This is a genomic window from Corynebacterium callunae (genome assembly GCF_046592015.1).
Taxonomy (GTDB): domain Bacteria; phylum Actinomycetota; class Actinomycetes; order Mycobacteriales; family Mycobacteriaceae; genus Corynebacterium; species Corynebacterium callunae_A.
The window spans coordinates 460,642-575,984 of the sequence record NZ_JAWVOB010000001.1 but is presented as its reverse complement, the minus strand read 5'-3'; the positions used below and the strand labels follow the sequence as shown (position 1 = coordinate 575,984).

Annotated in this window: 104 protein-coding genes and 1 pseudogene (2 of these 105 only partly in view); 39 read left to right on the top strand and 66 right to left on the bottom strand. The window is 52.6% G+C overall.

The genetic code is table 11. From position 1 onward, the window contains the following. On the top strand, positions 1 to 2,372 hold the 3' portion of the coding sequence (gene hrpA / locus SFC07_RS02650) for an ATP-dependent RNA helicase HrpA (protein WP_411206674.1). 1,537 nt of this gene lie to the left of the window's left edge; 2,372 of the gene's 3,909 nt are visible here — the last part of the coding sequence; its start codon lies off the left edge, out of view; its stop codon occupies positions 2,370 to 2,372. A gap of 104 nt (positions 2,373 to 2,476) precedes the next feature. Here hrpA and nrdR read toward each other — a convergent pair whose 3' ends face one another. Continuing rightward, positions 2,477 to 2,929, bottom strand: coding sequence for a transcriptional regulator NrdR (gene nrdR, locus SFC07_RS02645; protein WP_411206673.1), 453 nt, complete (start codon positions 2,927 to 2,929; stop codon positions 2,477 to 2,479). 88 nt (positions 2,930 to 3,017) lie between these two features. Then, positions 3,018 to 3,440: a hypothetical protein gene (locus SFC07_RS02640; protein ID WP_411206672.1), complete on the bottom strand. Its 423-nt coding sequence runs from the start codon at positions 3,438 to 3,440 to the stop codon at positions 3,018 to 3,020. Positions 3,441 to 3,768: 328 nt separating this feature from the next. On the opposite strand from SFC07_RS02640, the gene lexA reads away from it, so the two are divergent. The 3 genes from lexA (at position 3,769) to SFC07_RS02625 (ending at position 6,587) form a co-directional block, all read left to right on the top strand. Next, on the top strand, positions 3,769 to 4,521 hold the full coding sequence (lexA, locus tag SFC07_RS02635) for a transcriptional repressor LexA (protein WP_411206671.1): 753 nt from the start codon (positions 3,769 to 3,771) through the stop codon (positions 4,519 to 4,521). A gap of 324 nt (positions 4,522 to 4,845) precedes the next feature. Further along, the gene (locus SFC07_RS02630) at positions 4,846 to 5,625 is read left to right on the top strand and encodes a DeoR/GlpR family DNA-binding transcription regulator (RefSeq protein ID WP_411206670.1); all 780 of its coding nucleotides are present in this window, start codon (positions 4,846 to 4,848) and stop codon (positions 5,623 to 5,625) included. After that, the gene (locus SFC07_RS02625; RefSeq protein WP_411206669.1) at positions 5,622 to 6,587 is read left to right on the top strand and encodes a 1-phosphofructokinase family hexose kinase; all 966 of its coding nucleotides are present in this window, start codon (positions 5,622 to 5,624) and stop codon (positions 6,585 to 6,587) included. The genes SFC07_RS02630 and SFC07_RS02625 overlap by 4 nt, the downstream gene beginning before the upstream one ends. Before the next feature lie 137 nt (positions 6,588 to 6,724). On the opposite strand, the gene ptsP is transcribed toward SFC07_RS02625, so the two are convergent. Continuing rightward, positions 6,725 to 8,422 (bottom strand): phosphoenolpyruvate--protein phosphotransferase, encoded by a 1,698-nt coding sequence (gene ptsP, locus SFC07_RS02620; RefSeq protein ID WP_411206668.1) that lies wholly within the window; start codon positions 8,420 to 8,422, stop codon positions 6,725 to 6,727. 442 nt (positions 8,423 to 8,864) lie between these two features. Here ptsP and SFC07_RS02615 point away from each other — a divergent pair, with 442 nt between their 5' ends. The 4 genes from SFC07_RS02615 (at position 8,865) to SFC07_RS02600 (ending at position 13,127) form a co-directional block, all read left to right on the top strand. Next, positions 8,865 to 9,638 carry a DeoR/GlpR family DNA-binding transcription regulator gene (locus tag SFC07_RS02615; protein ID WP_411206667.1) on the top strand — a complete coding sequence of 258 codons (774 nt, stop codon included), beginning with the start codon at positions 8,865 to 8,867 and terminating at the stop codon, positions 9,636 to 9,638. Continuing rightward, complete coding sequence (locus tag SFC07_RS02610) at positions 9,635 to 10,627, top strand: 1-phosphofructokinase (RefSeq protein WP_411206666.1); 993 nt, start codon at positions 9,635 to 9,637, stop codon at positions 10,625 to 10,627. Before SFC07_RS02615 ends, SFC07_RS02610 begins: the two co-directional genes overlap by 4 nt. Continuing rightward, on the top strand, positions 10,624 to 12,672 hold the full coding sequence (locus SFC07_RS02605) for a fructose-specific PTS transporter subunit EIIC (RefSeq protein ID WP_411206664.1): 2,049 nt from the start codon (positions 10,624 to 10,626) through the stop codon (positions 12,670 to 12,672). Before SFC07_RS02610 ends, SFC07_RS02605 begins: the two co-directional genes overlap by 4 nt. A gap of 185 nt (positions 12,673 to 12,857) precedes the next feature. After that, positions 12,858 to 13,127: an HPr family phosphocarrier protein gene (locus SFC07_RS02600; RefSeq protein ID WP_015651498.1), complete on the top strand. Its 270-nt coding sequence runs from the start codon at positions 12,858 to 12,860 to the stop codon at positions 13,125 to 13,127. 196 nt (positions 13,128 to 13,323) lie between these two features. On the opposite strand, the gene SFC07_RS02595 is transcribed toward SFC07_RS02600, so the two are convergent. The 3 genes from SFC07_RS02595 to hflX all read right to left on the bottom strand — a co-directional run bounded on the left by SFC07_RS02595 (position 13,324) and on the right by hflX (position 16,827). After that, the gene (locus SFC07_RS02595; RefSeq protein ID WP_411206662.1) at positions 13,324 to 13,848 is read right to left on the bottom strand and encodes a GyrI-like domain-containing protein; all 525 of its coding nucleotides are present in this window, start codon (positions 13,846 to 13,848) and stop codon (positions 13,324 to 13,326) included. Positions 13,849 to 13,930: 82 nt separating this feature from the next. Next, on the bottom strand, positions 13,931 to 15,214 hold the full coding sequence (locus SFC07_RS02590; protein WP_411206661.1) for a uracil-xanthine permease family protein: 1,284 nt from the start codon (positions 15,212 to 15,214) through the stop codon (positions 13,931 to 13,933). Between the two features lie 95 nt (positions 15,215 to 15,309). Next, positions 15,310 to 16,827: a GTPase HflX gene (gene hflX, locus SFC07_RS02585; protein WP_411206660.1), complete on the bottom strand. Its 1,518-nt coding sequence runs from the start codon at positions 16,825 to 16,827 to the stop codon at positions 15,310 to 15,312. A gap of 185 nt (positions 16,828 to 17,012) precedes the next feature. Here hflX and SFC07_RS02580 point away from each other — a divergent pair, with 185 nt between their 5' ends. After that, positions 17,013 to 17,759 (top strand): hypothetical protein, encoded by a 747-nt coding sequence (locus tag SFC07_RS02580; protein WP_411206659.1) that lies wholly within the window; start codon positions 17,013 to 17,015, stop codon positions 17,757 to 17,759. A gap of 70 nt (positions 17,760 to 17,829) precedes the next feature. Here the strand turns inward: SFC07_RS02580 and dapF are convergent, their stop codons facing one another. From dapF to SFC07_RS02565, 3 genes are read right to left on the bottom strand one after another with little or no spacing between them, the layout of a single operon-like run. Beyond that, the gene (gene dapF / locus SFC07_RS02575; RefSeq protein ID WP_411206658.1) at positions 17,830 to 18,663 is read right to left on the bottom strand and encodes a diaminopimelate epimerase; all 834 of its coding nucleotides are present in this window, start codon (positions 18,661 to 18,663) and stop codon (positions 17,830 to 17,832) included. Between the two features lie 5 nt (positions 18,664 to 18,668). Beyond that, positions 18,669 to 19,577 (bottom strand): tRNA (adenosine(37)-N6)-dimethylallyltransferase MiaA, encoded by a 909-nt coding sequence (miaA, locus tag SFC07_RS02570; protein WP_411206657.1) that lies wholly within the window; start codon positions 19,575 to 19,577, stop codon positions 18,669 to 18,671. Further along, complete coding sequence (locus SFC07_RS02565; RefSeq protein WP_411206656.1) at positions 19,578 to 20,201, bottom strand: hypothetical protein; 624 nt, start codon at positions 20,199 to 20,201, stop codon at positions 19,578 to 19,580. A 183-nt stretch (positions 20,202 to 20,384) separates the two neighbouring features. Between SFC07_RS02565 and SFC07_RS02560 the strand changes: the two genes are divergently transcribed. Further along, a complete protein-coding gene (locus tag SFC07_RS02560) occupies positions 20,385 to 21,737 on the top strand; it encodes a DUF349 domain-containing protein (protein WP_411206655.1) in 1,353 nt (450 codons plus the stop codon). Then, entirely contained in the window at positions 21,738 to 22,787 is a 1,050-nt protein-coding gene (locus SFC07_RS02555; protein WP_411206654.1) for an N-acetyltransferase, read from the top strand. On the opposite strand, the gene SFC07_RS02550 is transcribed toward SFC07_RS02555, so the two are convergent. Further along, entirely contained in the window at positions 22,784 to 23,434 is a 651-nt protein-coding gene (locus tag SFC07_RS02550) for an MFS transporter (RefSeq protein WP_411206653.1), read from the bottom strand. The genes SFC07_RS02555 and SFC07_RS02550 overlap by 4 nt on opposite strands. 99 nt (positions 23,435 to 23,533) lie before the next feature. Next, a complete protein-coding gene (miaB, locus tag SFC07_RS02545; RefSeq protein WP_411206761.1) occupies positions 23,534 to 25,075 on the bottom strand; it encodes a tRNA (N6-isopentenyl adenosine(37)-C2)-methylthiotransferase MiaB in 1,542 nt (513 codons plus the stop codon). A 395-nt stretch (positions 25,076 to 25,470) separates the two neighbouring features. On the opposite strand from miaB, the gene gluA reads away from it, so the two are divergent. The 4 genes from gluA (at position 25,471) to SFC07_RS02525 (ending at position 28,870) form a co-directional block, all read left to right on the top strand. Beyond that, entirely contained in the window at positions 25,471 to 26,199 is a 729-nt protein-coding gene (gene gluA / locus SFC07_RS02540) for a glutamate ABC transporter ATP-binding protein GluA (protein ID WP_411206760.1), read from the top strand. Positions 26,200 to 26,231: 32 nt separating this feature from the next. Then, entirely contained in the window at positions 26,232 to 27,122 is an 891-nt protein-coding gene (gluB, locus tag SFC07_RS02535) for a glutamate ABC transporter substrate-binding protein GluB (RefSeq protein ID WP_411206652.1), read from the top strand. A gap of 114 nt (positions 27,123 to 27,236) precedes the next feature. Continuing rightward, positions 27,237 to 27,923, top strand: coding sequence for a glutamate ABC transporter permease GluC (gene gluC / locus SFC07_RS02530; RefSeq protein ID WP_411206651.1), 687 nt, complete (start codon positions 27,237 to 27,239; stop codon positions 27,921 to 27,923). Beyond that, positions 27,923 to 28,870, top strand: coding sequence for an amino acid ABC transporter permease (locus SFC07_RS02525; RefSeq protein WP_411206650.1), 948 nt, complete (start codon positions 27,923 to 27,925; stop codon positions 28,868 to 28,870). Before gluC ends, SFC07_RS02525 begins: the two co-directional genes overlap by 1 nt. Before the next feature lie 64 nt (positions 28,871 to 28,934). On the opposite strand, the gene recX is transcribed toward SFC07_RS02525, so the two are convergent. From recX to SFC07_RS02510, 3 genes are all read right to left on the bottom strand, one after another. Then, the gene (recX, locus tag SFC07_RS02520; RefSeq protein WP_411206649.1) at positions 28,935 to 29,549 is read right to left on the bottom strand and encodes a recombination regulator RecX; all 615 of its coding nucleotides are present in this window, start codon (positions 29,547 to 29,549) and stop codon (positions 28,935 to 28,937) included. A gap of 99 nt (positions 29,550 to 29,648) precedes the next feature. Beyond that, entirely contained in the window at positions 29,649 to 30,767 is a 1,119-nt protein-coding gene (recA, locus tag SFC07_RS02515; protein ID WP_411206648.1) for a recombinase RecA, read from the bottom strand. Between the two features lie 262 nt (positions 30,768 to 31,029). Continuing rightward, positions 31,030 to 31,245, bottom strand: a complete 216-nt coding sequence (locus tag SFC07_RS02510) for a DUF3046 domain-containing protein (protein WP_411206647.1) — start codon at positions 31,243 to 31,245, stop codon at positions 31,030 to 31,032. Positions 31,246 to 31,359: 114 nt separating this feature from the next. Between SFC07_RS02510 and bioY the strand changes: the two genes are divergently transcribed. The 3 genes from bioY (at position 31,360) to SFC07_RS02495 (ending at position 33,366) form a co-directional block, all read left to right on the top strand. Further along, positions 31,360 to 31,971 carry a biotin transporter BioY gene (gene bioY, locus SFC07_RS02505; protein WP_411206646.1) on the top strand — a complete coding sequence of 204 codons (612 nt, stop codon included), beginning with the start codon at positions 31,360 to 31,362 and terminating at the stop codon, positions 31,969 to 31,971. Positions 31,972 to 32,065: 94 nt separating this feature from the next. Beyond that, positions 32,066 to 32,758 carry an energy-coupling factor ABC transporter ATP-binding protein gene (locus tag SFC07_RS02500; RefSeq protein WP_411206645.1) on the top strand — a complete coding sequence of 231 codons (693 nt, stop codon included), beginning with the start codon at positions 32,066 to 32,068 and terminating at the stop codon, positions 32,756 to 32,758. After that, positions 32,755 to 33,366, top strand: coding sequence for an energy-coupling factor transporter transmembrane component T family protein (locus tag SFC07_RS02495; RefSeq protein WP_411206644.1), 612 nt, complete (start codon positions 32,755 to 32,757; stop codon positions 33,364 to 33,366). The genes SFC07_RS02500 and SFC07_RS02495 overlap by 4 nt, the downstream gene beginning before the upstream one ends. Before the next feature lie 80 nt (positions 33,367 to 33,446). Here SFC07_RS02495 and SFC07_RS02490 read toward each other — a convergent pair whose 3' ends face one another. From SFC07_RS02490 to pgsA, 4 genes are all read right to left on the bottom strand, one after another. Continuing rightward, on the bottom strand, positions 33,447 to 34,277 hold the full coding sequence (locus SFC07_RS02490) for a PspA/IM30 family protein (protein ID WP_411206643.1): 831 nt from the start codon (positions 34,275 to 34,277) through the stop codon (positions 33,447 to 33,449). Positions 34,278 to 34,479: 202 nt separating this feature from the next. Next, positions 34,480 to 34,803, bottom strand: a complete 324-nt coding sequence (locus SFC07_RS02485; RefSeq protein WP_411206642.1) for a helix-turn-helix domain-containing protein — start codon at positions 34,801 to 34,803, stop codon at positions 34,480 to 34,482. Between the two features lie 57 nt (positions 34,804 to 34,860). Continuing rightward, on the bottom strand, positions 34,861 to 35,451 hold the full coding sequence (locus tag SFC07_RS02480) for a CinA family protein (protein ID WP_411206641.1): 591 nt from the start codon (positions 35,449 to 35,451) through the stop codon (positions 34,861 to 34,863). Between the two features lie 9 nt (positions 35,452 to 35,460). Next, positions 35,461 to 36,009: a CDP-diacylglycerol--glycerol-3-phosphate 3-phosphatidyltransferase gene (gene pgsA, locus SFC07_RS02475; RefSeq protein ID WP_411206759.1), complete on the bottom strand. Its 549-nt coding sequence runs from the start codon at positions 36,007 to 36,009 to the stop codon at positions 35,461 to 35,463. 426 nt (positions 36,010 to 36,435) lie between these two features. On the opposite strand from pgsA, the gene SFC07_RS02470 reads away from it, so the two are divergent. Next, positions 36,436 to 36,723: a YciI family protein gene (locus tag SFC07_RS02470; RefSeq protein ID WP_411206639.1), complete on the top strand. Its 288-nt coding sequence runs from the start codon at positions 36,436 to 36,438 to the stop codon at positions 36,721 to 36,723. A 114-nt stretch (positions 36,724 to 36,837) separates the two neighbouring features. Here SFC07_RS02470 and SFC07_RS02465 read toward each other — a convergent pair whose 3' ends face one another. The 6 genes from SFC07_RS02465 to SFC07_RS02440 all read right to left on the bottom strand — a co-directional run bounded on the left by SFC07_RS02465 (position 36,838) and on the right by SFC07_RS02440 (position 45,354). Next, entirely contained in the window at positions 36,838 to 37,956 is a 1,119-nt protein-coding gene (locus SFC07_RS02465; protein ID WP_411206638.1) for a TerC family protein, read from the bottom strand. A gap of 351 nt (positions 37,957 to 38,307) precedes the next feature. Continuing rightward, positions 38,308 to 41,208: a DNA translocase FtsK 4TM domain-containing protein gene (locus SFC07_RS02460; RefSeq protein ID WP_411206636.1), complete on the bottom strand. Its 2,901-nt coding sequence runs from the start codon at positions 41,206 to 41,208 to the stop codon at positions 38,308 to 38,310. A gap of 209 nt (positions 41,209 to 41,417) precedes the next feature. Beyond that, complete coding sequence (locus SFC07_RS02455) at positions 41,418 to 42,053, bottom strand: TIGR03085 family metal-binding protein (protein ID WP_411206635.1); 636 nt, start codon at positions 42,051 to 42,053, stop codon at positions 41,418 to 41,420. Between the two features lie 90 nt (positions 42,054 to 42,143). Further along, positions 42,144 to 43,691: a tripartite tricarboxylate transporter permease gene (locus SFC07_RS02450; RefSeq protein WP_411206634.1), complete on the bottom strand. Its 1,548-nt coding sequence runs from the start codon at positions 43,689 to 43,691 to the stop codon at positions 42,144 to 42,146. Beyond that, positions 43,691 to 44,374: a tripartite tricarboxylate transporter TctB family protein gene (locus SFC07_RS02445; RefSeq protein WP_411206633.1), complete on the bottom strand. Its 684-nt coding sequence runs from the start codon at positions 44,372 to 44,374 to the stop codon at positions 43,691 to 43,693. The genes SFC07_RS02450 and SFC07_RS02445 overlap by 1 nt, the downstream gene beginning before the upstream one ends. Next, positions 44,371 to 45,354, bottom strand: coding sequence for a Bug family tripartite tricarboxylate transporter substrate binding protein (locus SFC07_RS02440; RefSeq protein WP_411206632.1), 984 nt, complete (start codon positions 45,352 to 45,354; stop codon positions 44,371 to 44,373). Before SFC07_RS02440 ends, SFC07_RS02445 begins: the two co-directional genes overlap by 4 nt. 263 nt (positions 45,355 to 45,617) lie before the next feature. Between SFC07_RS02440 and tcuA the strand changes: the two genes are divergently transcribed. Both tcuA and SFC07_RS02430 read left to right on the top strand, forming a co-directional pair. Next, positions 45,618 to 47,102 (top strand): FAD-dependent tricarballylate dehydrogenase TcuA, encoded by a 1,485-nt coding sequence (gene tcuA, locus SFC07_RS02435; protein ID WP_411206631.1) that lies wholly within the window; start codon positions 45,618 to 45,620, stop codon positions 47,100 to 47,102. 56 nt (positions 47,103 to 47,158) lie between these two features. After that, the gene (locus SFC07_RS02430) at positions 47,159 to 47,818 is read left to right on the top strand and encodes a GntR family transcriptional regulator (protein WP_411206630.1); all 660 of its coding nucleotides are present in this window, start codon (positions 47,159 to 47,161) and stop codon (positions 47,816 to 47,818) included. Positions 47,819 to 47,883: 65 nt separating this feature from the next. Here SFC07_RS02430 and SFC07_RS02425 read toward each other — a convergent pair whose 3' ends face one another. From SFC07_RS02425 to dapB, 4 genes are all read right to left on the bottom strand, one after another. Then, positions 47,884 to 50,061: a ribonuclease J gene (locus SFC07_RS02425; RefSeq protein WP_411206629.1), complete on the bottom strand. Its 2,178-nt coding sequence runs from the start codon at positions 50,059 to 50,061 to the stop codon at positions 47,884 to 47,886. Between the two features lie 2 nt (positions 50,062 to 50,063). Next, on the bottom strand, positions 50,064 to 50,969 hold the full coding sequence (gene dapA / locus SFC07_RS02420) for a 4-hydroxy-tetrahydrodipicolinate synthase (protein ID WP_411206628.1): 906 nt from the start codon (positions 50,967 to 50,969) through the stop codon (positions 50,064 to 50,066). 502 nt (positions 50,970 to 51,471) lie between these two features. Then, positions 51,472 to 52,224 carry an FAD-dependent thymidylate synthase gene (gene thyX / locus SFC07_RS02415; protein WP_411206627.1) on the bottom strand — a complete coding sequence of 251 codons (753 nt, stop codon included), beginning with the start codon at positions 52,222 to 52,224 and terminating at the stop codon, positions 51,472 to 51,474. Positions 52,225 to 52,422: 198 nt separating this feature from the next. Further along, positions 52,423 to 53,169 (bottom strand): 4-hydroxy-tetrahydrodipicolinate reductase, encoded by a 747-nt coding sequence (gene dapB, locus SFC07_RS02410; RefSeq protein WP_411206626.1) that lies wholly within the window; start codon positions 53,167 to 53,169, stop codon positions 52,423 to 52,425. Positions 53,170 to 53,376: 207 nt separating this feature from the next. Here dapB and SFC07_RS02405 point away from each other — a divergent pair, with 207 nt between their 5' ends. Then, positions 53,377 to 54,048: a hypothetical protein gene (locus tag SFC07_RS02405; RefSeq protein WP_411206625.1), complete on the top strand. Its 672-nt coding sequence runs from the start codon at positions 53,377 to 53,379 to the stop codon at positions 54,046 to 54,048. 70 nt (positions 54,049 to 54,118) lie between these two features. Here SFC07_RS02405 and SFC07_RS02400 read toward each other — a convergent pair whose 3' ends face one another. From SFC07_RS02400 to SFC07_RS02385, 4 genes are all read right to left on the bottom strand, one after another. Beyond that, positions 54,119 to 56,380, bottom strand: coding sequence for a polyribonucleotide nucleotidyltransferase (locus SFC07_RS02400; protein ID WP_411206624.1), 2,262 nt, complete (start codon positions 56,378 to 56,380; stop codon positions 54,119 to 54,121). Between the two features lie 221 nt (positions 56,381 to 56,601). Continuing rightward, the gene (gene rpsO, locus SFC07_RS02395) at positions 56,602 to 56,871 is read right to left on the bottom strand and encodes a 30S ribosomal protein S15 (protein ID WP_015651534.1); all 270 of its coding nucleotides are present in this window, start codon (positions 56,869 to 56,871) and stop codon (positions 56,602 to 56,604) included. A 130-nt stretch (positions 56,872 to 57,001) separates the two neighbouring features. Further along, the gene (locus SFC07_RS02390) at positions 57,002 to 57,952 is read right to left on the bottom strand and encodes a nucleoside hydrolase (RefSeq protein ID WP_411206623.1); all 951 of its coding nucleotides are present in this window, start codon (positions 57,950 to 57,952) and stop codon (positions 57,002 to 57,004) included. 57 nt (positions 57,953 to 58,009) lie between these two features. Further along, entirely contained in the window at positions 58,010 to 59,035 is a 1,026-nt protein-coding gene (locus tag SFC07_RS02385; RefSeq protein ID WP_411206622.1) for a bifunctional riboflavin kinase/FAD synthetase, read from the bottom strand. Between the two features lie 31 nt (positions 59,036 to 59,066). Between SFC07_RS02385 and truB the strand changes: the two genes are divergently transcribed. After that, entirely contained in the window at positions 59,067 to 59,960 is an 894-nt protein-coding gene (gene truB, locus SFC07_RS02380; protein WP_411206621.1) for a tRNA pseudouridine(55) synthase TruB, read from the top strand. A gap of 19 nt (positions 59,961 to 59,979) precedes the next feature. On the opposite strand, the gene SFC07_RS02375 is transcribed toward truB, so the two are convergent. The 9 genes and pseudogenes from SFC07_RS02375 to rimP all read right to left on the bottom strand — a co-directional run bounded on the left by SFC07_RS02375 (position 59,980) and on the right by rimP (position 69,743). Then, positions 59,980 to 60,636 (bottom strand): 4'-phosphopantetheinyl transferase family protein, encoded by a 657-nt coding sequence (locus tag SFC07_RS02375; RefSeq protein WP_411206620.1) that lies wholly within the window; start codon positions 60,634 to 60,636, stop codon positions 59,980 to 59,982. Next, positions 60,626 to 61,432 carry a metallophosphoesterase family protein gene (locus SFC07_RS02370; RefSeq protein WP_411206619.1) on the bottom strand — a complete coding sequence of 269 codons (807 nt, stop codon included), beginning with the start codon at positions 61,430 to 61,432 and terminating at the stop codon, positions 60,626 to 60,628. The genes SFC07_RS02375 and SFC07_RS02370 overlap by 11 nt, the downstream gene beginning before the upstream one ends. A gap of 111 nt (positions 61,433 to 61,543) precedes the next feature. Continuing rightward, positions 61,544 to 62,869, bottom strand: coding sequence for an MATE family efflux transporter (locus SFC07_RS02365; protein ID WP_411206618.1), 1,326 nt, complete (start codon positions 62,867 to 62,869; stop codon positions 61,544 to 61,546). Positions 62,870 to 62,871: 2 nt separating this feature from the next. Next, positions 62,872 to 63,870 (bottom strand): DHH family phosphoesterase, encoded by a 999-nt coding sequence (locus SFC07_RS02360; RefSeq protein WP_411206617.1) that lies wholly within the window; start codon positions 63,868 to 63,870, stop codon positions 62,872 to 62,874. A 5-nt stretch (positions 63,871 to 63,875) separates the two neighbouring features. Continuing rightward, a complete protein-coding gene (gene rbfA, locus SFC07_RS02355) occupies positions 63,876 to 64,325 on the bottom strand; it encodes a 30S ribosome-binding factor RbfA (protein WP_411206616.1) in 450 nt (149 codons plus the stop codon). 237 nt (positions 64,326 to 64,562) lie between these two features. After that, a complete protein-coding gene (gene infB / locus SFC07_RS02350; RefSeq protein ID WP_411206615.1) occupies positions 64,563 to 67,526 on the bottom strand; it encodes a translation initiation factor IF-2 in 2,964 nt (987 codons plus the stop codon). 105 nt (positions 67,527 to 67,631) lie between these two features. Continuing rightward, positions 67,632 to 67,989, bottom strand: a pseudogene (locus SFC07_RS02345) (YlxR family protein). A gap of 184 nt (positions 67,990 to 68,173) precedes the next feature. Further along, positions 68,174 to 69,175, bottom strand: a complete 1,002-nt coding sequence (nusA, locus tag SFC07_RS02340) for a transcription termination factor NusA (RefSeq protein ID WP_411206614.1) — start codon at positions 69,173 to 69,175, stop codon at positions 68,174 to 68,176. A 31-nt stretch (positions 69,176 to 69,206) separates the two neighbouring features. Next, positions 69,207 to 69,743 carry a ribosome maturation factor RimP gene (rimP, locus tag SFC07_RS02335; protein WP_411206613.1) on the bottom strand — a complete coding sequence of 179 codons (537 nt, stop codon included), beginning with the start codon at positions 69,741 to 69,743 and terminating at the stop codon, positions 69,207 to 69,209. A gap of 54 nt (positions 69,744 to 69,797) precedes the next feature. Here rimP and SFC07_RS02330 point away from each other — a divergent pair, with 54 nt between their 5' ends. The 5 genes from SFC07_RS02330 to SFC07_RS02310 all read left to right on the top strand — a co-directional run bounded on the left by SFC07_RS02330 (position 69,798) and on the right by SFC07_RS02310 (position 76,474). After that, the gene (locus tag SFC07_RS02330) at positions 69,798 to 70,616 is read left to right on the top strand and encodes a DUF4439 domain-containing protein (RefSeq protein ID WP_411206612.1); all 819 of its coding nucleotides are present in this window, start codon (positions 69,798 to 69,800) and stop codon (positions 70,614 to 70,616) included. Between the two features lie 414 nt (positions 70,617 to 71,030). Further along, positions 71,031 to 72,629, top strand: a complete 1,599-nt coding sequence (locus SFC07_RS02325; RefSeq protein ID WP_411206611.1) for an ABC transporter substrate-binding protein — start codon at positions 71,031 to 71,033, stop codon at positions 72,627 to 72,629. 173 nt (positions 72,630 to 72,802) lie between these two features. Continuing rightward, complete coding sequence (locus SFC07_RS02320) at positions 72,803 to 73,729, top strand: ABC transporter permease (RefSeq protein WP_411206610.1); 927 nt, start codon at positions 72,803 to 72,805, stop codon at positions 73,727 to 73,729. After that, entirely contained in the window at positions 73,722 to 74,753 is a 1,032-nt protein-coding gene (locus tag SFC07_RS02315) for an ABC transporter permease (protein WP_411206609.1), read from the top strand. Before SFC07_RS02320 ends, SFC07_RS02315 begins: the two co-directional genes overlap by 8 nt. Further along, entirely contained in the window at positions 74,750 to 76,474 is a 1,725-nt protein-coding gene (locus SFC07_RS02310) for a dipeptide ABC transporter ATP-binding protein (RefSeq protein WP_411206608.1), read from the top strand. The genes SFC07_RS02315 and SFC07_RS02310 overlap by 4 nt, the downstream gene beginning before the upstream one ends. Positions 76,475 to 76,652: 178 nt before the next feature. On the opposite strand, the gene SFC07_RS02305 is transcribed toward SFC07_RS02310, so the two are convergent. After that, complete coding sequence (locus SFC07_RS02305; protein WP_411206607.1) at positions 76,653 to 78,419, bottom strand: proline--tRNA ligase; 1,767 nt, start codon at positions 78,417 to 78,419, stop codon at positions 76,653 to 76,655. A 106-nt stretch (positions 78,420 to 78,525) separates the two neighbouring features. Between SFC07_RS02305 and yaaA the strand changes: the two genes are divergently transcribed. After that, positions 78,526 to 79,263: a peroxide stress protein YaaA gene (gene yaaA / locus SFC07_RS02300; protein WP_411206606.1), complete on the top strand. Its 738-nt coding sequence runs from the start codon at positions 78,526 to 78,528 to the stop codon at positions 79,261 to 79,263. On the opposite strand, the gene SFC07_RS02295 is transcribed toward yaaA, so the two are convergent. The 3 genes from SFC07_RS02295 to cobA all read right to left on the bottom strand — a co-directional run bounded on the left by SFC07_RS02295 (position 79,260) and on the right by cobA (position 82,083). Next, positions 79,260 to 80,006, bottom strand: coding sequence for a vWA domain-containing protein (locus tag SFC07_RS02295; RefSeq protein ID WP_411206605.1), 747 nt, complete (start codon positions 80,004 to 80,006; stop codon positions 79,260 to 79,262). The genes yaaA and SFC07_RS02295 overlap by 4 nt on opposite strands. 19 nt (positions 80,007 to 80,025) lie before the next feature. Beyond that, positions 80,026 to 81,132, bottom strand: a complete 1,107-nt coding sequence (locus SFC07_RS02290) for an ATP-binding protein (RefSeq protein WP_411206604.1) — start codon at positions 81,130 to 81,132, stop codon at positions 80,026 to 80,028. A gap of 195 nt (positions 81,133 to 81,327) precedes the next feature. Beyond that, a complete protein-coding gene (gene cobA / locus SFC07_RS02285) occupies positions 81,328 to 82,083 on the bottom strand; it encodes a uroporphyrinogen-III C-methyltransferase (protein ID WP_411206603.1) in 756 nt (251 codons plus the stop codon). A 41-nt stretch (positions 82,084 to 82,124) separates the two neighbouring features. On the opposite strand from cobA, the gene SFC07_RS02280 reads away from it, so the two are divergent. Then, positions 82,125 to 83,573, top strand: a complete 1,449-nt coding sequence (locus SFC07_RS02280; RefSeq protein ID WP_411206602.1) for a protein adenylyltransferase SelO — start codon at positions 82,125 to 82,127, stop codon at positions 83,571 to 83,573. Between the two features lie 179 nt (positions 83,574 to 83,752). On the opposite strand, the gene SFC07_RS02275 is transcribed toward SFC07_RS02280, so the two are convergent. The 3 genes from SFC07_RS02275 to mqo form a co-directional block, all read right to left on the bottom strand. Continuing rightward, on the bottom strand, positions 83,753 to 84,004 hold the full coding sequence (locus SFC07_RS02275; RefSeq protein ID WP_411206601.1) for a VOC family protein: 252 nt from the start codon (positions 84,002 to 84,004) through the stop codon (positions 83,753 to 83,755). Next, positions 83,959 to 84,561, bottom strand: a complete 603-nt coding sequence (locus SFC07_RS02270; RefSeq protein WP_411206600.1) for a VOC family protein — start codon at positions 84,559 to 84,561, stop codon at positions 83,959 to 83,961. Before SFC07_RS02270 ends, SFC07_RS02275 begins: the two co-directional genes overlap by 46 nt. Before the next feature lie 174 nt (positions 84,562 to 84,735). Continuing rightward, positions 84,736 to 86,235: a malate dehydrogenase (quinone) gene (gene mqo / locus SFC07_RS02265; RefSeq protein WP_411206599.1), complete on the bottom strand. Its 1,500-nt coding sequence runs from the start codon at positions 86,233 to 86,235 to the stop codon at positions 84,736 to 84,738. A 471-nt stretch (positions 86,236 to 86,706) separates the two neighbouring features. Here mqo and SFC07_RS02260 point away from each other — a divergent pair, with 471 nt between their 5' ends. The 4 genes from SFC07_RS02260 to SFC07_RS02245 all read left to right on the top strand — a co-directional run bounded on the left by SFC07_RS02260 (position 86,707) and on the right by SFC07_RS02245 (position 90,445). Continuing rightward, on the top strand, positions 86,707 to 87,753 hold the full coding sequence (locus SFC07_RS02260) for an alpha/beta hydrolase (protein WP_411206598.1): 1,047 nt from the start codon (positions 86,707 to 86,709) through the stop codon (positions 87,751 to 87,753). A 126-nt stretch (positions 87,754 to 87,879) separates the two neighbouring features. After that, positions 87,880 to 89,277 carry a mycothione reductase gene (mtr, locus tag SFC07_RS02255; protein WP_411206597.1) on the top strand — a complete coding sequence of 466 codons (1,398 nt, stop codon included), beginning with the start codon at positions 87,880 to 87,882 and terminating at the stop codon, positions 89,275 to 89,277. A 412-nt stretch (positions 89,278 to 89,689) separates the two neighbouring features. Further along, a complete protein-coding gene (locus tag SFC07_RS02250) occupies positions 89,690 to 90,034 on the top strand; it encodes a hypothetical protein (protein WP_411206596.1) in 345 nt (114 codons plus the stop codon). Positions 90,035 to 90,076: 42 nt separating this feature from the next. Beyond that, on the top strand, positions 90,077 to 90,445 hold the full coding sequence (locus SFC07_RS02245) for a hypothetical protein (protein WP_411206595.1): 369 nt from the start codon (positions 90,077 to 90,079) through the stop codon (positions 90,443 to 90,445). Positions 90,446 to 90,599: 154 nt separating this feature from the next. On the opposite strand, the gene map is transcribed toward SFC07_RS02245, so the two are convergent. From map to SFC07_RS02225, 4 genes are all read right to left on the bottom strand, one after another. Continuing rightward, entirely contained in the window at positions 90,600 to 91,484 is an 885-nt protein-coding gene (map, locus tag SFC07_RS02240) for a type I methionyl aminopeptidase (RefSeq protein WP_411206594.1), read from the bottom strand. Between the two features lie 39 nt (positions 91,485 to 91,523). Beyond that, positions 91,524 to 93,389 (bottom strand): penicillin-binding transpeptidase domain-containing protein, encoded by a 1,866-nt coding sequence (locus SFC07_RS02235; RefSeq protein WP_411206593.1) that lies wholly within the window; start codon positions 93,387 to 93,389, stop codon positions 91,524 to 91,526. 65 nt (positions 93,390 to 93,454) lie between these two features. Then, positions 93,455 to 94,087: a response regulator gene (locus tag SFC07_RS02230; protein ID WP_411206592.1), complete on the bottom strand. Its 633-nt coding sequence runs from the start codon at positions 94,085 to 94,087 to the stop codon at positions 93,455 to 93,457. Beyond that, positions 94,080 to 95,213, bottom strand: coding sequence for a sensor histidine kinase (locus tag SFC07_RS02225; RefSeq protein WP_411206591.1), 1,134 nt, complete (start codon positions 95,211 to 95,213; stop codon positions 94,080 to 94,082). The genes SFC07_RS02230 and SFC07_RS02225 overlap by 8 nt, the downstream gene beginning before the upstream one ends. Positions 95,214 to 95,322: 109 nt before the next feature. Between SFC07_RS02225 and SFC07_RS02220 the strand changes: the two genes are divergently transcribed. Next, the gene (locus SFC07_RS02220; RefSeq protein WP_411206590.1) at positions 95,323 to 96,369 is read left to right on the top strand and encodes an FtsX-like permease family protein; all 1,047 of its coding nucleotides are present in this window, start codon (positions 95,323 to 95,325) and stop codon (positions 96,367 to 96,369) included. 56 nt (positions 96,370 to 96,425) lie between these two features. Beyond that, complete coding sequence (locus SFC07_RS02215; RefSeq protein ID WP_411206589.1) at positions 96,426 to 97,151, top strand: ABC transporter ATP-binding protein; 726 nt, start codon at positions 96,426 to 96,428, stop codon at positions 97,149 to 97,151. On the opposite strand, the gene ispG is transcribed toward SFC07_RS02215, so the two are convergent. The 3 genes from ispG to dxr form a co-directional block, all read right to left on the bottom strand. After that, positions 97,141 to 98,322 (bottom strand): flavodoxin-dependent (E)-4-hydroxy-3-methylbut-2-enyl-diphosphate synthase, encoded by a 1,182-nt coding sequence (gene ispG / locus SFC07_RS02210; protein ID WP_411206588.1) that lies wholly within the window; start codon positions 98,320 to 98,322, stop codon positions 97,141 to 97,143. The two genes, SFC07_RS02215 and ispG, sit on opposite strands and share 11 nt — an antisense overlap. Before the next feature lie 152 nt (positions 98,323 to 98,474). Next, the gene (locus SFC07_RS02205) at positions 98,475 to 99,689 is read right to left on the bottom strand and encodes a M50 family metallopeptidase (protein WP_411206587.1); all 1,215 of its coding nucleotides are present in this window, start codon (positions 99,687 to 99,689) and stop codon (positions 98,475 to 98,477) included. Positions 99,690 to 99,711: 22 nt separating this feature from the next. Beyond that, the gene (gene dxr, locus SFC07_RS02200; RefSeq protein WP_411206586.1) at positions 99,712 to 100,905 is read right to left on the bottom strand and encodes a 1-deoxy-D-xylulose-5-phosphate reductoisomerase; all 1,194 of its coding nucleotides are present in this window, start codon (positions 100,903 to 100,905) and stop codon (positions 99,712 to 99,714) included. A gap of 225 nt (positions 100,906 to 101,130) precedes the next feature. Here dxr and SFC07_RS02195 point away from each other — a divergent pair, with 225 nt between their 5' ends. Further along, entirely contained in the window at positions 101,131 to 101,583 is a 453-nt protein-coding gene (locus SFC07_RS02195; protein WP_411206585.1) for a DUF2631 domain-containing protein, read from the top strand. A 58-nt stretch (positions 101,584 to 101,641) separates the two neighbouring features. On the opposite strand, the gene SFC07_RS02190 is transcribed toward SFC07_RS02195, so the two are convergent. The 3 genes from SFC07_RS02190 to rlmN form a co-directional block, all read right to left on the bottom strand. Next, positions 101,642 to 103,228, bottom strand: coding sequence for a hypothetical protein (locus SFC07_RS02190; RefSeq protein WP_411206584.1), 1,587 nt, complete (start codon positions 103,226 to 103,228; stop codon positions 101,642 to 101,644). After that, positions 103,228 to 104,082 carry an ABC transporter ATP-binding protein gene (locus tag SFC07_RS02185; RefSeq protein ID WP_411206583.1) on the bottom strand — a complete coding sequence of 285 codons (855 nt, stop codon included), beginning with the start codon at positions 104,080 to 104,082 and terminating at the stop codon, positions 103,228 to 103,230. The genes SFC07_RS02190 and SFC07_RS02185 overlap by 1 nt, the downstream gene beginning before the upstream one ends. Before the next feature lie 170 nt (positions 104,083 to 104,252). Next, a complete protein-coding gene (gene rlmN, locus SFC07_RS02180; protein WP_411206582.1) occupies positions 104,253 to 105,350 on the bottom strand; it encodes a 23S rRNA (adenine(2503)-C(2))-methyltransferase RlmN in 1,098 nt (365 codons plus the stop codon). A gap of 92 nt (positions 105,351 to 105,442) precedes the next feature. Between rlmN and SFC07_RS02175 the strand changes: the two genes are divergently transcribed. After that, complete coding sequence (locus SFC07_RS02175; RefSeq protein WP_411206581.1) at positions 105,443 to 105,898, top strand: lipopolysaccharide assembly LapA domain-containing protein; 456 nt, start codon at positions 105,443 to 105,445, stop codon at positions 105,896 to 105,898. 169 nt (positions 105,899 to 106,067) lie between these two features. On the opposite strand, the gene SFC07_RS02170 is transcribed toward SFC07_RS02175, so the two are convergent. From SFC07_RS02170 to rpsB, 5 genes are all read right to left on the bottom strand, one after another. Continuing rightward, positions 106,068 to 106,961 carry a phosphatidate cytidylyltransferase gene (locus SFC07_RS02170; RefSeq protein WP_411206580.1) on the bottom strand — a complete coding sequence of 298 codons (894 nt, stop codon included), beginning with the start codon at positions 106,959 to 106,961 and terminating at the stop codon, positions 106,068 to 106,070. A 151-nt stretch (positions 106,962 to 107,112) separates the two neighbouring features. Continuing rightward, a complete protein-coding gene (gene frr / locus SFC07_RS02165; RefSeq protein ID WP_411206579.1) occupies positions 107,113 to 107,670 on the bottom strand; it encodes a ribosome recycling factor in 558 nt (185 codons plus the stop codon). Between the two features lie 66 nt (positions 107,671 to 107,736). Then, positions 107,737 to 108,468, bottom strand: a complete 732-nt coding sequence (pyrH, locus tag SFC07_RS02160) for a UMP kinase (protein WP_015651580.1) — start codon at positions 108,466 to 108,468, stop codon at positions 107,737 to 107,739. Positions 108,469 to 108,815: 347 nt separating this feature from the next. Further along, the gene (gene tsf / locus SFC07_RS02155) at positions 108,816 to 109,643 is read right to left on the bottom strand and encodes a translation elongation factor Ts (protein WP_411206578.1); all 828 of its coding nucleotides are present in this window, start codon (positions 109,641 to 109,643) and stop codon (positions 108,816 to 108,818) included. A gap of 222 nt (positions 109,644 to 109,865) precedes the next feature. Beyond that, on the bottom strand, positions 109,866 to 110,657 hold the full coding sequence (gene rpsB, locus SFC07_RS02150; protein WP_411206577.1) for a 30S ribosomal protein S2: 792 nt from the start codon (positions 110,655 to 110,657) through the stop codon (positions 109,866 to 109,868). 440 nt (positions 110,658 to 111,097) lie between these two features. Here rpsB and SFC07_RS02145 point away from each other — a divergent pair, with 440 nt between their 5' ends. Continuing rightward, on the top strand, positions 111,098 to 111,580 hold the full coding sequence (locus SFC07_RS02145; RefSeq protein WP_411206576.1) for a M23 family metallopeptidase: 483 nt from the start codon (positions 111,098 to 111,100) through the stop codon (positions 111,578 to 111,580). Position 111,581: 1 nt separating this feature from the next. Here the strand turns inward: SFC07_RS02145 and SFC07_RS02140 are convergent, their stop codons facing one another. The 3 genes from SFC07_RS02140 to SFC07_RS02130 form a co-directional block, all read right to left on the bottom strand. Next, the gene (locus SFC07_RS02140; protein ID WP_411206575.1) at positions 111,582 to 112,544 is read right to left on the bottom strand and encodes a tyrosine recombinase XerC; all 963 of its coding nucleotides are present in this window, start codon (positions 112,542 to 112,544) and stop codon (positions 111,582 to 111,584) included. Positions 112,545 to 112,738: 194 nt separating this feature from the next. Further along, a complete protein-coding gene (dprA, locus tag SFC07_RS02135; protein ID WP_411206574.1) occupies positions 112,739 to 113,923 on the bottom strand; it encodes a DNA-processing protein DprA in 1,185 nt (394 codons plus the stop codon). Next, positions 113,923 to 115,343, bottom strand: partial view of a YifB family Mg chelatase-like AAA ATPase gene (locus SFC07_RS02130; RefSeq protein ID WP_411206573.1) — the 3' portion only. The gene runs 103 nt beyond the window's last position; 1,421 of the gene's 1,524 nt are visible here — the last part of the coding sequence; its start codon lies off the right edge, out of view; the stop codon is at positions 113,923 to 113,925. Before SFC07_RS02130 ends, dprA begins: the two co-directional genes overlap by 1 nt.

Below are 115,343 nucleotides of genomic sequence, written 5' to 3'. Positions count from 1 at the left end.
AACTTGGTGCACTTTACCCAGTCATGGTGATCGTGGCCGCAATGACCATTCAGGACGTGCGCGAGCGTCCCCTGGAGTTCCAAGCTCAGGCGGATCAATCTCATGCCCGATTTAAAGACACCACCTCTGATTTCCTAGGCTTCCTCAAGCTCTGGGAATACATTTCCGACCAGCGCGAACAGAGCAGCGGAAATGCCTTTAGAAAACAGATGAAAAAAGAGTTCCTGCACTATATGCGCATCCGCGAATGGTGGGATCTTGTCCGTCAGCTCGAGCAGGTGGGCCAGCAACTTGGATGGGACAAAAAGGAAAACGTAGCTAACGCTGCCGCTCCTGATGTTATCCACCAGTCCTTGCTCTCTGGTTTGCTCTCCCAAATCGGTGCCCGTGATGGTGAAAGCCGGGAATTTTCCGGTGCCCGTGGCACCAAATTCCTCGTCTTCCCAGGTTCTGCCCTTGCCAAGAAGCCACCACAGTTTGTTATGGCTGGACAGCTTGTGGAGACCTCACGTTTGTGGGCTCGCGATGTGGCCAAAATTGAGGCCGAGTGGGTTGAAAAGCTCGCCGGCTCCTTGTTGAAGTACCAATATTCTGAGCCTTATTGGTCTTCCAAGCGTGGAGCTGCGATGGTGCACCGCAAGTCAACGCTTTATGGCGTCACGATCATTGCTGACAAGGTTGTTCCCTATCATTCGGTTGATCCAGTTGCGGCTCGCGATATGTTCATCCGACATGCTCTAATCGAAGGTGATTGGAACACCCATCACCGCTTCTTCCACGACAATGCAGAAAAGCTCGAGAAGATCGGTGAACTTGAAGCCAAGGCACGTCGCCGCGACATTATTGTTGATGAAGAAACTTTATTTAACTTCTACGATTCAAAGCTTCCCGAAAATGCCACCACCTCCCGCAATTTTGATTCCTGGTGGAAGAAGACCTCGAGGCAACAGCCTGACCTTCTAGACTTTGACCCAGAAAAGCTCATGAATGAGGAAGCCAACAGCATTAGCGAAGAGGCTTTCCCCGATAAGTGGTTGAAGGGCAATTTGGTCTTTGATCTCACTTATCACTTTGAACCCGGCCACCGTGATGACGGTGTCACCGTTCTCATCCCTATTCCTGTATTGGGCGGTCTTGATACTCAAGGATTCGACTGGCTAGTTCCAGGTGTAAGGCTTGACCTCGTTACAGAACTTATCCGCAGTCTGCCTAAGGCACTGCGCCGAACTGTAGTGCCTGCTCCGGAGTTTGCTAAGCGTTCGCTTGCACTGCTGCACCCCTATGCGTCTCCCCTGACAACGCAATTGGCCGATGCGCTCCGTCAATTGGGCGGCGCCGGTATCAATGCCAGCGATTTTGACCCAACTAAGCTTCCCGATCATCTCCGCATTACCTATGCTGCAGTTGACCGCCGAGGCAAGATTATCGACCGCGATAAGGATTTGGACAAGCTTAAGCAGCGTCGCGCCAATCAAATCAAGGCATCGGTTTCTAGTGTGGCCAAGGACTCTGAGCAAGACGAGACCAAGGAGTGGACTGCCCAGACCTTGGGAACGATCGATGAAGAAATCGAAACCGTTGTAGATGGCCAAAAGGTATCTGCCTATCCAGCTCTTGTGGTTTCTCCAACTGGTGTCTCCGTGAAGGTACTGCCTACTAAGGCAGCAGCCGACGCCTCCATGATCACCTCGACTTTGACCTTGCTCATGCGAGAAATTGAAGTGTCGGCAAAACAAATGGTCAAGGGCCTTCCCCTGCAGCAAAAGGTGGCGGTGGACAATTATCCCCACGGCGGAGCTGAGGGTTTGGTCAGTGATGCCAAAGTGGCTGCTATTAGGGATCTTATGATCGCCAATGGCGGTGCTGTTCGCTCTCCAGATGAGTTTCAGGAGCTTCTCGCGAAGGTAAAGCCCGCCACACCTGGCGCAGTGCGACGCACTGTAGTGGATCTTGCACCGGCTTTGGTGCATTATGCATCACTTAGATCTGAGGTTAATCAGTGGACCGGTGCTGCAATCGACGACATTAAGTCTCAGCTTGAATTCCTCTTACCCAAACAAGCCATCAGTATTCATGGAATCAGCCGCCTACGGCATCTTCCCCGGTACTTGCATGCGATTGAAATCCGTATGGAGGAGATGTCTCTAAATCCCGATCGAGATGCGGACCGCCAAGATGAGGTAAATGCAGTAGAAGAATATCTTGAATCTCGCCTGCAAAAACTGCCAAGCCAAAGGCGTAATACTCGAGAGGTTAAAGATATTTTGTGGCAGATCCAAGAACTGAGGGTAAGCCTCTTTGCCCAACGCCTTGGAACTCCGCAACCTGTATCCGCCCAGCGAGTACGCAAGGCTGTAGACAAGCTTCGTTAATAATCCCATTAAGAGACTAAAAGATCGTCTCCGGTTCCCTTCAAAGGGAAGCTGAGACGATCTTTTCTAGTTTTGAAGCTTTATTCGACGCCTAAAGTGAGAAACTATTCCCTACCCCGGCGGCGCATCAGTCTGATTTCTTTTTCAAAGTCATCAGCACTTTCAAATGATTTGTACACGGAAGCAAAACGAAGATAGGCGACCTCGTCGAGTTCTCTAAGCGGATCGAGGATGGCAAGTCCAATCTCATTGGCCCTAATTTGCGAGCTACCACTACTTCGAACAGATTCTTCCACCTGCTGAGCTAGGCGTTTAAGAGCATCGTCGGAAACATCTCGGCCTTGGCAGGCGCGACGTACACCGGTGATCACCTTTTCGCGACTAAAAGGTTCTGTCAGCCCGTTCCTCTTCACCACTAACAAGATTGCTTTCTCAACGGTAGTGAACCGGCCACCACAGTTATTGCACTCGCGACGACGTCTAATGGCACTTCCCCCGTCAATAACACGAGAGTCAATTACCTTTGAGTGGTCATGCTGACAGAAGGGACAGTACATGTGCAGACTCCTTTTATGTGAAGCGTTTTAGCAACCCTGCATTCTAAATTTGCACATGCCAGTGTATGCCAGCAGGTAATGGCTCGAACTATTCCCCGAGCGAAACACCGACCATCTGAGCCTCAGGAAAGGTTGGAGCTATTTCTTCCTCCCCCGCTTGGGACCAAATTAAGCAGACAAAAACCACCAGGCCAAAGATGCCACCACCTGCCCACTGCTTCAGGTTTTCCTTAATCGAACGTCCGTGGGGATCAACTACTGGCTTTTGCTCAAGATCTTGCGGTGAATTTGCAACATGCCGAGGTAAATAAATAGGTGGATAAGGCCGTCCTATTTGACTATTCCTCAGAGGTTGAACCCTACCACTATTCGAATCTGCAAGCGTTCGAACATTAACCACTTTCGTATCACTATTTCGAGGTGTTTCGGCCATCCATACCGCCGCCGAAGGTACCACCAAACCCTGTGCCATTTTTCGCTCCTGGTGCATGTTAACTGCCATATCGGTCATCGTTTTCAAACCTTCCGTGTTTATCTTCCAACATCTTAGTTCTCCACCAAGACACGTTCGAACACTTTTACCGTTCACATGTTCGAGTAACTTTCTATGTTCGATTTATATCATTCCTCTCGAACATTGTCCATAGTTGACGAAGAAATCTCGAACACTCGTACCATTCCCGCTGGAAAACATGTATGGTTAGAAATTGAGATTGTTGACAAAAGTTCGAATAGCTACTGAGCTGAATTCATTTGCTGAGACCTGTAGTTGCTGGCAGAGATCTTGAGCAGTTTTGAAGGTTCAAAAACCAAAAAGATTTTGATGAAAGGAACACACAATGGCCGCTGAAAAGAAAAGTGGAATTAGAGGAAGTCGCGGTAGTCGCACTGCCAAGACCCTGCCCAATGGCAAGCCAGATCCGGCAAGTTTGTCCGATAGGCAGCGCCGAATCTTAGAGGTCATTCGAGATGCCGTCGTTCTTCGCGGATATCCACCAAGCATTCGTGAAATTGGCGATGCTGCAGGATTGCAGTCCACCTCCTCAGTGGCTTATCAGCTCAAAGAGTTGGAAAAGAAGGGCTTCCTGCGCAGGGATCCCAATAAGCCCCGCGCTGTCGACGTTCGCCACCTACCTGAGACTGAATCCCGTACCCCAAAGGTGGAGAAGTCCAAGTCTGCCGAAACTCCTGCGGTTTCACCAACAGAGTTTGCCGCCCAAGCGTCCTTCATTCCAGTGGTAGGAAAAATCGCAGCAGGCAGCCCAATCCTTGCCGAGCAAAATATCGAGGAGTACTACCCACTTCCTGCGGAGATCGTCGGCGAGGGCGAGCTTTTTATGTTGCAGGTAGTTGGAGAATCCATGCGCGATGCTGGCATTCTCGATGGCGACTGGGTTGTTGTTCGCTCCCAACCAGTTGCTGAACAAGGTGAGTTTGTCGCTGCCATGCTTGACGGCGAGGCAACGGTTAAGGAATTCCACAAGGACTCCACCGGAGTGTGGCTTCTCCCCCATAATGATTCTTTTACCCCAATCCCAGGCGAAGATGCTGAAATTATGGGCAAGGTTGTTTCGGTTATGCGCAAGCTTTAACCGACACTCAGCCCTAGTCCTTTACCTTTTACGCCTCGACTAAATGTGTTTTTCACGTGAGCACTTCTAGTCGGGGCTTTTTCTACCCCTTTTTAGGGGTAGTGTCCGATTTTTGCCAAAGAGAGCACTAATAGTGGTTTTACCTGTGGGTTTTCCGCTTAAATTTGTGACATTCATAAAAAACGCTGCCCACTTTTGTGAATTTGAGGATTTTTGATCGTTACCCTCAGCACAAAAAATCATATTTGGGCGTAATTCAGTGAAATACTAGAGGAATAGATCGGACATACTTTATAGCTAAGCTTTTTGTTTTAAGGGAGTGACATGTACGCAGAGGAGCGACGCCGCCAGATCGCATCGTTGACAGCGGTGGAAGGCCGAGTAAATGTCACGGAATTGGCAGGACGGTTTAACGTCACCGCTGAAACAATTCGACGTGATCTCGCAGTTTTGGATAGGGAGGGAATCGTCCATCGAGTTCATGGCGGTGCGGTAGCTACCCAGTCTTTCCAAACCACCGAGTTGAGTTTGGATACTCGATTCCGTTCTGCTTCATCAGCCAAATATTCCATCGCCAAGGCTGCCATGCAGTTCTTGCCAGAGTCCCATGGCGGACTTTTCCTGGATGCCGGTACCACTGTCACCGCACTCGCGGATCTCATCGCAGAGCATCCACATTCCAAGCAATGGTCAATCGTTACTAACTGCCTTCCCATCGCCCTCAACCTAGCTAATGCTGGTTTGGATGACGTACAACTCCTTGGTGGCAGCGTCCGCGCGATTACGCAGGCAGTTGTCGGTGATATTGCGCTACGCACTTTGGCGCTCATGCGCGCAGATGTGGTCTTCATCGGTACCAATGCCCTCACTCTCGACCATGGTCTGTCCACCGCTGATTCCCAAGAAGCAGCCATGAAGTCAGCCATGATTACTAATGCACATAAGGTGGTCGTCTTGTGTGACTCCACCAAGATGGGTACCGATTATCTGGTAAGTTTCGGAGCAATCGACGATATTGATGTTATCGTCACCGACTCCGGTGCCCCTGACAGTTTTGTTGAGCAGTTGCGCGAACGCGGAATAGAGGTTGTGATTGCAAAATGATCCTTACTGTGACGGTCAGCCCTTACCTGCTCAGCACCAATGAAGTAAATGGGGAAATCAACATTGGTGAAGCCAATCCCATCACCCAGGTCTCTACGGTTGCCGGCGGATTTGGCACCGGTGTTGCTGCGACCCTGTTTTATGGTGGCATTGAAACCTTTACAGTTTTCCCAGCCCCAGAGATTTCCCACTATTTGCGGTTGGTCACCCTAGCTGGTCTGCCACATGAGATCATTCCAGTGCCAGGTCCAATCCCCATGCACCTGACAATGCGGGATACAGCTGGGAATGAAACTCGCTTTAAGCACTCCCCTATGCCTTTGGATATTTCTCAGCTGGCAATTTTGCGTGACCTCGTAGTACGTCGCGCCGAGGATGCAACGTGGGTTCTCTTAGGCGGTAATCTTCCCGCCATTGCACCAGCTGCCTGGTACGTTGATGTTGTTCGATCCCTAAGGCTCTACCACCCAGATGTAAAGGTAGCGATCGCAGCCACCGGTAATGCTCTTCGCGCTGTAGTGCGCCAGCTGGCAGCCACTGCCCCAGACACTTTGATTGTTCCAGCAGAAGAACTAGAACAAAGCCTTGGCCACGCCCCTGGAAGCCTGCGTGATCCTTGGGCTAATGGCGATCAACAGCCACTGCTTGAAGCCGCAAAGTCTTTGGTCACCAAGGGAATCAAACAGGTTATCGTTACCAATAAGCGCAAAGAAGCACTGTTAGTTGCTGAGGATGAAGCCCTTCTTGCTACCTACTCGGAGGCTTCCGGAAAACAAGGGATTAACTGGCGTGAATCCTTTACCGCAGGTTTCCTCTCCTCAAACCTTGAGGTAAATGATTCTGCGGTTAATCTTGCGCGCGCCGTTGCTTATGCCAATGCTCAAGGCAGCGAGTGGGATAACTTTATTCCTACCCCAGATCGTCTGCTGCCAGAGTTTGTTGAGGTCCGGGCGCTTTCTTAAGCCCACCGCACCGCCGCCTCACCCCAACCAAAACAGAAGCCAAAAAGAACAAAAGAAGTGGTCCAAAGTCAAAAGACTTTGGACCACTTCTTTTCCTAGGTATGCCTGCCAATCAAGCTATTCGGCAGGCCACAGTCCTAGTTTGCTGCTTCGATAACTGCGCGGACGGCTGCGCGAGCTTCGGTTGCACCTTCGGCATCCAATGCTGCTGCAGCTGCCTTCTTGCAGGTTTCAAAATCAACCTCTGCCAACTGAGCACCAACTGCAGCAAGAGCCGTAGATGCTGCGGACAGGGAGTTAACTCCAAGACCGGTCAGTACGGTCGCCAACAGTGGGTCTGCTGCTGCTTCGCCACAGACACCAACTGGGGTATCAAAGCGCTTGCCCTCATCACAGGTGTGCTTAATCAGACGCAGCACAGCTGGCTGCCAAGGGTCAGTGAGGTATGCCAGTTCAGGGGACATACGGTCAGCGGCCATGGTGTACTGAGTGAGGTCATTGGTACCGATGGAGACAAAGTCCAGGTGAGGCATGATCTTGTCAGCCATAAGAGAAGCTGCCGGGACCTCAATCATGGCGCCGGCAATAAGGCCACGCTCGCGGCACATATCGGCAAACCACTTGGCTTCATAGGCGGTAGCAACCATAGGTGCCATAACCCAGGTTGGGGCTTCATCGCCACGGCCAAGATCCTGCACAGCCTTAGCAATTCCATCAAGCTGGCGGGTCAGCAATTCAACGTTCCCACGCGCAATGCGCAAACCACGCACACCAAGTGCTGGGTTCATTTCATCTGCCATGGAGGCAAAAGGAACTGGCTTATCAGAACCAGCGTCCAAGGAACGTACAACGACCTTAGATGATGGGAATGCAGCCAAGACCTGGGAGTAGACCTCTGCCTGCTCGTCAACGGAAGGCTCTTCGGTTGCAGAGAGGAAGCACAGCTCGGTACGGAAGAGGCCAATACCCTCGGCCTCAGTCTCTGCAGCCTGATGTGCGGTGTTGCCGTCTTGAACGTTAGCAAGCAGCTGTACGCGGTGGCCATCCTTGGTCTGGGCTGGGCCCTTCCACTCAGCTACTCGAGCAGCCTGCTCCATGGATTCAGCAACCAGCTTGGTAGCCACAGCTTCATCGGCGTTGCGCTCAATAGTGCCAAGACTGCCGTCGATAAGCACCTTTTCGCCGGACTTGATGTCCTTGATCTTGGAGCCGGTGGCCACGATACAAGGAACGTTGAGCTGGCGCGCAATGATTGCGGTGTGGCTGGTTGGGCCGCCCAACTCGGTGACCAGGCCGACAAAGAGGTCGGTGTCTAGCGCTGCGGTGTCAGCTGGTGAGAGATCGTCTGCAAAAAGCACGACCTGACCAGCAACGTCTGGCAAACCTGGTTCTTCTTCGCCGCGCAGCTCTGCAATGACGCGGTCACGGATGTCGCGGAGGTCGGTGGTACGCTCGGCAATGAGCCCACCTGCTGCTTCGAACATGGAGATGAACTTGGTGGTAGCTGCCACAACAGCGTATTCAGCAGGATGTCCACCCTTAACACCCTTAATAACAGCCTTGCGCCAGCCACGGTCATTGACCATGCCAGCGGTAGCTTTAAGCACCTCAGCGGCAGGGCCTTCAGCATGGGCTGAACGCTCAAGCAGGCGTGCAGAGACGGTGCCTGCTGCCTTATCAAACCGCTCTAGCTCTGCTTCGCGGTTTTCTTCAGCGATAACCTCACCTGCGGTTGGAAGTTCCGGACGCGGAGTGATCCACACTGCGCTTGCATAACGAACTCCACCGACGACGCCAGTACCCTTCAGTACAGTGTCATTAATCACATCGGCCACAATAGCCACCTTATCCTCACAGTCTGAGACTTGTTTCCCTCAAGATCACCACAAAATCAACAGTTGTGCAACTAATCAAACATAATCATATTGACAAACAAACACATATCAACATACATTGTTGTTATGAGGGCACAATATTTCTAAGAATGAGATGCTGCTCACATTTGAAGTTTTCGCAGTTTAACTTGGTTTTTGGGAGTTATCTTTGCGATAACACCATTGTAGTGACCTGAGACACATTGTGTAAAAAATGCCTTTAAAAAGGCCCTTTTTCCGCAAGAATCTCAAGTTTTTTCAGTACAACTGAAAATTCTGAAAACGGAAATAAATCAACATTTCCCTGTTCCACTTGTCACAATCAGCAACAATCACATACAACGCTTTAACAACTTCACAAAGTCCCGCTTGAACCCGCCACCTACCGACAAAAGGAGTCAAGATGTCTCAGACCACACGTCAACAGACAATCCTGGCTCTGTTATTGCCCACAGGCCGCGTCAGTGTTGTCGAACTTGCACAGCACTTTAATGTCACCTCGGAGACCATCCGGCGTGATCTGCGGATTATGGAATCTCTTGGTTTAGTGCAAAGAGTTCACGGCGGGGCGATTACCCCAGAGCCCAACGGCACCTCACCACCAACGCTTAAACCGGTGCAGGTTCCAGGTCTCCCGCCAAGCCCAGCAATGCTGAACTTGGCGGAAACAGCAGCCCAATTAATTGAACCCCAGGTGCGCAGCATTTTCCTCGACGCAGGACTTTCGTGTACCGCCTTAGCCACAGTGCTGGGAGATCCTCCCGAGAATGCACGGTGGACGGTAGTCACCAACTCCCCCGGCGCGGTGATTGCACTTTCGGATTCCGGCGAGACAACTGCCGCGATACTCGGAGGTTTTGTGCACGGGGACAGCCAGTCAATTATTGGTCCGGAGGCCGTCAAAATGGTTTCTCAGCTTCGCGCGGACATCGCCTTTGTCAGTGTGGATGCCTTTGATTCCAGGACCGGACTCAGCACCGATTACCCAGAAACCATTCCCATTAAAAAAGCTATGATCGCAAATTCTCGCTTCACCGTGGCAGTGCTTCCAAGTACTGAACAACCACAGCGCTGGCGGCACGGATTTGCTAGCACTGCCGATTTTGATGTTCTGGTCACAGATTCAGACGATATCCACGCACTACCCAATCAAGATTTCCAGGTGATTAACCCTTGATCATTACATTCACCCCCAACCCGAGTATTGACTGCACGCTCAGCCTGGGTGAGCAGCTCAATCGAGGCGCCGTCCAGCGCCTTAACTCGGTGACTTCGGTAGCCGGCGGTAAAGGCATCAACGTTGCCCACGCTGTGCTGCTTGCGGGAATTGAAACTCTCGCGATCTTCCCAGCTGGCAAGTTGGATCCTTTTGTTCCTTTGGTTCATGATATCGGACTGCCTGTGGCAGCGGTGAGCATCGCCACCAACGTCCGCACGAACACCACCGTCACCGAACCAGACGGCACCACCACCAAACTCAATGGCCCCGGCGCTCCGCTGAGCGAACCCAAGATTAAAAGCTTGGAAAAGGCGCTTGTCGACGCGCTGACGCCCGAGGTGGACTGGGTAGTGCTGGCTGGCTCCCTGCCTCCAGGGGCACCAAAAGACTGGTACTCACAGCTCACCACGCTGATTCATGAGACCCGTCCGGATGTGCGCGTGGCAGTGGATACCTCCGATGTGCCGCTGCTGGAACTCGGCAAAAATCTAGAAAGGCCAGGTGCTGCTCCTAACCTCATCAAACCCAATGGTCTCGAACTTGGACAATTAGCTCAAACTGATGGCGTAGAGCTGGAAGAGTTAGCTCTCCAGGGCAATTACACCCCCATCATCGAAGCCGCGGAAGTTCTGGTTAACCGCGGTGTAGAACAAGTCTTGGTCACCCTCGGTGCCGCTGGAGCTGTATTGGTTAATGCAGCCGGGGCCTGGGTGTCATCAACTCCAAAGATTGAAGTTGTGTCCACTGTAGGTGCAGGTGACAGCGCACTCGCAGGTTTTGTGATGGCACGTTCCAAGGGCGCTTCACTTGAAGATTCCCTACTTCAAGCTGTTTCATATGGTTCCGCCGCCGCGGCTTTGCCCGGCACCACAATCCCCCGTCCTGACCAAGTCACCGCAGCTGGTGCAGAGGTCACCCAGGTTAAGAAATCGAAAGAGTCATCATGAGTAGCGTAATTAATACCTCTCTCGTCAAGTTGGACGTCGATCTCGGCGCTTCCACCACTGATGTCATCAATGGTCTAGCAGCAGTTGTTCACGCTGCAGGCCGCGCCACCTCTGCTGAGGGCCTTGCTGCCGATGCAATTGCTCGCGAAGCAAAGTCCGGCACCGGCGTCCCCGGTAAGGTTGCTATCCCCCATTGCCGCAGTGAAGCAGTCTCTGAGCCCACCCTGGCTTTTGCTCGCTTGAGCCGCCCAGTGGACTTTAATGGTCCAGATGGCGATGCTGACGTGGTATTCCTCATTGCTGCCCCTGCTGGTGGTGGCAAAGAACACCTGAAGATTTTGTCCAAGCTCGCTCGCTCCTTGGTTAAAAAGGACTTTGTGCAGGCGCTGCATGAGGCTAAAACTGAGGAAGAAATTGTCAACGTGGTGGATGCCGTTCTCAACCCGGCTCCTAAAGACCCGGTTGCAGCCACGCCAGTGGCGGCAAGCGGGGCGGCGTCGACAAGCGTCACCCGTATCGTGGCTATCACCGCCTGCCCAACCGGTATTGCGCACACCTATATGGCTGCCGATGCACTGACGCAGACCGCTGAGGGACGCGATGATGTTGAGCTCGTTGTGGAAACTCAGGGTTCTTCCGCAGTGACCCCAATGGATCCTAAGGTTATTGCCGCTGCTGATGCTGTGATCTTTGCAACCGACGTGGGAGTGAAGGATCGTGAGCGTTTTGCGGGCATTCCGGTTATTGAATCCGGCGTGAAGCGTGCCATCAATGAGCCAGCCAAGATGATTGATGAGGCAATTGCTGCCTCCAAGAACCCTAATGCTCGCAAGGTTGCAGGTTCCGGCCAGGCTGTCGCTGCTGAAGAAGTTGGCGAGAAGCTCGGCTGGGGCAAGCGCATCCAGCAAGCTGTGATGACCGGCGTGTCCTACATGGTGCCTTTTGTGGCAGCCGGTGGCCTGCTGCTCGCCTTGGGCTTTGCCTTCGGTGGATATGACATGGCAAATGGCTGGCAAGCAATTGCCACCCAGTTCTCCCTCACCAACCTGCCTGGAAACACCATCGATATTGATGGCGTTGCCACCACCTTCGATCGCTCCGGCTTCCTGCTCTACTTCGGTGCTGTTCTCTTTGCTACCGGCCAAGGTGCAATGGGCTTCATTGTCGCAGCGCTTTCCGGCTACACCGCTTATGCTCTTGCAGGTCGCCCCGGTATTGCACCGGGCTTCGTGGGTGGCGCAATTTCCGTCACCGTTGGCGCTGGCTTCATCGGCGGTCTGGTCACCGGTATCATCGCAGGCCTTGTGGCTCTCTGGATTGGTTCCTGGAAGGTGCCACGCGTTATCCAGTCACTTATGCCTGTGGTTATCATCCCGCTGCTGACTTCCCTTGTGGTTGGCCTCGTAATGTTCTTGATCCTCGGCCGTCCACTGGCTGACATCATGGTTGGCCTGCAGAACTGGCTTGGATCCATGTCCGGTTCCTCCGCAATCCTGTTGGGTATCATCCTCGGCCTCATGATGTGCTTCGACCTCGGCGGTCCTGTGAACAAGGCGGCTTATCTCTTTGGTACCGCTGGTCTGTCCACCGGCGATCAGGCCTCTATGGAGATCATGGCAACTATTATGGCCGCCGGTATGGTTCCTCCAATCGCAATGTCTATCGCTACCCTGCTACGCAAGAACCTCTTCACCCCAGCAGAACAAGAAAACGGCAAGTCCTCCTGGCTGCTTGGTTTGGCATTCATCTCCGAGGGCGCAATTCCATTCGCTGCAGCTGACCCACTGCGCGTTATCCCAGCCATGATGGCTGGTGGCGCAACCACCGGTGCAATTTCTATGGCTCTTAACGTTGGTTCCCGTGCACCACACGGTGGCATCTTCGTGGTCTGGGCAATTGATCCTTGGTGGGGTTGGCTCATTGCACTGATCGCCGGAACTATTGTTTCCACTTTGGTTGTTATTGCTCTTAAGCAATTCTGGCCAAATAAGGCGACCGCTGCTGAGGTTGCAAAGCAAGAGGCTCGCGAAGCTGCAAACGCTTAACCTCGCCTGATGTGACTTAAAGGGGATGTTTGTTCGGACATTGTTTTTAAGTCCGGTATCGTGGCAATGCATTCAAAGTCTCAGTAGACTTGAAATAAGTTAAAACAGAACACTGCCACTCGTAGTGATCTGCAACTCAGAGCCCTTGGCCTACCGGCTAAGGGCCCCATGAAAGGAAAAATATAATGGCTTCCAAGACTGTTACCGTTGGTTCCTCAGTTGGTCTCCACGCTCGTCCTGCATCCATCATCGCTGAAGCTGCTGGCGAGTACGATGATGATATTTTCCTCACCCTCGTTGGTTCTGATGACGATGAAGAGACCGATGCCTCTTCTTCCCTGATGATCATGGCTTTGGGCGCAGAGCACGGCAACGAGGTTACTGTTACCTCCGATAACGCCGAGGCTGTTGAGAAGATTGCTGCTCTTATCGAGCGCGATCTTGACGCTGAGTAAACACCCCTCTAGTTAGTTTTCTAACTGCCTAAAGTGCCCTTGGACCTGCTGGTCCAATGGCACTTTTTTGTACTCACCTTGTCACCCGAGCACCCTGCACCTTAAACGGAGACGCTGAGGGGGGCGTCGACAAGCAAAAAGGTGTGCCCAGGTAGTTGTTAACTACCTGGGCACACCTTTAAGGGTGAGGCGGTTTTTAAACCGTTGCTGGAACCTGACAGACCTGAACAAAAACCTCAGTGACAAGATCCTTGCGGTCTTCCACGCCGGCTGGGCCTTCAATATATTCTTCCCAGCCAATGGTGTTTACCGGCAGCTTACAACCGGTTTCTGCAACACCATCGAAGATTTCTTCCCAGGTTTCATTCAAACCCTCATAGGGGCCCTCGTGGCGGGCGTGCATGGTCTTCATATCACGGAAGTGATGAACTGCCACATCGTCAATATCGCCACCGGATTGGCTGAGTGCCCCGCGGCGCAGGTTATCAGCCTGTGCTGGAGTGACAGGGAAACCAATGAGGATATCTACGGTGTCTGAGATATCACCGAAGTAGTAGGAACGGGCCGGTCCTGCTGGCTCGATTCCTTCCAAACGCAAGAGTTTTTTGATCTCTGCATAACCGTGCTGGAAAAGCTCGGGCAGCTCCTCAGGCTGAAGGATCACGCGGATTCCCACGATATCGTGGGCCGGGATCTTTTCATACTGGGTATCAACTATCAATGTGGGGTTCCTAAGAAAGACTAAACACTTTCCGCGCGCAGAAAAACGCGCGGACTCAAATTGCAGCGTACATTGCAGCGTACTAAAACTTGGCGTTTTTGCCTTCACCAATGGAGGTATAAAGCTTTTTCATGATGGGGTACAACACGATGATTCCTACTGAACCCCATGCGATTCCCTCAAGTGTAACGCCAAAAACGCTGAGCGTGAGGTTACCGATACCGGCAACCAATGCAACTGCAGCCATGGTCAAATTAACCGGGTTGTTAAAGTCAACCTTATTATCCTGCCAAATGCGAATACCCAACATACCAATCAAGCCATAAAGCACCAAACATGCTCCACCCAGCACGCCGGTGGGGATGGTGAAAATCAAAGCACCGAACTTAGGAATGAAGGCCAAGGCAATTGCAGTGAAAGCAGCAACCCAATAAGCAGCGGTGGAATAAACGCGGGTAGCAGCCATAACGCCGATGTTTTCAGCGTAGGTGGTGGTGCCAGAACCGCCGAAGCCACCAGCCAGGGTGGTGGCCAGGCCGTCTGCAATGAGGGCGTCGCCAGCTAGGTCATCGAGGTTCTCGCCAGTCATCTCTGACACTGCCTTTACGTGTCCCACGTTTTCTGCAATGAGCACGATAATTACGGGCAGGGTCACCAAAATGGCAGAGAGCTGGAACTGTGGGGTGTGGAATTGTGGCAAACCAAACCAGGCTGCAGCCTCAATGGTTTCCACTGATCCGGGTGCGAGGTTGCCACTCAGAGCTGCAAAAACCCAGCCCACGATGACACCAATAAGAATGCCCAGGCGCGCAACCATGCCACGGCCGGCCACGGTGGCCAACAAGATAGCAAAAAGGGTTACGGTGGCCACGAGTGGCTGGCTGGCAAAGTTGCCTGCTGCGGTGGGTGCCAGGTTTAGGCCAATCAGTGCCACGATGGCACCGGTTACGGTTGGTGGCATGACCGCGTCAATAACGCGACGGCCTGCTGCTTTCACCGCAAAGCCAATGGCGATGAGTACTAGACCAGCGACCAAAATGCCGCCGATTTGCACGCCAATGCCCTGGGCCTGGGTGGCGGTAAGCGGTGCAATGAAGGCAAAGGAGCTGCCCAGATAAGAAGGTAGGCGGTTGCGGGTAATTAGGAGGAAGAGAATTGTTCCCAAGCCTGAGAAGAGCAAGGTGGTGTTGACCGGAAATCCGGTGAGTGTGGGAACCAGCAAGGTGGCGCCAAACATGGCGATTACGTGCTGCATTCCGATTCCGATTGTGCGTCCCCAGCTCAGTCGCTCTTTAGGAGCAACTACTGCGCCGGGTTCGATCTTTTTGCCGTCTCCGTGGACGGTCCATCCCCAAGTTGAAGTCACGAACGTTCATTATCATCCTTGACCTAGCCTTTTGGGAAATCAAAAAGCCCACATCCAAAAGAATGTGGGCAAATTGTTACTAAAGGTTCTCCGCGCTAGCGCTCTACTGCGAACTCTTTGAGCTCCTGCGCCAACTGATCAGGGATACGCACATCAATCAAGGTGCCGTCCTCTGCATACTCCTCTGAGAGCACCGTGCCATGCTCGTGCAAACGCGAAACAATATCGCCGCGGGTAAAAGGAATCCGCAGCAAGAGGTGGCTATCGCGAGCATTTAGGAAAAGCTCAATGCGAGCCTCCAGCTCCTTAATTCCCTCACCTGTTAGTGCCGATACAAAGACCACATCATCAAGCACATGCCGTAGTTCGGCCAGGGTGAGCGGGTCAGCCTGATCGATCTTATTAACCACAATGATCTCCGGGGGTGGAGTTGCGCCGGTAGAGCGGATGATATCGCTAATAACCTTGTTTACGGCTTCAATTTGCTTGAGCGGAAATGCATCCGAGCCATCAACCACGTGCAGCATAAGATCTGCTTCTACCACTTCTTCCAAAGTGGATTTAAAAGCTTCCACCAAGGAGGTGGGCAGGTGTCGCACAAAGCCAACGGTATCGGTGAAGACCACATTGCGACCATCGGCCAACTCAGCCTTACGAGTGGTGGGGTCCAAGGTTGCAAAGAGCGCATTTTCCACCAGCACACCAGCACCGGTCATGGCATTAATCAGCGAAGATTTGCCCGCGTTGGTGTAACCGGCGATAGCTATCTGGGGCACAAAAGAACCTACGCGCTGCGCGCGTTTAACGCTTCTCGACGTATCCATGCCCGCAAGTTCGCGGCGTAGACGGGCCATATCGGTACGCAGGCGACGACGATCAGCCTCGATCTTGGTTTCACCGGGACCGCGCAGACCCACACCGCCATTGGAGCCAGCACGACCACCAGCCTGACGAGACAGATTGCCACCCCAACCACGCACACGAGAAATAAGGTATTCCATCTGTGCCAAAGCAACCTGGGTCTTACCTTCACGAGATTTAGCGTGCTGGGCAAAAATATCCAGAATCAACATAGTGCGGTCAATGACCTTGATGTTGAGGTCGCGCTCTAGTGCAACCAGCTGGGAGGGGCTGAGCTCACCATCAACCACCACGGTGTCAGCACCGGTGGCTTCAATAATTTCTTTAAGCTCTTTCACTTTGCCCGAACCAATAAAGGTGCCGGGGTCTGGTTTATCGCGCTTTTGGTAGAGCGATTCAATAACTTCTGCACCGGCGGTATCTGCCAGTGCAGCCAGCTCGGCTAAGCTGGCATCAATTTCGGCAGTGGTACCTTCGGTCCACACGCCCACCAAAATGACGCGCTCAAGACGCAGTTTTCGGTATTCAACCTCGTAGCCGTCCGCGGCTTCATCCGCATGGATTTCGGTCTCGCGCCGTCGAATAGCATCACGGTCTTCAAGGTCAAGCTCACCGACCGACGGTGCTGCCACATCCGCATGCAGCAAACCACTTAGATCAAAGCCGGTGCTTTCTTCTGGCTCGGGTGTGACATGATCTCGAAAGGCCTGGGCCAAGAGATCTTCATGATTAATAATCTTCTTTTCATCCATTGTTTAACTATTGTTCCACGTCACCTGCCTAAACGCATAGAGTTAATTCAACGCTCTCAGCGATCAGACCATAAACGATGTGACTAAACACGCACAATGGTGGCTCTATTCCCCAAATTGCCTTAGCTAAAAATCACCCTGAGGCAAAGTGACTGTTTAAAGGCCATAGCGCTACACTATTGGCCATGACTAGCGATCTTAAGACTATCGGTATGGATTTCGCCCGCTGGCAGGATGCAGTTGAGGCAGCTATTGCCTCTGAGCGTCTTGAGGTAACCGGCGAGGTCCGTGGCGGACAATTGATTCAATTCTCGGATAATTCCGGAGCCCAGATTAATATCCTGGCCGTGGAGCCTTTTGCCACCTTTGCTGGCTTTAAGTCTGCCACCGTGGCTTATGGCCACGTCAGCATGATTAATGATGTGCTGGCTTTGGTGGACATTATTGATCCTTTTGGCAATCCAGTAACCACCATTACCTGCAACCTTGCTCAAGGCCCATTGCTGGTTGATGAGCCAGTGCAGCGCTGGCAGCAGCTGCAGATTACTGCCCTTGGCGTAGACGTCAAGGTCTATGCAGATAGCACCGATTACCTGCTTAATGGTGGCGATACTGTAGGCACCTTGGTGTCTGAGGGCGCTGCCAAGGTGGAAAGCGGCAATGGCGCGATCGTCCCTGACGCCGCTGCTGAGTTTTCTGCCCGCGTGCTTTCCTCTGAGTACCGCACCAATGCACTGACTGGCCAGAGGTTTATTCACGCCACCGTTGATGGCATGTTTGCCTTTGATGTGTGCCTGCCTGATGCCCCTGAGCTGCCTGCTCGCGATTCCATCTTGGCTGGCAAGGTGATGCTTGCAGGTTCTGTCATCGCCCAGGAAAGCGCTGGCGGTTGTGGCTGCGGTTCAGGTGGTTGTGGCTGCGGTGGCCACTAATTAGACACCCCTGAAACGTGCTAAACAATAAGCAGGTCGAACTCTTTAAGAGTCCGACCTGCTTTTGGTTTTAAAGGGTAATTTCACCCAGGGCCAGGATCTTGGCCGGGCCGGTCAGGGTGGAGGTCTCTTCCATGATCTCTACGGTTACTTCACCGCCAGGAACTCGCACCTGCACCACGCCTTCGCCTTGCCCAGCGTCAGCGAGTGCCGCACGGGCTGCGGCAACAGTGCCGGTACCACAGGAGCGAGTCTCCCCCACTCCGCGTTCCCACACGCGCATATCCACGGCACCATCGTGCAGCTCAGTCAAAATTTCTACGTTGACACCGGTGGGGAAAAACTCAGTATCAAAAGTAGGTGCTTGCAGCGGGAACTCAGCCAATGCCTCAGCTGTCAATCCTGGTACCACGCTGGCCAGGTGTGGATTGCCCATATTCACGCCCAGCCCAGCAAAGTTTTGGCCGCTAATCTCACAGGTGGAAAGGCCAGTTACCTCAGCAGGACCCATATCCACGCGGACCACGGCATCAAAATCATCAAAAGAGAGCACATCTACATGGCGCAGCCCGGCGCGAGTACCGATATCAAAGCTATCGGAATCAACTAGACCACGGGAGCGCAGCCAGTGGGCAAAAAGGCGCACACCATTGCCACACATTTCAGCCAAAGTACCATCGGCATTGCGGTAATCCATAAACCACAGATCCGGATCAACAGTGCTATCTGCGATCTCGCCTGCCTTGACTACTCTCAAGATGCCATCGGCACCAATGCCGGCGCGACGATCACATAAAAGCGCTACTTGTTCCGGGCTAATATCAAATTCCGCATGCTCATCGGAGATAATGATGAAGTCATTTTCGGTGGCATGGCCTTTGGCAAAAGGAATAACAGTTTTCACGTGCACTATTCTAACCCCAAAATGGTGTAGGCCTGTGACACGGTATCGCCAGCGGCATCAATCCACTGCACTCGGTGATCACGGTTAAACCAACTGCGTTGGCGGCGCACATAACGGCGGGTACCAATAACGGTACGTTCCTCCACATCCTCCCACGGCAAACCCCCTGCCATCGCGGCAAGCACCTGCGCATATCCAATAGCGCGCCCTGCGGTAGAAGCTGCAATAAGGCCATGGTTTGCCACCAAGCCTTCCACCTCTGCCACAAAACCGCGCTCAAACATCAGATGCGTGCGCAGTTCAATGCGGGGATTAAGCCATTCGGGAGTGGTCTTAAGACCCAGAATCTTAGTCCCCCAGCGTGGCGGTGCATCTTTTGGTGGTTGGCTAGCTTGGAAAGGCTCACCGGTTAGTTCAATAACTTCTAAGGCACGCACAGTTCGGCGCGGATCACGGTCTTCAATAATGGCGGCAGCCTCGGGATCAACCTCAGCTAGATGGGCATGGAGCTTTTCAATACCCACCTCATCTAATTTGTCCTGCCAGGCTTGGCGCACTGCGGGATCAGTGGGTGGAAATTGCCAATCATCCACCAAAGACTGCACATATAGCATGGATCCGCCGACCAAAATTGGGGTTTTACCACGGCTCATAATCTCTTCCACATCAGCAATGGCTTCATGCTGATAACGCGCCACTGAGGCAGTTTCCGTGACATCCAAAACATCGAGCTGGTGGTGAATAACGCCTTCGCGTTCCTCCAGGGTGAGCTTGGCCGTGCCAATATCCATGCCGCGATAAAGCTGCATGGAATCCACATTGACCACTTCCCCATCAAGGCGCTTGGCAAGCGCAATGCCCAGAGCTGATTTACCTGAAGCTGTCGGTCCGACCACCGCAATCGGTGTCACCACTTATTTTTCTCCCTTATTAATAGTCCACCGGGCCACATAACGGCCCACACCTAGGGTGTCATCCACATCCAATAATTCTGAGCTTTCTACCAGCGGTAAGAGCTGATAAAGATCCAGCCAGAGCGCGGGATCGCGGAGGGAGGCGTCGAAAAGCGCTTGAGCAGTGCGCGGTTCGGCTTTCCCCTGCAGCAACTGCTGGCACCACTGGTGTGCTGCGGGCGCGCCGGGCACCAGTGAAGAGGGTGCGCGCGGGGTAAGGCCGGTGGGACCGTCCAGCGCCACCAGAGTTAACGTTTCTGCGCTTATCGACGTCGCCTCTCCTGCCACGGACACCACACGCTCTTGGGCCTCGCCGAGGACATAACGCTGCAAAATTTCCGCTAGGTAATTGCCCGCACCCACCTTTACTTGGGGCGCTCCCCAAGCCTTTAAGCTGCCACTATGGCTAGTAGACCACTGCGGGTCACGGGAGCCAATGAGTTCGATGGGCCAGTTATGTGCCTTTAGTTCTTGGGTCAAAACGCTTTTGAGCGTGGACACCAGACGTTGTCCGGCATGGTCTTGCGGCGCAAGTTCCGCGACCAAGGCGGGGCTTGAGGGCATGATGATCAGCGTTGCTTTCACCTGAACTAGCCTATCGTGAATGTGCTCTCACCATTGTTAAGCCCCTCGTTTGATGAATTCAATGGCGCTTGTGCCCCCTATCTGGCTGACACCCAAGTGGGCACGCTGTATGTTTAGAATACGTAATTTGAGTTTCGGCGGCCGTGTCGCGCGGCCAGGACGACGCAAGTAAAAGGACCGATCATGACTGAGAACCAGACCTCTAGCTCCACCCCAGCCCCGAAGCCGGGCCCACGGCCAGGACCCCGCCCTGGTGCTCACGTGGCAGCAAAGAAGGCTGCTGTTGCTTCCACCCCTGCTCCGCTGGCTAAAACGCCTAATAATCCTGCCAAGTTTGGCCGGGTGGAAGCTGATGGTTCTGCCTATGTCACCACTTCTAAGGGCGAGCGCCTGATCGGTTCCTGGCAGGCTGGTACTCCAAAGGAGGGTCTCGCCCACTTTGGTACTCGTTTTGATGATCTTGCCACTGAGGTTGCCCTGCTGGAGCAGCGTCTGGTCTCCCACCCTGATGATGCACCCACCATCCGTGCTAAGGCAGAAGAGATCAAGGGCACTCTTGACACTGTTGCTGCCATTGGTGATCTGGATGCGCTGGAACTGCGTTTGAGCAAAATCATTGACAGCTCTGAAGAAGCCAATGAGCGCGCCAAGGAAGAAAAGGCCAAGCGCCGCGAGGAGGCTGTTGCTCGCAAGGAAGCCCTAGCCACCGAGGCTGAGGGCCTGGCAGAAAACTCCACTGATTGGAAGAACGCCGGCGATCGTATCCGCGCGATCTTGGATGAGTGGAAGTCCATTCACGGCATTGATCGCAAGACCGATGATGATCTGTGGAAGCGCTACTCCCGTGCCCGTGATGCCTTCAACCGTCGTCGTGGTGCGCACTTTGCAGACCTGGATCGTGGCCGCGCCACTGCTCGCAAGATCAAGGAAGAGCTGGTTGAGCGCGCAAATGCACTGAAGGAATCCGCTGAGTGGAATGACACCGCGCGTGCCTTCCGCGATTTGATGAGCGAGTGGAAGGCTGCTGGCCGTGCTCCTCGCGAAATTGATGACAAGCTGTGGGCTGCTTTCAAGGAAGCCCAGGACTTCTTCTTTGATAAGCGCAACTCTGTAGCTAAGGAGCGCGATCAGGAATTTGAGAACAATGCCGCTGCTAAGCAGGCACTGCTTGATGAATATGACACTCAGATTGATCCTGCCAAGAACCTCGAAGGCGCTCGCACCAAGCTGCGTGAGCTGCAGGAGAAGTGGGAAGAGATCGGCTATGTTCCACGCAACCAAGTTCGTGAGTTTGAGGACAAGATTGGCGCTTTGGAAAAGCGCGTAGCTGAGGCCGAGGAGTCCCAGTGGCGCCGTACCGATCCGGAGGCGCAGGCTCGTGCCGATCAGTTCTCCGCGAAGGTGGCCGAGTTTAACGCTCAGGCCGAGGCCGCTGAAGCCAAGGGCAACACCAAGAAGGCGGAGAAGCTGCGTGCCCAGGCTGCGCAGTGGGAAGAGTGGGCTCGCGCCGCTCATGAGGCAGTGGAACAGCTCTAAGTGAGGTTTTTCCAGCTAGCGGACCAGGTTGCAGGGCAAGACCCCGATGATCTGGTCCGCTCTTTTGTGTTCATGTCCAATATGGCTGCCCAGGAAACCGCTGGCAACCGCGATGTTTCCATCTCCCTTGAGCGCATCCAGCGGGATTTGGTGGGCAGCCCCGAAATGTCCGCGCAGTTGCACATCGCCACCTTCGATCCGCCCGACGCCGAATGGATTGAGCCCGCAGGCTTCCTCAAAATCAACCTGCCCCTCATCGACGACACCGCCTCCGCGAGCCTCGACATTGTCCTTGATGCTGGCCTGCAGCCATTGCCCGGCGAGCGTTTAAGCACCGAGGCAATAACGCTTATCGACGCGCTACTGCAGCGGGGCGAAAGCACCGCGGCGAATGCACCGTGGCAGCGCAGCATTTTTCACACTGCGCATATGCACCCTGCCGGCGGTCTTGATGACTGCGATTATTGCGCCGTTTTAATCGCGCGTGGCTATCAGCTAGCCCATGAGGAGATCCAACAAACCTTGCCAGTACAGCCTCAGCCCTGGACTTTACGCGATCAGCAGTTGCGCACCGTGGTGGGCAGCGACTTCCCTGCTGAGCTTATTCCAGGGATTATCGAGCTGGAAAATATCGCAGCGCGGGATACTCCCCATGGCCGTTTAAGTGTTGCTCCCGAACCGTGGTCGGTGGAGCGTTTGGCACAACAAGCCCAACGCATTGCTGAATTTGGCACCAAACTATTTACGGTGCTGAGCCTGGATGAGCTGGGAGTTAGTGGAATGTCTAGCATTTCCATGGCGCCTGGGACGAACCCCGATGTTGCTGAACAAGGGCTTACGATTGTGCATCCGCGAGCACGTGGTCGCGGTTTAAGCCGCCACCTCAAAGGTGCCTGCATGGAGCTTTTGTCCTTGCACCATCCGGCGGTAAAACGGGTAGCAACCTCAAACGCGGTTGATAACCAGGAAATGCTGGCCATCAACCGCGCTTTGGGTGCTCAAGAAATTTCCCGCACCACCCTGTGGGAAAAGCGGGAGAATCTGGTTTAGCCCTCTTGCTCGGGCTCGCTGTGCCGGCGGCGATTGACGCGGGCGCGGCGATCGTCGATAAGCAAAGGGTTGGTCTCTGGGCTGTGTTGCTGCTGCTCCAGCAGGGCGCGCTGGGCGGAAGCAACATGGTCGAGATCGTGGTTTTCCGAGCGACGCTGGGCGATCTCTTCTTGAGCATCACTGCGCGCCAGGATGGTGGTGGATAGTCCCCATACCGCGGCAATAGCTGCCACGATGGCGAGGATCATGCCGATATTGACATAGGTGACCTGGGTGCTGGTGGAGGTTTGACGCATCCAGATGGCGAAGACGGCAAAAACCAGGGTGACACAGCTGAAAATCCAGCCCACCCAGGCCATCCACGTGCGCTTGGTGATCACGGTGCCCAAGCCAAAAATCACCACACCAATGATGCCCAGGTAGTAAAACACGTATTCCGCGAGGGTGACGCGCGCGGAGGAGGCAGTATCAGAAAGCGTGAGCACCTGGAAACCCATGACCCCGCGGATATGTGGCAAAGCGAGCGAAAGGAGGAAAAGCACACCTCCGGCGATTAAAAACCACTTCTTATCACCAAGTTCAAGAGTTTTAGCTGCCTCTTTTTCCAATGATGCTAGTTCTGTGCCACTAAGCGCTTTTTCGCTCACTTTAAAGCTCATTTCCTCTGGGGGTTGATGCATCCATCCTATACCGCTGGTCTGGACGCCCTCTATTGTGCTGCTGCCATTAACTAACTAGGAGATGCCCTAGTTAACGGAGCAGCAAGCTGCATCTGCAGCTGGTGCAACCTTGGGAGCACCAATGCTTGGCAGGCCCAAACCAACGCCGATGGGAGCGGTGGTTGGAACCTTGCCCACAGCGGAGTTATCGCCCGCCTTGGTGCGGCGATGTATCTGCACGCCGGCATCTGCGGTAAGGAAAAATGGCGTTGCTGCGGTGACTTCAACCTCAACATAATCACCAGGACGGATCTCGCCGTCAAGGTTGCCTTCTGGAGCAAAGTGCACCAAACGGCCATCGCGGGCACGGCCGCTGAGGCGATGGGTCTCATTGTTTTTGCGACCACCACCGGCTTGGACCAAAAGCTCAACAGTCTGGCCGATAAACTTAGCGTTTTCCTCGGCGCCGATCTGCTCCTGCAAAGCCATCAAACGCTCATAGCGTTCTTGGACAACTTCCTTTGGAACCTGGTCTTCATATTCTGCAGCGGGGGTTCCGGGACGTGGGCTGTACTGGAAGGTATAAGCAGAAGTAAAGCGTGCCTGCTTGACAACATCCATGGTTGCCTGGAAATCCTCTTCAGTTTCCCCAGGGAATCCCACGATGATATCGGTGGTGATGGCAGCATGTGGAATCTTCTGGCGGACTTCTTCCAAGATGTTAAGGAACTTCTTGGAACGGTAGGAGCGACGCATTTCCTTCAAAATCCGATCAGAGCCGGACTGCAAAGGCATGTGTAGCTGAGGGCAGATATTAGGGGTTTCTGCCATAGCGTCGATGACATCAGAGGTGAATTCTGCTGGGTGTGGGCTGGTGAAGCGCACACGCTCAAGGCCTTCGATATTTCCGCAGGCACGCAGCAGCTTGGAGAAAGCCGAGCGATCGCGCTCGAGCTCGGGGTCAACAAAGTTCACGCCATAGGCATTTACGTTTTGTCCCAGCAGGGTAACTTCACTAACGCCCTGGTCAACCAGTGCTTGTACCTCGGCCAGCACATCGCCGGGGCGACGATCCTGCTCTTTACCGCGCAGGGAAGGCACGATACAGAAGGTGCAGGTGTTGTTGCAGCCCACGGATACCGAAACCCAGCCAGCATAGGCGGATTCTCGCTTGGCTGGTAGTACAGAGGGGAATTGCTCGAGGGAATCGACAATTTCCACCTGCGCCTTGGAGTTATGCTCCGCGCGGTTAAGCAAGGTGGGAAGGGAGGCAATGTTGTGGGTACCAAATACAACGTCAACCCACGGAGCCTTCTTCACCACAGTGTCTTTATCTTTTTGGGCCAAGCAGCCACCCACGGCGATCTGCATGCCTGGGTTCTTCTCTTTCACACTGCGCAGGTTGCCGAGGGTGCCATAAAGGCGCATATCGGCGTTTTCACGCACAGCGCAGGTGTTAAAAACCACCAAGTCTGGGGTGTCGTCCTTGGTGGCAGCTACATAGCCAGCCTCTTCGAGCAATCCGGAGAGTCGCTCAGAATCATGGACGTTCATCTGGCAGCCAAATGTTTTTACTTCATAGGTACGTGGAGTCCCTGCCCCTCCCTCGGCGACAACCTCGGGGTTAATGCCAAAATTCTCTGCCAATTCAGCTGCGGCGGAGTCGGGGCGGATAGTTACCTGATGTTGATTAATTTGCTGCGTCACGATTGGTAATTGTATCGCCGTGCTTGCCCTTAACATAAACGCGGATTTTTCGCCGTTTTTTCAGGCTGCAATTTTAGGTTTTGAAGCTTATTTTTTGCCCTCAAAATCCTCCTTTTTTGACATTGGTTTCTATCGGTAGATAGTTATAAACCGGAAGAAAACGGTAATTACCCCCTCCCAATGCCCCCTAGCGAACTGGGAAAATAGAGCTATTTACCGATTGGTTTATTTCAAAATGGACTCATTCACACAAAAACGAACAAGAAAGCCTACTACTGAATTATGCTTTCGATATGACGCAGACCACAAGCTCTCCGATGATTAAGATGACGGGAGTTCAGAAGTTCTTTGATGACTTCCACGCTTTGACCGACATCAATCTTGAAATCCCTCGTGGCCAAGTTGTTGTTGTCCTAGGTCCCTCCGGCTCCGGAAAATCGACCTTGTGCCGCACCATCAACCGCTTGGAAACCATCGAGGAAGGCACCATCGAGATTGATGGTGAGCTCCTCCCCGAAGAAGGCAAAGGACTGGCCAAACTTCGTGCTGACGTAGGAATGGTTTTCCAATCCTTCAACCTCTTCCCCCACCTCACCATCCGTGACAATGTCACCCTGGCACCGATGAAGGTGCGCAAGATGAAAAAGGCTGAGGCGGAAAAACTGGCAATGACCCTGCTCGAGCGCGTTGGCATTGCTACCCAAGCTGATAAATACCCAGCTCAGCTCTCCGGCGGCCAGCAGCAGCGCGTGGCAATTGCCCGCGCCCTGGCCATGAACCCCAAGGTCATGCTTTTCGACGAACCAACCTCGGCTTTGGACCCAGAAATGGTCAATGAAGTGCTGGACGTCATGGCAAGCCTTGCTAAGGAAGGCATGACCATGGTGTGCGTCACCCACGAAATGGGCTTCGCCCGCAAAGCGGCAGACCGCGTGCTGTTCATGGCCGAAGGTTGCGTAATCGAAGACACCGATCCGGAATCCTTCTTCAGCAATCCCCAATCGGATCGCGCGAAGGACTTCCTCGGAAAAATCCTTGCCCACTAATTCTTAACTCACACAAACTTTTAGGAGACACCATGTCCAAGAAATCCATGTTCACCAAAATCGCTGCCACCCTCGGCGCTACCGCTCTCGCCGGCGTCACCTTGACCGCCTGTGGTGATTCCAGCGGAGGTGGCGAAGGCCTGCTCGCTTCCATCGAGGGCGGCACCGTAACTATCGGTACCAAGTTTGACCAGCCAGGCCTCGGTCTGCGCAACCCTGACAACTCCATGAGTGGCCTTGACGTTGATGTTGCTGAATACGTGGTCAACTCCATTGCCGATGACCAGGGCTGGGAGCACCCAACCATTGAATGGCGTGAGTCTCCTTCCGCACAGCGTGAAACCCTCATCCAAAACGGCGAAGTAGATATGATCGCCGCAACCTACTCCATCAACGCTGGCCGTTCCGAGTCCGTCAACTTCGGTGGCCCATACTTGCTCACCCACCAAGCTCTCTTGGTCCGCCAGGATGATGACCGCATCCAGACCCTCGAAGATCTGGCCGATGGCCTGATCCTTTGCTCCGTCACTGGTTCCACCCCAGCACAGAAAGTCAAGGATGTTCTTCCTGGCGTTCAGCTGCAGGAATATGACACCTACTCCTCCTGTGTTGAGGCACTCAATCAGGGCAACGTAGATGCCATGACCACTGACGCAACCATCCTCTTCGGCTACTCCCAGCAGTACGAAGGCGAATTCCGCGTTGTTGAAATGGAAAAGGACGGCGCACCTTTCACCAATGAGTACTACGGCATCGGCTTGAAGAAGGACGACACCGAAGCTACCGACGCTATCAACGCAGCTCTTGAGCGTATGTACGCAGATGGCAGCTTCCAGCGTCTGCTCACCGAAAACCTTGGTGAAGACTCCGTTGTTGTTGAAGAAGGAACCCCAGGCGATCTTTCCTTCTTGGACGCGAGCTAACTCACGGTTAAATAGCTCCACCTGATTAGACTGCGTGGCACTTCACGCCCGTGAGGTGCCACGCATTGTTCATTTTTCTTAAGCTTTTCCATCCTTATCGAGGGGAACCTCCACATGAGCACTTTGTGGGCGGATCTGGGTCCGTCGTTACTGCCAGCTTTTTGGGTGACCATTAAACTCACCATCCTATCCGCCATCGGCGCCATGATCCTGGGCACCATCCTCACCGCAATGAGGGTTTCACCAGTAAAGATCCTGCGTACCCTATCCACCGCTTATATCAACACGGTTCGCAATACCCCACTTACTCTTGTGGTGCTGTTCTGTTCCTTTGGTCTTTACCAAAACCTCGGGTTTGCTCTGGCAAACCGCGAAAGCTCCACCTTCTTGCTGGACAACAACTTCCGTCTTGCCGTGTTGGGCTTTATTCTTTACACCTCAACCTTCGTAGCGGAATCCCTGCGCTCCGGTATTAATACCGTGCACTTTGGCCAAGCTGAAGCTGCTCGCTCCCTGGGACTTGGTTTTAGTGATACTTTCCGCTCCATTGTTTTCCCGCAGGCGCTGCGCGCAGCAATTGTGCCACTGGGAAATACCCTGATCGCACTAACCAAGAACACCACCGTTGCCTCTGTTATTGGCGTCGGTGAAGCATCCTTGCTGATGAAGTCCACCATCGAAAACCACGCCAATATGCTCTTTGTTGTCTTCGCTATTTTTGCCGTTGGTTTTATGATTCTGACCTTGCCGATGGGCCTTGGCCTTGGCAAACTTTCTGAGCGTTTGGCGGTGAAGAAATAATGTCTACCTCTACAAGAGCCACCGTTCTCTACGATGCGCCTGGTCCCAAGGGCCGTCGATTAAACGTCATCATCACGGTCATAACTATCGTGGTGGCAATTGGCCTGCTGTACTGGATCGGGACTGCACTTAATGCCAATGGCCAGCTCGATGCAGCTAAGTGGTCTCCCTTTATTAATAGCCAAACCTGGACCACCTATATCCTGCCTGGTCTTTGGGGCACCCTGAAGTCCGCAGTGGTCTCAGTTCTACTTGCACTGATTATGGGTACGGCACTTGGCCTGGGCCGCATTTCTGAATCTCGCCCGCTGCGTTGGTTCTGCGGTGTCATCATCGAGATCTTCCGTGCAATCCCCGTGCTGATTCTCATGATCTTCGCCTACCAAATGTTTGCGCGTTATCAGATCTTCCCGTCCAAGCACCTGGCCTTTGCAGCAGTTGTCTTTGGCCTGACCATGTACAACGGCTCAGTCATTGCGGAAATTCTGCGCTCAGGTATTGCTTCCCTGCCCAAGGGCCAGCGCGAAGCTGCCACTGCGCTGGGATTGTCTCCCCGTCAGACCACCTGGTCAATCTTGCTGCCACAGGCTGTGGCAGCGATGCTCCCCGCTTTGATCTCTCAGATGGTTATCGCCCTGAAGGACTCCGCTCTGGGCTACCAGATCGGCTACATCGAAGTTGTTCGCTCCGGTATTCAGTCCGCTTCTGTCAACCGTAACTACCTGGCCGCACTCTTTGTGGTTGCGGTTATCATGATCGCTCTGAACTTCTCGCTCAGCGCCCTGGCTTCTCGAATTGAACGCCAACTCCGCGCTGGCCGTGCCCGCAAAAACATTGTGGCGAAGGTTCCGGAACATCCTGATCAAGGGTTGACTACAAAGGATCAAGTAAATGCTGATTGGCATGATCCTGACTATAAGGACCTCAAAACTCCTGGTGTGCAGTAAGAACTACCACCATTAATTAAGGGCAGGGTCTGGGTTTAAAATCCCAGACCCTGCCCTTTTTGTTTTAGGCCTTTAGTTCTTCCAAACGTTCGTCGAGAGCTTGGCGGGCTAATTGCATGGACAATCCCGCTGGAAAGCCACGTCGTGCCAGTGCTCCCAGGACTCGTCTTAAAGCTTTGTCATAGTCACCCCGGTCTTGCGGCACCTTGCTTTCGGAGCGCGCTTTTTTGCGGGCGACGGCCCAAGCCGTCTCCCGCTCCGCATCACCATCTATTTGTTCCAAGGCGGCAGTACGCACATGCTGAGCGATACCCTTGTCCCGCAATTCCTGGTCCAAGACACGAGAGGACTTGCCTCGGCGCTGACTTCGTTGACGCACCCACTCCATGGCGAAGGATTCATCATCCAGGAGGTTGGAGTTGAGAAAATCTTGGATGACTTCTTCGATAATGTCTTCTTCAAATTCAAGGGCTTTTAAACGAGTGCGAAGCTCTGCCGTGGAACGAGCTCGTTGATCTAGCAGTAATAGAGCACGCCGGCGGACTGTCGCTTTCTTCTCTTCTTTTTCTTTATCAAAGAAGGTGCTGGTGCCATCGGCTTTTTCAGCTTGGAACTTATCAATGGCCAGTCGGAGCTGTTCGATTTTTCTTAGTTGTGCCGCATCGGTGGTGCTAGCCACGCTCTGCCTCCATTGGGGTTTTCGCAGGTGAAAATATAAAAGGGGAGCATCTCGCTAAGGATCTAGCAGTTACTCCCCTTGCCTAAGGCACTTTAGGGTTTAATCCTCAGCGTCGTCTGCGTCATCAAAATCAACATTTGGGACGAGCTCTACGGGATCATCAGTGAGTTCATCGGAAACCGCAGCGAATTTTCCAACGCCCAGCTTCTTAAAGATCTTCTCTTCAATCTCATCGGTGAGATCTTGGTTGCCCTTGAGGTAAAGACGAACCTTTTCCTTGCCCTGTCCGAGCTGATCGCCCTCATAGGTAAACCAGGATCCGGATTTCTTGATGATGCCGTGATCTACTGCGAGGTCAATAACAGAGGACTCGCGGGAGATGCCTTCGCCGTACATAATGTCGAACTCTGCGATCTTGAACGGTGGGGACACCTTGTTCTTAACGACCTTGAGTCGGGTGCGGTTACCGATAGCATCCTGACCATCTTTAAGAGTTTGGATTCGGCGCACATCACAACGAATGGAGGCGTAGAACTTCAACGCCTTACCACCGGTGGTGGTTTCTGGTGAACCGAACATGACGCCGATCTTTTCACGCAGCTGGTTAATAAAGATGGCGGTGGTGCCGGAGTTGTACAGAGCACCTGTCATCTTCCTCAGCGCTTGGCTCATCAAACGAGCTTGCAGACCAACGTGGCTGTCGCCCATTTCGCCTTCAATTTCAGCCTTTGGGGTCAGCGCTGCCACAGAGTCCACCACGATAATGTCGATCGCGCCGGAACGGACCAACATATCGGCGATTTCTAGAGCCTGTTCACCGGTATCCGGCTGTGATACTAACAGCGCATCAGTATCTACGCCGAGGTTGCGGGCATAATCTGGGTCAAGCGCGTGCTCAGCATCGATGAAGGCAGCAATGCCACCAGCCTTTTGAGCTTGAGCAATGGCGTGTAGGGCTACCGTGGTCTTACCGGAGGATTCTGGTCCATAGATCTCCACAATGCGACCACGTGGGAATCCACCAATACCTAGGGCAATATCAATTGCGGTGTTGCCGGAAGAGATGGTTTGGATTGGAGGGCGGTTTTCATCACCCAGGCGCATCACTGCACCTTTGCCAAAGTCCTTTTCAATGAGCGCCAGGGCGGCATCCAGTGCCTTTTGGCGGTCATCGCCCTTAACATTGGCGGTTTTTGAGGTTGTTTTCTTTGCAGCCATTTTTTGTCCTATTCCTTGTTAAATCTGACAGGTGCCAGCGGTGTTAGCTAAAAGTCTCTAAACAAAATGGATTTATGGTCCTACTTTGTTAGACCGTGGAAGTTGAAGATCGGATCCCCAGCGCGTCAAATTGTTGCTTCTGTGGATAGACGATAGAACATAGCCGGGACGTTCAAATTTCTAAACACCACTTTACACGCACAACTGTTCGAAACCCGAATCTAAACGAAAAATTTTTTAAAAGGCGTTAAAACCCTAATTTTTAATACCTAATGTCATCAGAGCCTAAACGGCGCTCCTCTGGGATGCTGAAATCATCGCAGAGCTGAATCCAGATTTCTCTCAAGTCTTCACCATTTTCCACAGCTTCATTAACGGTGACGCCGAAGCTGCCCAAGACATGAGAATGGGCAATCCACTCCCCTTTTGTTTGACCAAACTCATCTGCAATTAGATGCTGGAACTCCGATAAACGCATGCAGACAATCATACATGGCCATATTTAGCTAAAGCGCTGTGAGAATTGTGCACCCAAAATAAAAAGTGTGTTCCAGATTGCTTTTTGAACACCGTTCAGTAGTACAATTCATCCATGCACACTGATTCCCAGTCCCCAGCGCAGGTTTCTACCAAGAAGAGGCCCTCCTCCGCTAAGCGTCTTCAAGACCTCGCGCTCATCGCAGTTTTTGCTGCCCTCATTATTGTTTTGGCTTTTGTTTCCATCCCTGTGGGCACCGCTGGTGTGCCTATCGTTTTGCAGAACGCAGCTGTGGTTTTGGCTGGATTAGTTCTGGGCGGACGCCGTGGTTTCTTGGCAGCACTTTTGTTCCTTGCACTTGGACTCATCGGTTTGCCGGTTCTAGCTGGCGGACGCACCACCATCGCAGCACTCGCTGGCCCCACTGCAGGCTATATTGTGGGCTATTTGCTTTCCGCCTTAGTAGCAGGCTCCATTGCCTACCTTGCTCCAAAGAAGCGCGGAACCGGAATGTTCGTTGTGCTTGGCCTGGCAGCGCTTGCTGGACTTATCACCCAGTACCTCTGTGGTTCCATTGGCCTTACTTTGCGTGCAGGTATGGGCTTCGCCGAAGCAGCTACCGCTCAGCTGCCTTTCATCCTGCCTGACCTTGGCAAATTTGCGGTGATGGTCATCATCGCTGCTGGTGTCCATGCAGCCTTCCCTGATCTGCGCGCCAAGAAATAACGCAACTTTCCACCACACCCTTTGAATAGCCACTGCTTTAGGCTGTTCAAAGGGTGTCAGTATTAACTATGCCCTTCACCTAGAATTGCTTAATATGCCTGAAATCATCTTTGAGAACGCCGCCGTATCCTATGAGGACACCCTCATTTTGGAGCCAATTTCACTCACAATGCGGGAGCAACGTATTGGAATTATCGGTGCTAATGGTGGCGGAAAATCCACACTGATCAGGATGATTAATGGACTGGGAGAACCCACCACTGGCCGCGTCTTAGTTGACGGACTTGATCTCTCAGAAAAGGGCCGTGAAGTCCGAAAGAAGGTGGGCTATGTTTTTTCAGATGCAGAAAACCAAATCATCATGCCCACGGTGCGTGAAGATATCGCGTTTTCATTGCGACGCCAGAAGATGTCGCGGGAAGAACGCAATCACCGAGTAGATGAGATGTTGGCGCGCTTTAATTTGAGCGAACATGCAGATCAATCTCCGCATACTCTTTCCGGCGGCCAAAAACAGCTCCTTGCCCTGGCTGCGGTGTTAATTTTGGAACCGGAACTCATCATTGCCGATGAACCCACCACGCTGCTAGACCTGCGTAATCGTCTTTTAATTCGAGAAGTTTTTAGGGGACTTGAGCAGCAACTTATTGTGGTGAGTCACGATCTTGATTTCCTTAGCGATTTTGAGCGGGTTATTTGCATCGATAACCATAAGATCGCAGCTGATGGCCCTGCAGAGAGCACTATTGCTCACTATATTTCCTTGATGACAGAGTCGATTCGATGAAAAGCATTCCGCTTGGTGTGTATGTGGATGCCAATTCACCCATCCACCGACTAGCAGCTATCTGGAAGTTTCCACTGCTGTTGATCTTTATTATCGGCGGAGCAATTTTTGCCGATACTCCCCTGTTGGCCGGCGCCTTGGTGATCTTCATGGTGCTGCTTTATGCCATAGCCAAAACTCCCCTCAGAACAGCTTGGCAACAAATCTGGCCGGTTTTTCCCCTTTTGCTCTTCTTGGGTGCTTTTCAACTCTGGCAGCGTGGCTTTGATTTTGCGGCAACCACGGTATTTACGCTGCTCTCTGCAGTAATGGCGGCAATGCTTTTAACGCTGACGACCCGTTTGGAAGCGCTGATGGATGCGGTGGAAAAGATGTTGCAACCTTTTGCCCGTTTTGGCCTTCCGGTAGAGACCATTACCTTGGCAATTTCTCTCACACTACGTTTGATTCCGCTGCAATTGGCCACAGTCAATGAAGTCCTTGATGCTCGCAAAGCACGTGGAGCTGGCTTTTCTGTGGTTGCTTTTGGAACCCCGGTGATCATTCGTTCGATTCGCAGGGCCCGAAATATTGGCGATGCCCTCCTCGCCCGCGGAGCTGGCGACTAAACCTCCAAAGCGGAGGGGTTCGTCGAAAAGCGCACAAGAAAGCGGGGCAGGTAGTTGTACCTGCCCCGCTTTCTTGGTTTTTAAGCTTCGCCGCGCAATTCGCGCATGCGCTGAGCTACAGCGTCATCGGTGACGGTGGGCTCAGAGGTTGGAGCTGCAATGGACTCCTGCTTATTAGCTGCAGGAAGGGCACCACCAGCCATCTCCGCGCGGATCTGCTCCAGGCGGGAGTGACCAGCTAGCTGCACGCCAGCCTGCTCAACCTCAGCCATGCGACCCTCAACGGAGTTCTGCGCTAGCTCAGCCTGACCCAAAGCGTTAGCGTAACGACGCTCAATCTTCTCGCGGACCTGGTCAAGGTTAGGAGAGCTGCCATTGGTCATGGAGTTCATGGACTTCAAAGACTCGGAAACCTTCTCCTGCATCTTGGCTTGCTCCAGTTGGCTCAGCAGCTTGGTGCGCTCAGCAACCTTCTGCTGCAGTGCCATGGAGTTACGCTCCACTGCCTTCTTGGCCTGCTCAGCCTGCTGCAGGGCCTGATCGTGCAGCTGCTTGGTATCGTCAACGGACTGCTCCGCGGTGACCAGCTGCGCAGCAAAAGCCTCAGCGGCATTTTCATACTCGGTAGCCTTCTGCACGTCGCCCTCAGCGCGGGCCTTGTCGGCCAACTGAATTGCCTGGCGGGTGTTGCCCTGCAGCTTCTCAATCTCAGCCAAACGGCGGTTGAGCTGCATTTCTAGCTGACGCTGATTACCGATAACAGCAGCTGCCTGCTGGGAAAGCTCCTGGTGCTGGCGCTGTGCATCTTCGATGGCTTGCTGGATCTGCACCTTTGGATCAGCGTTTTCCTCAATCTTTGAGTCAAACAATGCCATCAGGTACTTCCATGCCTTGGAGAATGGATTAGCCATATTGAAAATGAGCCTTCCTAAATATCTGAATCAGATGAATTCGCTAAGTTCCAGGGAACTTCGTCGCAGTCCATAATAGCCACACTTTGAAGACGATGGTGGCTGGAAATGAAACCAACATCGCTTTTCGACGAATCCCCACACCGTCCCTGCCACCTGGGCACCCAGGGGGCGCACAACTGGCAGGCCTTAAGAATGCGGACTAAACACGAGCGAGATCTTCTTCGGCTGCACGTACAGCCATGGATCCGGCAGCTTCAATGAGCACATCAGCAACGCTGGCTCCCAGGGCGTGGCACACGGCGGCGAGAAGCTCCGAGGAAACTTCTTTGCGGCCACGTTCCAGCTCTGAAAGATAACCAGGCGATACTCGTGAAAGCTCAGCTAGCTCGCGCAAGGTTACGCCTTTGTCTGCGCGGAATGATCGTAGTGCAGCGCCAAGTGCCTCGCGCAAGAGAGGCTCCGGAGCCTTTCTGGTAGCAGCCTGAGTAATAGGCTTTTCTAAAAGGGTTGTGTAAGTAACCATCGTTAGGTTCAACTCTCTTTCCCTTGAATTTGTTCCCAGCTTACCTAAGAACTTGAGTCAATCACACTCAATTTGTTGGATCAACAGACGGAAGGATTCTGCAACAGCAGCCTCCCGGATGATATTCCTACCTTGTTCAGCCAAGATTACCTGTTGTTCACTTTTAAACGCAGGAAAAGTCTGAATTGTTCCCATGGCGTTCTCCAAATGGTAATTTTCTTTTGTTTCGGCCTCTGCCTCGGGTAAAGGAGGTCCCGCAATGCCGATCCACACCTCCCCAACTGGACGTCCATCTTGCTTTTCGGGACCAGCGACACCGGTTAGCGATACCGCCCAATCAGACTCACATACCTGTTGCGTCCCTTGTGCCATGGCTGCTGCACATTCTGCAGAAACCACCCCAAATTGCTCGACAATCTCCCGAGGTACGCCGGCCAATTTCATTTTTAGCTCGGTGGCATAAGTAACTAAACCGCCACGGAGCACAGCGGAGGCACCAGGAATTGCGGCAATCGAGGCACTAGCCAAACCTGCACTCAAGGATTCACAAAAGGCAAGAGTTTGTCCCTTTTCCCGTAAAAGGCGAACTAGCTGGCTAGCAAGCTCATTTGTGTTTCCACCACTACTGGGACTTAGGTGCGCGTCCATGACTTAGTCCTATTTGGAACTATGGTCAGCAGATTTGCCGGCGGTGCGGGAATCCCACAGGTATTGCAGGCCGGTAACCACGGTGACAATCATGGCCAAATACATCACGATCTGGCTTGGAATATCCATCCACGCTGGCAAAGGGCAAAGATAGAGAGCAACTGCCACTGTTTGCAGCACGGTTTTAAGCTTGCCGCCCTTGGAGGCCGGAACCACATTGCCATTTCGCAATTGGAAGAAGCGCCAAATGGTAATGCCGAATTCGCGAATCACGATGAGGATGGTGACCCACCAGGGCAAAATTCCTATGATATTAAAGGAGACAAACGCTGTTGTCATCAATGCCTTATCCGCGATGGGATCGGCGATCTTGCCAAAGTTGGTCACCAAACCGCGGGCGCGAGCAATATCGCCATCTAGTTTGTCGGTAATCATCAACAAAATAAAGACAACTAATGCCCACCAGGCGAAGGCGTTATTTTCGGTTTTTCCTTCTAAAGTAAGCCAAGCAAAAAGTGGAATAACAATGATGCGCAAGCTGGTCAAGAAATTAGGCAAATTCCAATTGGAAGGCTGCGTCGATGGAGTCGAAGAGGTCGAAGTAGACGTCGCTGTTTGAGCCTTATTGTTTCCTTGAGCCACCCCAGAATTCACGGAATTCTTTCGGCGGTCCTGTGCGCCATTGGCGCCTGCTGATGCATCATTCACGATCTATTACCCTACCTGCCTTGTTTTAAGACACAACGTTTAGCTGAGCTGAGTGCACTGTCTTAAACTTCATGGATTTTAATCACTACCGGCTTTTCGTTTTCTAGCTCTGCACTATGTTCCACGATAGGCCTCAAAGTCTACGGTGTCTCGGAAGCAATTATGATGTATGCGCTCACGCCCCGCTTCAGACTTCAAAAACTAAAGGAGAACAGAGCGAGAACAGGGAGAAATAAATCACCCCTCAGCGGTAGCCAGAGCCTAAACTAAGTGTTTATGACCTACTTTGCAGTTACTTATAGCTATAGCCCTGATAGTGAAGCCGTTGTAGCGGCTCGCCCCGTCCACCGCGAATTCGTTGCTTCTTTGCTGGCTGAAGGAAAGATCGTCGGTTCCGGTCCTTTCACCGATGGTGAGGGTGGCGCACTGATTGTCATCGCTTTGCCAGAAGGCTCCACCCTGGTTGATGCTGAAACCGTGATGAACAATGATCCTTTTTATAAGGAAGGTGTTCTAGACAACCGAACCATCCAAACCTGGAACCCTGTTTCCAAGATTTTCTAGATTTCGCCCAGCATTCCAAAAGCCTCAGCTTGTCGTCGAAAAGCAAAAAGGAGCGAGGGGGTCAGCCACGGTGGCTGACCCCCTCGCTTTAGTTATTGCTCAAGGTTGAAGCGTTTAGCGCTTATCTTTTGGAGCTTTGGTGGTGGAAGCAGATTGCTCTACTGCTTGGGCAGCTGCTTCTTCTGCGTCCCACTTGTCGCCATCATTCTTAGATGGGTTCCAGCGTGGAGGGATAGCGTTTTGTGCTTCATCACGCTTGTTCTTGATGATGGAAGCAACAACCGTAACTACCAATACACCAACAATGAAGACCAGGGAGAATACGGTGGCTACTTCAGGTACTGCCACTGGCTCGCCGCCGTTGATGAAAGGCAGCTTGTTTTCATGCAGTGCGTGCAGACCAAGCTTGGCACCGATGAACAGCAGGATAAGACCCAGGCCATAAGGCAGGTAAACCAGGCGGTCAAGCAGGCCGTCCAGCAGGAAGTACATTTGGCGCAAGCCCAACAGTGCAAAGGCATTGGTGGTGAAGACGATATATGGCTCAGAGGTAATACCGTAGATCGCAGGAATGGAGTCCAGTGCGAACATCAGGTCAACCATGCCGATGGAAACCAGTGCCACAAATAGTGGGGTGAGGTGCAGCTTGCCATTTGCGCGGTGGGTGAGCTTGTCACCGTGGTAACCCTCGGTAACCGGGATTACCTTGCGCAGCATCTTGATGACTGCCATGTCATTAGGATCGGTTTCTGGGGTGTCGCGAACTTCATCCCAGATCAGCTTCACTGCGGTGTAGATCAACCAGATAGAGAAGATATAGAAGACGTCAGACCAGGCTTCAATAACTGCAGCGCCGAGCAAAATGAAGACCAAACGGAATACAAGTGCCAGTGCGATACCAATGAGCAGTACCTTCTGCTGGTACTTACGTGGGATCTTGAAGGCACCCATAATCAAGGCGAAGATAAAGAGATTATCAACGCTCAAGGCCTTTTCGGTCACATAGCCGGTGAAGAACTCAATACCGTGCTGGTGCGGATTGCCTGGCTCACCCCAAGTGAACCAAAGGAAGATACCGAATACGCAGGCGAGGCCAACATAAAAGAGGCTCCAATAAGCGGATTCTTTAATGCTTGGCTCGTGCGGGGTGCGAACGTGTGTGTAGAAGTCGAAAATAAAGAATGCAGCAACCACCGCAACGGTGATTACCCAAGTTAACAAGTTAACTTCCATAGAAAAAGAACCTCCGGTTCTTGGTCGTTGAAAAAGAACCAGAGGTCTCCCCCACCCGAACGCTCCTCAAGGCCAGTTAAAAAAATCTGTCAAAGCCAAATGCGAGAAGTGATGGTGGGCCAGTGTGACCGGGAATCAGGGCTACTTAACTAGGTATCAAGTAGCTGGTTTGGATTCCGTGTTGACGATCAACGCTGCTTATGGGGTACTCCCCTCCAATACGGAAAAACTATAACCTAATCCGGCTGATATTGCCACCTAGAAAAGGTGACACCTAAGAGCGTAAAAGCTCTTAGGTGTCACCTTTTTATTCTCTAATTTGTTTGCTACTGGGCCCAAACGGGGAGACGCTTAGAAGGCTCCGCGGGAAGGGTCAGCTCGCACCACATTGGTTTCTGGGGCAGCATCTTTACCACCGGAGTCCAGCTCCGCTTCGCTATCTGCTGCTCCGTCATCCCAATTGTCCTCCTTGGGAGCATCGGCTGGATCAGCACCCTTGAGCATCCAAATAATGGTTTCAAGCTCTTCCGGCTTGACCAGCACCTCACGTGCCTTAGAACCTTCTGAAGGCCCAACCACGCCACGGGATTCCATTAGGTCCATCAAACGACCAGCCTTTGCAAAACCAATACGCAATTTACGCTGCAGCATTGAGGTGGAACCCATTTGGGAAGTCACCACCAGCTCCACTGCTTCCAGCAGATCCTCCAGGTCATTTCCGATGTCTGCATCAACCTTCTTGGCTTCGGCAGCCTTGTCCTCGGTAACACCCTCGGTGTACTCAGGCTGGCGCTGCGCCTTGGCAGCTTCCACCACCGCTTGAATTTCTTCATCGGTTACAAAGGCGCCCTGAATACGCTGGGGCTTGCCAGCACCCTGTGGAATAAAGAGGGCATCGCCCATACCAATGAGCTTTTCGGCACCGCCCTGGTCCAAAATAACGCGGGAGTCAGTCAAGGAGGAAGTGGCAAAGGCAAGGCGGGAAGGCACGTTGGTCTTAATCAGACCGGTAACCACGTCCACAGAAGGACGCTGAGTTGCCAGCACCAGGTGGATACCAGCGGCACGTGCCTTCTGGGTGATACGCACAATGGACTCTTCAATTTCCTTAGGCGCAGTCATCATCAAGTCAGCGAGCTCGTCGACCACACACACGATATAAGGGTATGGGCGGTATTCACGCTGGGAACCTGCAGGAGCCTGGATTTCGCCAGACTTCACCTTGCGGTTGAAGTCCTTGATATGGCGCACGCGGGTCTGCTTCATGTCCATATAGCGGTGCTCCATCTCCTCAACTAGCCACTGCAATGCAGCTGCAGCTTTCTTCGGCTGGGTGATGATGGGAGTAATCAGGTGCGGAATTCCCTCATAAGGGGTCAATTCCACCATCTTCGGGTCAACCAGAATCAGGCGCACTTCTTCTGGCCGCGCACGGGTCAGCAAAGACACCAGCAAGGAGTTCACAAATGCGGACTTACCGGAACCGGTGGAACCAGCAACAAGCAGGTGTGGCATCTTCTGCACGGAGTAGGAAACAAAATCGCCTTCAATATCCTTGCCCAAACCAATGAGCATGGAGTCCTTATTATCAACCGTGGCCGGCGCATTGAGCACATCACCCAAACGCACCATTTCACGGTCAGTATTAGGCACCTCAATACCCACAGCAGACTTACCCGGAATAGGAGTAAGCAAACGGATATTCTCCGTCGCTGCCGCATAAGCAATATTGGACTGCAGGTTGGTGATCTTGGAAACCTTCACACCAGCGCCCAACTCAATTTCATAACGAGTCACTGTGGGGCCACGGGAGAAGCCAGTCACCGTCGCATCAACGTTAAACTCACGGAAAACATCAGTAATCGCTTCAATCATGCGGTCATTGGTTTCCGAACGCAGCTTGGCAGGCTCGCCTGGAATCAGCAAATTCGCGCTCGGCAACACATAGGTGCTGTCGCCATCGCTAACAATTTCCGCTGGCGTTGGTGCAGCCGGCTTTTCAACCTTGGCAGGAACCGGATCCATACCCGAACGCTGAATAATCGCCTGACGCATGCTTTCACGTGAAGCAGCAACCGCATCAGTAGCCGGAGTCTTGGCTACAGCCTTGACATCTTCATCAGTGATAGCCGGGAATTCATCGGTTTCGCTCACACTAGGCTTAAAGAGGCTTTTCGACGCCTCCCTCGGCGCTGGCTGAGGTTCGGCGACAGGAGCTGGGGTTTCTTCCTCAACTGGGTAACGGTCCAAAGGCGCCGCGGGGCGGCGCGTGGATACGGTCGGAGCAGCTGCCGGTGGTGGAGTTGCTGGCACTCGACGACGTGGCGTGCGGGAAGTAGACCGCGCTGGAGCCGCTGGAAGTTCACGGCCCTTTGCGCGGGATTCAATGACCTTATCTACATGCCCATAAAGATCATCGTCATCTTCGTCTGCAAAATCTTCTTCACGGCGTCCACCGGCAAAGCCGAAGTAGGAGCCGATAAACTCCCCAAATTCGCGGATACTAATTCCGGTGGTTTTTAGCGCACCCCAAAAGAGCACCAAAATAAGGATTGGAACAGCCAAAAACACTGAGAAGCCCATTTCCAATGGCGCACCAATCCAGGCACCGATTGCTCCGCCGGCGGACTTTCGCCCTTCCCAATCAACAGGGTTACCGGCAAAAAGGTGAATCAGGCCAAGCATGCTCACAATGATCACGCCAATGCCGAGACTCACGTGGCCCTGATGTTCTTTCTCAGGGGTGTAGTGCAGCATCAATGCAATGGCTAATGCGATCAGTGCTAGTGGCAAGATCCACGCACCAGCACCGATGGTCAAGTGCACAATATCAGCAATAAAGTTGCCGATCGGTCCACCAATTCCCAACCACACTGCAGCACCCAACACGATGGCTACGCCAACGAGGCTAAGTGCAATTCCATCAGCGTGCTCATCGGTATAGTCACTTACCCGATTGCGCAGCGGTACCTGATCTTCTTGATCATCAATGTCCAAATCCAGCTCAGGTTCTGCAGCTTTGCTTCGAGACTTTCGAGCGGCGGGTTTCGTTGAGATCTCCTCCTCGAAGTCATCATCTAAATCATCATCAAAGTCACCGCGGCGTGACCACCCCAGGTCTGCAACGGAACGGGTAAGTTTTCCTACTCCCCCGGCGGTTGCGCTAAAGATCGTGCCAATTCCAGAAACCACAGCCCGAAAAGCACTGCCGGTCCTTTCTTCTGATGTATCAGCTGCACGACGTGCAGTCATCGAGGAAGTAAATACGGCAGTTTCGGTGCTATTGCTTCTGGAGACAGGTTTGCTTCTCCGGGGAGTCGATGCCGTTTTAGGGCCTGTCGACTTTCCGGATGATCGAGAGCTCCCCCGCTTGGGTGCGCCGTTTCTGACAGTCATGGCTTTAACACTAGTCGCTTAAACCACACTATTCACAGCGGCACCACGCGGTTTTGGTGATTCTTTTAGAGGCTCGCCAAGTTCAGGTTGGAGGTGTCTCCCTCGATGTCAACGTTGACAACTTTACGACCATAGATCCACAAGATGAGCTCCCCTACCCCACCTTGAACCCTAATTACTGACTGTCCATCCTTTGAAACACCGGACTTATCGTTATACACAATGCGCGGCATTCCGGTTGGTGCTAAAATCACCGGACGATCCGCCTTAATGAAGCGCGGTGCGGACATCTTTAATAAACGATGCAACTCACGGGCATGTTCAGGGGAAATCTCACGCTCTTCCACCAGCTCACCCGGAGTAAGCGCACCACGGCGTACATCCTCATGGTGAATAAAGTGCTCCATAGCATTGCCTATAGAGTCAAGGGCACGCCATGGATTTAACCCCTTTGGCCCGGCTGCCCATTCATATACAACATCCTCATAGGGGCGTTCCAGATTCTGTTCAGTGAGTTCTTCGGCTGGATCTCCACCAACAGGAAGTTGTGAACGCAGGAATGACAGTGGGTGCTGCTCGCGGACCAAGAGGTGCACGGCAAGGTCCCTTGTTTTCCATTCACCACAAAGGGTTGGTGCATCTGGCCCTTTTTCTAGCAGGGCATCTTTGAGCGCTTCTCTTTCAAAAGCCGAAAGTTTCATGATGCCAAGCCTAGACACTTTTTCATTTCCATACTTAAAGCTAAAGGGTCTTCGTGGTCATATATGACAACGAAGACCCTTTAGCGGAATTTAGGAGGATATCACTGGCTGATCAAGCATGGCTCCTTCAGCTTTGCGATTGAGGTATCGGTGTCGCAGGTGCTGATAAGCACTCACCCCAAGCCCAAGAGCTAAGAAACCATAAATCGCCCAGGTAATTGGCGAGGCCACCAGGATGGAAAGACTACCTTCAGACACTGCCAATGCTCGACGCAATTCGGTTTCCGCCATTGGCCCTAGCACTACAGCGATGAGCACCGGTGCAATGGGGATATTAAAACGACGCATCATAAACCCAAGAAGTCCGAGGGCAATCAGAATCCAAAGATCAAACACTGAGGATCCAATCGAGTACACGCCGAGAACGGAAAGAACAGTAATGCCTGCGTAGAGATACTGGCGAGGAATATTGAGTAACTTTGCCCACATTGGCGCAAAGGACCAGTTCAAGATAAGTAGAATGACCAATCCAAGAAAAAGAGATGCAAGCAATGCCCAGACCAAATCTCCAGACCGCTCGAAGAGCAATGGACCTGGCTGCATGCCATATTGCTGGAACGCCGCGAGCATAATCGCTGCTGTCGCCGAGGTCGGAAGACCTAAGGCAAGCAAAGCTCCCATAGCAGTTCCCGCGGTTGCATTACCCGCAGCTTCGGGCGCAGCAAGTCCTTTGATCGAACCTGTGGTTCCAAACTCCTTGTCTCCAGCTCGCTTTGCTAGCTGCTTTTCCGTTCCATATGCCAAGAAGGTTGGAACCTCGGAGCCACCAGCGGGGATAAGTCCAAAGGGAGCACCAAAGGCAGTGCCACGTAGCCACGCTGGAAGCGCTCGACGGAAATCTGCTTTTGAAAGGCGTGCCATTCCCTTAGGTTGGATAAGGGTTGGCATTTCCTCGCGGTGAATTCGAGAGGCAACTCGAAGTACTTCACCGAGTGCCAAAAGGCCAACGGTAATGACGATGATCGAGATACCATCGAAAAACTCTGCTGATCCAAAAGTAAAGCGCGCCGTGCCCGATGGACCATCGATACCTACCATCACTAGCGCTAAACCGATTCCTAGTGCAGCGAGACCACGGAACACAGACTCAGCAACAACTGCTGAGATTGCCAGAAATGCTCCCACTGCCAAGGCAAAGTATTCTGCTGGCCCAAAGACCGTTGCGAGTTTTACCAACTGCGGTGCAAAGAACACGACCAGCGTGGTCGCTACGAGTCCACCAATAAATGCACCTAACGCGGCTGTGGCCAAGGCCTTGGCAGCTTGACCGTTTTTAGCCATACGGTGACCCTCAAATGTTGAGGCAATAGCGGAGGAGTTTCCTGGAGTGTTAAGCAAAATTCCGGCCGTGGAGTCTCCGAAGAGTCCGCCAAAATAAACCCCGGCAAACATAATGAAGGCACCCGTAGGATCCAAGGCAAATGTAATTGGAAGTAGGAGTGCCACAGCCATTGCGGAGCCTAAACCTGGTAGCACGCCTACGGCGGTTCCAAGAATCGCACCCAGCAGAAGCCAGAGCAGATTGATTGGAGTGAGCGCGTTAGAAAATCCGTCAAGAAGTAGTGAGAGCTGGTCCATTAGAGGAGTCCTTCCAAGAATCCGGGAGGTAGCGGCAATCCTAGGCCGTCGTTAAACGCGAGCTGAATGATGGATGCAAACAAGAGAGCAACCCCGAGATCAAAAATCGTCCTTTTAGATCCGAGCGCCCGGACAACGATCCAAAAGAGAAAGGTTGCGGAAAATATCCAACCGATTGGTTTGAGAGCGATGGTAAAGATAATTAGGCCGCCGACAATTAGGCCAACGGTTTTCCAGTCAGAGTAAGTCGCCCATTGTTCTGAGTATCTGCTATAGCGACGTCGTACTCTTTCGCGGTCGACCATGCCGAGGTCGGAAAGCAAATCTTTGGAAAAGTTGCCGCGTCCCGGGTGTGGTTCACCGTCAGGCAGCTGTGGGTGAGTCACCACGGAAAAAAGAATGGCTGCCGCAGATACATAGAGGAGTATTGCAATAAGAATAGGAAAGAACTGTGGTCCAGGAGTTTGACTACCAAGGACGGTCATGGTCAATCCACCAATTAACATGATGGTTGCAATAACCACAATGACAACGACAAATCCAAGCTCTCCACGGCCGGCAAACCATCCCCACCGAGATTTGGTGCCAAGCGATTCATGTTCATGATGAACTAGGTCAACGGCTGAGTTTTCATCCTCCGGGATTGCATTCGTGGAAGAGTTAAGCGGTTGTTGAGTTGTCATAATCCTAGCTCCTTAACAATTTGACGTGCAGTAGTTACTTCCTCGCCGATAAACTGCTCAAATTCCGCGCCGACCTGGTAGGTGTCTACCCAGCTATTCCTTTGAACAGCTTCTTGCCATGCAGGCTGAGCATGCAGCTCTGCGACGATATCCATGAGTTCTTGTTTCGCTTCCTCACTAATGCCCGGAGGTGCAACAAACCCACGCCAGTTGGACATCGACACGTCAACTCCTTGTTCGATGAAAGTTGGGACATTATCGCCCTCTAGCCTGGTTTCTGAAGAAATTGCCAAGGCCCTCAAGGTTCCTGCCTCGATCTGATCTTTTACTTCGTTGTATCCGGAGATACCGGCCGAGGTCGTGTGAGCGAGAAGAGCATTGAGTGCCTCACCTCCACCGGAATATGCAATGTAGTTGACTGCCGATGGCTCAATTCCTCGTGCTTGTGCGAGCAATCCACTTAATAGATGGTCAATTGAGCCAAGGGAACCGCCACTGATGGAATTTTGACCTGGGTTTGCTTCCCACGCGACGAGAAAGTCCTCCAAAGTTTGGAAAGGAGAATCCGCGGGAACCACAAGCACCGAGTAATCATCTGCTAAGCGGCCAATGGGAGTGACGTCGTCAAAGGACTCCTCATTTCTCGCCAATTCAATAGCGCCTACCATTACCCCACCAGTTGTCAGGAGCATGTCTTCGCGACCAACTTCTTGAATAAATTGACTAAGTCCGATCGTTCCACCCGCACCAGGAATGTTAACTACCTGGGGGTTCGTAACGATTCCACCTTCTCGCATTACTGCTTGGGCTTCACGTGAAAAGCCATCCCAACCTCCGCCAGGCGCAGCCGGCGCAACGATTGTGAGTTTGCTTCGAGCGGTACTTATTCCGCCGCTAGACGCCGCGCTCATCAAAGCAAAAGCCGCAACCACTGCAACTACAACCGCAAAGATCCCTGTCCTTAAGTGTGAAGCATTCATATCCTGCCCCTTCGGTAGCTGCCCATCTTAAGTTCCCCTCTCAAAACGTTTTGAATAATTGTATACATTTGTACACCATGACACAGATCACAACAAGAGTAGATTTGAGGAATTTCTCGATTATTTAGCATTAAAACCCCGCTACTTCGGGAATGAGGATGCCATTCAGGGGATAAGTTTTTTCAAAATAAAGGTTGACAAGAAAGAATGAATACAGTTGTATACAAAGGGTGAACGCACTACCCCACACTGAAAGGATCATCATGACCCAGGAAAACCTTCGGCCGGAAAACGATGCAGACGTCATTGTTGTCGGTGGCGGAAATGCCGGCTTCACCGCTGCCCTCGCTGCAGCAACCCGCGGACGTAAAGTAATCCTCCTTGAGCGAGGTCTCGAAGACATGGCCGGCGGAAATAGCTTCTACACTGCCGGTGCCACCCGCATTGCACACGATGGCCTCGAGGATCTCAAGGATTTGGTGGAATTCGACGAGCGTCATGAAACCACCATCGTTCCTCCTTACTCCGCCGAGGAATACACCGCTGACCTGGTCAAGGTAACCGAAGGGAAAAATGACCCTGAGTTGACCAAAGTTTTGGTTGAGGAAGCCGCCCCAACGTTGCGTTGGCTAAAAAGTCTCGGTTTGAGGTACCGCCTCATGTATGAGCGTCAAGCTTATGAGCGTCCCGATGGTTCCTTCCTCTTTTGGGGCGGACTACATGTTGGCAACGTGGGTGGCGGCGAAGGTCTCATTGCCGATCACACCCGTGTGGCCCTAGAAAACGGCGTCGACATCCGATATGGTCACCGTGCACTTGCTCTCATTACCGAAGACAATCGCGTAGTCGGAGTTCGAGGTGAGAATCCCGCTGGAGATTTCGAACTCTATGCAGAGTCCGTGATCATGACTGCTGGCGGATATGAATCAAACCCACAGTGGCGCGAAGAGCACCTCGGACAAGGCTGGGAAAATGCGAAAGTTCGTGGCACCCCATATAACCAAGGCGACATGATCAAGGCAGCATTGGAGATCGGTGCTGATAAGGGTGGGGACTTCTCTACCTGCCACTCAGTGCAGTGGGATGCTTTTACCCCTAATAATGAGTCAAATCGCGAGTTAACAAACCGTCTAACCCGCCAAAGCTACTTCTTGGGTGTCGTTGTTAATAAGAATGGTGAGCGCTTCCTTGACGAGGGAGCGGACTTCCGAAACTACACCTACGCTAAGTACGGCAAGGAAATTCTTAAGCAGCCAGATTCCATTGCTTATCAAATTTTCGATGCTACTCTGCGCCCCATGCTGCGCACCGAAGAATACGATATGCCTGAAATTTCTGTGCAGCAGGCAGATACGGTCGAAGAGCTCGCAGCAAAAATCAATCTTGATCCCCAGGCACTTTCACGCACCATCAACGACTACAACGCAAACGTTGATCGTGAAGTAGAGTTCGACCCTACAGTGAAAGATGGTAAATCCTCTTCCACTTCGCCACATAAGAGCAACTGGGCTTCCCCGCTGGAAAATGGCCCTTTCTACGCTTATGCAGTGACTTGTGGCATCACCTTCACCTTCGGTGGTGTTAAAACTGATACCGAAGGACGTGTTCTCAACGAGCAAGGTGAACATATCCCAGGACTCTTTGCCGCAGGTGAAATGTTAGGTGGCCTTTTCAGCACCAACTACCCAGGTGGTTCCGGACTTGCAGCAGGATGTGTCTTTGGACGGCGCGCAGGCTCTATCGCCTAAAGCTGCAGGCTAAGATAAAAATAATCACGTAATTTTCTTCTTAGGAGGTGCCCACAATGACAGAAACACGCAAAATCGATGTGGATTCTATATATGCGGAATTGCGCAGTGAAATCTTGTCAGGAACTCACCCCGCTGGTGCACCATTTAAGGAGATTCCACTTTCCAAACGCTTTGGAGTTTCACGAACTCCAATGAGGCAAGTACTCTCCCGCTTGGAACAAGAAAAACTTCTGGTTCGAGAAGACCGCGGGTTAAAAGTGCCTGCTGCAAATCCAGAAAGTGTGGTGCAGGTCTACGACCTTCGAATTCAATTGGAAGGTACTGCCGCAGCAGAGGCCGCACGCGCTCATTCTTTACGCAATCTCCTCGAATTGGAAGCACTGTTCACGCGAGATCGGTCTTTGAAAGATCCCAGCAACACAGAAATGATTGCTACCAACTTAGAATTCCACGCCGCAGTGTGGAAAGCCACCCATAATTCGGTGTTGGTGGATATTTTAGAAAGGTTGACTACCCATCTAATTCAAACTCCCAAACCCACACTTGCGGTCTCTAATAGATGGGCAGAGTCGCTTGACGAGCATGAGGCATTGATTCGCGCAATTGAAAATCGCGATGAAGCACTCGCACGTCAATTAGCAGAGGAACACATGAAAACTGCTAAGTCGATTCGACTCAAACTCTTTAGAGAAAGCGCTCAACAATATTTATAGAAAAAGGGCCAGCATCTCCCATTGAGATGCTGGCCCTTAAATCTTTTCGTCGAAAAGCGCTGCTTTTAGAGGGATTCCCTGGAAGCGCGGACTTCGTCGTCGCCGATGCTGACGGTGTCAGAAGTCATTGGAATAACAGTCGGCATGATGACCGGCTGACGCTTCCACTTCTGCTCCACAAAGCGGGAGATCTTGCGACGCATCTGCTGGACCATACGATAAGGATCGTTTTCGCCTTCGGCGGCCAGATCGTTCATCGTGATTTCAGCTAGCTCAGTAACCTCAGACATCATGGACTTCGCATCATCAGAGAAGCCACTGGTCTGAACGGTTGGGCGCTCCAGCAAACGGCCGGTGCGGTTATCGATCACCGAGGTGATGGAGATAAGTCCGCCTTCGCCGAGGGAAGTACGGTCAGCCAAGATGTCAGCATCGATATCACCCATGGTGACACCATCGACATAGAGGTTGCCCACTGGAATCTGTCCAACGACCTTTGCGTGACCGTTAACAAGGTCAACAACCACACCGTTTTGAGCGAGCACAACGTTGTCGCGCTGCACGCCGGTGGAAATTGCCAGTTCCTTGTTGGCACGCAGATGGCGCCATTCGCCGTGCACAGGCATAGCGTTCTTGGGACGAGCTGCGTTGTAAAGGAACAACAACTCTCCGGAGTAGCCGTGGCCAGAGGTGTGAACCTTGGCATCGCGGCCGGTCACCACGGTGGCACCGATCTGGGACAGCATGTTGATTACGCCGAAGACAGCTTCTTCATTGCCTGGCACCAAGGAGGAGGACAGGATGATGAGGTCGCCATCGCGCACAGTGATCTGACGGTGTTCGCGACGAGCCATGCGGGAAAGTGCAGCCATTGGCTCACCCTGGGTACCGGTGGTTACCAGCAGTACCTTGTGTGGAGCCATACGTGCAGCTTCATCCATGGTGATAATGGTGCCACGAGGAGCCTTGAGGTAACCCAGCTTTTCTGCGATTTCCATATTGCGGATCATGGAACGACCGTTGAAGGCAACCTTGCGGTTGGCGGCAACTGCTGCATCCACTGCTGCCTGAACGCGGTAAACGTTGGAGGCAAAGGACGCAAGAATAACGCGCTGCTTGGCTTCGCCGATGAGGCGCTTTAAGGTTGGGCCAACTTCAGCTTCAGATCCGGATACACCAGGGGTGGTGGCGTTGGTGGAATCGCAAAGCATGAGGTCAACACCCTCATCGCCGAAGCGAGACAGTGCTGGCAGGTCAGTTGGACGTCCATCGGTTGGAGTCTGGTCGAGCTTGATGTCACCGGTGTGGATAACAAGACCGGCTGGGGTCTTAATTGCAAGGCCGAGGCAGTCTGGAATGGAGTGATTTACAGCCCAGAAACGGATATTGAATGGCCCGCGATTCTCATTGGACTGCTCGTTAACTTCGATCAGCTTTGGACGCTGACGGTGCTCTTTACACTTGGCAGCAATAAGAGCCAAGGTGAATCGAGAAGCCAGGATTGGGATATCGTGGCGCAGTTTCAGCAGCCAAGGAATAGCGCCAATGTGGTCTTCGTGGCCGTGGGTAACAACCAGTGCTTCCACGCGGTCCAGGTGCTTTTCGATAGGACCGAAATCTGGCAGGATCAGGTCCACGCCAGGCTCGCCGGAGGATGGGAAGAGCACGCCACAGTCCACGATAAGCAGACGGTTGTTGTACTCAAACACGGTCATGTTACGGCCGATTTCAGAGATACCACCCAGTGCGTAAATGCGCAGGCCGCCGGTGGGGGCCTTTGGTGGTTCTGGCAGACGCTGGGTGAGATCAGCGCCCTGCATGGACTTCACCACATTGCGACGACCGCGGTTTCCGCCCTGGTTGTTGCGGTTGCCACCTTGATTGTTGCGGTTTCCGCCTTGGTTATTGCGGTTGCCACCCTCTTGACGTGCGGCACCCTCGTTGTTCTGGGATGCACCGGATCCGCGACGGCTGCGTCCGCCCCGTCGATTAGCGTTATTACGGCTGCGGTTGTTGCCACCGTTGTTGCTCTCTGCAGCGTTATCGGCCGCGGAGTCACCGGACTCAGTGGACTTGGAGGAGTCCCGATTGTCGTTTCCGGCGTTGTTGTTTTTCTCGGTACCCTGAGTGGCAGGTGCTTCGGGAGCCTGGAAAATTGGGGCTTCCACAGCATTTTCCTGACCAGCCTCTGGTGGGCCAGCCTTGCGGGTAACCTTCCGGGCGCGATTTCGGGATTCATTCATATTTATAGAACTCCAGCTTTATTCATGTCTGCTCGGAGAGCCTCAAGTTCCTGCTCATTGGGAGCAATAATTGGAAGACGTGGCTCTCCTACGTTGATGCCCTGCAGTTGCAGAGCAGCTTTTGCCATACTGACCCCACCCAGGCGAGCCTGAGATGCAACCAGCGATGCTAATTTGACGTTTATTTCCCGCGCACGGGCGAGGTCGCCTTCCTCGAAGCTTGTGTACAGCTCGCGCAACTCATTGGGAGCCACATGTCCAATAACGGAGATGAAGCCGGATCCACCCAATGCTAGCCAAGGGAGGTTGAGCGCGTCATCGCCTGAGTACCAGGCAAGACCCGTTTCTTGGATCAGTGGCGTTGCTGCGACGAGATCACCTTTGGCATCCTTAACGGCTTTAACCGTGGGCAACTCGCTTAGACGTCTAATCGTATCAGACTCAATAGGAATAGCCGATCGACCAGGAATGTCATAGAGGCAAATGGGAAGGTCAGTTGCCTGCGCAATTTCACGAAAATGGCGGTAGACACCCTCCTGGCTGGGCTTGGAATAGTAAGGAGTTACTACCAAAAGCCCATCTGCGCCAGCAGCGGCTGAGGTCTTGGCCAATTCCACAGAAGAAGCAGTGTTATTAGTACCAGCGCCGGCGATGAGCTTTGCGCGGTCACCAACCTCTTCTCGGATGGCCTTGAGCAGGTCAAGTTTTTCGGCAGTGGTTGTTGTGGGTGATTCACCAGTGGTGCCCGCAAGAACTAAGGAATCTAGACCATTGTCCACCAGATGCGCTGCAAGCTGGCGGCCAGCGGCGATATCAATTTCGCCCGATTCCTTAAATGGAGTAACCATAGCTACTCCAACAGTGCCAAAGTACTCTACTCCGGTCTTTGAAATTAAACCTGTGCTCATGGAGACCAAGATTACCTTCTTCCCTGCTTTGGGGGTTCACCACCCCTCGAATCTGCAACTTCTTTCGTTTAATTTTAATCCCGCACTATTACTGCCAAAGCTAACCTGGGAATAAAATCAACAACCAATGAAATTTAGGCTGAAGCCTGCTTGGAGGTTTAGTGCGGGAATATTTAGTTAAATCTTATACTTAATGCTTCAGTACAACTATCAGCAGAGATGTATTTAAACTTCATGTCTCCCCTGCCGGTTCACTTGGCCATCGCACCCTGTTTCCACTGCACCTTAAGGTTTTATGCACTTGCCTTAGATCTCAGGCACAAAAACTGAGAGGAAAAATCCAGGTTTCCTAGCTACATTTTTCGCCCCACTTAAAGGGGTGTTCACGCAGCACCAGGCAGCTCAAAACTCTGACTTTTTTGCAGACCCACTTCAGGTGCAGGCCAGGATTGTTCAAGGTCTAAGCCATTAAACTTCAATGAGGTTCTTAGAAGTTATTAATTTAAAAGTCTGTCACATAAGGGCTGGTAGCCATATATGAACCATCGGCGAGTTCTTCAATTTCAAAGTCACCGAAAACAGTTGGCGCTGCTGTCTGCAGCTTCTTCAAACATTCTACAGCTACTGAACGAATTTCAACATCTGTATGCTCGCTGGCGCGCATCGCAATAAAGTGTCGCCAACTTCTAAAGTTGCCAGTGACCACAATGCGCGATTCAGTGGCATTGGGCAACACTGCGCGGGCAGCTTGGCGAGCCTGCTTTTTACGCAGTAGTGCGTTGGGCTCCCCGACTAGCTTTTCTTCCAAGCTTTCCAAAAGTTCGTTGTACACAAATCGGGTGTCATCCATGGCCTGTAAAAATAGGGCCAGTAGTTCCGGATCTTCTTGAATAACATCCGGCACCACCACTGCTTGTTGGCCCCTGTGGACAAAACGCTGGGAGAGCTGGGAAAAAGAAAAATGACGGTGTCGTACCAACTCATGGGTAGCGGAGCGAGAGATCCCGCGAATATATACAGTAGCGCTCGCATGCTCTAATAAAGCGCTATGTCCAACTTCCATAATGTGGCGCAAATAAGCAGAGTTGGAAGCAGTTCGCGGGTTTGGCTTATCAAAAGTCTCATAACAGGCACGTCCGGCAAATTCCACTAAGGCTTCGGGGCCTTCAGCGTCTGTTGACCAGTCAATTCCAGCAGGAGGCGTAAATGCGGTACACGCAATGAGCTCCACATTTAATTCGACCTGTTCAGCCATGTTCCATCCACTCTTTCCACTGACAAACTAGTGCCAACCTGCTGCCAACCACTTATAAACACCGGTCCGCAGAATTCTTCCACTCCCGGTTTAGACCGCGGGGCAGACCCAATCCGGTCTGCCGCCCCCGCCCCCGCTCCCGGAGCCCAGTATCTCTTTTCGATGCCGTGCCCAAGACCTGAGGGCCGAGGCCCAAGATTAAAGCCCGAGGTAGTTCTCCAAACCAATAACCAGGCCAGGGTGCTCTGCAATGCCACGCACACCTACCAGTACACCTGGGGCGAAGGAATTGCGGTCATAAGAATCTTGCTTGATGGTGAGGGTCTGTCCCTGGGTACCAAAAATTACTGCTTCATGGGCAACCATTCCGGACATACGAACAGCGTGTACTGGAATGCCTTCCACATCGGCGCCACGAGAGCCTGGAAGAGACTGCTCGGTAGCATCTGGCTGAGCATCCATACCGGCCTCTTTACGTGCCTTAGCAATGCCCTGAGCAGTGTGAATAGCAGTGCCTGAAGGCGCATCAAGCTTATTGGGGTGGTGCAATTCCACAATTTCAGCAGATTCAAAGAAGCGTGCTGCTTGCTTCGCAAAAACCATGGTCAATACGGCAGAGATAGCAAAGTTAGGTGCAATGAGAACACCAACGCCCTCCTTATCGGCCAACCAGCTGCGTACCTGAGCAAGGCGCTCCTCATCAAAACCAGTGGTGCCCACAACTGCGGAAATACCGTTTTTGATGCAGAATTCAAGGTTTGCCATCACAGCATTAGGAGTGGTGAAGTCAACAATTACCTCGGCACCACTGTCCACCAAAGCATCCAGGCTATCGCCACTATTGATTTCAGCGACCAATTCCAGATCAGATGCTTCATTGACAGCTGCAACGATAGTCTGTCCAACTCGGCCCTTCGCTCCCAGGACACCAACCTTGATTCCCATGTTTCTCCTTTGTGCTCTACATGCCTATAGCTAACCCTTCCCAGTCTAGACATCTCCCAAGACCAACATCGAAATAAGCCCATAAGAGCGCTTTTCGACGCTTGGCTGCGCCGTTGTGACCTGGGTGAGCTCCAATAATCTAACAATTGATTATCGTTTTCGACTAAAACTGCACCCCACAAGAGTTTCCGCCTTATGTTTTAAAGTATGAAACCTCGAGTCCTCTTGCTAAGCGCTTTTAGTGCCACTACCCTGCTAACGCCCAGTGCCTGCACCTCCATAACGCCACAAAGCCCATCGGCCTCTGAAACTCCGGTGATAGTCACGGAAACTGCAAGCCCAGTGACAACCACGCGGGTCCACGAGACCACTTCCACGCAGGAGACCTCGATACCTTCAATATCACCGACAATTACCCCAACAACAAGCTCAGCCCTTTCACCTTTGGGTACACCTGATGCCGCTAATAAACAGCGCAGCCCCGAAGGCGAATTTGATATGACTGTTACCGGAGTTCGCGTGGCGGATCATGAATCTTTTACGCGGGTGGTTTTTGATATTGCCGGCGCTTCCAAACCCGGTTGGTGGGTCGATTGGACTCAAAATCCTGTGCAACAGGCTTCTGGGCTACCGGTAGATATTGCTGGTGATAGCTTCTTGGACGTCAATATCGAGGGCATTACCTATCCCAGCGAGGCAACTGCCCAAAGCGTAGAGATCGGCTCTTTCAAAGGCGCAGGTGTTGTGCAGGAGGTGCAGCTCACCAGCATTTTTGAGGCGCGTGCCCAATTCCTCATTGGAGTTAGCGGCAGCCCCAAGAGCTATTCAGTATCACTATTAGAAAACCCCACCCGAATTGTGGTTGATATCCAACATTAGGGCTAGAAATGCCACAAGGTGGCTTAGCCGTTTTCACGGTTAAGCCACCTTGTGCGGGGTGTGGATCTAATTAGTCCTCTTCAACAACTGGGACCAGGGAGATCTTGCCACGGTTGTCGATGTCTGCAATTTCGACCTGAATCTTATCGCCGACCTTTACTACATCCTCAACCTTCTCAACACGCTTGCCATTGCCAAGCTTAGAGATGTGAACCAAACCATCGCGGCCTGGAAGCAAGGAGAAAAAGGCACCGAAGGCAGTGGTCTTGACCACGGTACCCAGGAAGCGCTCGCCCACCTTTGGTAGCTGTGGGTTAGCCAGTGCGTTGATCTTTTCGATCGCAGCTTCTGCAGCTTCACCATTAGCAGCGGAGATGAAGACAGTGCCGTCATCTTCGATGGAGATGTTTGCGCCGGTCTCTTCGGTCAGGGCGTTGATGTTCTTTCCCTTTGGTCCGATGAGCTCACCAATCTTAGATACTGGGATCTTGACGGTGGTGATACGGGGAGCGAACTTGCTCATCTCGTCTGGACCGCTGATGACCTCAGACATGGTTTCCAGGATGGCCAAACGTGCATCGCGAGCCTGCTCCAGTGCATCGGAAAGCACCTTGGATGGGATACCGTCCAGCTTGGTGTCCAGCTGCAGCGCAGTAATGAATTCTGCGGTACCGGCAACCTTGAAGTCCATATCGCCAAAGGCATCTTCGGCGCCGAGGATATCGGTCAGTGCAACGTATTCGGTCTTGCCATCAACATCGCCGGAGACAAGGCCCATAGCGATACCTGCAACAGCAGCCTTAAGTGGCACACCAGCGTTGTACAGCGACAAGGTGGATGCACAAACAGATCCCATAGAGGTGGAGCCGTTGGAGCCCAAAGCCTCAGAAACCTGGCGGATTGCGTATGGGAATTCCTCACGGGAAGGAATCACTGGCAAAACTGCGCGCTCTGCCAGGGCACCGTGGCCGATTTCGCGGCGCTTTGGTGAACCCACGCGACCGGTTTCACCGGTGGAATATGGTGGGAAGTTGTAGTGGTGCATGTAGCGCTTGGAATCGCCTGGAGCCAGGGAGTCAATCTGCTGTTCCATCTTGAGCATATCCAGGGTGGTTACACCGAGGATCTGGGTTTCGCCACGCTCGAAGAGGGAGGAACCGTGTGCGCGTGGGATGAGTTCAACCTCGACGCCAAGGTCACGGATATCGGTGATGCCACGGCCATCAATGCGGAAGTGATCGGTGAGGATCATACGACGCACAATTGCCTTCATAACAGAGTTATAAGCGGCACGGATTTCCTTAGACGCTGCAGCTGCAGAATCGTAGTTGGCTTCGAAAGTAGGCAGCAACTGTGCCTCAATCTCTTCCATGTAGGCATTGGTTGCCTCATCGCGATCCTGCTTCCCCTTAATGGTCATCAAGGATGCGAGCTTCTTGGAAGCCTTCTTCTCCACTGCTGCAAAAACCTCATCGGTATATGCAGGGAATAGTGGGAATTCGTGGCTTTCCTTGGCAACGCGCTGGGCCAGACCTTCCTGGGCACGGCACAGGGTGTCAATGAATGGCTTTGCAGCTTCCAGGCCTTCAGAAACGACCTTCTCGGTTGGTGCTGGTGCACCGCCCTTTACCTGATCAACGACGGTCTCGGAAGCGCCAGCTTCAACCATCATGACGGCAACGTCGGAGAAGGTCTTATTGCCGCGCTTGCGCTCGACCAAACGGCCGGCTACAACGAGCTCGAAGACGGACTTCTTGTGCTGCTCATGGGTTGGGAATGCGACCCACTGGCCCTTAGGGTGCTGCTCATCAACAACCAAAGCCATGCGTACAGCGCCGACAGCGCCAGATACTGGCAAACCGGAGATGCGAGTAGCAGCGGATGCGCCATTAACTGCGACAACGTCGTAGTAGTCCTCTGGGTTCATGGACAAAACGGTGACCACAATTTGAACCTCATTGCGCAGACCCTTCACAAAGGTAGGGCGCAACGGGCGGTCGATCAAGCGACAAGCCAGGATCGCTTCGGTGGAAGGACGGCCTTCACGACGGAAGAAAGAACCGGGGATGCGGCCAGCAGCGTACATGCGCTCTTCCACATCTACGGTGAGTGGGAAAAAGTCAAAGCCCTCGCGAGGTTGATTGGATGCAGTGGTGGTGGCCAACAGCATCGTCTCATCGTCGAGGTAGGTGGTAACTGCACCATCTGCTTGACGGGCCAGCTGGCCGGTCTCAAAACGGATGGTACGGGTTCCGAAGTCACCGTTGTCAATAGTTGCAACAGCCTCAATTAGGCCAAAATCGGTGTCTTCGAAATATTTTACTTCGCTCATATGCGAGTAATTCTCCTCTTATTAGTTCTGCTCGACGATCATCGGTGTCATCGCGAAAATTTCTGTTTCAAGAACGATCCTGAATTCTACCAGTTAATAGACATTTTCCCCAGTATCAGTTTTTTCGAACTTCAACAGCATTTTATTCAAGCAAAACGGGGTGAGAATGCAAAAACCCGCTCGCTGATTAAGAATCAGGAAGCGGGTTAAAGAACCGAAGACTAGCGACGCAGGCCGAGGCGAGAGATCAGGTCACGGTAACGATCAACGTTGTTGTCAGCCAAGTACTTCAGCAGGCCACGACGGCGACCAACGAGAAGCAGCAGGCCACGACGGGAGTGGTGATCATGCTTGTGGAACTTGAGGTGCTCGGTCAGATCGTTGATGCGCTTGGTGAGCAAAGCGATCTGTGCCTCTGGGGATCCGGTGTCGGTCTCGTGCAGGCCATACTCGGAAAGGATGGACTTCTTCTGCTCTGAAGTTAGAGCCATGGGGGTCTCCTGTTGTTATTTCAGTCCGTATGAAAAATTTCATTCTTAAAGAATGTACTTTTCGCAACTGCTACGGACCGCAGTCGCAAAACCACCGATCAGCTTAACAGCAAGACCCCCTTAAACCAAACTACTTAGCTGCAGCAACTCGACCGATGCGAGTCATAAATTCATTAAGGAAGCGATCGACATCCACAGCCACCGCTGCGCGGGAGGTACGGACCTGGTCATTGAGGCGAACTTCATCGCCAATGGTGCGGCCTCGGGTCTCCCCTTCCACATCGACCTTGAGGTTGATTGGGAGCAGAGTAACCAGGCTTGGATCAACGGCAACACCCACAGCTAGTGGATCGTGCAGACCACAGCCGCCCAAATGTGGTGCGGTGGTTTCATAGGCCTTGATGTAATAATCGGTCATATCAGCCAGGGCAATAGCAGCTGGAGTACCCAACTCACGCCACTGAGCGGTGTGTTCCTTGGTCAGCAAGGTCTGTAAGGTGACGTCTAGGCCAACCATGGTCACATCTGCCCGGGAACGGAAAAGATCATTAGCGGCATCTGGATCCTGGTTAATATTTGCCTCGGCCCAAGGGCTGACATTGCCAGGCACAGTCAAAGCGCCACCCATGATCACAATATGAGCGTTTTCAGCAAAGCTTGGGTCTTTGGCAATTGCGGCAGAAAGGTTGGTCATGGGACCGGTGGCAATAATGACCAAATCATCGCCATGTTCTTTGACGGAGGAGATGAGGAAGTCCACAGCACCAGGTTGGGCAGCTGCAGCGGCCTTGGCTAGTTCAACTTCACCAATGCCATTTTGGCCGTGGATAAAAGCGGAGATTTCTAGCACCTCAAAGCCATCTTTGGTCTGTGCATGTGGCTCACCCAGGTAAACGGGAACCTCAGGAGCACCAAAAAGTTCCAGCAGAGCGAGGTCATTGGCAGCTCCGGTCTCCAGCAGTACGTTGCCGTAGGTGGTGGTGACACCGATAACTTCTAATTCAGGTGAACCCAGTGCATATGCCAGGGCGAGGGCATCATCAATGCCGGTATCCAGATCCAAGATGGCTTTTTTGCTCATGTTTTTCTTCCCTTACTTTCTTTTTGTGGGGCACCTGCTGGTGCCCCGGGGTGATACCTAAAGTGCTGACTGGCTCGCGGCGTCGAGAAGCGCCTTATCTTTGGCGAGGATCTCGCGGGCGTTGTTGACATCATTTTCCATGGCGTCGAGCAGTTCCTCGATGCCGTCGAACTTGACCATGTCACGCAAATGACCCACAAACTCAACCATAACGTGGTGGCCATAAAGGTCGGCTTCATGATCCATCACAAAAGCCTCAACGCTGCGACGCTGATCGCCAAAGGTGGGGTTGGTGCCTACTGAAATTGCAGTGGGATAACGCACCCCCGGGACCATATCGCCATCAATTTCGCGGGAGATGCCACGGTCAATTGTGCGGTCATCAGTGATGGTGAACCAGCCAGCGTAAACGCCATCGGCGGGCAGCGCCACAGAATCGGGCAGATAGAGGTTGGCAGTTGGGTAACCCAATTCCTTGCCACCGCGGCCGGCACCGCGCACCACTTCCCCACGCACAGCATAACGCCTGCCCAGCGCCCAGTTTGCGCGCTCGACATTGCCCTCATCGAGGTAGGTGCGCACCAAGGTGGAGCAGATTTTCAGAGAATCGTCATACAACAGGGGCTCAATGGTGATATTTACCCCGAATTTTTCACCCAGGGCGCGCATGGTGTCGTCCGTGCCGGAACCGTTTTCACCAAAGGTGAAGTTCTCCCCCACTACCACTGACTTGGCTTTAAGCTGGTCAACGAGCAAGGTGGAGAAATATTCTTCCGGGGATAGCCCTGCTAATTCCTTGGTGAAATCAATAATCACGGCTGCATCGACGCCATTTTCGGCAGCCAGATTCAGGCGATAATCCAAGGTTGCCAAGCGCCGTGGCTCCTGACCTGGCAAAAAGACAGCAATGGGGTGCGGATCAAAAGTAACCATGACACATGGCACCCCGAGCTCTTTACTCTGTTGTACTGCTTGGGCAATGAGCGCGCGGTGACCGCGGTGCACACCGTCAAAAACGCCAATTGTCACAACTGATCCCGCAAGTTCTTCCGGAATGCTCTTTAATCCACGCCAAATATCCACCGTCTTAGACTACGGCATAGACTTCATTGATATGAATGCTCTAGCCGAAACTTCCGGCCTGGTGATTGTTGATAAGCCAGCGGGAATGACTTCTCATGACGTAGTTTCCAAACTGCGACGCGCTTTTTCCACCCGCAAAGTTGGCCATGCTGGCACCCTCGACCCGATGGCAACAGGCGTTTTGGTGGTCGGAATTGAACGCGGTACGCGCTTTTTAGCGCATTTGGTAGCATCCACCAAAGCTTATGATGCAACCATTCGCCTCGGCGCTGCCACCACCACTGATGACGCCGAAGGTGAAATAATTTCCCAGACAAACGCCAGCGGACTAGACCACCTGGACATTTTGCGAGAAATCGGCCACCTCACCGGCGATATTATGCAAAAACCAACCAAGGTTTCTGCCATCAAAATTGACGGTCGACGCGCTCATGAATTGGTGCGCGCCGGCGAAGAAGTTGAAATTCCCGCCCGTCCGGTGACGGTCAGCGTTTTTGAGGTGCAGGATTTCCGCACCGAAGGTGAATTTTATGACCTTGACGTGCGCGTGCACTGCTCCTCTGGCACCTACATCCGCGCGCTCGCGCGCGACCTCGGACAAGCTCTGCAGGTGGGCGGCCATTTGACCGCCTTAAGGCGCACAGAGGTCGGCCCTTTTAAGCTTGACGACGCGATCCCTTTGGCGGATCTCCAAGAAAACGCCCACTTGTCCCTGACCTTGGATGAAGCTCTTACCCGTTCCTACCCAATTTTGGAGATCACCGAAGAACAAGGTGTTGACCTTTCAATGGGCAAGTGGCTAGAACCGCGCGGCCTAAAGGGAGTGCATGCTGCAGTTACTCCTTCGGGCCACGCGATTGCCCTAGTAGAGGAAAAGGGAAAACGTTTGGCAACCGTGTTCGTAGCGCGTCCAAATACCCTTTAGGGCTGTTAATGGCTCTGCTTCAAGTCACCGCGGTGGTGGCAATTACATAACCATCGCGCAGCACCCATTTGCCCGAAATAAAGGGCACCGGTGTGGGGCGTACCAGTAAATAAGAGACAAACGTGCCGTCATCACGGATATCAATTTCTGCTTGCTCAAAGCCCAACCAGCGATGAGTAAGCGGGAACCACGCCTTATAGGTGGCTTCCTTGGCGCAAAAAAGCAGCCGATCAGCACAGTCAATGCCATTATCTGCCAGGCGTTTTAGTTGAGGAAGCTCCCCTACTCGCGCGATAGAACCTAAAACATCCTTAGGCAAAGGCTCCGCAGGTTCAGCATCTAAGCCCATTGACCGCACCAGTAACCGCGGTGCTACCACTGCCGCCCGGAATCCATCGGTATGGGTGAGTGAGCCGGACACTGAAGAAGGCCATAGGGGCATTCCCCGTTCACCGCGCAGGATTGGTTCCCCTTTATCCCTGCCAAGTTGCGATAATGCCTGGTGCGCACACCAGCGAGCATCGCCGAACTCCGCTTTTCTAATATCTACGGAGTGCGCTACCAGTGCTTTTTCCAGCGGATGCAGGCGATGGAAGTTGTCTAAATTGGCAGTCTTATTTTCGGTCTTTATGAAGGAAAATCGTGCTGAGCTTGGGAAGAGGGATTCATCCAGCATTTTCCACCTCCATAACAGGGAAAGGCCACACGTGGCCGTTTTCCCAGCGTTCCCACTCGCGGGGATATCCTAAAGAAACCTCAATATGTTTAACACCATTAATCGTGGTGGTCCCGGGCATATGCAAATGCCCATAGATCACGGCCTGTGCTTGATAACGCTCGGCCCAGCCACGGGTATGCCTAGTTCCGCACCACAATGCCAATTCTTGCCAGCGCATTTGTTGGGTGGGTTCCACTACCAATGGCCAATGATTAATCAGCACCGTTGGCCCATTGATTTTACTTAAACGCTTAATAGAATAAGCCAAACGGTCCCAGCACCAAGCACGAATATCCACAAAAGGTGCGATAGAAAACTCATCGGTCATCATGACCTGACGATCGCGTGCCGCCTGAATTGCCTGTTCCACCGTGAAGCCGGGGCGTCTGAAGGAATAATCATAAAGGGTAAAGAGCGGCACGATGGTCACTCCCCCGAAATTTAAATATGGATCTTCTGGGGTGAGCACATCAATTTTGCGGCAGCCCTCCACCAACTCCACATACTTATCCCGGCCTTGGTATCTATCCGCTGAGCGCGAAAATAGTTCATGGTTTCCCGGTACCCAAATAACCTTGGCAAATCTGCGCCTTAGGCGGGCTAAAACTTCCAAGACCAATTCCGTACGCTCTGCAACGTCGCCCGCCACGATGAGCCAATCTGAGGGATCTCGTGGTTGGATTTTTGCTATTGCATCCGCATTAGCTTTTACCGCTGCATGGAGATCAGCAACCGCCCAAAGTGTTGTGGTCACCGTTCACCTCCGCCTTAACCACGCAATAGTTGCCACAATAGTCGCCTGCGTGTTGCAAATTTTTAAGCACATAACTTTTGTCCATTATGCCTTGCCTTCGGCAGAGATGTTCTATGTACGCGCCCATTTCATCGATTGGAAACGAATCACCACTGCGACCAGGCGAATTAGGATAAACGCCAGCAGACCACACCATACTCCGGTTAGGCCTGCACCGATGGCATAAGCAATCCATACTCCGGGCAAAAATCCCAGCAGTACTGCAGCAATTGAAGCATTACGGAGAAATACTGCATCCGAGGCCCCCAGGAGTACGCCGTCGATGGCAAAAACTATGCCACCAAGCACAATCATGGCCACCATAATCCACCATGGTGTTGAGATTTCCGCCAGCACACTTTGGTCTTGGCTAAAAATCCGCGGGATCTGCTGATGGAATAGGGCGAAAACTAGTCCGAGGACAGCTGCAAAAGTCACGGAATAGCCGACAACTTTGATGCCCACGGTGCGGGCCACCTGTGCGCTTTTGGCTCCTAAGGCTGCGCCGGTAAGTGTTTGAGCTGCAATAGCCAAGGAATCCAAAACAAGGGTGATGAAGTTCCACAGCTGCAGCAAAATTTGATGTCCAGCCAGGGATGCAGTGCCAAAGCGGGCGGCCACGGCAGCTGCCGAGAGGAATGCAACTTGGAAGGATAGGGATCGCAAAATGAGATCCTTACCCATTACTAGCTGCTGTTTAATAATTTGCCACTGCGGGCGCCAGGTACCTTTATGTGCTTTAAATAAAGCTCCCAAAAATAGCGCAGCGGTAATGGATTCAGCCACCACATTCGCCCAGGCGGAACCAATGAGTCCAAAATGCGAGACCAGCACCGGGATGAGGATCGCACCTGGTATTACTCCGGCGAGGGTGAAATAGAGCGGTAATCGAGTATTTTGAATCCCTCTTAACCAGCCATTTCCGGCCATGATAATCAGCACCAAAGGTACTGCCAGGGCAGCAACTCGTAACCATTGGGTGGCAGCGTGTGCTACCTCAGTATTTCCGCTAAGCCACAGGCTAAAAAATGGAGCTCCCAGCATCATGGCGGTAGAAATGAGGAGCCCAACCAAAATAGCTACCCACGTCGCCTGCACACCTTCAGCGATGGCTTCTTGCTTTTTAGCAGCACCAAATAACCGTGATGCCCGGGCTGTGGTGCCATAGGACAAGAAAGTTAGTTGAGTAGTTATCTGCGCTTGGATGGTGGTGGCAGCACCGAGTGCTGCCAATTCAAAACCACCCAGGCGCCCCACTACTGCGGTATCCAACAGCAAATAGAGGGGCATGGCAGCCAAAACTCCCAAAGCTGGGAAGGCTAAGCCAAAGATCTGGCCTGCCGTTACCTGTCCTGCTGCGTTCTGAGAACCTGTGGTTTGATCAGATCGGGATGCCATTTTTAGCTGGTAGCAGGGATGGATCGCTGCAGTGATTCACCCAAGGTGACGGTGGCGGAGATGAGTGTATCCAAGGCTTCGAATTCAGAACCACGGGCGGTATAACCTGCAGCTGGAACGTGCCCTCCACCACCAAGATGCACGGCTAGATGTCCAACGCTCAAATGTGCCGAGCGCAGGGAGACGGTGAATTCACCTGGGGTGTATTCCTTAAATACTGCTCCGAAATCAGCACCGTCAACTGCCCTGACCATCTCGATGAGGCCCTCAACCACAGTTTTGGAGCGACCATTGATGGTGTCATAGTCAGCGATCAGCACTGCCAAGGTATAAGGGCCTGCTTGATGCAGTTCAATCTTGGAAATGATCTGTCCCACCAGGCGCAGATCATCCACTGAAGTTTGGTCCAAAAGTTCAGCGGAAATGGCTCGGATATCTAGCCCAAATTCCATCAGTTCTTTTGCCATGTCATGCATGATGGGACGACCCCACCTAAAACATGCAGTGTCAGTTAAAAGGCCTGCGTAGAGTCCATGTGCAATTTCTTGAGTGATTTGCACCGAGAGGAAGTCAAACCATTCATACAAAATCGTGGTGGTTGATTCTGCAGCAATATCAAGCAAATTCACCTTGGCGAAACCCGGGTTTGTAGCATGGTGATCCACCACGATGGTGCGGGCTTCTCTTTGCGCCAACGCCTCTTGGAAGGCGCCGGTGCGTTCGATTGAGCCGCAGTCCACTACGACATAAAGGTCTGATTCCGGCAAGGTGGTTGCCATGGTCACTTCGGCTGCACCGGGGATGGTGAGCAGATTCTCTGGCATCGGATCTTCTTGCCCAACAAAGCCGTGAGCATCAAGGCCCATTTGGCGTAGTGCCAACACAGTGGCACATACACTGCCAATAGCATCAGCGTCTGGACGCAAATGCCCAATGACAGTTACCGAATGAGCTGCTGCGAGCAACTGGGATGCGTTGTGAAATTCCGATTTCAGAGACACGTGTTTTAGGCCTTTGGCTCTTCTTCTACTTCAGTCTTATAAGGATTGGGATCGCCGGCAGGAACTGCATTTTCCTTAAGCTTGGCCAATTCCTCATCGCGCTTGCGTGCACGCTCAAGTAGGGCTTCCATATGGGCAGATGCTTCTGGCACGGTGTCCAGACGGTAGGTCAAGGTTGGGGTAAAACGTACGCCCAGCTGCTCTCCTACCAATTTGCGGAGTTGACCTTTGGCGCGGTGCAATGCTTCTGCAGCTGCCTCGGTGTCTGGCTTGTCCTCAACGGTGGCGCCACGGACGGTATAAAAAACGGTGGCGTCATGGAGGTCACCGGTCATGGTGACATCGGTGATGGTCACGAATTCCAGACGACGGTCCTTGATCTCGCGCTCAATGGCGCTGGCGACGATGGTCTGAATGCGCTTGGCCATTCTAGCTGCGCGTGCGGTATCCACCATATGGACCACTCCCTTAATCTTTTACTCTTAGTAATTCCTGAAAAATTCTACCCTGCCACACTCACAAATGAATAAGCATCCGGGCGGAAACGCCCTTTATTTTTGGGTGGCGATGGGTCGGTCCCCTATGACAAAACTCTATCCCCGGGAACCACTGGGAAAGTTAAAATCGGGCTTATTGGGAAGCAAGTTGATGCTTACCCAATAAGCCCGATCTTTATGATCTTTTAGTTCCGCTTAGCTTTCGCGGGGAACCTCAACCATTTCGTAGACTTCGATCTTGTCATCTACAGAGATGTCTGGGTAGGACAGAACCATACCGCATTCATAACCTGCAGTGACCTCAGTGACGTCATCCTTCTCACGACGCAGGGATTCGATCTTCGCATTTTCAGCAATAACATTGCCGTCTCGGATAATGCGAACGGTTGCGTTGCGGCGCACCTTGCCGTCTTCGATCATACAACCTGCGATGAGGCCGATGGAGGAAGCCTTGAAGAGGGCACGGATCTCAGCGTGGCCGATAACGCGCTCTTCGTAGATTGGCTTGAGCATGCCCTTCAGAGCGGACTCAACTTCTTCAATCGCACGGTAGATGACGGTGTAGTAGCGAACTTCCACACCTTCAGCGTTAGCTTCTTCAGTTGCCTTGCCCTCTGCGCGAACATTGAAAGCAATGATCACAGCGTCGGAGGCAGCAGCCAAGGAAACGTTGGTCTGAGTAACAGCACCTACACCACGGTCAATGATGTTGAGCTGGACTTCATCGTCCATTTCGATCTTGAGCAGGGCTTCTTCCAGTGCTTCAACAGAACCAGCGTTGTCACCCTTAAGAATAAGGTTGAGGGTGCTGTGTTCCTTGAGTACTGCATCGAGGTCCTCGAGGGAAACGCGCTTGCGGGAGCGAGCTGCCAGTGCATTACGCCTACGAGCATTACGCTGGTTGGCGATCTGACGAGCAATGCGGTCATCTTCCACAACCAAGAGGTTGTCGCCAGCGCCAGGCACGCCATTAAGGCCTTGAACCTGAACTGGGCGGGAAGGACCAGCCTCTTCCACATCGCGACCGTATTCGTCGACCATGCGGCGCACACGACCATAAGCGTCACCAGCAACAATGGAGTCACCCACGCGCAGGGTACCGCGCTGGACGATAACAGTTGCCACTGGACCACGACCGCGGTCAAGATGAGCTTCAATTGCAACACCCTGTGCGTCCATTTCTGGGTTAGCAACGAGGTCGAGCTCAGCATCTGCGGTCAAGCAGATGGAAGCGAGCAGCTCATCAATGTTGGTGCCCTGACGTGCAGAGATGTCAACGAAGATGGTGTCGCCACCGTACTCTTCTGGAACCAACCCGTATTCGGTCAGCTGACCGCGGATCTTCTCAGGAGAAGCGTCTGGCTTATCAATCTTGTTCACTGCGACCACGATTGGGACATCGGCAGCCTTAGCGTGGTTGATTGCTTCAACAGTCTGTGGCATAACGCCGTCGTCTGCTGCAACAACCAAAACCGCGATATCGGTTGACTTTGCACCACGGGCACGCATTGCGGTGAAGGCCTCGTGACCTGGGGTGTCAAGGAAGGTGATGGTGCGCTCTGCGCCTTCAACATCGACCTTGACCTGGTATGCACCAATACCCTGGGTGATTCCGCCAGCTTCGTCGGAACCGACGTTGGTCTTACGGATGGTATCGAGCAAACGAGTCTTACCGTGGTCAACGTGACCCATGACGGTGACAACTGGAGGACGCTTAGCAAGGTCTTCCTCGCCGCCTTCGTCTTCACCGAACTGCAGATCGAAGCTCTCGAGCAGCTCACGGTCTTCGTCCTCAGGGGAAACAACCTGAACCTTGTAGTTCATTTCCTCACCGAGCAGCATCAAGGTTTCATCAGAAACAGATGCGGTCGCGGTGACCATTTCGCCAAGGTTGAACAATGCCTGCACCAATGCAGCTGCGTCGGCGCCGATCTTGTCAGCGAAGTCAGCTAGGGATGCACCACGTGCGAGACGAATGGAATCGCCACGGCCATCTGGCAAACGTACGCCGCCGATGACATTTGGTGCCTGCATTGATTCGTATTCATTGCGCTTTTGACGCTTGGACTTGCGTCCACGACGTGGGGCGCCACCTGGACGACCGAAAGCACCTGCGGTGCCGCCACGACGTCCGCCGCGACCTGCGCCACCGGCAGCTCCGCCGCCACGGTTGAAGCCACCCTGGCCACCGCCAGAGTTGCCACCACGGCCACCCTTGCCGCCAGCTGCCTTAGCAGGCATCTGACCTGGGGTTGGAGGCATCATTGCTGGTGATGGACGACGTCCGCCACCCTGACGCTCCTGGGAACCTGCACCCTGGGATGCATTGCCCTGTGGGCGAGATCCACCCTGTGGGCGTGGTCCGCCGTTGCCTGCGCCTGGACGCTGGCCACCGCGGTTGCCCTGAGCGCCTTGGCCTTCACGGCCTTCGCGCTGACCTCCACGGTCTTCACGCTGGCCACCAGGACGTCCGCCACCCTGTGGGCGGTTTCCGCCACCTGGGCGAGGAGCGCCACCTGGGCGTGGGCCGCCACCTGGGCGAGGAGCTGGACGCTCGCTGCCACCGGTGGAGAATGGGTTATTTGCTACACGAGGTGCACGTGCGCCTGGCTTTGGTGCAGGCTTGCCCATTGGGCGAGGCATACCACCAGGACGTGGAGCTTCGGTTGCAGGCTTTGCAGCCTCAGTCTTCTTAACCGCATCACCTGGGGTCGGTGCGGAGAAGGTTGGCTTAGCAGCTGGAGCTGGCTTATTAGCTGGCTTTGGAGTTGCTGCAGCTGTAGGCTTGGCCGGCGCAGGCTTAGCTGCGGAGGCAAGCTTTGGTGCAGGCTTAGCTGCAGCAGCTGGCTTTGGAGTTGGCTTTGCGGAAGCAACTGCACCAGGGGTTGGGGCAGGCTTCTTCTCGGCGCCTGGCTTAGGAGCTGCTGCTCCTGGCTTAGGGCCGGGAGTTGCTGGTTTTCCAGCTGATTTTGGAGTTACGGCGATCTTATCTGAACCGGTAGATCCGTAGTGTTCCTTCATCTTTTTTACCACCGGGGGTTCAATGGTTGAAGATGCGGTTTTAACAAACTCGCCTTTGTCTTTAAGTGTGGCAAGTAGTTCCTTGCTGGTAATACCGAGCTGCTTTGCGAGCTCGTGTACACGTAGCTTTCCGGGCACTTCTCTCCTCTAGTTTTTTGCCAGAGATTCGAAGGCCCATGAAAGGGTCCCTGATCTCTAGCAGTGGTTATTGACGTTCATCGCTGATGCTTCATCGTGTGCTCATCAGTGTTCAGTCTTCCTTATAAATATCGGGTCCGGCGGTAGTCTCCGCCAGGTACGTGCGTACGTGACCTGTATCCACTTTCGTGGACACCCTTAGCGCTCGGCCAAAGGCACGACGCTGTTCAGCAAGGTCCAATGCGGCGATGGAGGGTGTTAACCATGCTCCTCTTCCAGACATCCGACGATTCGGGTCGGGAAGAATCACTCCAGGATTATCCTGGTCTTCAACCACACGGAGCAAGGCCGTATCAGGCAGTTGCTGGCGTGTGGCGATGCAGGTTCGGATCCGGATTGTTGCGCTTTTTAAAGATTCCACGTGTGCAGATGCTGAAGCATCTGTTTGGTGAATCTCTGGCATTCAATCCCTTTCGCAATGTGCACTTTAATTACGCCCGATCGGACATAACCTCTGCCCGCATATGGGCCTTTGTCCAATGTTACGCTATCGGACCCCAAAATTGGAACCCGCTTGGATTTTAATCCAAACGGGTTTTTTAAAAGACCTTAAAAGCAGCTTTTCGACGCCGCCCTTTCAGGGCTTTTTAGACGTCCAGATCGGAATGAATATCGATCTTCCAACCGGTAAGACGTGCAGCTAGACGAGCATTTTGCCCTTCTTTACCAATGGCCAAAGACAGCTGGTAGTCAGGAACAACAACGCGTGCGGTCTGTGCTTCAGCGTCGGTAATTTCCACATTGACCACCTTGGATGGAGCCAGTGCATTGCCAACAAAGGTCGCAGGATCCTCAGAGAAATCGATGATATCGATCTTCTCGCCACCAAGTTCGCGCATGATATTGGAAACACGCTGACCACGTGGCCCAATGCAGGCACCCTTGGCATTGAGGTTCTTTACAGTTGCCTGCACGGCAACCTTGGAGCGGTGTCCTGCTTCACGGGAGATAGACACAATTTCCACGGAGCCATCGGCAACCTCAGGAATTTCCAATTCAAAAAGGCGACGTACCAATTCTGGGTGCGTACGAGACAGGTTGATTTCGATGCCGGTGGTGCCCTTGCCTACGCCCACAACATAGCTCTTTACACGATCGCCGTGCTTGAGCTTCTCGCCGGGGATTTGTTCTGCTGGCAGCAAGATGCCGTCTTGGTTATCAGCTTCGGTGCCCAATTGGACAACAATGATGCCACGTTCGGCAGCACGGGCGTCAGCCTGCACAATGCCGGAAACTACAGTGCCTTCATATTCTGCATAGGCATCAAAAGCGCGGGATGCTTCTGCTTCGCGGAGCCTTTTTACAATGGCGTCACGGACTGCGCGGGCGCTGATGCGTCCGAAGTTATCAGGGGTGCCGTCATATTCGGAGGAGACTTCTCCATCCTCATCAAATTCGGTGATGATGACAGCGACGGCGCCGGTGGCGGTATCGATGTCCACGCGGGCTCGGGAGTTTTCATCGGCCTCTGATTCACGGCTATCCAAGTAGGCGTGCAGCAATGCGCTCGCAATGGTGCGAACCAAATCTGAAACGGGAATTCCCTTTTCAGACTCGATGGCTTTTAAAGCCTGGACATCAATATTCACTTGTCTTCCTCTCAAGCATCCACCGCACTCTTTAAGCGGTGGCTTCGTCAAATGTGCTTTCCGCGAGTTCTATTTCTTCCTGCGCAGGTTTCGCGAATTCAATTTCTACCACTGCATGGGGTGAATTTGCTAATTCTAGGACTGTAACCTCGAGCAGCTTCTTATTTCTGGTGATGAGTACCACCGCAGTCTCGTCATCATTAAGGGCACCAATGCGGGCTACCTCCTTTTTTCCGTCCACAGTCAGTGCCACCAAATGACCGCGATTGCGGCGCCAATGACGCGGCTGGGTTAAAGGATTATCCACACCGGGGGTGGAGACCTCCAGCGTGTACCCCGCCCCAAAACTCAAATCACCGCGCGCCTCGGCGGCGTCGAAAAGCTCTCCGATCTCTTGGCTCACAACCTCCAGCAAGTCAAGGTCCGGGCGTTGATCTGAGTCGAGCTTAATAGCCACGGCGGACTTGGGGCCGGCTTTGGTGACGCGCAAACCTTCAATATCCAAGTTGTGGGATGCTGCCAAAGGCGCAATTAATGTAGTGAGTTCTTCACTGGTGGGAAATGCCATGCCCTCAAGGATAACCTGTCAGAATTTCTTTGTTTGGCATTAGACTATTAATCCATGCACGCGCGCACCATTTCCCTCATTAGCATTTCTTTGCTGGCAGCCACCTTAAGTGGTTGCACGCCCTCCCCTGAGCCTGATCCGGTTTTGGTGGAAATGCTGCAGGACGCGCAATTGGATTCTCATGCTTTGGCAACAACTGCTCCCGAGGCTTCGGCTTTACGCTCGGAGCATGCACAGGAGATCCAAGCTGAGATTGATCGCCAATGCGGGTACACCGATGAGGGGACGGTGCCTGAATCTTGTACGGTCGAATTAACTGCCATTGGGGCATCCCCCGCAACAGATGCAGCAAGTTATATTGCAGATAGTCAATCTCTGATCCTGGATAAATTGGATGAAATTCCGGCGGATTCGGTTGCTCTAATTACTGAGCAATATATTGAGCAGGCGCGTTTTACGGCAGCCCCTGAAGAGGATTTACAAGCTCCCACTAACCTCACCCTGACCGATGCAGAGCAAGCTGTGGCGAAGGAAATGCTTTCTCGGGAATACGCCGCAGCCTGGTCCTTGGGAGTCGCTTTGGCATATTCCCCTACCGAGCAGCAATCCGCAATTGAGAGCGCGATTTCCAATCACCAGCAGCGTGCGAGTGTCTTGGTGCACATTCTGGGAGATTCCGCTGAAGATAGTTTCTCGCCGGGCTATCGCAGTGATATTCCCGAACCAACCGACGCCGCGTCAGCCCAGCTCACCGTGTCTAAGGTTCAGGAGAATGCGGTTTCCGCCTGGCATGCTGCCGCTGCTGCCTCCACCACCGACGCCTGGCGAGTGTTGTGCACTGAGATCGCCGGCGATACTGCCCGCGAGCTTTAAAACCACGCTTTTCGACGCCGCCCCGCCGCAGCCACTAGGCCGCAGCGGGGCGGTTTTAGGTGCGTGGGTCATAGAAAAAATTAATACTCTTCTTATTATTTACTAAGATTTTGGCAATTTTTGTGCAATCGTTTTCCAATCCCCCACCTGCCAAGACTCCATTTTCTACACCCTTTAAGGGGTAGGTCAAATATCGATTAATCGATAGATATGCTGTTAGGATTTATCACGTAGCCAGAAACTCCCAGCTCACACCTAGCAACCTGTGATACTGGTTAATTTTTGCTAACAAATATGTGATCCACCTGTCTCTCGGGGGTTTTGTTGTGACCCATATCGCAAATACTATTTGAGTTACCGGACCCCACAAGGTGAGAAATCCTGGTGGACTATTCAATTCAACGGAGGTCAATCATGACTTTGAAGAAGTCTCTTGCTGTCACGACAGCAGCTGCACTTGCACTCAGCCTCGCAGCTTGCTCCTCGGACTCCTCGTCCGACAGCTCCGCAGCAGGTAGCGAAGGCGAAGGAAACTACGTCCTCGTTAACGGCACCGAGCCACAAAACCCCCTAGTCCCAGGCAACACCAACGAAGTTGGCGGCGGACGTATCGTCGACAGCATTTTTGCTGGCCTGGTGTACTACGATGTGGACGGCTCCCCCGTCAATGACGTTGCTGAATCCATTGAATTGGAAGGCGACAAGACCTATCGCGTCACTTTGAAGGACGGCCAAACCTTCACCGATGGCACCCCAGTCAAGGCAGAGAACTTCGTCAAGGCATGGAACTATAACGTTGCCAACGCCACCCTCTCCTCCTACTTCTTCGAATCCATCCTCGGTTATGAAGAAGGCAAGGAATCCATGGAGGGTTTGAAGGTTATCGACGATAAAACCTTCACCATCGAGCTCAACCAGCCCGAATCTGACTTCCCACTCCGTCTTGGCTACTCCGCCTTCTACCCACTGCCGGATTCTGCCTTTGAAGATATGACCGCCTTTGGCGAGAACCCAGTGGGCAATGGCCCCTACAAACTTGCTGAATGGAACCACAACCAAGACGCCACCATCGTTCCGAATGAGGACTACACCGGCGGCCAAACCGTCCAAAATGATGGCGTGAAGTTCATCTTCTACCCCACCTTCGACGCAGCCTACGCAGACTTGCTCTCCGATAACCTCGACGTTTTGGACGCAATCCCAGACTCTGCTTTCTCCTCTTATGAAGAGGAACTTGCTGGCCGTTCCATCAACCAGCCTTCCGCTGTATTCCAGTCCTTCACCATCCCCGAGAGCCTCGAGCACTTCGCTGGCGAAGAAGGCAAGCTGCGCCGCCAGGCGATTTCTCTAGCTATTAACCGCGAGGAAATCACCACCACCATCTTCGAAGGCACCCGCACCCCAGCAACTGACTTCACCTCCCCGGTCATCGATGGACACTCTGATTCCCTTGCCGGTGCCGAGGTTCTGACCTACGACCCAGAACGCGCCAAGGAACTGTGGGCACAGGCTGATGCCATTTCCCCATGGAGTGGCGAATTCTCCATTTCCTACAATGCCGATGGCGGCCACCAGGCTTGGGCAGATGCTACTGCCAACTCCATCCGCAACACTTTGGGCATTGACGCCATTGGCAACCCATACCCAGACTTCAAGTCCCTGCGTGATGACATCACCAACCGCACCATCAAGGGCGCATTCCGTACCGGCTGGCAGGCAGACTACCCATCCTTGGGCAACTTCCTCGGACCTTTGTACGTCACCGGCGCAGGCTCCAACGACGGCGACTACTCCAACCCAGCATTCGACGCCAAGCTCACCGAGGCTGCAGCCGCAGCAGACGTAGCAGCTGCTACCCCGCTGTACAACCAAGCTCAGGAAATCCTGCTGCAGGATCTCCCAGCAATCCCACTGTGGTACTCCAACGCTGTTGGTGGCTACTCCCAGAACGTGGACAATGTTGAATTCCAGTGGAATTCTCAGCCTGCGTACTACAAGATCACCAAGCAATAATCACGTGATTTCCGCTTCACCACTTAGCTTTATTCGGAGCTAAACCCAAAGGCCCAGGAAACTGTCAACCAGACCTGGGCCTTTGTTTTTAAACAAGAGCTTTTCCACTTGGTTTTTCGTCGAAAAGCGCTATTTCCTTTATCCACCCCCAGCAAGCAAGGACACCCACGCTCATGCTTCGTTATATCGGGCGACGTTTGCTCCAAATGATTCCGGTCTTTTTTGGAGCGACCCTGCTGATTTACGCCCTTGTATTCCTGATGCCTGGTGACCCAGTCCAGGCTCTAGGTGGCGATCGTGGCCTTACCGAGGCTGCCGCCGAAAAAATCCGTCAGGCATACAACCTAGATAAACCCTTCTTGGTGCAATATTTGCTCTATGTCAAGGGTATTTTTGTCCTCGATTTCGGCACCACCTTCTCCGGCCAACCTGTGTTGGACGTGATGGCTCGCGCCTTTCCAGTCACCATCAAGCTTTCCTTAATGGCACTGATTTTTGAGGCAGTACTTGGCATTGCCTTTGGTGTTATCGCTGGTATTCGCCGCGGTGGCATTTTTGATTCCACTGTCCTCGTGATTTCCCTCATCGTTATCGCGGTACCCACCTTTGTTATTGGCTTTGTGCTTCAATTCCTTGTTGGTGTGAAATGGGGTCTACTACCGGTAACCGTAGGCTCAAACACCAGCTTCACAGCGTTGATAATGCCGGCAATTGTGCTCGGTGCGGTGTCCTTTGCGTATGTACTGCGCCTGACCCGCCAGTCCGTGAGTGAAAATCTGCGGGCAGACTATGTCCGCACAGCGCGCGCTAAGGGAATGTCCGGCTTTTCCGTGATGAACCGCCATGTGCTGCGCAACTCGCTTATTCCTGTTGCCACCTTCCTCGGCGCTGACCTGGGAGCCCTCATGGGCGGTGCCATTGTCACCGAAGGTATTTTCGGCATTAATGGTGTGGGTGGCACGCTTTACCAGGCAATTTTGAAGGGCGAACCAACAACGGTCGTCTCCTTCGTCACCGTTTTGGTGATCGTCTATATCATTGCCAATCTCATCGTGGATTTGATCTACGCCGTTCTCGACCCGAGGATCCGCTATGCCTAATACTGACTTCCCCGCAAACCAGGACCACGGCCGCGACGACAATCTCGATCAAGCCTCCTTCTTCCCAGGCGGTGCTGAACAGGCACTAATTCGCCCTGGCCAAGAACACTTTATTGCTGACACTGATGAAACCGGTTTGGGTGCGGTTGATGCCGTCGCCGATGATTCCGCACCGACCTCCATGTGGGGTGAAGCTTGGCGTGATTTGCGTCGCCGTCCTCTATTTTGGGTTTCCGCGGTGTTGATTCTTTTGGCTTTCGCGCTAGCTATTGTGCCTTCGCTCTTTACCAATACTGATCCACAGTTTTGTGAACTTTCCAATTCTTTGGGCGATCCCACAGCTGGGCATCCTTTTGGATTTGATCGCCAAGGTTGCGATATTTATGCGCGCACCGTTTATGGCGCCCGAGCATCTGTCGCAGTAGGTGTGTTGACCACGCTGCTGGTGGTTATTATCGGCACGATTTTTGGTGCTTTGGCCGGTTTCTTCGGCGGAATTATGGATACCATCCTCTCCCGCATCACCGATATCTTCTTCGCAGTGCCTTTGGTACTAGCAGCTATCGTGGTGATGCAGATGTTCAAAGAACACCGCACGATTGTCACCGTGGTTTTGGTCCTCGGCATTTTTGGTTGGACCAATATTGCGCGTATTACCCGTGGTGCGGTCATGACCGCGAAGAATGAAGAATATGTCACCTCCGCCCGCGCACTAGGTGCATCCAAGGCGAAGATGCTGCTTTCTCACATCATGCCCAATGCTGCAGCCCCCATCATTGTGTACTCCACCGTTGCACTGGGAACCTTCATCGTTGCTGAAGCAACCCTGTCCTTCCTGGGTATCGGCCTGCCACCGTCAATTGTGTCCTGGGGTGCGGATATCGCCAAGGCACAGACCTCACTTCGTACCCAACCAATGGTGCTTTTCTATCCTGCAATGGCACTGGCACTAACCGTATTGAGCTTTATCATGATGGGCGATGTCGTCCGCGACGCTCTGGATCCTAAGTCGAGGAAGCGATGACCAAGAACACCTCACACACCCCCAACCACGCGGGTGAACGACCACTGCTGCAACTTAAAGATCTTAAGATCTCCTTCACCTCCTCAACCGGAGTTGTGGATGCAGTGCGTGGTGCCAACCTCACCATTTACCCTGGCCAATCCGTAGCCATCGTGGGTGAATCAGGTTCAGGTAAATCCACAACCGCAATGTCCATCATTGGACTACTGCCAGGTACCGGCAAGGTCACTGAAGGCTCCATCATCTTTGAGGGCGCAGACATTACCAACCTGAACAATAAGCAAATGGAAAAATACCGCGGCTCTGAAATTGGTCTGGTTCCACAGGACCCAATGACCAACCTGAACCCCGTATGGCGCATTGGCACCCAGATCAAAGAATCCTTGAGAGCCAACCATGTGGTCCCAGGTTCTGAGATGGATAAGCGTGTTGCTGAGGTTTTGGCAGAGGCGGGCCTCCCCGATGCCGAACGTCGCGCCAAGCAGTATCCACATGAGTTCTCCGGAGGTATGCGCCAGCGTGCCCTCATCGCCATTGGCCTTGCAGCCCGTCCCAAATTGCTCATTGCTGATGAGCCAACCTCGGCGCTGGATGTAACAGTGCAGCGCCAGATTCTGGATCACCTAGAGACATTAACTAAGGATCTGGGAACTGCAGTTCTCTTTATCACCCACGATCTTGGTCTGGCTGCTGAGCGCGCTGAGCACCTGGTGGTCATGCACCGCGGGCGCATCGTGGAATCTGGTCCTTCCTTGAGTATTCTGCGCAATCCGCAGCATCCATATACCCAGCGTTTGGTCAAGGCTGCTCCCTCACTGGCTTCTGCGCGTATTCAAAGCGCCCAGCAACAAGGCATTGAAAGTGCTGAGCTGCTGGCTGCAACCGCAGGTGATGATTCCCAATCTGAGGAGCGCGTCATTGAGGTGAAAAACCTCACCAAGGAATTTGATATCCGCGGAACGCGTGGTGATAAGAAAAAGCTCAAAGCCGTGGACGATGTGTCCTTCTTTGTACGCAAGGGAACCACCACTGCCTTGGTGGGAGAATCAGGTTCTGGCAAATCCACAGTGGCCAATATGGTGCTAAACCTCCTGGAGCCGACTAGTGGCCAGGTGCTTTATGAAGGCACGGACCTCACCAGCTTGAGCTCCAAAGAGATCTTTAATATGCGCCGGAAGCTGCAGGTGGTTTTCCAAAACCCGTATGGTTCCTTGGATCCTATGTACTCTATTTACCGCTGTATTGAAGAGCCACTGGTTATTCACAAGGTGGGTGGTGACCGCAAAGCCCGCGAGGCACGCGTTGCTGAACTGCTTGATATGGTTTCCATGCCACGATCTACCATGCGCCGCTATCCGAATGAGCTTTCCGGTGGTCAGCGTCAACGCATTGCAATCGCCCGCGCGCTTGCTCTCAACCCTGAGGTCATTGTGCTTGATGAGGCAGTGTCTGCCCTGGATGTGTTGGTGCAGAACCAGATTCTGCAGCTTTTGGCCCAATTGCAGCAAGATCTAAAACTTAGCTACCTCTTTATTACGCACGATCTGGCGGTGGTTCGCCAAACAGCTGATGACGTGGTGGTTATGCAGAAGGGCAGGATTGTAGAGAAGGGTCGCACCGACGACATCTTTAATAATCCACAGCAGGAATACACCCGTGCATTGATTAATGCCGTTCCAGGTTTGGGCATTGAGCTTGGTACCGGTGAAAACCTGTTCTAGTCCTCTGGTTTGCAGGTTTAAACCCCTGTGCTGGTGTGGTCTAAAAGGCCACTGCCAGCACAGGGGTTTTGCAATAGCCACCAAAGCCGCTAAGACTCAAGCTCGCTTAAAAACACCACTGCCCCGGCTCAAGGAATGAACCTTGAGCCGGGGCAGAGTCTAAAACTCATCTATCGGTTTAAGTGCGAGCTTGAGCAACCATCTCTACGATCTGGGCTACAGCCTGATCTGCATCAAGTTCGGACTTTTCGCCACCGCGTATACGCAGCTCAACCTTGCCGTCAGCATAACCACGGCCCAAGATAAGTGCGAAAGGCATGCCTAAAAGTTCCGCATCCTTAAATTTCACACCCGGGCTCACCTTGGCACGGTCGTCGAAAAGCACTTCAAGGCCAGCGGCAGACAGCTCAGCGGCGTAGCGCTCTGCAGCCTCAATGGCTGCGGCATCCTTATTAGCTGCAACAACGTGCACCTGATAAGGGGCAACCTCAACGGACCATTTCAAGCCAGCCTCATCGTGGCGCTGTTCGGCAAGAACTGCCAGCAGACGGGAAACGCCAATGCCATAGGAACCCATGGTTGGGATGGCGCGCTTACCGTTTTCATCAAGGATCTGCACGTCAAAGGCCTCAGTGTACTTACGGCCCAGTTGGAAGATGTGGCCGATCTCGATACCGCGGGCCAGGGTCAAAGTGCCCTCGCCTTCTGGTGCTGGATCGCCTTCCATGATTTCAGCAGCTTCAATAAAGCCGTCTGGGGTGAAATCGCGGCCAGCAACCAGGCCCACCACGTGGCGTTCCTTTTCATCGGCGCCGGTTATCCAGGAGGTACCAGTGACAACGCGAGGATCAGCGAGAACCTTCACGCCGTTCTTTGCCAAACCAACAGGTCCAACATAGCCCTTAACCAAGAATGGGTTCTTGGCAAAGTCAGCCTCTACTGCCAACTCAACTTCGGCAGGCTCCAGGGACGCCTCCAAACGCTTCATATCTACTTCGCGGTTTCCTGGAAGCAGGATGCCGGTGAGCTCCCACTCTTCAGCACCAGGCTGGCGTACCTTAACCACAATGCACTTGAGGGTGTCAGCTGCGGTTACTTCACGGCCATCAATGCGCACGTCGATGGAGTTTGCCCACTCGACCAAAGCGTCAATGGTTTCAGATGCTGGGGTCTCATGAATAACTGCTTCTGGCAGGCCTTCAATGGAACGCTCAACACCAGGCTGGGTGATAACTGCTTCAACGTTGGCGGCGTAGTTGCCAGCGGTGGAACGCACAAAGGTGTCTTCGCCGTTTTCGGAAACCGCGAGGAATTCCTCAGAGGCTGAACCGCCCATGGCGCCAGAAGTTGCCTTACAGATGACGTATTCAATGCCCAAGCGATCAAAAATGCGCTGGTAGGCACCGCGGTGACGCTGGTAGGACTCTTCCAAACCGGCATCGCTCATATCGAAGGAATAAGAATCCTTCATCACAAATTCACGGCCACGCAGAATGCCCGCACGTGGGCGTTCCTCATCGCGGTACTTGGTCTGAATTTGGTAGAGGGTGACAGGGAAATCCTTATAGGAGTTATAAAGATCTTTCACTGTGGAGGCGAACATTTCCTCGTGTGTTGGTCCCAGGAGGTAGTCGCCGCCCTTGCGGTCCTTCAAACGGAAGAGGGAATCGCCATATTCGGTCCAACGCTGGGTGGTCTCATAAGGCTCGCGTGGCAGCAGTGCTGGGAAGAGCAGCTCCTGGCCGCCGATCTCGTTCATTTCCTCGCGGACAACAGCTTCAATATTGCGCAGTGCTCGCAGGCCAAGGGGCAGCCAAGAATACACACCGGGTGCTACTCGGCGGATATAACCTGCACGGACAAGCAGCTTGTGGCTGGGTACTTCAGCATCGGCAGGGTCTTCGCGCAAGGTGCGCAAAAAGAGCGTGGAAAGACGAGTGATCATGAGTGATAAATATACCCTCTCACTTCCTATTCAACCGCCCAACCCCCGGTTTTCACGCCGGAGCCTACTAACACCTTCCTAAAAGCTCTCAAGTATCCTCACACACATGCTTATTGTGTTGCCACCTTCTGAAACCAAAACCCCCGGCGGAACCGGCGAACCCCTATCGCTGAAGGCCTTAAGCTTTCCCCAACTAAACCCGGTGCGCACACAATTAATTAAAGATCTCTCCGCGCTCAAAATTGCAGATGCACTGAGCATTCTCGGAATTTCAGAGAATCTTAAATCCGAGGCGCAAGCCAATAAACACCTACGCACCAGCCCCACAATGCCGGCGATTTTCCGCTATTCCGGTGTTCTTTATGATGCGCTGGATGCCGCTTCCCTCCCCGACTTCGCCCTTAACCGTCTAGCAATCGGCTCCGCCCTTTTTGGCGTAGTGCGCGCCACCGACCAAATCCCACATTATCGCCTCTCTGGGGGCACTAAAGTGCCCACCAAAACCGGTGAGCTGCCAACGCTTAAGGCACGTTGGGGTACAGCAATCACCGAGGCGCTTTTCGACGCAGAACCGCTGGTGGTGGATCTGCGCAGTGGTACTTATCAGCAATTGGGAAGAGTAAAAAATGCGGTAACCGTGCGTGTGGAATCTGTGCTGGAAGATGGTTCCCGAAAAGTGGTTAGCCATTTTAATAAGCATTACAAAGGGAAGCTTGCCCGAGTTTTGGCAAGCTCCCCACAGGAGGCAACAACTGCTGCCGAGGTGGCTGCGATCGCTCGTGCTGCTGGCATGACCATTGAGGAAAATCCAGCACACAATGAAACCTTCACCCTGGTGGTTTAGGCGTTAATCACGAATTTGATGTGTTCGGAGTTCATATCTCGCAAGCGGATGCACACTCCCCCCAGCATCTCTGCCAAAACTGCAGCGCGTTCTTTTCTTACTTTTAACCGGCCTTCGCAGTCGATAACCAGATTTCCAGAAAGTCCAGACTTCACCACCAGGTCTGCTGCCGTGGCGATACCCATTTCACCGGCATCTGAGGTGTCTTGGCCATCTGTCATCACAATCATTAGCGCGCGTCGGCCTGGTTCCTTGCGGCGTTCCCTTTCCATTAGGTCCTTTGCCATCAACAAGCCTTCAGCCAAAGGCGTGCGTCCACCCATGGGCATGTCTTTGAGGCGCTGTTGTGCCAATTCCACCGAGTTTGTCGGGCTTAAGACCAAGGTTGGCTTATTGCCATTTACTGCAATAACCGCCACCTTGTCGCGGCGCTGGTAGGCGTCATTAAGCATCGAAGTGATGGTGCCAGTCACCGCACGCACCCGCGACAAGGCAGCCATGGAACCTGAGGTATCAACCACAAAAACAATGAGGTTTGCTTCCTTGCCCCGTCGCAGTGAGCCGCGGAGATCCTCAGGGCGGAAATCAACAATGCCTTCCACAATGCCTGCGCCACGCTCAGATGCAGCCATCAAGGTTCCGACCAGGTTGATTCCGTGTCCGCCTTTTTGCGGGCGTACATCTGCGCCCTGACGGGAATAAGCCTTGGATCGACGACCCGGAGTTAACTCCTCCGAGCCCATGGTAGAAAGGCGAAGATTTCTAGGAACGAAAGGGCTCGCCGGAACCGGTAGTACCTACCTTTCCGGTGGTCTGCGCCTTGGCTTGGGCAGTGCCCTGCATACCATCATCATCGGTAGGATTATCAGTATCGGTATAGGCCTGAGCACCGGTTTCTTCATCGGTGATCTTGGCTGCAGGGCCTTGCTTTTCATTGTCTTTGAAGAAGTTTCGGGCTTCTTGCAGGGTCTCTTGCAGCTTGCGCTCCTCCATTTCAGGAGCATCAAAAGGATTTCGGCGGCGACGGTGTGGCAACGCCAATCGAGCTGCGGTCTCTACATCTTCATCGGTCACTACAGTTCGTCCCTCCCAGGCTGCATTGGCCAAGGCTGCACGGGTAATTACGAGGTCAGCGCGCATGCCATCAACTTCAATGCGGGCACAGAGCCAAGCAATTTGGTTGAGAATCAGATCTGGAAGTTCTACCTGAGGCAACAATTTCTTCGCTTCTACAATGCGGGCTGCAACCTCGGCATCTCGATCGGCCCACTGCGCCATGAACTGCTCAGGATTGTTCTCATAAGCCAGACGGCGCTTAATAATATCCACGCGAATCTCTGGGTTATTTGAAGCTGCAACATCGACGGCTAAACCAAAACGGTCAAGCAACTGCGGGCGGAGTTCGCCCTCCTCTGGGTTCATAGTTCCAACCAGCACAAAGTTTGCAGGTGAAGAATGGGAAATTCCATCGCGCTCAATATTGACGCGACCGCTAGCTGCTGCATCAAGAAGGGCATCAACTAGGTGGTCCGCCAAGAGATTAATTTCATCAACATAAAGTACACCACCGTCGGCCTGCGCGAGCAGGCCGGGCTGGTATTCTGCGCGGCCGGTGGTCAGCACGGTTTCCATATGCAGCGAGCCGACCACCCGGTCCTCGGTTGAGCCGAGCGGGAGGTTGACCAGAGGCGCGTCGCCAAGCAAACCGGCAAAGGCGCGCACGGTGGTGGTTTTGGCGGTGCCTTTTTCGCCGCGGATTACTACGCCGCCGATGCGCGGGGAAATCGCAGTGAGGATGAGCGCTAGACGTAGCTCATCTTGGCCAACAACTGCTGAAAATGGGTACCGATTTGCCGCTTGGGGGGACACGCTTTTCCTCTTTCCACCTGCGAAGCACCAAAGTTTGGATGCTCCGTCACATATTTTCCATTGGTGTGACTAGATCACACCCGTGTGTGGATACCTTAGTAGCGCTGCCCTACTACTACGAATTAGTGGGGTGGAAATTTGCCGACTTGGGGGTAAAGAATTTGCTTTCTTTGCCCCCATTGTCCGGTTTTGTGGCTACAGGCCGGCGACATCCCCAATGACATAAACCGCAGGAGCTTTGATTTCCTCTTTGATCATGGTTTCACCCAGAGTTTGCAGGGTGCATCGAATTGAACGTTGACCAGAGGTGGTGCCTTCCTGGATTACCGCTGCTGGGGTGTCCGTGGCAAGTCCGCCAGCCATGAGAGCATCTGCAATGGCGGCAGCATTTTTAACGCCCATAATGATGGACAAGGTGCCACCCGATTTGGCGAGAGCGTCCCAGTCAAGCAGGGACTTTTCATGTCCAGGAGGCAGGTGCCCGGAAATGACGGTGAAGCTGTGCACCACACCTCGGCTAGTAATAGGGATTCCGGCCGCTGCTGGTACTGAAATTGCGCTGGTCACGCCGGGAATCACCTCGCAGGCAATGCCGTGTTCAGCCAGATATTCCAATTCTTCAAACCCGCGTCCAAAGACATAAGGATCGCCGCCTTTAAGACGCACAACTTTCTTACCCTGCTGTGCGTATTCCACCAGCATTTCATTGGTACGGGACTGTGCAACTTGGCGACCATAGGGAAGCTTGGAGACATCAACAAGTTCCTTGGAGCTGATATCGCATAGTTTGTCCAGCTCATTGGTGGGTCCAAGGTGATCCGCCAAAATAACATCTGCTTCTTGCAAACGATTCATGCCGCGCACAGTGATGAGATCCCAGGCTCCGGGACCGCCGCCGATTAGACTAACCGGCTTTATGGAAGAGGCAGGCTCTGTTTGCTTAATACTCATGGAAAATTATCCTAGTCGGTGCAAATGGCTAGGCTGGCAGCATGAGTACCGCAAGCACCAACTCCCCTACCGCCGTGCCTTTTAAGCTGGATGCGCAGTTCGCCCGCGAGTTCCCCGAGCTTTCTTCTCCTGGCCAGGGTGAAGACGCTCCGGCTCCATCCTTGTTGCTGCTTAATGAGGAGCTAGCGCAGGAATTGGGATTGGATCCGGAGTGGCTAAAAAGTGATGACGGTATCAACTTCCTCTTAGGCCGCGATACTGAGCCTTTGAGCCAGGCAGTCTCTCAAGCTTACGCTGGCCACCAATTTGGACAATTTGTTCCTCAGCTGGGAGATGGCCGTGCACTCCTGCTGGGAGAGGTTCAGGATAAGAACGGCATGTGGCGCGATATTCACCTTAAAGGTTCTGGACGCACAAAATTTTCCCGTGGCGGTGACGGGCGTGCGGCTTTGGGACCAGTTTTGCGTGAATATTTGGTCTCGGAAGCGATGTTTGCCCTGGGTGTTCCTACGACCCGTGCGCTCGCGGTTCTAACCACGGGGCGAAAAATCCAACGCGAAACTGCGGTTCCGGGAGCAGTTTTGGTTCGAGTTGCCGCGAGCCACATCCGAGTTGGGTCTTTTCAATATTCCAATCTCACTGGTGGCATTGAGCTTTCTAAGCGCCTCGCAGATTTTTCGATTAAGCGAAATTACCCGGAGCTAGCGTCAAGTTTAGCAGAGCCCACCCCACAGCTATATGTGGACTTTTTCCGCGCGGTGATGAAGCGTCAAGCTCGTACCGTGGCTCAGTGGACTCGTCTGGGTTTTGTCCATGGAGTGCTTAATACCGATAACACTCTTATATCTGGTGAGACGATTGACTATGGGCCTTGCGCCTTTATGGAGACATATAGCGAGGACACATTTTTCAGCTCTATCGACACCCAGGGTCGTTATAGCTTTGGCAATCAGCCTTCCATAATCGGGTGGAACTTGGCCCGCCTGGTGGAAACCCTGCTCCCACTTTTGGCTGAGACTCCAGATGAGGCAATGACACAGGCCCAAATACTCATGAATGAATTTGGTGGACTCTACCGCGAGGCACTTCAAGCAGAACTTGCGCTGGCATTGGGGGTGGATGCCTCGGAGAAGAAGCTCTTTGAAGATTTCCAAAACCTTTTAGCACTGCATTCTCCCGATCTAACAACGTTGATGCGCGCGCTTACAGAGGGGACTACCAAACCCTCTGGGTTCGAGGACTGGGTTGCGAGATGGCAGGCACTAAATCCGAATCTTAAGCAGATGGCCCAGGTAAACCCTATTTTCATTCCGCGGAATCACCTAGTGGAAGATGCTCTCAGTAGCGCTCTTAATGGCGATCTGCACAATTACCTTCGGCTCCTCAAAGCGGTCACACACCCCTTTGACCGGGAAGCTGGAACAGCTTATCTTTCTTTACCTAGTTCACCAGGTTTCGAGGACAATTATCGAACCTTCTGTGGCACCTAAGCTGCTTTTCGACGCCGCCCTCCGCAACCCCCCTGCCGGGCGTTGCCTGGCGGGGCGAGGGGACGTCGACAAGCTGTATCAGGGGCTTCGAACTCGCTGATCTGAATCTTTCCCATGCCCATTAGCTTCTCAAAAGTTCCCGGCTTTTCCATGAGCTCGGCTAGATTATCTGGCACAATCTACCAGCTCACACCAAATTCGTCTTTGAGCCAGCCACAGACCTCAGCTTGAGGAACCGCAGACAGAGAATTCCACACCGCATCGAGCTCTTCCTGGCCGTGAGCTTGATACATCAGTGACACGCCTTCATTGAAGTTAAAGGGTTGTGGCACTCCAGCATCACGGGCGCTAAACCACTGACCAGCTAGCTGAAAGTCGGAATACATCAATGCGCCCTTTTCAGCAGGTCTAGTTGCTTCGGCAAACTCCACGGTGCTGCCCAATTGGGAATCTGGAAAAGTGCTGAGGTACTTCTTTGAGCGGCTTTGGCTTGGTTTTGAGCCTCTGCACCGAACATGAATGAAGGAATAATAAAAGACCGTGGATCACTTCCCTCAGGTGCTAAATGGAGCTGCGAGCTTACTTCATAAGGATCCTCTACCCAGGCAAAATAGGGAGAAAATGGGTAAGAGTCCAGCGGCATGAGCACCTTACCCGTAGAGCTAAGCAGCTGCCACATCTGCTCAAGATGTGCTTTCGCCTCCGGTTCTAGTATGGGATCAAAATTGAGCACAAAACTTAGGAACGGATTGGGGCGAAATTCTACACCGGCGTTGATCAAAATAAACCGGGTTCCGGAAAGCTCTACCTCAACCGTTAGGGTCTTTCCCGCTAGAGACTCCTGAAATTCCTGGAGGCCTTCTTCTGAATAGGTGATCGTCTCCTGAATATGAGCTTCCTGAGGGGTATGGGAGAAGATATCGACGTAGTATTCTGCGACTTCATCTGCGTTACCTTGGCACCAAATATTTGGAATGATTTTTTGCATAAACCCGACAATAGAGAAAGAGGTGGACATCTTGTGATCTGGTCCACAAACTAATGGCATCTTCGTTCGAAATTTGTTCGATTTTCATCGGATTGTTCCTGCTCAAGACAATAAGACAACGCCTCAGAAAATTTCTGAGGCGTTGTCTTTTTTAGCTAAACTTTGGTGAAAACTTTATGCTTCGAGCTTCAAAGTCTTCTGGGTGCGATCCCACTGCTCAGCAAAAAGCTTTGGCTCATTAGCCAGCTTCTTGCCATAAGAAGGAACCATTTCCTGCAGCTTGTCACCCCAGGCAATCATGCGGTCGCCGAAGCAACGCTCCAGCAATTCGATCATTGCGGAAGGAGCGATGGAAGCTCCTGGAGATGCACCAAGCAGACCTGCAATGGTGCCCTCAGAGTTGTTGATCAAGGTGGTACCGAACTCTAGGGAACCAAACTTAGGGAATCCGGTTGGCTTAATAACCTGAACACGCTGGCCGGCGATGATGGTCTCCCAGTCGCCATTTTGAGCCTCTGGCATGTATTCGCGCAGAGATTCCATACGCTTGTCCTGGTTCTTGAGAACCTCGGTAACCAGGTACTTGGTGAGGTCAAACTCCTGTGCCGCAACACCCAAGTAGGAAGGAATGTTGTCAGGGCGAATGGACTTGAAGAGATCCAAGTAAGAACCCTGCTTGAGGAACTTAGGGGTCCAACCACCATAAGGTCCAAAGAGTAAGCCCTTCTTGCCGTCGATGACGCGGGTATCCAAGTGTGGGACAGACATTGGAGGAGCGCCAACAGATGCTTTGCCATAAACCTTGGCGGCATGCTGTTCAATGAGCTCCTCATTGGTGCAACGCAGCCACAGACCAGAAACTGGGAAGCCAGCGAAGCCCTTGACCTCAGGAATACCTGCGCTACGCAGGAGATCCAGTGCGTATCCACCTGCACCGACGAAGACAAAATTAGCCTTCACGGTCTTGGTGTCGCCAGTGTGAACATTCTTGACAGTAACGATCCACTTAGAGCCATCAGCCTTGACGCTCTTAACCTCGTGACCGTAACGAATTTCGGTGCCCTTAGATTCAGCCGCACTCAAGAACTGCTTGGTCTGTGCACCGTAGTTGATGTCGGTACCTTCTTTGATCCAAGAAATTGCTACTGGGTTGGAGTAATCCCTACCCTTAGCCATCAAAGGAAGCTTCTCTGCGAAGGTCTCTTCATCGTCAGCGTAGGACATACCCTGGAAAAGTGGGTGATCCTTAAGCGCTTCATAGCGATTCTTAATGTATGCAACCTGATCCGCACCCTGTCCGAAGGAAACGTGAGGTACAGGGTTAATAAATTCGCGTGGATCAGAGAGGATACCGGCGTCAACCTGGTGAGACCAGAACTGGCGGGAAACCTGGAATTTTTCATTAATGCCAATAGCCTTGGTGATATTGACCTTGCCATTGACCTCTGGAGTGTAATTCAACTCACACAGAGCAGAGTGTCCAGTACCTGCATTGTTCCACGGTGAGGACGACTCTTGGGCCGGTCCATCCAAACGCTCAAAGACGATCTGAGACCAGGTTGGCTCCAGCTGGCGCAGCATTGCACCAAGGGTAGAGCTCATAATTCCGGCACCGATGAGGACAACGTCTGCCTCATCAGTAATCCTTTGTGCGTTCTTCGGGGAATCTGACATGTTCAACTTCCTTTTATCTCCGCGAGTTGTCTGCCGAACACAAAAACAGGCGCACAAGCCAAACTTCTACCCTCAACAAAAGCGAACTTGATGGCAGAACCTTAAGCTGACGCTTGAAAGCGCACCCTCTCTTGACTCTTTCAAAAGACTTTAGGTGCACGTTGTCCGTAGGTTAATAGTGTACGCCTGCAATACAAGAGCCAGGAAACAGCCTCCTAATATTAACCAAACATCACAATAAACCTCCCCCTTTTCACCCCCACCCCCAAGTTGCCAACTTTGTAAATGTGATCTTTGCAAAATGTTTGAAGTTGAGACCAATTTTGATTGGGAGCTTGCCGTCAAGAACTAGCGGATTTCAGATTGAATCTGGGCTTTGTTTTCACGGCCTCACCAAGAGTGCTTACCTAAATTCAGCTGAGTTCAGCGGCTGCTGAAGCTTTTTATATCAATTCCTCCTATCTTTAGAGTATGTATTCTCAAAGCACCTCAATGTCCCTCTTCAATGAAGACGATTGGGAAGGTGACATCCTGGGTCCCGGTTATCAAAAACACACCATAGAACTAGGTAGTGACCCAGATGGTGAAACTGATGTCGTAGCTACAGTTGTCCGCTTTAATCCAGATAGCGCCAACTCCCTTGACCATGAGTTTTTCCAAAGGCCAGCTCTTTTGTGGGTACACGGCATGACAGACTATTTCTTCCACACTGAATTCGCGGAATACTTTCACGCTGCTGGATTTGCGGTTTATGCTGTGGATTTACGGAAATGCGGCCGTTCACATAGGCCCGGCCAGCAATGGCATTTTGCCACCGATCTACGGTTCTACTTCGAGGACTTAAGTGCCGCAACAGCACTCATTACATCCCACCACCCTGCACTGATACCGGCGGCGCACTCCACCGGTGGGTTAATCGTTCCGCTCTGGCTTTCAGATCTCAAAACCACCGATAAGGCCTTGCATTCAAAAATTCCTGCATTGGTTTTAAACAGTCCTTGGCTGGACCTCATGTACCCCAGGGTGGTTGTTCGTCTCCTCACACCCTTGATTCAGTTTTTAGGATTCAAAAAACCGCTTATCACCCTCCCCAACGATGGTTTGGGGTCTTATGGTCGTTCGATCCACAAGGATCATTTTGGTGAATGGGATTTTGATACCATCCTCAAACCCGTTGAAGGCCATCAGAAAAATCTCGGATGGTTACGCGCCGTGCTTTTGGGCCACCGCCAAGTTCACAAAGATCTAGTCAATGTGGGCGTTGATGTACTAACTATTTGTTCGGCACGATCATGGTTCAAGCGGGAATACTCCCCAGCTACAGATTCCGCCGATGCAGTGTTAGATGTAAAACAGATTCAAAAGTGGGCGCCTCATCTTTCAAAACCCTCTTCTCGAGTCACCGTTATCCCAATTGAGGATGCGCGACATGATGTTTTCCTCTCAATCCAGCCGGTGCGCAAAAAGGCAATGGACGTCGTAAACAATTGGCTAGAAGGACACCGCATACCTCGCTAAACACAAACGGGGAAGATATTGTCACCAATAAGTGTTGCCTTTTAAGAAGCACATCAATCGAATAGACCTGGGGCAGAAAAACCCTACGCCCCGCTACTTTCGATCCATCCATAGGAGATCTTTTACATGTCAGAGCAGTCCGCACCAGTCAAGCATTATGACCTCATCATCATTGGAACTGGCTCAGGAAACTCTATCCCTGGACCAGAGTTTGATGATAAGTCAATCGCCATTATTGAAAAAGGTGCCTTTGGCGGAACTTGCCTCAATGTGGGATGCATCCCAACCAAAATGTATGTCTACGCCGCAGATGTAGCGAAGGAAATTCATGAAGCTTCCCGCTATGGCATCGATGCTTCCCTCAATGGCGTTGATTGGCCTTCAATCGTGGATCGCGTTTTCGCCGACCGTATTGACCCCATTGCTCAAGGTGGAGAGGCTTATCGACGAGGCCCCGAGACGCCAAATATCGATGTCTACGATATGCATGCTCAATTTGTGGGACACAAAACAATCTCCACTGGCATCGCTGGTCAAGAACAGATTATTAGTGGCACCGACATTGTTATTGCAACTGGCTCACGGCCAGTAGTCCCACAGGTCATCGCAGATTCTGGTGTGCGTTTTTATACCAACGAGAACATCATGCGTCTGGCTCAACAACCAAAATCCATGGTGATAGTTGGTGGTGGATATATTGCAATGGAGTTTGCCCATGTTTTCCAGTCTTTGGGAACCCAGGTGACCATTCTTAACCGTTCAGAGCAACTGCTTCGTGGAGCGGATGCAGATATCTCCGCACGCCTTCTCGAACTTTCCCAAAAGAAATTTGATGTGCGCCTTAACACCACTGTCGCTGCAGCTAAGAACAATGAGGACGGCAGCGTCAGCATTAGCACCAACACCGGCGAAGAAATCACACCCGATGTTCTGTTGGTAGCAACCGGACGCGTTCCCAATGGCGACCAGATGAACCTAGCAGCTTCAGGCATCGAAATGGACGGCACCAAAGTTAAGGTGGACGAGTTCGGTCGCAGCAACGTCGAAGGTGTTTGGGCCCTTGGAGATGTATCCTCCCCATTCCAGCTAAAGCATGTTGCCAACGCAGAAATGCGCGCTGTACGTCATAACTTGCTGCATCCAGAAAACTTGCAGCCTATGCCACATAGTTTCGTTCCTTCTGCAGTTTTCACCAACCCTCAAATTGCTCAAGTCGGGCTCACCGAAGCTCAAGCCATTGAAGCTGGTCACAATATTACGGTGAAAATCCAAAACTATTCTGACGTTGCCTATGGTTGGGCAATGGAAGACAAGGACGGATTTGTCAAGCTTATTGCAGATAAAGAGTCCGGCCAGATCCTCGGCGCTCACATCATTGGGGCACAGGCTTCGACCTTAATTCAACAGCTGATTACCATCATGGCTTTTGGAATTGATACACGCGAAGCCGCAACTAAGCAGTTTTGGATTCACCCCGCGTTGCCTGAGGTTGTGGAAAACGCATTATTAGGTCTTGAATTCTAGAAAATCTAAGCTTTTCACTTCCCATAAAAACATTCCATGTCAAATAGAAATCGAAGAAAATCTCAGATTGAAGGCGATTTACTTCAAGTTTTTAAGGATTTTTCTATCTTCGCTGGCTAACGCTACCCCCAGGAGTAGCGTTAGCTATTGAAGGCTTAGAAAAGCCGTATAAACTTTTGAACGTTAGATCACCAACCAATAAAATGCTTGGGAAATCTAAGCTCGGTAATTAAAATTGACTACAGTTTCTCCCGTAACCCTTGGAATAAACTGTCCGATATGTCAGTTGCTGGGTAATTGTTTATATTCTGCCACCACTTTCCTGGCAGATTAAAGCAATTACTTAAGGCTAAATATGTTCTCTCTTCATCCGAAGAGAGTTGCTCCAATCTAATTTCAAAGGACTTTTCTCATGCGTTCTTTCCGTACTGCTGCAGTTGCTGGCGTTGCCGCAATCGCTCTTTCATTGGGATCCACCACTATCGCTTCTGCTGAGGAATCTGATCAGAAGGACCTCTCCTCCGTATTCTCCGCACTCTCCTCCGGTGGCCCTGCTGCTGTTGGCGAAGAATGGGATGCTGACCTTCCTGCTACTGGCAATGATATCTTCGGCGAAGAAGAGTCCCGCGATGAGCAGCCAGCTTGGGTTCAGAACATGTATGACCTCACCTGGATCGGTGGCATCGCCACCCTTCTTGGCGTCATCGTGTTCCCTGCATACAACTACCTGGTTTACACCGGCGTAATCACCAAGTAACCCTTCTCTTCATTCTTCACCAACTGAAAGGTCCGCATTCCAATGCGTAAATTCCGCAATTCTGCAATCGCACTTGTTTCTGCAGCTGCAATCACCCTCGGTGGCGTTTCCGCTGCTTCCGCTCAGGAAACCAACAACCAAACTGTAGAATCTGAGTCTGAGTCCGGCTCTTCCTTCGGTTCTTCTTCCTTCGGTTCTTCTTGGAGCGATTACAGCGACGAGTACGAAGGCGACCAAGAAGGCTACGGCGTTGACGGCTTCGGCTCTTCCCGCACTGACTCCGGCGAAGATGTTCCTCGCTGGCTTTCCGCTTGGGGCAAGGTATTCGACGTTCTGATCGTCGGTTCCGTCCTCGGCATGATCGTATTCCCAGTTGTTAACTATCTGAAGTACAACGGCATCATCAAGTAAGTCTCAGAACTTGCTATAAAAATGGGCACTCACGTCATCGTGAGTGCCCATTTTTCCTTCCTCACAGCAAAAACCAGCTACCGTGCACATAATGCACGGTAGCTGGTTTTTATGTCACCGAAGTCTGGTGGCAATCGCCAAAAATTATAAAAGCTTATACGCTTTCATCTGGCAGCGTCAGGATTTCATTTCCATCCTCAGTAATCACGATGGTGTGCTCGAACTGGGCGGAGAACTTATGATCCTTGTTTTGCACAGTCCAATCATCTTCCCAGATTTCATAGTCCAGGGAGCCGAGGTTGATCATTGGCTCGATGGTCAAGGTCATGCCCGGAACCAGTAAATCTCGGTACTGGGTGTTGTCATAGTGCAACACAACAAGTCCATTGTGGAAGGTTGGTCCAATGCCGTGGCCGGTAAAATCCCGGACCACGTTATAGCCAAAACGCTTGGCATAGGATTCAATCACACGGCCGATAACGTTGATTTCGCGACCCGGCTTAGCTGCACGAATAGCGCGCATCATAGCTTCCTCAGTGCGCTCAACCAGGAGACGGTGCTCTTCAGAAACCTCGCCAGCTAGGAAGGTAGCATTGCAGTCTCCATGGACGCCGTGCTTAAAAGCAGTGACATCGATATTCACAATGTCGCCTTCTTCAATCACAGTGGAGGAAGGAATACCGTGGCACACGATCTCATTGAGGGAGATGCACGAGGACTTCTTAAAGCCTCGGTACCCCAAGTCAGAAGGATAAGCACCCATATCGCAGGTGTATTCGTGGATAATACGGTCAATCTCATCGGTGGTAACGCCGGGTTTTACGGCCTCGCCAGCAATTTTTAGGGAGTTTGCCGCAATGCGTGAGGTTTCGCGCATTGCTTCAATGACCTCAGGTGTTTGAACAAAAGGCTCACCAATGGCCTCTTGAACTTCGTCTTTCCACACATATTCAGGTCGTTCAATATGCGCAGGTACCTCCCTAATGGGAGAAAGTTTTCCAGGGACAATCGGTGCACGCAGACTAGACATATTTCCCATGCTAGTCCCCCATCACGGGAGCTTCTAAATTCGGGATTGCTATTCAGTTGACCCCACCGGTGCTGTGGGTACTTCACCCTGAGCTCGCAATTCATCAAGGCGCACAAAAAATTGATCGGTTACTGCGGTTGCTGCTTCAGAGCCACCGCCCAAAACCACCAAGGTGGCAAAAGCGATATCGTCTTCGCGATATCCAGTAAACCAGGCATGGGAGCCTTCATTAATTTCAGCTTCACCAGTTTTGCCATAGATCTGTGGACCGGTCTGTCTCATGCCTCGCGCAGTACCGTCCGTCACCACTGATTGCATCATTGATTGCAAAGAACTCAAAACTACCGGATCAAGTGGAGGAACAGTGGCGCTCACCTTGGTTTCATGTCCGGAGATCAAAGTCGGGGTGGGAACGCGGCCAGTCGCTGCAGTGGAAGCAACTAAGGCCATTCCAAAAGGACTTGCAAGGTCAAGGCCCTGACCATAACCAGACTCGGTTCGGTCCAAAACTACTTCGCCTTCTGGCACCGAACCGGTAATGGTATCAAGACCAGGGATTTCATAGTCAATACCCAAACCAAATTGCTTAGCTACATCCTTGAGCTGGCCGGGTTCAAGTTCGGTGGAGATATTGGCAAAGGTGGTGTTACAGGAACTGGCAAAGGCATCATCGAGGGAGGTGTTGCCCAGGGAGAAGCTATTGTAGTTGGTTACAATTCGGCCGTAGATATTCATTGTGCCTGGACACGGCACAATGCTGTCGGGGCTCAAGCCCTGATGAGCTAAGCCAGCCGCTGCGGTAATGATCTTAAAGGTAGATCCCGGTGGATATTGGCCGGTTAGCGCTACGTCTCCGTCCTTGTCCGCTTCCGCGGTTTGGGCGATGGCCAAAATTTCACCGGTGGAAGGACGCATAGCTACCAGCATGGTTTTATTTCCGGACCGCAATTCCACAGCTTCTTCTGCTGCTCTTTGCACATCGTGGTCAAGGCTAATACGCACGCTGGGAGCCAATTCCGGGGCGTTATAGGATACATCGCTAATAATCGCACCATTAGAGGTCACGATGGAGGCTCGCCAACCATTCGAACCGTCAAGTTCTTCGTCGACAATGCTACCCACGCGGGAAACGATGTCAGGGGCGAAGGTTGGATCAGTGGCAACCATGGCTGCTTCCTCGTTAAACACTAGCCCGGGTATACCGGCAAGATCTTGCTGCATTTTCTCTCCCAGCGTGGAATTAACCACAGCCAGAGAGTATGTGGAATCTCCCAAGTTGCTCAAGACGTCTGCACTATCAATAGAGGGCACGGTGCTATCGGTGACGCGTGCTGCATCAAGCTCTGCTGCCACTCTTTTGATCGCGGTCTCTGCATTATCAGCAGTAGTGGGATCAATAAGAATGCGGTACACACTGCCCGGAGCCAACACGGGAGCTCCATCAGAGGAAATCACATTGGCTCTTTGGGCTTCAATGGAACGCAATTCCAAATGCTGATTAGCGCCCAATTGCGGATGTAAAAGGGAAGGCTGCCAACGCACGGTCCAATCATTACCAGTTTTGGTCAATGCCATGGAGGATTCATATTCCAGGTTTCGATCCCGCGGCAAATCCCAATTCACCAGGTATTTTGCGGTGGCAATGGAATCACGGGAATCAACTGATTCCAAAGTCAGCTCCACGCCCTCAGCTTGGAGACCAGAAAAGGTGCTTTCTAAAGCGCTGGTGGTGGTTTCTGCCTGATCGCTAATCTCTGAGATCGTCTCATAATCTTGCTCAGCCCAAGCGGTGAGAAACTCTTGGGCAATAGGATCAGCGGTTTCAGGCCGCGGAGTGCAGGCACTAAGACCGCTGGCGGAGATAGTCACCGTCAGGCAGAGTGCCAAAAATGACGTGCGCTGTGCCTTGTTCATGGCTGCATACTAACAATGAATGTCGAAACCTCCGTGCACCCACTCCGACAGATACCCAAAGTGCATTAAATGATGCCGCGTTGTTTGGCCTCTGCCACTGCAGCTGTCCGCGAGGTGACATCCAATTTATTAAAAACATGGCCCATATGACTTTTCACGGTGGCCTCAGTAAGCACTAATTTCTTGGCAATTTCGCGATTACTTTTACCTTCGGAAACCAAGTGCAGCACCTCCAATTCTCGAGGGCTGAGCGCTGTCATGGGATTATTCATGCGTCCCATAATTTTGCTGGCCACCTGACGTGAAAGTACTGATTCTCCGCGGGCAGCATCGCGAATGCCGGAAATCAGCTCCGCAGGTGAGCTGTCTTTGAGCAAATATCCCACTGCACCTGCAGAAACAGCACCCACTACATCACCATCGGTGGAATAATTGGTCACCACCAGCACCTGTGGCGGATTGTCTAGAGCTCGCAGCTGGCGCGTAGCTTCTACCCCGGCGGCTTGAGCTGTACCGGGAGAATCACCAAAGCGCAGATCCATAAGCACTACATCAACTCCACCTTCAGCGGCAATCTGCAGCGCTTCAGCTGGGCTGCCCACGGAATCGACAATGAGAAAATCGGGCTCACCGCTAATCAAAGATGCCAACCCGGCGCGCACCACGGGATGATCATCGGCAAGCAAGATTCTAATCATGGGAGGTCCTTTCGAGATGGGGAATGCACAGGGAAATTCCGGTACCAGCGCCGGGCGAAGATTCAATAATAATGCTGCCACCGTATTTTTCCGCGCGTTTTTGCGCGGTCGGTAGCCCAACTGAACTACCACTTAACACTGCAGGCACATCAAAGCCGATCCCATCATCAAGCACATCCAGCAATATTTGATCGGGTTGATAGGTCAGAGTCATTTTTGCGCTCTGGGCTTGAGAATGTCGCAGCACATTTCCCACCAGTGTTTGTGCAATACGCACAATATCAGCTTCCATCTGATCGGGCAGTTGTCTAGCCATACCATCTACAGCAAAACTAATTCGCTCCCCCATCGGCGTATTGGCGGCCACTCGCGCAAGAGCCACCGGTAGGGTCGCACCGACCAGGGGCTGCGGTTGTAGTGCTGCAATAATATTGCGCGTTTCAGCCAGGTTTTCCGCCGTTGTTTGGCGCGCTAATTGCAGCTGCGCCAGCGCCTGCGGATCACTCACGCGTTTTTCCGCGGCATGTAAAAGCATCTGAATTGAGGAAAGCCCTTGCGCCACTGTGTCATGAATTTCGCCCGCTATGCGGGCTCTTTCTGCCAACTCGCCGGCGCTTTTCGACGCCCGGATCGCCGCGGTGCGCGCGTCGACAAGCTCCTTGACGGTGGTTGCCAATAACTGAAAACAGGTGCCCAGGATCCACGCCACGGCGGCGCCGAGTGCGGGGCCGGTGACTACACCGACGGAGAAGCCGAGGTGCACGGACAGGGCTGCGATGGCGATGGCGGTTATGAGCGCGATTATTAGTGCCGAACGCAGTGGAGAGGTATGGAGGACAATGAGAAAAAACATGGGAAAGGCCAGGTAGGCGGGCTCGGGCCCATCCCAGATTAGGCCGATCCAGATGGTGCAGAGCAGCACAATCCACAGCAGGCGGTGGTTGAAGAGCGGGCCGCGCGGGATGACGCCAAGCAGGTAGAACGTGGCGTAGGCAAAGGCTAAAAGCCACATGCTCCAGTGATCGGCACGCCAGAGCACCAGAATTAACAAGACTGCAATGAGCAGATGTAAACCCCAGGTCAACACGGATTCGATGCGGGAAAGGGTCATTTGGTTGGTGCTCACAGAACTAACCTAGTCGATTAAGGGGTGAGGGCGAATCCGACTTAGGTCGGAGTCAAAGTATCGACTCCAGCCCGAATTCCGCGCGTGAAAAATAGCAGAAACTTGAACTATGTTTCAAGGAATTAAAGAACTCTCCGCTGCTAAAGGCCGCACGCTGCTCATTACGGTCACCGTCGGGCTGATTGCCATCATGGTGACCTTCCTCTCCGCTCTTACCGCAGGGCTGAGCCATCAATCAGTGTCTGCCCTGCAATATCTCGCTGGCGATAAGGACTTGGTGCTGGCAGATTCCGGTTCCACTTCCCTATCAGCTTCCACCCTTGATGCCAATACTATGGAGCAGTTGGAACAAGCAGGTGCGCAACCACTGTGGCAGGTGCGCGATCGTCTGGGCGATACCCCGGTTATGCTGCTCAACTCCTCCGAGCTGAAGCCGGGTGAAATCTCTCTGCCTGCTGAGGTTGATTCAGTGCAGGCCCTCGCCCAGTTTTCCAGCGGAAACTCCACAGGAGGCTCCACGGGAGACTCCACGGGAGACTCCACGGGAGACTCCACGGGCACAGCCGGTACCGTCATCAACTCCGCCAATGATCTCTATTTAGATCACCTCCCTGTCATTGTGCTTAGTACTTCTGACCTCGCACAGCTAGCTCAAGCCCGTGGTGTACAAGGCCCGGCTGCTGCCTTCATTGATGCAAGCTCCACCTCCTCGCTGCCCGCAGGCACGATTGCCCTCCACAGTTCCGATAGATGGCAGGCATCTGCGTCCTACCAGGGCGAACAAATGTCGCTCAATCTCATGATTGTGATGCTGTACATCATTTCCGGATTGGTTCTCGGCGCCTTCTTTATGGTGTGGACGATTCAACGCCTGCGAGGCATCTCAATTGCCAGTGCCTTGGGAGCTGCCCGGCGTGTCCTCATCGCCGATGCTATCGGACAAGCTTTAGTGGTCCTCTTTATCGGAATCGCTTTAGGCGTGGGCTTCACCATCGCCTTGGCCCTTGGCCTAGGAGCTGCCCTTCCAGTTGTGATCTCAACTGCGACCACCCTTTACCCTGCATTGATCCTGGCGCTCTGTGGTCTAGCTGGCGCAGCACTTTCCTTAGGCCCCATCTTGCGGGTTGAACCGCGCAGCGCACTGATGAACGCCTAACTCCCCCTGCCGTGCTGGCCCTGGTCCGCTTAAAACCCCAGTAGAAAGAAGAAAAAATGTCCCTCCACGCTGCACATATCAACCTCACCGTTGCCGATGGCACAAAATCCCGCACGCTGCTCAATGATGTGTCCCTAAACATCAACTCCGGCGAGGTCGTGGGCATCGTCGGCCCCTCTGGCTCTGGTAAATCCACGCTGCTGGGAGTTCTGGGATGCCTGCAAGCGGCTGATTCCGGCACAGCAGTGCTAGAAACCGCCACCACCTCAGTTGATCTACTGAACCTTAAAAACAGCAAGCACGCAGCACAATTACGCCGTGAACATATCGGCATTGTATTCCAACAACCCAACCTCTTGCCTTCGCTGCGAGTTATTGATCAGCTCATGCTCATCCCTCACCTGGGTCGCGTGCTGCCGCTATCGCCTTCCCAAAAAAGCCACTACCAGCGCAAGGCACAGGATCTTTTGGCCGCTATTGGTTTGCCAGATATTGCTCAACGCAAAGTTGGTGAGCTTTCTGGCGGCCAGCAGGCGCGCGTTAACCTGGCGCGAGCGCTCATGAATGAGCCCGACCTTTTGCTTGTCGACGAACCAACCGCTGCGCTGGACCAGACTTCAGCTCGCGAGATTACCCAGTTGATTGTGTCCATGGCTCATGACTTTGAGGCTGCCAGTCTCTATGTCAGCCATGATATGGAGCAAATAAAAACACTCGACCGTCATATCGAACTTGTCGACGGTCGAGTGTTAAATCAGGGGAAAATTCCGGCTACTTTGTAACCTTTACTTCCGCCTTCATTCCTGATGCGCTGGCAGCTGCGAGAACCTCTGGGTCCATCTCCTCTGCCAAGCGCATTGCCTCTTCAATGAGGGTCTGCACAATTTGGGACTCAGGGACGGTCTTAACAACTTCGCCTTTAACAAAGATCTGGCCCTTACCGTTGCCTGAAGCCACACCCAGATCAGCATCGCGTGCTTCGCCAGGACCATTAACCACACAGCCCATAACGGCAACACGCAGCGGAACTTCCATCCCGTCTAGAGCTTCGGTAACTTCCTCAGCCAGGGAGTACACATCAACTTGTGCACGGCCACAGGATGGGCAGGAAACGATTTCCAGCTTACGAGGACGCAGGTTCAAGGACTGTAGAATCTGGTCACCAACCTTGATTTCCTCAACTGGATCTGCAGAGAGGGAAACACGGATGGTATCGCCAATGCCCTGGGAGAGCAATGCGCCGAAGGCTACGGAGGACTTGATAGTACCCATGAACTTAGGGCCAGCCTCGGTAACACCAAGGTGCAGCGGGTAATCACTAACCTCAGCGAGCTGACGGTAGGCTTCGACCATCAACACTGGGTCGGAGTGCTTTACAGAGATAGCAATGTCCTGGAAGCCATTTTCTTCAAAGAGGCTAGCTTCCCACAGTGCAGATTCCACAAGTGCTTCTGGGGTGGCCTTACCGTTGTACTTATCCAGAATGCGCTTATCCAGGGAACCGCCGTTTACACCAATGCGGATTGGGATGTTGGCGTCAGCAGCAGCCTTAGCTACTTCCTTCACACGGCCATCAAATTCCTTAATATTGCCGGGGTTCACACGAACCGCTGCACAGCCAGCGTCGATTGCGGCAAAGATGTACTTAGGCTGGAAGTGAATATCTGCAATCACGGGGATTGGAGACTTCTTGGCGATAATTGGCAGTGCTTCTGCGTCCACAGTTTTAGGACAAGCAACGCGCACAATATCGCAACCAGATGCAGTAAGCTGCGCAATTTGCTGCAGGGTGGCGTTCACATCGTGGGTCTTGGTGGTGGTCATGGACTGTACCGAGATTGGGTAGTCCGAACCAACGCCAACTTTGCCGACCATTAGCTGGCGGGTCTTACGACGTGGTGCCAAAACTGGTGGTGGAGTTGGAGGAAGGCCAAGGCCAATTGGGATAGACAAGTTACATGCTCCTAGAAGTGGCAGTGGCGTCCAGAGGTTTCCTGTGCCCTGCCGGAAAATGTTCTGGGTGATAGTCAGTTATGTGGAAAGTGTATCACCGTCATCGGCTCTAACCATTTCCAGCTGCAAGCAATTCCCTGCTTGCAGCTGTCTTAGCCAAAGAGTCGAATCGGGTTCACAATATCCGCCACGATCACCAGGCCACCAACGGTCATAAGAATGGCGGCCACGGTGACAGTAATCGGCATCAGCTTGGTGTAATCAGCAGGACCTGCAGGTGCCAAGCCACGCATCTTGCGGAAGAGATCTCGCACCTTTTCATAAAGCACCACGGCGATATGTCCGCCATCGAGTGGAGGCAGCGGTACCAGGTTAAATAGTGCCAGGAAGAAGTTTAGGCTGGCCAGCATCATGAGGAACATATCCCACATGGAGCGTTCAACAAATTCGCCACCAATACGAGAAGCTCCAACCACACTCATGGGGCTTTCCACATCGCGTTCAGCACCAAAGATTGAAGCCACCACGCCAGGGATCTTGGCGGGGAATTCCTTCAGTCCCTCCAAGGTGGCTTGCAACATATCGGTACTAAATTGTGCAGTTGCACCCACAGCTTCAAGTGGGCCGTACTTCTTATATACATCGGTCGGAGGCAGGCTAGTCATTCCTACAGCGCCAACGGTTACTTCCCTACCATCAGTAGTTAGACGAGTAACCTCCGCCACCTGCAGGTTTACGTCGAAACGCTCCCCGGCACGCTCAATGGTGAGGGTGGCAGTCTGGCCCGGCAGGTTCAAAACAGCATCGCGGACCGCAGTGAAGTCTGCGGTTTGCTCGCCATTAACGGCCAGGATACGGTCGCCGGACTCAATGCCGGCCTCGCCGGCGGGACCCACGCCGGTACAGCTGGACAGTTCAGTTTGGGAAAGCTGGGTCTGTGGCACGCACTGGACAGTGTCCACAGTTGCGGTGGTATCCACGTTGGGGTTGGGAATGCCCGAGCCAACGGCCACGGCGTAGAGCACCACAAAGCCGATAATGATGTTCATGATCACGCCGCCGGAGAGCACAATAATGCGCTGCCACCAGGGCTTAAGGTACATTGCACGAGCTTGATCGGCAGGGTCAAGCTCGTCTTGGGCGGTCATACCGGCAATATCACAAAATCCGCCCACCGGAATTACTTTTAAGCCGTAGACGGTTTCACCACGTTGTTTGGAAAATAGGGTGGGCCCAAATCCGATGAAGAAGCGTCGCACTTTCATCCCGAACATTTTCGCGGTGATGTAGTGCCCCCACTCGTGAAGTGCAATGGTTAGGGCGATGCCGAGGAAAAATAAAACGACACCAAAAAGATAGGCTGCCACGAGGGGGAAGCTCCTTCATTTTCTATTTTGTATTAATGGCCAAGGTGTCTACCAAAGCATTCGCCCGACGGCGCGCCTCGGCTTCCGTAGCCAAAATATCGTCGACGTTTGAGGGTACACCAGCAAACTGGGAAGCCCCTTGGAGAACCTCATCGACAACATCAACAATCTGCGGAAAATGGATCCGACCCTGCAAAAACGCGGCAGCTGCCTCCTCATTCGCCGCGTTATATACAGCCGGGTAGGTACCTTTTTGCTTTGCGACGTCCCGAGCCAGTTGCACCGCAGGGAAGGCGTGGGAGTCAACCGGTTCAAAAGTCCAGGAAAACGCTTGACTAAAGTCAAGCGCTGGCTGCGCCTGTGGCACTCGGTGTGGCCAGTCCAGAGCCAGTGCAATAGGTAGCTTCATCGAAGGTGGTGATGCTTGCGCGATAGTTGCGCCATCGGTGAAGGTAATCATCGAGTGAATAATCGACTGCGGATGGACTGTTACATCTATAAGGTCTGCATCCGTATCAAAAAGCAGAGTGGCCTCAATAAGCTCCAATCCCTTATTAATAAGGGTGGCTGAATTAAGAGTATTCATCTGCCCCATGGACCAGGTGGGGTGAGCTGCCGCCTGCTGCGGGATGACATCCCACATTTGTTCCCGCGTCCAGCCACGGAAAGGCCCACCTGAAGCAGTGAGCACAATCCTCGCTACCTCATTCTTGGTTCCAGACCGCAGGCACTGTGCCATTGCAGAATGCTCAGAATCAACCGGAATAATCTGTCCTGGTTTGGCCTGTGAGATCACAAAATCACCACCGGCGACCAAGGATTCCTTATTGGCCAACGCCAAATAGGCACCGGACTTGAGGGTTGCAAGTGTTGCTGCCAGGCCTAGGGAACCGACCAGAGCATTTAGCACCGTATCTGCTGGGGTTTCCTCCACCAAGATTTTGGCTGCATCTGCCCCACTAATAACGTCACCGCCGAGCGCTGCGCTAATTTCCTGTGCCGCTTCTGTATTTGCGATAGCCACTTGTTCTGGCTTGAGGCCTAAGCTTTGTGCCTGGCTAATAACCAGAGCTGGATCCGAGCCTCCAGCTGCAATACCAACAACTTCAAAAAGCTGTGGATTATCTGCGATAACTTCTAAAGCTTGGGTTCCAATGGAGCCGGTACTACCTAGGATGAGAATTTTTTTGATCACGACATCTATTCTTACACCCATTTGGGGCAATCCAAAGTGATGTGTTGAGAAGCCAAATGCCAGAAGTGTGCAGGAAAAGCTGTATCTTTTGGTGGATTTTTTAGATAACCCTTGCGTGGATACCCAAATTTTTAGCTTGACCGCGATAAATGTGAGAATATAGAGAAAGTTAAACAAGTTCTGTAGGTGCGTATGCGGTTCTCCAGGTTTTGGATCGAATCGAGTGCGCGAATAAAGGAGTATGACGTGGCTGGTTCCTCCCACATGATTGAGCCCGAGATCTACCGCGGTGTATCCACCCTTGATGAGCCTTCGGCTGCCTGGGGATGGCACGGCCTGAAGCGCCAAACCACCCAGATCGCTGGTTGGATCTCCGTGTTGTTCCTGCTTGGCTACAACTTTGGTAACCACAAGGGTCACGTTGAGACCATTTGGCTCCTCGTAATCACTGCACTCATTGTCATTGGATTGCTGATCCACCTCTTTGAGCCAAAGCTTTCCCAGGTTCGCACCATCACCGCTCACAACAAGCCAGTTGGCCACGTTGAGCCGGACTGGACCTACGACCAGGCAACCCTCACCGGCACCTGGGGTAACCTCACTGATGCCCAGCTTCGTTCCATCAACGTTGCACCTGAGCGTGTTGCTCACCTGCGTGCAGTTGATTCTGCAGACTCCTCCAAGGAGCTCAACAACTAAGTTTTAGTTGCTAAAAGAGGCGGACCGAATATTTTCGGTCCGCCTCTTTTTGGATGTTTTAGGAGACTGGAGTTTTGACCTTGTCGAAGATCTCAGGCAAACGTTCTTCTACTCTGCGCCCACACATCCTGATAATGGCCAGGTACGCCAGCGCTGGAATGAACACTGCCAGAACTTGGCCAATGATAAGCAGCCAGGTCATCTCGGCTGTTAAACCAATAACGCTCAAGGCAATTCCAGGTGCTGCGGGAATCCAGCCCAAAAATAGTGAACCAAAAGCGCCGACAAAAGCAGCCGCAGAATATCCGCTGCGATCACCCCAAGGGCTGGTTCCTGGTTTTGCCGTGGGATAAGGATTAAAGGTTGTCATTAGCAAGGACACCGCTGCTGTGGAGAAAAGGATTCCCAGCGCGATCACTGCTATAACTGCTGAGAGCAAGCTATCTTTGGCGATGATAAACACAACGGGGATATCCACTAAGAACACCAGTACGCCAGGCACCATTGATGCCCAGTGCCGCGCTAAAAGGAGGGTTTTAGCAGGCACTCCAGAAACCATATTCAGCCAGGTGGATGGACCATCATAACCAAAGTCATTGGTGGCCAACATGCCGGAAAATGCTGCTAGGAGCACCAACCCAACATAGACCAACGATGCTTCAATTGTGATGCCTTGAAAGGCAAAAAGTACTGCAAAAACTGGAAGCATCACTAAAGAGGCTAAGAGTCTAGAATCGCGCACTAGGTATTTGAGTGAACGCGAGAAAACTGCTCCTGCCGGTGACCATGCAACGCCTGGTAGCAAGAGAGTTCTGCCTGATTCTTTGGTGTCTTTTTTGGCAGCATCCTTGGTGCTCCTACCACCTTGATCTAGTGGAGCGCTCAGCCCTGCTTTCAGGAGTGCAATCCAGGCCCAGACTCCTAGAGCAACATAGGCTAGGGACAATGCGACCAAGAGCAAGGCTTCCCACCAGTATCCTTGAGCGGCCGCTTCAATTGCTCCAGCCGAGGCTCCCACTGGGGTCCACTTGGCAATATCTCCAAAGGCTTCGATTCGATTAAGAGAGCCTGAACCAATAAGCATGTTGTAGCCAATAATGATGAAAACGAAGCCTAATGTGGCAACAAGGCTCATTCTTTCTTTGCTTACGCGAGAGGAAGAACTCGACGCCAGCAAGCTGAGGATTTCTCCCAAGGCCAAGGTGGTTAGGAGAGAAATTGCGAGCATGATCCATACCAGGGGAATCAGCACCGGATCATAATAAATACTGCAAATAATCGCAGTGACCACGGTACACACCACGGCGGTGATGCCCCGCGATTGCATTACTGTACTAATGGCGAAACCGGGCAAAAGCTGCGTTGGTTTTAATGGCATCGTGGCAAAGGAGGCAACCTGTAGTTGGCCCTCGCCGGAAGGCCACATTATGGCGGCAACTACATAAGCCAGCATGCCCGTTGCCACTACCCCAGCCAATACCCCATGCTGTTGCTCATATATGCCGGTGATAAGCAGTGCGCTTAAGCCGAGCAGGCCGATCAGACTATAAAAGGCAATAAAAAGGATCATGACGATCGCGGCACTATTGCCTTTGATACTGCGTTTCCACAAGATTGCCTGGAGTTTTAACAATGTTGAAGTCATTATTTGTCCTCCACCTGCGGTGATTCTTTAGCCACACCGCCCAGCCAGGAGAGGCTGCCTTCGGCGAGGGCTGCTCCGCCAACGATGTCTACAAAAAGATCTGTCAGTGATTTCTCTGAGGTGATGTCTTTAACATGGGAGGCTAATTCCACCACGCCCTTATTAATGATGGCGACATGATCGCATAAGCCTTCAACCAGTTCCATGACGTGGGAGCTCAGCACTACGGTGCCACCGGCTGCAGCGAAGTTACGCAGGATTTGTTGGATCAATCGTCCTGAAACAGGATCCACAGCTTCCAAAGGTTCATCGAGGATCAATACCTGAGGATTATGTAAAAGGGCTTGAGCCAAGAGGATCTTCTTGGTCATGCCCGCGGAGTAATCAACGATCCGCTTATCCCCTGCCTCAGCAAGCCCCAGTGCAGTCAAAAGCTCAGTACTGCGTTGCTGGACCACATCCTCTTTTAAACCCCTTAGAGCGCCCACATAGCTCAGCAGTTCCCTGCCGGATAAGCGATCAAAAATAGGAAAACCATCTGCGAGGAGTCCCATGGATTTCTTAGCGGCTAAAGGTTCATCCCATACATTTGCTCCAGCGATCCAGGCGCTGCCCTTAGTTGGGCGCAATAGACCTGTAGCCATGGAGAGCATCGTGGTCTTGCCAGCACCATTGGGGCCGACGATGCCATAAATCGCGCCGATGGGAATGTCGAGGGAAATGTTATTAACGACAACTGTTCCGTTGTATTCCTTGGTCAGCCCGCGAAGTGCTAGAGCCTGCGTACTTGGATCTACCGGGCAGACTTTTGTTTCCTCTTTGTTTGTTTGCGAGGACGGCGGAGTTTCATTCATCACTTTTCTCCTTTTCGCTGCACAGCACAAGTTTTTCAGTGTTGCTATTGGTATGCGTTTTCGTCTCGACGCTACCAGAGAGAAAATAGAGAGGCATTGACTTTACCAAAACGTAATGGGCTTATCCCCCATCTGTTGTGGAGGATAAGCCCATTTTCTTTAAGTGGTGGCTACTTCTCTTCAGCAGCTAGCTGGCCACAAGCGGCCGCAATTTCTTGTCCCTTGGTATCACGAACGGTACAAGGAACACCCTTGGCAATAACACGACGAACAAATTCATCCTGTCGCTCCTTAGGAGCAGCATCCCATTCAGAGCCTGGAGTTGGGTTCAAAGGAATGAGGTTGACGTGAACGCGGGATCCCAAAGCCTTATGGAGCTTTTCGCCCAGCATGTCTGCACGCCAGTCCTGATCATTGACGTCGCGGATGAGTGCGTACTCAATAGAGACACGACGGCCGGACTTATCAGCGTAATAACGTGCTGCATCCAAAACCTCAGCAACAGACCAACGATTGTTAATCGGAACCAAGGTATCACGCAGTTCGTCATCTGGAGTGTGCAAAGACACCGCGAGAGTAACCGACATGTCTTCGTCGGCAAGCTTCCTGATTGCCGGCGCTAAACCTACGGTGGAAACGGTGACGCTGCGCTGTGAGATGCCAAATCCCTGTGGGGATGGCTGGGTGATCTGTCGCACGGCAGATACCACGCGCTTGTAGTTGGCCAGTGGCTCGCCCATGCCCATGAATACGACGTTGGATAGGCGGCCGCCTTCGGCCTGCATGGTTGCGGCAGCGTTGCGGACCTGGTCGACAATTTCGCCGGTGGAAAGGTTGCGGTCCAGGCCACCCTGGCCGGTGGCGCAGAATGGACACGCCATGCCACAACCAGCCTGGGAGGAGATACACAGGGTGGAACGGTCGCGGTAGCGCATGAGCACAGATTCCAGCAAGGTGCCGTCGTGCAGCTTCCACAGGGTCTTCTGGGTTTGATCGTCATCGGTGTGAATGACTTTCAAAGGCTCCATCAGGGTTGGGAAGAGCGCTTTTTTGACTTCTTCGCGGGCGCTTTCAGGAAGATCTGTCATTGTTGTTGGGTCGGCTTCGAGCCTGCCGTAGTAGTGGCGGGCAATTTGGTCGAGGCGGAATTTTGGAAGGCCTAGTTCTTTAAGAGCCTCAATGCGCTCCTCAGTGGTGAGGTCTGCGAAGTGGGCCGGGGGCATGCCACGCTTGGGAGCGTTAAAAACCAGGGGTACAGGAGTTGCCATAATGTCCCTATTCTTTCAGATGTTATGGAATTGTTGAACTTGAATTTAGTCAATGAGTGGCGAAATATGATTTAACCTAGTTCAATGGCTGTATGAGCAATAAACCAGTGGAACCTAATGTGTCCAATTCACAAGACCTTCCCACCGGTTTTGACCCAGCGTATGCGGGTAACGGTGAGTACAACGAGTTTGAAGCTCAAGAAATTTCAACAAACCCAGAAGTGTCTGCAAACACACCAGCCATCCGTGAGGAGATCGACCACTCTGCTGCCAACAAACAGCCAGAAGTGGCTTCAGGTAAGACCGTTGCCGGTGGAACCTGGGTGGCTTTGATCATTGGAGCAATTCTACTCATTGGTCTTTTGATTTTCATTATGCAAAATCAAACCAGCGTTGAGCTTAATCTCTTTACCTGGTCCTTCCAATTCCCAGCCGGAATTGGTTTCCTGCTTGCTGCTGTAACTGGCGCTTTGATCATGGCTTTGGTCGGCGGCGTGCGTATGTTTGAGTACCGTCGTCAGATCAAGAAGCTGCGTAAGGCGCTATAAAACTACGGCGACCCTGCGATCACTAATTAAAAGTGGCGTTGTATTTGTATCTCTATTAGAGATGGACAAGTACAACGCCACTTTTGTGTCTATCACCCGCTGCGGGCTTAACTAGGACAGGTTCCCCGTTGGTGCGGGCGCTGCCCGCGCTACCGGTGCCCGCAGGTGTTTAGGCGGGGTAAGAGCTGCTGACCACGCTCAAAATCAACCAGGTCACCATTGCTGCTGGCAACATGCCATCGAGGCGGTCCATGATTCCACCGTGGCCGGGCAGCAAGTTAGACATATCTTTAATTCCCAGATCGCGCTTAAATTGGGACTCCACGAGGTCACCCAAAGTTGCGCAAACTACCAGGGCAAATCCGAGGATTACGCCCAACCACCAGTGATGTTCAAGCAAAAAATGCACGCAGAGGGCACCTGTTAAAGCGCCAAGGGCCACTGATCCAGCAAAGCCCTCCCAAGATTTTTTGGGGCTTACCAGTGGAGCCATGGGATGGGAACCGAAAAATACTCCGGCGGCATAACCTCCAACGTCTGAACCCACTACGCACAGCATGAAGGTCATGATGAAGAAAATTCCCGGTACAGAGTTATTTTCCATCAAGGACAGCATGGCTGCGAAGCTACCGAAGAGCGGAATCCACGTGAGCACAAAGATACCAACGGAGGTGTCTCGCAAATAGTTGCGGGCCTCTTTATCTGCACCGTTGTAGAAGATTCTGAAATACATCAGCACCAATACTGTCGCCACATAAGATGCCAGGATACCGACCGTGCCCAAAGGCCACGAGGCCCACACAATGGCTTGGCCACCTAGCAGCATGATGAGCATTGGGAGGTGGTAGCCACTTTCCTTAAGCCGGCTACCTACTTCCCAGGTTCCCGCTGCGACGGCACCGGCGACTACGATGTACCAACCCCAGGGGCTGAGGATGATGCCTAGGAGAACCAAAATGGCCAAACCTACTCCGACGCCAACGGCGGCTTTTAGATTCCTGCCCGCGTTATTTTTCGGTTTGGGCATCCGCATGGACCGGTGATGTTGCTCCGGTTCGCTCATGGGCTCTCCTTGATGTTGGGGTAAATCTCACTCTGATGGTGCCAGCTTTTAGGTTCTTATGCTGAGCAACCACCGCAAACAGAAGAAAGCGTCGTCTCTCCGCCAGCTCGACGATGAAACGACGTTTTCATTTTCAAACTAATGTCCGTCTTTAGACGTCCATCAATTCCTTTTCCTTCTTGGCAACTACTTCATCGATCTGCTCAACATAGCGAGCGGTGACCTTGTCTAGTTCTTTTTCAGCTGCCTGGACTTCATCCTCACCAGAGTCGCCATCCTTTTGCAGCTTCTTCAGCTGATCCATGCCCTTGCGGCGGACGTTACGGACAGCAATCTTTCCGTCTTCGCCCTTAGCCTTAGCCATCTTGACCATTTCCTTACGACGCTCTTCGGTGAGCTGTGGAATGGTTACACGCAGGACCTGACCATCGTTGGTGGGGTTAACACCAAGGTCAGAGTTGCGGATTGCATTTTCAATAACCTGCATAGAGGACATCTCATAAGGCTTGATGAGCAGCATACGTGGCTCTGGAACTGAGATGCTGGACATCTGTGTAATTGGGGTGAGAGTGCCGTAGTATTCAGCCATCACGCCATTAAACATGGATGGGTTTGCGCGACCGGTACGAATGGTGGTGAGGTCTTCGCGGGTGTGCTCAACAGTAGAGGTCATTCGCTCTTCTGCTTCAAAAAGAATCTCATCAATCATAATTTTTCTCCTGTGCTCTCGCAGCTTGGGACTTCCTGCGGAAGCCTAAAGTTAATAATTAATCTATCAGGACTCGACAAGAGTACCGATACGTTCGCCATTAACTGCGCGGGCAATGTTGCCCTCGGTGAGCAAGTTGAAGACGAGGATTGGCATCTTGTTGTCCATGCACAGACTAAATGCAGTTGCGTCTGCTACCTTGAGGCCCTTTTCGATTACTTCCTTTGGAGTGATCTCGGTAAAGAGCTCTGCGTCTGGGTTGGTGCGAGGATCATCGCTATAAACTCCGTCCACGGCCTTAGCCATCAACAGCACATCGCAGCCGATCTCAAGGGCACGCTGAGCAGCGGTGGTATCGGTGGAGAAATATGGCATACCCATACCTGCACCGAAAATGACAACGCGGCCCTTTTCCAGGTGACGCTCTGCACGCAGTGGCAAATATGGCTCAGCGACCTGCGCCATATTGATTGCGGTCTGCACGCGACATTCAACACCGTGCTGTCCCAGGAAGTCCTGAAGGGCCAGGCAGTTCATGACGGTTCCGAGCATTCCCATGTAGTCAGAGCGGGCGCGATCCATGCCGCGCTGCTGTAGTTCAGCACCGCGGAAGAAGTTGCCGCCACCAATGACGACTGCGATTTCTGCACCGCCCTTAGCAACTTCGGCAATTTGCTTTGCGACGTTGTCTACAACGTCAGGATCAATTCCGACTTTTCCACCACCAAACATTTCACCTCCGAGCTTCAACATCACTCGTTTAAAGCCGGTACGGGGTTGTTCACTCGAGGTGGTCACCGTGGTGTTCTCCTTCGGTAGGGGTATTAGCAGCCGCTCAAATCGGCAGGAGGTGCTCCCCATTTTCCTAAAACACAGAAAAATTTTCGGGGCGTCCCTATTCCTGGGTTCCGATCTTACATCGACCTGTTAGATAGCTGCGACAAGACTTGGCTAATCGCTGATTTTATTGAATTTTCCAAAAGTCACACCGAGCAATAGAGCCGGGAACTCTGGACAAAACTAACCCCACGCATCTAAGGAAAATTGATACGTGGGGAAAATGATGTTCACTCCGGCGTTGATAACTATCAACGCCAAAATTGGAGGCATATCGTTGAGGAATATGAGTTCCTCAAAGGCTTAACTTAAGCCTGGCCAACCTCAAAGCGGGCGAAGGAGGTAATGGTAACGCCAGCCTCGTCCAGAAGAGCCTTAACGGTCTTCTTGTTGTCAGCGACGGAAGCCTGCTCGAGCAGAACGTTTTCCTTGTAGAAGCCGTTCAAACGACCCTCAACGATCTTTGGAATAGCCTGCTCTGGCTTTCCTTCTTCGCGGGTGATCTGCTCTGCGATGGAGCGTTCCTTCTCAACAACCTCAGCAGGAACATCTTCGCGGGTGAGGTAAGCAGCCTTCAGTGCAGCAACCTGCATTGCAGCCTGACGTGCAGCAGCCTCAGCAGCTTCACCTTCGCCGGTGAAAGCAACCAAAACGCCAACTGCTGGTGGCAGGTCAGCGGAACGCTGGTGTAGGTAAACAGCGGTCTGCTCGCCCTCGAGGGTTACTGCGCGACGAAGCTCAAGCTTCTCACCGATCTTTGCGGAGAATTCCTGCAAAGCCTGGTCTGCGGTCTGGCCGTCGAGGTCAACAGCTGCCAGCTCTTCCTGAGAGTTAGCCTTAGCTGCAGCAGCAGCGTCAGCAACCTTGGCAGCGAATTCCTTGAATTCTGCGTTCTTAGCAACGAAGTCGGTCTCGGAGTTAACCTCGATCATGGTGTTGCCGGAAACTGCAATAAGACCCTCGGTAGCGTTGCGCTCAGCGCGCTTTCCGACGTCCTTTGCACCCTTGATGCGCAGGATCTCAACAGCCTTGTCGAAGTCGCCAGCGGACTCCTCAAGTGCCTTCTTGCAGTCAAGCATGCCGGAACCAGTGAGTTCGCGGAGCTTCTTAACATCCGCAGCGGTGTAGTTCGCCATTAGGGGGCGATCCTCCTTATTTATGGATAATTAATGCTTTACAAGCCTAGGTTAGGGCACAACTGCCCTACCCGCCCGTCTATATGCAGATCGTACATGCAAATTCGTGTTGACGTGGCAGGGTGGCTGCTCAAAAAGCCCCCACAGCGTGAAATTTTATAGTTAAAGTTCCATCGTCGTGGGGGCTTGGTGGTCAGCAAAACTGTAGCAATTTACTGCAGCTTATTCAGCTGCGGTCTCCTGCTCAGCCTCTGCCTCAGCAGCAGATGCTTCTTCAGTCTTAGCCTCGCCTGCAGCTTCCTTAGCAGCTGCTAGCTGACGCTCTTCGCGAGCCTTCTTGCCCTCTTCCACAGCGGTGGAGATGACGCGGGAAAGCAGAGCGGTGGAGCGGATTGCGTCGTCGTTACCAGGAACTGGGAAATCAACGACATCTGGGTCACAGTTGGTGTCCAGAATTGCAACAACAGGGATGTTGAGCTTGTGAGCTTCAGCAACCGCGATGTGCTCCTTGTTGGTGTCAATGATCCACAGTGCGGAAGGCACGCGGGTCATTTCAGCGATACCGCCGAGGACGCGCTCAAGCTTGATGCGCTCACGGGTAAGCATGAGGATTTCGCGCTTGGTGCGACCCTCGTAGCCGTTCTCAGCCTCGTCCATCGCCTGAAGTTCCTTCATGCGGTTCAGACGCTTGGAAACGGTCTGGAAGTTGGTGAGCATACCGCCGAGCCAACGGTGGTTAACATAAGGCATGCCAACGCGGTCAGCTTCAACCTGTACAGCTTCCTGAGCCTGCTTCTTGGTACCAACGAAGAGGACAGTTCCGCCGTGAGCGACGGTCTCCTTGACGAACTCAAAAGCCTGGTCAATGAAGGTCAGGGTCTGCTGCAGGTCAATGATGTAGATGCCATTGCGCTCGGTGAAGATGAAGCGGCGCATTTTTGGGTTCCAACGGCGGGTCTGGTGGCCAAAGTGCACACCAGCGTCGAGAAGCTCTCGCATGGTTACAACTGCCATGGTAAGCCCCTTTCATAAGTCTAAGGGTTTCGGTTTTGGAAATTTGTACAGGTTTTTATCCTGCACCCTAGCGATGGTTTCCCAGTTCAACACCCTAAAATTCAGTGAATTTTCGGGACCTAGTTGTTCCAGAGTTGTAGAAGTTTAAAGTTCTGCAACGCCATCGCGCGTAGTCAATGGTTTATTTGCTTCTTTACAGAGGAAGATTCAATTAAGACACACTGCTAGAGACAGTTTACATACTTTGAGCTGCCAGCCAAAACTTTAGCCACCCAAGTGTGGATAACTTTGGGTTTTGTCAAGCACTTCTTTCACTTTCGCCCCATTTTCCACAGATCGAAGTTCATTCACTTGGCCTTTAACTCGACGCCAGCGACACTAGGTGCGTGAATCCACTGTTTCGCATTCTTCTAGTTTTCAGCCTTTTGACACTGTGGCAATTGCCACCTGCCACATCCGCAGTGCCCACAACAACCTCGGCCCCCTTTTTAACTACCTCAGCCACCACAACGTCACAGTACGTCAGCCCTACTACGGGCGAGGCGCGAGCTAGTGGGGTTCTGCTCAGCTTTGATAAACCAGCCCAAAACTGGCTTCCCGGGCACCGTGGTGTGGATCTAGATTTAGCCATTGGTGATCCTGTACTGGCAGCAGGTGCTGGAGTTATTGCATTTAGTGGTGTCGTGTTTGGTACGCCCACAATTTCCATCGATCACCCCGACGGGATTCGAACCACGTACCAGCCGGTTCATTCCCATGTCACGGTGGGCCAAACGGTATCAAGGGGAGAGATTATTGGTACCCTCGGTCACCCCACCACTGCATATCCAGGCCTGCAATGGGGTGCAAAAGTGGGAGAGGATTACCTCAACCCTATTTCCCTATTACCTAAGCCAACAATCAGAATCAAGCCATTAACCTAGATTATGCGCGCGGATGTGCGTTATTGAAAGCCTCAAGCAAGCGTTTATTGCTTACGTGGGTATAGATCTGGGTGGTTTGCATAGAAGAATGCCCCAGCATTTCCTGGACTTGCCTTAGATCTGCTCCCCCATCTAAAAGGTGAGTGGCTGCAGTGTGCCTTAAAGAGTGCGGGGAAAGATGTTCAGTTCCGGTAATCTGGCCAGCCTTATCAACAATGCGTCGCACCTGGCGGGCATTTATTCGCTGCCCCCTACTACCAACAAACATCGCTGTGGGGTCCTTGGCCATTTCCGCACGCGCCTCCAACCATCGCTGGAGCGCATTCAATGCTGCGGCACCAAAAGGAATAACTCTCTCTTTATTTCCTTTACCGAGGACGCGCACCATCTGTCGGCTTTGATCCACATCTTTAATGTCAAGGCCACATAGCTCAGCCACCCGCATACCGGTGGCATAGAGCAATTCCAAGATTGCACTATCTCGCAGATATTCGGTCTCATTGGCAGAACCGGCATTTTCCACAAATCGGCCAGCCTGCTCCTCCCCCATTACCTTGGGCAAGTCGCGCGATGCCTTGGGCGAGACTAATCGTGCCGCCTCATCAGCTGCAAGATGACCATTCTTCACAGCCCATTTTGAAAAAGCTTTAACGGCTGCTGTTCGACGCGCCAAGGTGGCACGTGATTTGCCGTCGGTGACGGCTTCACCGAGCCATTCCCGCAGTCGAGACAATTTAAAATTGTCGAGGCTGCCGATGAACTCAGCCACTAGATAAAGGTCCGAGCGGTAGCCACGCACCGTTGCCGGCGATCGACCAACCACCAAATCCAAATGCTCACAAAAATCGTCAATAATCATGTGAAGCTGCACAAGCTCTTTTGACTCAGCCCCAGCAGCCTTAAACATAGTAGAAGGTGACGCCTCCCGCCCGGAACGCGTCACCTTCTTTTCTGACTCACCCATAGTGCTTACCCTAGTACCTAAGCTCCCCCCGGGTGGGAGAACCTAAACGCACATTATCCAAGGAACCAGCCCGAACCTTGAAAAACTCTACTTAGGCTTGCCTCACCTACACTAGCGAGTGCCGAAAGGCTGCGCAACCCTTTTTAAGATTTTTATTCCAAACAATTTCATCACTTGACCTCGCCTTAGCCACACTATTTATTTAGCTCTGATTGTTTTATTCGCTTCCACAACAACCCATCTCGCATAATTAGTCCTCGGTTTTGCAGCTCAACTAGCAAATGAATAACTAAAGCAAGCGGTAGGCCGGAGTCAGTTGCCACATCCCCAGCCTCCCTGCCATGAGTGTTGAGGGCATCATAAACGCGCAATTCATTACGGGTCAGCCCTTGAATTGGGCTAGCGGAAAAATTGAGCTCATATTGCTCAATAACGTCAAGCGCTCCGATAGCACCCAGGAGGGAGCGTACATCGTCACCGCTTGTCACCATTTGGGCACTGCCATTTTTGATCCTTTCGTGACAGCCTAAAGAGCCCGCAGTTGTCACCGGACCTGGCACCGCCATCGCAATTCTGCCCAAACCGGCACACCAACTTAAGGTATTTAATGCTCCCGAGCGCCACGCTGCTTCAGTAACCACTGTGCCTTGTGAAAGTGCCGCCACCAGCCGATTCCGGGTAAGAAAACGGTGTCGCTGCGGTGGAGTCCCCGGGGGATATTCACTCACCAGCGCCCCTGCTCCGGAAGACACAATGCGTTCAAAAAGTTCTTTATTGTGTGCGGGATAGGAACGATCCAGTCCACACGCTGCCACCGCGATAGTTGAACCACCAGCTCTAAGCGCTTGAGTATGGGCAACAGTATCTACGCCCAAAGCTCCGCCGGAAATAATCGTCCACTGATGAGCCGCAAGATTTTGGGTGAATTGCTCAGTCACCTCAGTGCCATAATGGCTAATTGCGCGGGTTCCCACAATGGTCACTGACTGTGCCGATAAGGCTTTAAGATCCCCACCGCGTACCCAGAGCGCATGAGGTGCAACTGCATCATCTTGATAGGTTCTTACATGGTCGCTCATTCCAGAGGCTGCAAACCCAAAAGCATGCTCAAATTCATCCTTTGGCCAATCCACATCATGCGGGGTAATCAGCCGTCCACCCAAGCGGTGAATAATCTCAAGATCCTTGTGCGCAGTATCCCAGGTATACCGCGAGTCTGTTTCATGCAGGAGTTCAGTGCCAATCCACGCTTCCCGGCCTTTAATTCCGGCCGCAATCTTTTCTGCTTCATGTCCCTGTTTAATAAGGGTCCCTAGGTGTGCATTTGGCCCTTCCACCACTAGCGAAAGATATGCCCAGGCAAGCTGATTCTTACCCATTAGGCGGCCCTTTCAATCATGGTGCGTCCCCGTAACTCCATCGCCTGAGCCACATGATCAAGATTTGGGCGATCAGTTCCCGCCAAATCGCTCAAGGTCCAGCTCACTTTTAAGGCGCGGTCTACACCACGTTGAGAAATACTGCCCTGGGCCAGGTACACGCCCAAAAATGCCATCGCATCTTCGGTGGCTGGGAACTCCCGCCGTAATTGGTGCGGATCAATATGGGCATTAACCCGCGCACTTAACCCGGCGCGCTCCCACCGAGCAGCAGCTCGCTCACGCGCCAAAGCCACTCTTTCAGCAATGGGAGCAGAGGCTTCAGTATCTGCGCTGTGCAATACCGATCCTTGAGAATGTGTCCTTACCTGAATATCTATGCGGTCGCGCAAAGGACCGGAAAGATTATTAAGATAAGTGGCCCTTGCGGCACCGGAGCACACGCACTTTTGAGGTTGTTCTGCTCCGCAGCGGCACGGATTCGATGCCAGGATCAATTGAAACTTAGCGGGGAATTCAATTTGCTGTTTTGCCCTGATCAAACGGACTGTTCCACATTCCAAAGGGGTCCTTAAAGTATCGAGGGTCGCTGCTGGAATTTCGCTTGCTTCATCGAGAAATAGTACCCCATGGTGTGCCAAACTCACCGCGCCCGGCAGTGGATTTCCGGCACCTCCGCCTAAGAGAGCAGCTTTGCTCAAGCTATGATGCGGGGCGACAAAAGGTGCTCTGAGCACGGGCCCACTAAAAGTGCGCCCCACCACTGAGTGCACTGCAGTTGCTTCAATTTGCTGAGTTTTGCTCAAAGGTGGCAAAAGTCCTGGCAGGCGCTGAGCAATCATTGATTTGCCAGATCCGGGAGGCCCCAACATCAGCATATGGTGCCCACCAGCAGCTGCTACTTCGGCAGCAAAACGTGCCTGGGGTTGTCCCACCACATCGCGCATATCAGGTTGTTTTTCAGGTTGCGCAGGCGGATAGAAACCAACCTCGGATAGTTCGGCTTCCCCATAGAGCCACGCCTGGACCTCATAAATATTTGATGCCACCAAAACCTGTGGGCTATCAACAAGGCCTGCTTCCAGGGCATTAGCTGCCGGGATAATTACGGTGGAGATTCCCTCGCGCCGGGCTGCTAAAAGTGCAGGTAGCACTCCGGTAATAGGAATGAGTGAACCATCGAGTGCTACCTCACCTAAAAACATGCATTCTTCGGCGCGGTGCCGCACCCCTGCATCTTTGCTTTGGGAAGCTAGGACACATATGGTCATCGCTAGATCAAAGTGGGAGCCGTGTTTTCTGAGGGATGCGGGTGAAAGGTTGATGATTACCTTGGTTTTGGGCCATTGCAGTCCACTATTTTGTACGGCTGTTTTAATGCGGTCGCGGGATTCAGAGATCGCAGCGTCGGCAAGCCCCA

Bases quoted from the DNA above. Each gene is read 5' to 3' on its own strand.
- nrdR (WP_411206673.1), bottom strand. From the start codon at position 2,929: ATGTACTGTCCCTTCTGTCAGCATGACCACTCAAAGGTAATTGACTCT.
- SFC07_RS02640 (WP_411206672.1), bottom strand. From the start codon at position 3,440: ATGACCGATATGGCAGTTAACATGCACCAGGAGCGAAAAATGGCACAG.
- lexA (WP_411206671.1), top strand. From the start codon at position 3,769: ATGGCCGCTGAAAAGAAAAGTGGAATTAGAGGAAGTCGCGGTAGTCGC.
- SFC07_RS02630 (WP_411206670.1), top strand. From the start codon at position 4,846: ATGTACGCAGAGGAGCGACGCCGCCAGATCGCATCGTTGACAGCGGTG.
- SFC07_RS02625 (WP_411206669.1), top strand. From the start codon at position 5,622: ATGATCCTTACTGTGACGGTCAGCCCTTACCTGCTCAGCACCAATGAA.
- SFC07_RS02615 (WP_411206667.1), top strand. From the start codon at position 8,865: ATGTCTCAGACCACACGTCAACAGACAATCCTGGCTCTGTTATTGCCC.
- SFC07_RS02605 (WP_411206664.1), top strand. From the start codon at position 10,624: ATGAGTAGCGTAATTAATACCTCTCTCGTCAAGTTGGACGTCGATCTC.
- SFC07_RS02600 (WP_015651498.1), top strand. From the start codon at position 12,858: ATGGCTTCCAAGACTGTTACCGTTGGTTCCTCAGTTGGTCTCCACGCT.
- hflX (WP_411206660.1), bottom strand. From the start codon at position 16,827: ATGGATGAAAAGAAGATTATTAATCATGAAGATCTCTTGGCCCAGGCC.
- SFC07_RS02580 (WP_411206659.1), top strand. From the start codon at position 17,013: ATGACTAGCGATCTTAAGACTATCGGTATGGATTTCGCCCGCTGGCAG.
- SFC07_RS02560 (WP_411206655.1), top strand. From the start codon at position 20,385: ATGACTGAGAACCAGACCTCTAGCTCCACCCCAGCCCCGAAGCCGGGC.
- gluA (WP_411206760.1), top strand. From the start codon at position 25,471: ATGATTAAGATGACGGGAGTTCAGAAGTTCTTTGATGACTTCCACGCT.
- gluB (WP_411206652.1), top strand. From the start codon at position 26,232: ATGTCCAAGAAATCCATGTTCACCAAAATCGCTGCCACCCTCGGCGCT.
- gluC (WP_411206651.1), top strand. From the start codon at position 27,237: ATGAGCACTTTGTGGGCGGATCTGGGTCCGTCGTTACTGCCAGCTTTT.
- SFC07_RS02525 (WP_411206650.1), top strand. From the start codon at position 27,923: ATGTCTACCTCTACAAGAGCCACCGTTCTCTACGATGCGCCTGGTCCC.
- recA (WP_411206648.1), bottom strand. From the start codon at position 30,767: ATGGCTGCAAAGAAAACAACCTCAAAAACCGCCAATGTTAAGGGCGAT.
- SFC07_RS02510 (WP_411206647.1), bottom strand. From the start codon at position 31,245: ATGCGTTTATCGGAGTTCCAGCATCTAATTGCAGATGAGTTTGGTCAA.
- bioY (WP_411206646.1), top strand. From the start codon at position 31,360: ATGCACACTGATTCCCAGTCCCCAGCGCAGGTTTCTACCAAGAAGAGG.
- SFC07_RS02500 (WP_411206645.1), top strand. From the start codon at position 32,066: ATGCCTGAAATCATCTTTGAGAACGCCGCCGTATCCTATGAGGACACC.
- SFC07_RS02495 (WP_411206644.1), top strand. From the start codon at position 32,755: ATGAAAAGCATTCCGCTTGGTGTGTATGTGGATGCCAATTCACCCATC.
- SFC07_RS02490 (WP_411206643.1), bottom strand. From the start codon at position 34,277: ATGGCTAATCCATTCTCCAAGGCATGGAAGTACCTGATGGCATTGTTT.
- SFC07_RS02485 (WP_411206642.1), bottom strand. From the start codon at position 34,803: ATGGTTACTTACACAACCCTTTTAGAAAAGCCTATTACTCAGGCTGCT.
- SFC07_RS02480 (WP_411206641.1), bottom strand. From the start codon at position 35,451: ATGGACGCGCACCTAAGTCCCAGTAGTGGTGGAAACACAAATGAGCTT.
- SFC07_RS02470 (WP_411206639.1), top strand. From the start codon at position 36,436: ATGACCTACTTTGCAGTTACTTATAGCTATAGCCCTGATAGTGAAGCC.
- SFC07_RS02465 (WP_411206638.1), bottom strand. From the start codon at position 37,956: ATGGAAGTTAACTTGTTAACTTGGGTAATCACCGTTGCGGTGGTTGCT.
- SFC07_RS02460 (WP_411206636.1), bottom strand. From the start codon at position 41,208: ATGACTGCACGTCGTGCAGCTGATACATCAGAAGAAAGGACCGGCAGT.
- SFC07_RS02455 (WP_411206635.1), bottom strand. From the start codon at position 42,053: ATGAAACTTTCGGCTTTTGAAAGAGAAGCGCTCAAAGATGCCCTGCTA.
- SFC07_RS02450 (WP_411206634.1), bottom strand. From the start codon at position 43,691: ATGGACCAGCTCTCACTACTTCTTGACGGATTTTCTAACGCGCTCACT.
- SFC07_RS02445 (WP_411206633.1), bottom strand. From the start codon at position 44,374: ATGACAACTCAACAACCGCTTAACTCTTCCACGAATGCAATCCCGGAG.
- SFC07_RS02440 (WP_411206632.1), bottom strand. From the start codon at position 45,354: ATGAATGCTTCACACTTAAGGACAGGGATCTTTGCGGTTGTAGTTGCA.
- tcuA (WP_411206631.1), top strand. From the start codon at position 45,618: ATGACCCAGGAAAACCTTCGGCCGGAAAACGATGCAGACGTCATTGTT.
- SFC07_RS02430 (WP_411206630.1), top strand. From the start codon at position 47,159: ATGACAGAAACACGCAAAATCGATGTGGATTCTATATATGCGGAATTG.
- SFC07_RS02425 (WP_411206629.1), bottom strand. From the start codon at position 50,061: ATGAATGAATCCCGAAATCGCGCCCGGAAGGTTACCCGCAAGGCTGGC.
- dapA (WP_411206628.1), bottom strand. From the start codon at position 50,969: ATGAGCACAGGTTTAATTTCAAAGACCGGAGTAGAGTACTTTGGCACT.
- thyX (WP_411206627.1), bottom strand. From the start codon at position 52,224: ATGGCTGAACAGGTCGAATTAAATGTGGAGCTCATTGCGTGTACCGCA.
- dapB (WP_411206626.1), bottom strand. From the start codon at position 53,169: ATGGGAATCAAGGTTGGTGTCCTGGGAGCGAAGGGCCGAGTTGGACAG.
- SFC07_RS02405 (WP_411206625.1), top strand. From the start codon at position 53,377: ATGAAACCTCGAGTCCTCTTGCTAAGCGCTTTTAGTGCCACTACCCTG.
- SFC07_RS02400 (WP_411206624.1), bottom strand. From the start codon at position 56,380: ATGAGCGAAGTAAAATATTTCGAAGACACCGATTTTGGCCTAATTGAG.
- rpsO (WP_015651534.1), bottom strand. From the start codon at position 56,871: ATGGCTCTAACTTCAGAGCAGAAGAAGTCCATCCTTTCCGAGTATGGC.
- SFC07_RS02390 (WP_411206623.1), bottom strand. From the start codon at position 57,952: ATGAGCAAAAAAGCCATCTTGGATCTGGATACCGGCATTGATGATGCC.
- truB (WP_411206621.1), top strand. From the start codon at position 59,067: ATGAATGCTCTAGCCGAAACTTCCGGCCTGGTGATTGTTGATAAGCCA.
- SFC07_RS02375 (WP_411206620.1), bottom strand. From the start codon at position 60,636: ATGCTGGATGAATCCCTCTTCCCAAGCTCAGCACGATTTTCCTTCATA.
- SFC07_RS02365 (WP_411206618.1), bottom strand. From the start codon at position 62,869: ATGGCATCCCGATCTGATCAAACCACAGGTTCTCAGAACGCAGCAGGA.
- rbfA (WP_411206616.1), bottom strand. From the start codon at position 64,325: ATGGTGGATACCGCACGCGCAGCTAGAATGGCCAAGCGCATTCAGACC.
- rimP (WP_411206613.1), bottom strand. From the start codon at position 69,743: ATGGCATTTCCCACCAGTGAAGAACTCACTACATTAATTGCGCCTTTG.
- SFC07_RS02330 (WP_411206612.1), top strand. From the start codon at position 69,798: ATGCACGCGCGCACCATTTCCCTCATTAGCATTTCTTTGCTGGCAGCC.
- SFC07_RS02325 (WP_411206611.1), top strand. From the start codon at position 71,031: ATGACTTTGAAGAAGTCTCTTGCTGTCACGACAGCAGCTGCACTTGCA.
- SFC07_RS02320 (WP_411206610.1), top strand. From the start codon at position 72,803: ATGCTTCGTTATATCGGGCGACGTTTGCTCCAAATGATTCCGGTCTTT.
- SFC07_RS02315 (WP_411206609.1), top strand. From the start codon at position 73,722: ATGCCTAATACTGACTTCCCCGCAAACCAGGACCACGGCCGCGACGAC.
- SFC07_RS02310 (WP_411206608.1), top strand. From the start codon at position 74,750: ATGACCAAGAACACCTCACACACCCCCAACCACGCGGGTGAACGACCA.
- SFC07_RS02305 (WP_411206607.1), bottom strand. From the start codon at position 78,419: ATGATCACTCGTCTTTCCACGCTCTTTTTGCGCACCTTGCGCGAAGAC.
- yaaA (WP_411206606.1), top strand. From the start codon at position 78,526: ATGCTTATTGTGTTGCCACCTTCTGAAACCAAAACCCCCGGCGGAACC.
- SFC07_RS02295 (WP_411206605.1), bottom strand. From the start codon at position 80,006: ATGGGCTCGGAGGAGTTAACTCCGGGTCGTCGATCCAAGGCTTATTCC.
- cobA (WP_411206603.1), bottom strand. From the start codon at position 82,083: ATGAGTATTAAGCAAACAGAGCCTGCCTCTTCCATAAAGCCGGTTAGT.
- SFC07_RS02280 (WP_411206602.1), top strand. From the start codon at position 82,125: ATGAGTACCGCAAGCACCAACTCCCCTACCGCCGTGCCTTTTAAGCTG.
- SFC07_RS02270 (WP_411206600.1), bottom strand. From the start codon at position 84,561: ATGCAAAAAATCATTCCAAATATTTGGTGCCAAGGTAACGCAGATGAA.
- mqo (WP_411206599.1), bottom strand. From the start codon at position 86,235: ATGTCAGATTCCCCGAAGAACGCACAAAGGATTACTGATGAGGCAGAC.
- SFC07_RS02260 (WP_411206598.1), top strand. From the start codon at position 86,707: ATGTATTCTCAAAGCACCTCAATGTCCCTCTTCAATGAAGACGATTGG.
- mtr (WP_411206597.1), top strand. From the start codon at position 87,880: ATGTCAGAGCAGTCCGCACCAGTCAAGCATTATGACCTCATCATCATT.
- SFC07_RS02250 (WP_411206596.1), top strand. From the start codon at position 89,690: ATGCGTTCTTTCCGTACTGCTGCAGTTGCTGGCGTTGCCGCAATCGCT.
- SFC07_RS02245 (WP_411206595.1), top strand. From the start codon at position 90,077: ATGCGTAAATTCCGCAATTCTGCAATCGCACTTGTTTCTGCAGCTGCA.
- map (WP_411206594.1), bottom strand. From the start codon at position 91,484: ATGGGAAATATGTCTAGTCTGCGTGCACCGATTGTCCCTGGAAAACTT.
- SFC07_RS02235 (WP_411206593.1), bottom strand. From the start codon at position 93,389: ATGAACAAGGCACAGCGCACGTCATTTTTGGCACTCTGCCTGACGGTG.
- SFC07_RS02230 (WP_411206592.1), bottom strand. From the start codon at position 94,087: ATGATTAGAATCTTGCTTGCCGATGATCATCCCGTGGTGCGCGCCGGG.
- SFC07_RS02220 (WP_411206590.1), top strand. From the start codon at position 95,323: ATGTTTCAAGGAATTAAAGAACTCTCCGCTGCTAAAGGCCGCACGCTG.
- SFC07_RS02215 (WP_411206589.1), top strand. From the start codon at position 96,426: ATGTCCCTCCACGCTGCACATATCAACCTCACCGTTGCCGATGGCACA.
- dxr (WP_411206586.1), bottom strand. From the start codon at position 100,905: ATGGGTGTAAGAATAGATGTCGTGATCAAAAAAATTCTCATCCTAGGT.
- SFC07_RS02190 (WP_411206584.1), bottom strand. From the start codon at position 103,228: ATGACTTCAACATTGTTAAAACTCCAGGCAATCTTGTGGAAACGCAGT.
- SFC07_RS02185 (WP_411206583.1), bottom strand. From the start codon at position 104,082: ATGAATGAAACTCCGCCGTCCTCGCAAACAAACAAAGAGGAAACAAAA.
- rlmN (WP_411206582.1), bottom strand. From the start codon at position 105,350: ATGGCAACTCCTGTACCCCTGGTTTTTAACGCTCCCAAGCGTGGCATG.
- SFC07_RS02175 (WP_411206581.1), top strand. From the start codon at position 105,443: ATGAGCAATAAACCAGTGGAACCTAATGTGTCCAATTCACAAGACCTT.
- SFC07_RS02170 (WP_411206580.1), bottom strand. From the start codon at position 106,961: ATGAGCGAACCGGAGCAACATCACCGGTCCATGCGGATGCCCAAACCG.
- frr (WP_411206579.1), bottom strand. From the start codon at position 107,670: ATGATTGATGAGATTCTTTTTGAAGCAGAAGAGCGAATGACCTCTACT.
- tsf (WP_411206578.1), bottom strand. From the start codon at position 109,643: ATGGCGAACTACACCGCTGCGGATGTTAAGAAGCTCCGCGAACTCACT.
- rpsB (WP_411206577.1), bottom strand. From the start codon at position 110,657: ATGGCAGTTGTAACCATGCGAGAGCTTCTCGACGCTGGTGTGCACTTT.
- SFC07_RS02140 (WP_411206575.1), bottom strand. From the start codon at position 112,544: ATGGGTGAGTCAGAAAAGAAGGTGACGCGTTCCGGGCGGGAGGCGTCA.
- dprA (WP_411206574.1), bottom strand. From the start codon at position 113,923: ATGGGTAAGAATCAGCTTGCCTGGGCATATCTTTCGCTAGTGGTGGAA.